At 63.4% G+C, this 115,343-nt stretch carries 86 protein-coding genes and 4 tRNA genes (1 of these 90 only partly in view); 15 read left to right on the top strand and 75 right to left on the bottom strand.

Annotated elements, in window-relative coordinates; genetic code table 11:
* From HMPREF2630_RS07370 to clpS, 11 genes are all read right to left on the bottom strand, one after another.
* A protein-coding gene (locus HMPREF2630_RS07370) for a multidrug transporter (RefSeq protein ID WP_070484203.1) crosses the window boundary here: on the bottom strand, positions 1-782 show its 5' portion. It extends 148 nt beyond the left edge of the window; the window shows 782 of its 930 coding nt (coding positions 1-782); its start codon is at positions 780-782; the stop codon falls past the left edge of the window.
* A 206-nt stretch (positions 783-988) separates the two neighbouring features.
* Complete coding sequence (cydB, locus tag HMPREF2630_RS07365; protein WP_049343115.1) at positions 989-2,059, bottom strand: cytochrome d ubiquinol oxidase subunit II; 1,071 nt, start codon at positions 2,057-2,059, stop codon at positions 989-991.
* A gap of 21 nt (positions 2,060-2,080) precedes the next feature.
* Positions 2,081-3,652, bottom strand: coding sequence for a cytochrome ubiquinol oxidase subunit I (locus tag HMPREF2630_RS07360; protein WP_049343116.1), 1,572 nt, complete (start codon positions 3,650-3,652; stop codon positions 2,081-2,083).
* Positions 3,653-4,173: 521 nt separating this feature from the next.
* Complete coding sequence (locus HMPREF2630_RS07355) at positions 4,174-6,276, bottom strand: DNA gyrase/topoisomerase IV subunit B (RefSeq protein ID WP_049343117.1); 2,103 nt, start codon at positions 6,274-6,276, stop codon at positions 4,174-4,176.
* A 226-nt stretch (positions 6,277-6,502) separates the two neighbouring features.
* Positions 6,503-7,732: an RDD family protein gene (locus HMPREF2630_RS07350; RefSeq protein ID WP_070484200.1), complete on the bottom strand. Its 1,230-nt coding sequence runs from the start codon at positions 7,730-7,732 to the stop codon at positions 6,503-6,505.
* A 303-nt stretch (positions 7,733-8,035) separates the two neighbouring features.
* Complete coding sequence (locus HMPREF2630_RS07345; protein WP_049343118.1) at positions 8,036-8,689, bottom strand: non-canonical purine NTP pyrophosphatase; 654 nt, start codon at positions 8,687-8,689, stop codon at positions 8,036-8,038.
* A 52-nt stretch (positions 8,690-8,741) separates the two neighbouring features.
* The gene (gene rph / locus HMPREF2630_RS07340) at positions 8,742-9,476 is read right to left on the bottom strand and encodes a ribonuclease PH (protein WP_070484197.1); all 735 of its coding nucleotides are present in this window, start codon (positions 9,474-9,476) and stop codon (positions 8,742-8,744) included.
* Positions 9,477-9,549: 73 nt separating this feature from the next.
* On the bottom strand, positions 9,550-10,434 hold the full coding sequence (locus HMPREF2630_RS07335; RefSeq protein ID WP_049333630.1) for an MBL fold metallo-hydrolase: 885 nt from the start codon (positions 10,432-10,434) through the stop codon (positions 9,550-9,552).
* Positions 10,425-11,447, bottom strand: a complete 1,023-nt coding sequence (murI, locus tag HMPREF2630_RS07330; protein WP_049343120.1) for a glutamate racemase — start codon at positions 11,445-11,447, stop codon at positions 10,425-10,427. The genes HMPREF2630_RS07335 and murI overlap by 10 nt, the downstream gene beginning before the upstream one ends.
* A 231-nt stretch (positions 11,448-11,678) precedes the next feature.
* The gene (locus tag HMPREF2630_RS07325; protein WP_049333633.1) at positions 11,679-12,254 is read right to left on the bottom strand and encodes a DUF2017 domain-containing protein; all 576 of its coding nucleotides are present in this window, start codon (positions 12,252-12,254) and stop codon (positions 11,679-11,681) included.
* On the bottom strand, positions 12,254-12,580 hold the full coding sequence (clpS, locus tag HMPREF2630_RS07320; RefSeq protein WP_070484194.1) for an ATP-dependent Clp protease adapter ClpS: 327 nt from the start codon (positions 12,578-12,580) through the stop codon (positions 12,254-12,256). Before clpS ends, HMPREF2630_RS07325 begins: the two co-directional genes overlap by 1 nt.
* Positions 12,581-12,857: 277 nt before the next feature.
* On the opposite strand from clpS, the gene HMPREF2630_RS07315 reads away from it, so the two are divergent.
* Both HMPREF2630_RS07315 and HMPREF2630_RS07310 read left to right on the top strand, forming a co-directional pair.
* Entirely contained in the window at positions 12,858-14,156 is a 1,299-nt protein-coding gene (locus tag HMPREF2630_RS07315) for a nicotinate phosphoribosyltransferase (RefSeq protein WP_049343123.1), read from the top strand.
* 133 nt (positions 14,157-14,289) lie between these two features.
* Complete coding sequence (locus tag HMPREF2630_RS07310) at positions 14,290-14,916, top strand: isochorismatase family protein (protein WP_049333640.1); 627 nt, start codon at positions 14,290-14,292, stop codon at positions 14,914-14,916.
* 203 nt (positions 14,917-15,119) lie between these two features.
* Here the strand turns inward: HMPREF2630_RS07310 and HMPREF2630_RS07305 are convergent, their stop codons facing one another.
* From HMPREF2630_RS07305 to HMPREF2630_RS07275, 6 genes are all read right to left on the bottom strand, one after another.
* The gene (locus HMPREF2630_RS07305) at positions 15,120-16,547 is read right to left on the bottom strand and encodes a glycine-rich protein (protein WP_143131611.1); all 1,428 of its coding nucleotides are present in this window, start codon (positions 16,545-16,547) and stop codon (positions 15,120-15,122) included.
* 318 nt (positions 16,548-16,865) lie between these two features.
* On the bottom strand, positions 16,866-18,653 hold the full coding sequence (locus tag HMPREF2630_RS07295; protein WP_070484184.1) for a DEAD/DEAH box helicase: 1,788 nt from the start codon (positions 18,651-18,653) through the stop codon (positions 16,866-16,868).
* 253 nt (positions 18,654-18,906) lie between these two features.
* Complete coding sequence (locus HMPREF2630_RS07290; RefSeq protein ID WP_005506434.1) at positions 18,907-19,206, bottom strand: DUF3039 domain-containing protein; 300 nt, start codon at positions 19,204-19,206, stop codon at positions 18,907-18,909.
* A 193-nt stretch (positions 19,207-19,399) separates the two neighbouring features.
* On the bottom strand, positions 19,400-21,076 hold the full coding sequence (locus HMPREF2630_RS07285; protein WP_070484179.1) for a transporter: 1,677 nt from the start codon (positions 21,074-21,076) through the stop codon (positions 19,400-19,402).
* The gene (locus HMPREF2630_RS07280; protein WP_246822767.1) at positions 21,052-22,065 is read right to left on the bottom strand and encodes an ABC transporter ATP-binding protein; all 1,014 of its coding nucleotides are present in this window, start codon (positions 22,063-22,065) and stop codon (positions 21,052-21,054) included. The genes HMPREF2630_RS07285 and HMPREF2630_RS07280 overlap by 25 nt, the downstream gene beginning before the upstream one ends.
* A 334-nt stretch (positions 22,066-22,399) precedes the next feature.
* Entirely contained in the window at positions 22,400-23,389 is a 990-nt protein-coding gene (locus tag HMPREF2630_RS07275; RefSeq protein WP_049343615.1) for a co-chaperone YbbN, read from the bottom strand.
* 365 nt (positions 23,390-23,754) lie between these two features.
* Here HMPREF2630_RS07275 and HMPREF2630_RS07270 point away from each other — a divergent pair, with 365 nt between their 5' ends.
* Positions 23,755-25,041, top strand: a complete 1,287-nt coding sequence (locus tag HMPREF2630_RS07270) for an AI-2E family transporter (RefSeq protein WP_049343618.1) — start codon at positions 23,755-23,757, stop codon at positions 25,039-25,041.
* A 115-nt stretch (positions 25,042-25,156) separates the two neighbouring features.
* On the opposite strand, the gene HMPREF2630_RS07265 is transcribed toward HMPREF2630_RS07270, so the two are convergent.
* Positions 25,157-25,987, bottom strand: coding sequence for an alpha/beta hydrolase (locus HMPREF2630_RS07265; RefSeq protein WP_070484177.1), 831 nt, complete (start codon positions 25,985-25,987; stop codon positions 25,157-25,159).
* Positions 25,988-26,058: 71 nt separating this feature from the next.
* Positions 26,059-26,385, bottom strand: coding sequence for an ATP/GTP-binding protein (locus tag HMPREF2630_RS08960; RefSeq protein ID WP_080975040.1), 327 nt, complete (start codon positions 26,383-26,385; stop codon positions 26,059-26,061).
* A gap of 247 nt (positions 26,386-26,632) precedes the next feature.
* On the opposite strand from HMPREF2630_RS08960, the gene nucS reads away from it, so the two are divergent.
* Complete coding sequence (gene nucS, locus HMPREF2630_RS07260) at positions 26,633-27,346, top strand: endonuclease NucS (RefSeq protein ID WP_005506450.1); 714 nt, start codon at positions 26,633-26,635, stop codon at positions 27,344-27,346.
* 261 nt (positions 27,347-27,607) lie between these two features.
* Here nucS and HMPREF2630_RS07255 read toward each other — a convergent pair whose 3' ends face one another.
* From HMPREF2630_RS07255 to HMPREF2630_RS07195, 13 genes are all read right to left on the bottom strand, one after another.
* Positions 27,608-27,865, bottom strand: coding sequence for a F0F1 ATP synthase subunit delta/epsilon (locus tag HMPREF2630_RS07255; protein ID WP_049340652.1), 258 nt, complete (start codon positions 27,863-27,865; stop codon positions 27,608-27,610).
* A 2-nt stretch (positions 27,866-27,867) separates the two neighbouring features.
* A complete protein-coding gene (gene atpD, locus HMPREF2630_RS07250; RefSeq protein ID WP_005507810.1) occupies positions 27,868-29,331 on the bottom strand; it encodes a F0F1 ATP synthase subunit beta in 1,464 nt (487 codons plus the stop codon).
* A 56-nt stretch (positions 29,332-29,387) separates the two neighbouring features.
* The gene (locus HMPREF2630_RS07245) at positions 29,388-30,329 is read right to left on the bottom strand and encodes a F0F1 ATP synthase subunit gamma (RefSeq protein WP_049340654.1); all 942 of its coding nucleotides are present in this window, start codon (positions 30,327-30,329) and stop codon (positions 29,388-29,390) included.
* 75 nt (positions 30,330-30,404) lie between these two features.
* Complete coding sequence (gene atpA / locus HMPREF2630_RS07240; protein ID WP_070484174.1) at positions 30,405-32,030, bottom strand: F0F1 ATP synthase subunit alpha; 1,626 nt, start codon at positions 32,028-32,030, stop codon at positions 30,405-30,407.
* A 188-nt stretch (positions 32,031-32,218) separates the two neighbouring features.
* The gene (locus tag HMPREF2630_RS07235; RefSeq protein WP_049333666.1) at positions 32,219-33,031 is read right to left on the bottom strand and encodes a F0F1 ATP synthase subunit delta; all 813 of its coding nucleotides are present in this window, start codon (positions 33,029-33,031) and stop codon (positions 32,219-32,221) included.
* Positions 33,031-33,588 (bottom strand): F0F1 ATP synthase subunit B, encoded by a 558-nt coding sequence (locus tag HMPREF2630_RS07230; protein WP_049333667.1) that lies wholly within the window; start codon positions 33,586-33,588, stop codon positions 33,031-33,033. Before HMPREF2630_RS07230 ends, HMPREF2630_RS07235 begins: the two co-directional genes overlap by 1 nt.
* 51 nt (positions 33,589-33,639) lie before the next feature.
* The gene (gene atpE, locus HMPREF2630_RS07225; protein WP_049333669.1) at positions 33,640-33,843 is read right to left on the bottom strand and encodes an ATP synthase F0 subunit C; all 204 of its coding nucleotides are present in this window, start codon (positions 33,841-33,843) and stop codon (positions 33,640-33,642) included.
* 171 nt (positions 33,844-34,014) lie between these two features.
* Positions 34,015-34,812: a F0F1 ATP synthase subunit A gene (atpB, locus tag HMPREF2630_RS07220; RefSeq protein WP_049343642.1), complete on the bottom strand. Its 798-nt coding sequence runs from the start codon at positions 34,810-34,812 to the stop codon at positions 34,015-34,017.
* A gap of 112 nt (positions 34,813-34,924) precedes the next feature.
* Positions 34,925-35,185, bottom strand: coding sequence for a hypothetical protein (locus HMPREF2630_RS07215; protein ID WP_070484171.1), 261 nt, complete (start codon positions 35,183-35,185; stop codon positions 34,925-34,927).
* Positions 35,186-35,214: 29 nt separating this feature from the next.
* Complete coding sequence (locus tag HMPREF2630_RS09125) at positions 35,215-35,457, bottom strand: hypothetical protein (protein WP_141744694.1); 243 nt, start codon at positions 35,455-35,457, stop codon at positions 35,215-35,217.
* A gap of 329 nt (positions 35,458-35,786) precedes the next feature.
* On the bottom strand, positions 35,787-37,100 hold the full coding sequence (locus HMPREF2630_RS07205; RefSeq protein WP_070484164.1) for an MraY family glycosyltransferase: 1,314 nt from the start codon (positions 37,098-37,100) through the stop codon (positions 35,787-35,789).
* Positions 37,101-37,208: 108 nt separating this feature from the next.
* Positions 37,209-39,167 (bottom strand): polysaccharide biosynthesis protein, encoded by a 1,959-nt coding sequence (locus HMPREF2630_RS07200; RefSeq protein WP_070484161.1) that lies wholly within the window; start codon positions 39,165-39,167, stop codon positions 37,209-37,211.
* Positions 39,167-41,143 (bottom strand): glycosyltransferase, encoded by a 1,977-nt coding sequence (locus HMPREF2630_RS07195; RefSeq protein ID WP_070484158.1) that lies wholly within the window; start codon positions 41,141-41,143, stop codon positions 39,167-39,169. Before HMPREF2630_RS07195 ends, HMPREF2630_RS07200 begins: the two co-directional genes overlap by 1 nt.
* A gap of 530 nt (positions 41,144-41,673) precedes the next feature.
* Here HMPREF2630_RS07195 and HMPREF2630_RS07190 point away from each other — a divergent pair.
* Positions 41,674-42,675, top strand: a complete 1,002-nt coding sequence (locus HMPREF2630_RS07190; protein ID WP_049333680.1) for an NAD-dependent epimerase/dehydratase family protein — start codon at positions 41,674-41,676, stop codon at positions 42,673-42,675.
* Positions 42,676-42,782: 107 nt separating this feature from the next.
* On the opposite strand, the gene HMPREF2630_RS07185 is transcribed toward HMPREF2630_RS07190, so the two are convergent.
* The 9 genes from HMPREF2630_RS07185 to argS form a co-directional block, all read right to left on the bottom strand.
* Complete coding sequence (locus HMPREF2630_RS07185) at positions 42,783-43,973, bottom strand: L-threonylcarbamoyladenylate synthase (RefSeq protein WP_070484155.1); 1,191 nt, start codon at positions 43,971-43,973, stop codon at positions 42,783-42,785.
* Positions 43,974-44,140: 167 nt separating this feature from the next.
* Complete coding sequence (gene prmC / locus HMPREF2630_RS07180) at positions 44,141-45,043, bottom strand: peptide chain release factor N(5)-glutamine methyltransferase (protein WP_070484153.1); 903 nt, start codon at positions 45,041-45,043, stop codon at positions 44,141-44,143.
* Positions 45,044-45,192: 149 nt separating this feature from the next.
* On the bottom strand, positions 45,193-46,275 hold the full coding sequence (prfA, locus tag HMPREF2630_RS07175) for a peptide chain release factor 1 (RefSeq protein ID WP_049333690.1): 1,083 nt from the start codon (positions 46,273-46,275) through the stop codon (positions 45,193-45,195).
* A gap of 146 nt (positions 46,276-46,421) precedes the next feature.
* Positions 46,422-48,581, bottom strand: coding sequence for a transcription termination factor Rho (rho, locus tag HMPREF2630_RS07170; RefSeq protein WP_070484150.1), 2,160 nt, complete (start codon positions 48,579-48,581; stop codon positions 46,422-46,424).
* 487 nt (positions 48,582-49,068) lie between these two features.
* Positions 49,069-50,037 (bottom strand): homoserine kinase, encoded by a 969-nt coding sequence (gene thrB / locus HMPREF2630_RS07165; RefSeq protein WP_049333719.1) that lies wholly within the window; start codon positions 50,035-50,037, stop codon positions 49,069-49,071.
* A 163-nt stretch (positions 50,038-50,200) separates the two neighbouring features.
* Positions 50,201-51,301 (bottom strand): threonine synthase, encoded by a 1,101-nt coding sequence (thrC, locus tag HMPREF2630_RS07160; protein ID WP_049343660.1) that lies wholly within the window; start codon positions 51,299-51,301, stop codon positions 50,201-50,203.
* 160 nt (positions 51,302-51,461) lie between these two features.
* Entirely contained in the window at positions 51,462-52,751 is a 1,290-nt protein-coding gene (locus tag HMPREF2630_RS07155; RefSeq protein WP_070484147.1) for a homoserine dehydrogenase, read from the bottom strand.
* A gap of 301 nt (positions 52,752-53,052) precedes the next feature.
* Positions 53,053-54,573, bottom strand: coding sequence for a diaminopimelate decarboxylase family protein (locus tag HMPREF2630_RS07150; RefSeq protein ID WP_070484144.1), 1,521 nt, complete (start codon positions 54,571-54,573; stop codon positions 53,053-53,055).
* Between the two features lie 227 nt (positions 54,574-54,800).
* The gene (gene argS / locus HMPREF2630_RS07145; protein WP_070484141.1) at positions 54,801-56,465 is read right to left on the bottom strand and encodes an arginine--tRNA ligase; all 1,665 of its coding nucleotides are present in this window, start codon (positions 56,463-56,465) and stop codon (positions 54,801-54,803) included.
* Positions 56,466-56,539: 74 nt separating this feature from the next.
* Between argS and HMPREF2630_RS07140 the strand changes: the two genes are divergently transcribed.
* The 3 genes from HMPREF2630_RS07140 to HMPREF2630_RS07130 all read left to right on the top strand — a co-directional run bounded on the left by HMPREF2630_RS07140 (position 56,540) and on the right by HMPREF2630_RS07130 (position 58,964).
* Positions 56,540-56,613 (top strand) — tRNA-Arg (locus tag HMPREF2630_RS07140).
* 219 nt (positions 56,614-56,832) lie between these two features.
* Entirely contained in the window at positions 56,833-57,771 is a 939-nt protein-coding gene (locus HMPREF2630_RS09440; RefSeq protein ID WP_275042807.1) for an NADP-dependent oxidoreductase, read from the top strand.
* Positions 57,772-57,785: 14 nt separating this feature from the next.
* Entirely contained in the window at positions 57,786-58,964 is a 1,179-nt protein-coding gene (locus tag HMPREF2630_RS07130; protein WP_049343670.1) for an alpha/beta hydrolase family protein, read from the top strand.
* Positions 58,965-59,044: 80 nt separating this feature from the next.
* On the opposite strand, the gene HMPREF2630_RS07125 is transcribed toward HMPREF2630_RS07130, so the two are convergent.
* On the bottom strand, positions 59,045-59,506 hold the full coding sequence (locus tag HMPREF2630_RS07125; protein WP_049333707.1) for a helix-turn-helix domain-containing protein: 462 nt from the start codon (positions 59,504-59,506) through the stop codon (positions 59,045-59,047).
* A 295-nt stretch (positions 59,507-59,801) separates the two neighbouring features.
* Between HMPREF2630_RS07125 and hrpA the strand changes: the two genes are divergently transcribed.
* A complete protein-coding gene (hrpA, locus tag HMPREF2630_RS07120) occupies positions 59,802-64,319 on the top strand; it encodes an ATP-dependent RNA helicase HrpA (RefSeq protein WP_070484138.1) in 4,518 nt (1,505 codons plus the stop codon).
* Between the two features lie 383 nt (positions 64,320-64,702).
* Here hrpA and HMPREF2630_RS07115 read toward each other — a convergent pair whose 3' ends face one another.
* From HMPREF2630_RS07115 to glnA, 7 genes are all read right to left on the bottom strand, one after another.
* Positions 64,703-66,064 (bottom strand): hypothetical protein, encoded by a 1,362-nt coding sequence (locus tag HMPREF2630_RS07115; protein ID WP_049343674.1) that lies wholly within the window; start codon positions 66,062-66,064, stop codon positions 64,703-64,705.
* A gap of 302 nt (positions 66,065-66,366) precedes the next feature.
* The gene (locus HMPREF2630_RS07110; RefSeq protein ID WP_049343677.1) at positions 66,367-67,362 is read right to left on the bottom strand and encodes an HNH endonuclease; all 996 of its coding nucleotides are present in this window, start codon (positions 67,360-67,362) and stop codon (positions 66,367-66,369) included.
* 786 nt (positions 67,363-68,148) lie between these two features.
* A tRNA-Val gene (locus HMPREF2630_RS07105) sits at positions 68,149-68,220 on the bottom strand.
* Between the two features lie 24 nt (positions 68,221-68,244).
* Positions 68,245-68,315, bottom strand: a tRNA-Cys gene (locus tag HMPREF2630_RS07100).
* 49 nt (positions 68,316-68,364) lie between these two features.
* Positions 68,365-68,437 (bottom strand) — tRNA-Gly (locus HMPREF2630_RS07095).
* A gap of 401 nt (positions 68,438-68,838) precedes the next feature.
* Entirely contained in the window at positions 68,839-72,186 is a 3,348-nt protein-coding gene (locus HMPREF2630_RS07090) for a bifunctional [glutamine synthetase] adenylyltransferase/[glutamine synthetase]-adenylyl-L-tyrosine phosphorylase (protein WP_210389023.1), read from the bottom strand.
* Between the two features lie 165 nt (positions 72,187-72,351).
* A complete protein-coding gene (gene glnA / locus HMPREF2630_RS07085; protein WP_049343679.1) occupies positions 72,352-73,692 on the bottom strand; it encodes a type I glutamate--ammonia ligase in 1,341 nt (446 codons plus the stop codon).
* Positions 73,693-73,989: 297 nt separating this feature from the next.
* Here glnA and HMPREF2630_RS07080 point away from each other — a divergent pair, with 297 nt between their 5' ends.
* Positions 73,990-75,807 carry a geranylgeranyl pyrophosphate synthase gene (locus HMPREF2630_RS07080; RefSeq protein WP_070484136.1) on the top strand — a complete coding sequence of 606 codons (1,818 nt, stop codon included), beginning with the start codon at positions 73,990-73,992 and terminating at the stop codon, positions 75,805-75,807.
* Positions 75,808-75,870: 63 nt separating this feature from the next.
* Complete coding sequence (gene panB, locus HMPREF2630_RS07075) at positions 75,871-76,785, top strand: 3-methyl-2-oxobutanoate hydroxymethyltransferase (RefSeq protein ID WP_070484133.1); 915 nt, start codon at positions 75,871-75,873, stop codon at positions 76,783-76,785.
* A gap of 130 nt (positions 76,786-76,915) precedes the next feature.
* Here panB and HMPREF2630_RS07070 read toward each other — a convergent pair whose 3' ends face one another.
* A complete protein-coding gene (locus tag HMPREF2630_RS07070; protein WP_080974937.1) occupies positions 76,916-77,167 on the bottom strand; it encodes a hypothetical protein in 252 nt (83 codons plus the stop codon).
* A 241-nt stretch (positions 77,168-77,408) separates the two neighbouring features.
* On the opposite strand from HMPREF2630_RS07070, the gene map reads away from it, so the two are divergent.
* Positions 77,409-78,320, top strand: coding sequence for a type I methionyl aminopeptidase (gene map, locus HMPREF2630_RS07065; RefSeq protein ID WP_049332674.1), 912 nt, complete (start codon positions 77,409-77,411; stop codon positions 78,318-78,320).
* A gap of 99 nt (positions 78,321-78,419) precedes the next feature.
* On the top strand, positions 78,420-79,271 hold the full coding sequence (ppgK, locus tag HMPREF2630_RS07060) for a polyphosphate--glucose phosphotransferase (RefSeq protein WP_049332673.1): 852 nt from the start codon (positions 78,420-78,422) through the stop codon (positions 79,269-79,271).
* A 173-nt stretch (positions 79,272-79,444) separates the two neighbouring features.
* On the opposite strand, the gene nrdR is transcribed toward ppgK, so the two are convergent.
* The 24 genes from nrdR to dinB all read right to left on the bottom strand — a co-directional run bounded on the left by nrdR (position 79,445) and on the right by dinB (position 111,403).
* Complete coding sequence (gene nrdR / locus HMPREF2630_RS07055) at positions 79,445-79,900, bottom strand: transcriptional regulator NrdR (RefSeq protein ID WP_049332672.1); 456 nt, start codon at positions 79,898-79,900, stop codon at positions 79,445-79,447.
* 207 nt (positions 79,901-80,107) lie between these two features.
* Positions 80,108-83,650, bottom strand: a complete 3,543-nt coding sequence (gene dnaE, locus HMPREF2630_RS07050) for a DNA polymerase III subunit alpha (protein ID WP_049332671.1) — start codon at positions 83,648-83,650, stop codon at positions 80,108-80,110.
* Positions 83,651-83,821: 171 nt separating this feature from the next.
* On the bottom strand, positions 83,822-84,796 hold the full coding sequence (locus tag HMPREF2630_RS07045; protein ID WP_049343687.1) for an RluA family pseudouridine synthase: 975 nt from the start codon (positions 84,794-84,796) through the stop codon (positions 83,822-83,824).
* Between the two features lie 79 nt (positions 84,797-84,875).
* Positions 84,876-85,523 (bottom strand): signal peptidase II, encoded by a 648-nt coding sequence (gene lspA, locus HMPREF2630_RS07040; protein ID WP_049343689.1) that lies wholly within the window; start codon positions 85,521-85,523, stop codon positions 84,876-84,878.
* A 265-nt stretch (positions 85,524-85,788) separates the two neighbouring features.
* Positions 85,789-86,322 carry a DivIVA domain-containing protein gene (locus tag HMPREF2630_RS07035; protein ID WP_049346121.1) on the bottom strand — a complete coding sequence of 178 codons (534 nt, stop codon included), beginning with the start codon at positions 86,320-86,322 and terminating at the stop codon, positions 85,789-85,791.
* Positions 86,323-86,647: 325 nt separating this feature from the next.
* Positions 86,648-86,947: a YggT family protein gene (locus HMPREF2630_RS07030; RefSeq protein WP_049332665.1), complete on the bottom strand. Its 300-nt coding sequence runs from the start codon at positions 86,945-86,947 to the stop codon at positions 86,648-86,650.
* A gap of 10 nt (positions 86,948-86,957) precedes the next feature.
* Positions 86,958-87,764 (bottom strand): cell division protein SepF, encoded by an 807-nt coding sequence (locus tag HMPREF2630_RS09480; protein ID WP_049343693.1) that lies wholly within the window; start codon positions 87,762-87,764, stop codon positions 86,958-86,960.
* A gap of 225 nt (positions 87,765-87,989) precedes the next feature.
* The gene (locus tag HMPREF2630_RS07020; protein WP_049343695.1) at positions 87,990-88,841 is read right to left on the bottom strand and encodes a YggS family pyridoxal phosphate-dependent enzyme; all 852 of its coding nucleotides are present in this window, start codon (positions 88,839-88,841) and stop codon (positions 87,990-87,992) included.
* A 20-nt stretch (positions 88,842-88,861) separates the two neighbouring features.
* Complete coding sequence (locus tag HMPREF2630_RS07015; RefSeq protein WP_049343705.1) at positions 88,862-89,713, bottom strand: purine nucleoside phosphorylase YfiH/LACC1 family protein; 852 nt, start codon at positions 89,711-89,713, stop codon at positions 88,862-88,864.
* Between the two features lie 139 nt (positions 89,714-89,852).
* A complete protein-coding gene (gene ftsZ / locus HMPREF2630_RS07010; RefSeq protein WP_049332658.1) occupies positions 89,853-91,034 on the bottom strand; it encodes a cell division protein FtsZ in 1,182 nt (393 codons plus the stop codon).
* Between the two features lie 198 nt (positions 91,035-91,232).
* Positions 91,233-92,678, bottom strand: a complete 1,446-nt coding sequence (locus HMPREF2630_RS07005) for a cell division protein FtsQ/DivIB (RefSeq protein ID WP_246822766.1) — start codon at positions 92,676-92,678, stop codon at positions 91,233-91,235.
* A gap of 93 nt (positions 92,679-92,771) precedes the next feature.
* On the bottom strand, positions 92,772-94,274 hold the full coding sequence (gene murC, locus HMPREF2630_RS07000) for a UDP-N-acetylmuramate--L-alanine ligase (protein ID WP_049343457.1): 1,503 nt from the start codon (positions 94,272-94,274) through the stop codon (positions 92,772-92,774).
* A complete protein-coding gene (murG, locus tag HMPREF2630_RS06995) occupies positions 94,274-95,374 on the bottom strand; it encodes an undecaprenyldiphospho-muramoylpentapeptide beta-N-acetylglucosaminyltransferase (protein ID WP_049343458.1) in 1,101 nt (366 codons plus the stop codon). The genes murC and murG overlap by 1 nt, the downstream gene beginning before the upstream one ends.
* 174 nt (positions 95,375-95,548) lie before the next feature.
* Positions 95,549-97,573 (bottom strand): putative lipid II flippase FtsW, encoded by a 2,025-nt coding sequence (gene ftsW / locus HMPREF2630_RS06990; RefSeq protein WP_049343497.1) that lies wholly within the window; start codon positions 97,571-97,573, stop codon positions 95,549-95,551.
* A gap of 175 nt (positions 97,574-97,748) precedes the next feature.
* Positions 97,749-99,335, bottom strand: a complete 1,587-nt coding sequence (gene murD, locus HMPREF2630_RS06985) for a UDP-N-acetylmuramoyl-L-alanine--D-glutamate ligase (RefSeq protein WP_070484127.1) — start codon at positions 99,333-99,335, stop codon at positions 97,749-97,751.
* Positions 99,335-100,540, bottom strand: a complete 1,206-nt coding sequence (mraY, locus tag HMPREF2630_RS06980) for a phospho-N-acetylmuramoyl-pentapeptide-transferase (RefSeq protein ID WP_049353001.1) — start codon at positions 100,538-100,540, stop codon at positions 99,335-99,337. The genes murD and mraY overlap by 1 nt, the downstream gene beginning before the upstream one ends.
* A 6-nt stretch (positions 100,541-100,546) precedes the next feature.
* Complete coding sequence (gene murF / locus HMPREF2630_RS06975) at positions 100,547-102,166, bottom strand: UDP-N-acetylmuramoyl-tripeptide--D-alanyl-D-alanine ligase (RefSeq protein ID WP_049353002.1); 1,620 nt, start codon at positions 102,164-102,166, stop codon at positions 100,547-100,549.
* Entirely contained in the window at positions 102,159-103,904 is a 1,746-nt protein-coding gene (locus HMPREF2630_RS06970) for a Mur ligase family protein (protein ID WP_070484124.1), read from the bottom strand. Before HMPREF2630_RS06970 ends, murF begins: the two co-directional genes overlap by 8 nt.
* 168 nt (positions 103,905-104,072) lie before the next feature.
* Positions 104,073-105,938, bottom strand: a complete 1,866-nt coding sequence (locus tag HMPREF2630_RS06965; RefSeq protein WP_049345236.1) for a peptidoglycan D,D-transpeptidase FtsI family protein — start codon at positions 105,936-105,938, stop codon at positions 104,073-104,075.
* Positions 105,939-106,000: 62 nt separating this feature from the next.
* Entirely contained in the window at positions 106,001-106,987 is a 987-nt protein-coding gene (locus HMPREF2630_RS06960; RefSeq protein WP_070484121.1) for a cell division protein FtsL, read from the bottom strand.
* 62 nt (positions 106,988-107,049) lie between these two features.
* Entirely contained in the window at positions 107,050-108,108 is a 1,059-nt protein-coding gene (gene rsmH, locus HMPREF2630_RS06955) for a 16S rRNA (cytosine(1402)-N(4))-methyltransferase RsmH (protein WP_049343464.1), read from the bottom strand.
* Positions 108,109-108,273: 165 nt separating this feature from the next.
* On the bottom strand, positions 108,274-108,705 hold the full coding sequence (gene mraZ, locus HMPREF2630_RS06950) for a division/cell wall cluster transcriptional repressor MraZ (RefSeq protein ID WP_049332640.1): 432 nt from the start codon (positions 108,703-108,705) through the stop codon (positions 108,274-108,276).
* A gap of 641 nt (positions 108,706-109,346) precedes the next feature.
* Complete coding sequence (locus tag HMPREF2630_RS06945; RefSeq protein ID WP_049343465.1) at positions 109,347-109,748, bottom strand: DUF3040 domain-containing protein; 402 nt, start codon at positions 109,746-109,748, stop codon at positions 109,347-109,349.
* 266 nt (positions 109,749-110,014) lie between these two features.
* Positions 110,015-111,403, bottom strand: coding sequence for a DNA polymerase IV (gene dinB / locus HMPREF2630_RS06940; RefSeq protein WP_239663143.1), 1,389 nt, complete (start codon positions 111,401-111,403; stop codon positions 110,015-110,017).
* A gap of 283 nt (positions 111,404-111,686) precedes the next feature.
* Between dinB and HMPREF2630_RS06935 the strand changes: the two genes are divergently transcribed.
* Positions 111,687-112,769, top strand: coding sequence for a polyprenyl synthetase family protein (locus HMPREF2630_RS06935; protein ID WP_371440192.1), 1,083 nt, complete (start codon positions 111,687-111,689; stop codon positions 112,767-112,769).
* Between the two features lie 225 nt (positions 112,770-112,994).
* Here the strand turns inward: HMPREF2630_RS06935 and HMPREF2630_RS06930 are convergent, their stop codons facing one another.
* Positions 112,995-113,363: an Rv2175c family DNA-binding protein gene (locus tag HMPREF2630_RS06930; RefSeq protein WP_049332634.1), complete on the bottom strand. Its 369-nt coding sequence runs from the start codon at positions 113,361-113,363 to the stop codon at positions 112,995-112,997.
* Between the two features lie 166 nt (positions 113,364-113,529).
* Here HMPREF2630_RS06930 and HMPREF2630_RS06925 point away from each other — a divergent pair, with 166 nt between their 5' ends.
* Complete coding sequence (locus HMPREF2630_RS06925) at positions 113,530-115,278, top strand: serine/threonine protein kinase (RefSeq protein ID WP_070484118.1); 1,749 nt, start codon at positions 113,530-113,532, stop codon at positions 115,276-115,278.
* The last annotated feature ends 65 nt before the right edge of the window (positions 115,279-115,343 follow it).

Genomic DNA, 115,343 nt, shown 5'->3' with positions numbered 1-115,343 from the left:
TGCTGGTTACATTCGGCCTGGATGGTGGCGATGCGAATCTCTTCTTCGGAGGCGGGCTTGTTGAATCCGTCGTTCTTGCTCAGCTGCTCAGCCAGCGGGGTTTCCTCGGCGACGGAGCCTGCCGAGCGAGGGGTGAGGCCGCGGTCTGAGACGCACTGCTTCCACTTCTCTTCGAGCTCGCGGTGCAGTTTGCTACCGTACACAGCGTTACCCGCCTCGGTAGAGATACGACTGTTTGTGGACTGCCCTTCATTCTCGGGCCTCTTACCTTCGGGCACCGCGGCCTCCAGGGTCTCGCGGGCCTTGGGGTAGCATTCGGTGCGAAGCTTGTCCTCGGGGCTCATGCTCTCCCCCGAGTTATAGGAGATGGGGGCGGCTGCGTTGTTGGGGTCTCGCTTCTGAAAACCGTACTTCTGGGCGTACTCGACATTCCAGGGACCGTACTTTCGCCCCATCTCGCCGCGGGGCGCACCCTCAGAGTAGGGAGCCTGGATGGTGTAGTTCTGCCCGTGTTCGGCAAAGCACTGCTTCATAGCAATCTGAAAGGCCGTGTATTCGTAGTGAGTGCGCTCGTAGTAGGTGTAATCGTCCAGGGGCATCTTCACGATGTCCTGCTCCGCGTCAAAGATGGCGTGGACGCTTTCGTCGCGTTCCAGCGGCGGGTTGAAGAGCGAGCAAGCACTCAGGGGCATGATGCCGACACAGAGCAGGGCACCCGTGGCGAGCAGGCGGCGGCTCGTGCCGGTACGAGGAGCGGCGGTGCGGCGGTTGAGAGATTTCATCGTTGAACACCTTTCATAGGAGTGAGTTGCTCACCACATTACACGTTCCGCTCCCTGTCGCGCTCGAATTTCGGGGGGGGGTGTGCACCAAAAATTTTTATGAATTCTCTTCTCACCTACCTTGGATCCGTGTTCTCCCCGCAAATACAAAAAATCCCCCGAACTTCTCGCAAGAGAAATCCGGGGGATTTTCAATCAGCTACATGCTACTTGGTCGGCAGTTCAGCCAGTTCGGTAGCGTCGTGAGCCTCGGGGATGTGATCCACGTGCAGACGCTTACGGAAGACCCAGTAGGTCCAAGCCTGGTAGACGAACACGACCGGCAGACCAAGGCAGGTCACGAAGGTCATAACGCCCAGGGTGTACTCGGAGCTGGATGCGTTCGCAATGGTGAGCGAGTATGCCGGGTCCAGGGTGGAGGGCAGCACGTTCGGGTACATTGCGGTGAAGATTGCCAGTGCGCCCAGTGCGACGAACACGGACAGGCCGGCGAAAGCGCGACCCTCGCGGCCGCCCTTAGCGGAGACCCAAGCAATCAGAACGGCAACAACAGCCAGGATGGTGCACAGCCAGGAGATGCCGTTACCGCTGGTGAAGTCCAGGGTCAGAACCCATGCGACGATCGGCAGCAGCAGGACGGGAGCCCAGCGCACCAGGGTGTTGCGGGCACGGTCGCGGATATCGCCGTCGGTCTTCAGAGCGACGAAGGCAAGACCCTGAACCAGAGCGAAGCCCACGAAGCCCAGGCCGCCCAGCAGGACGGGCAGAGAAATCCAGGCGAAGGCACCGCCAACGCGGTCACCGTTCTCGTTGATGGGCAGACCCATGGAGGTCAGGCCCAGCAGCGCGCCCACGAGCAGAGCGATGAAGAAGGAGGAGACGGACAGAGCGATGTTCCAGTTACGGATCCACTTCTCGTCGTTCTTCTTACCGCGGTATTCAATTGCGACCACGCGCAGAATCAGGAAGACCAGCGCGAGGGTCAGGGGGATGTACAGAGCCGAGAAGAGGGCTGCGTACCAGATGGGGAATGCCGCGAAGATAGCAGCACCACCGGACACAATCCACACCTCGTTACCGTCCCAGACGGGGCCGATGATGTTCAGCAGCAGACGGCGTTCCTTCTCGTTCTTTGCGAACTTGGAACCCATCAGCATACCGACACCCAGGTCAAAACCGTCCAGGATCATGTACATGATGAGGAAGACGCCAATGGCAACAAACCAGAGGGTGGGCAGGCCAGGCTGACCGGCAAAGATATTGAAATCAAAGTTCATGGTGAATCAATCCTTACCCGCCTAGTAGGCGAACTCCAGCACGTCGCGCTTGGACTTGTCGTTGGACTCGTCCTCGTGGTGCGACTGAACCAGCTCGGGCATTGCAGCAACCACACCGGCCTTGACGTACTTGATGAGCAGGTAAACCTCAACCACCATCAGCACGCCGTAGAGCAGGCCCAGGGTGAGCAGGGAGAAGAGGATTTCTTCACCGGAAACACCCGGGGAGATAGCTGCTGCGGTGTACAGGCGGATTGCGGGATCGCCCTCAAGGTTGGGGACAACCACGAAGGGCTGACGGCCCATTTCGGTGAAGATCCAGCCCAGTGCAATTGCGAAGAAGGGAGCCAGGATGGACCAGACGGCAACGTTCTTGAGCAGCTTGGACTCGGGGACGGTGCCCACGCCCTTCTTACGGGTAACCCACAGTGCGTAGAGGTAGAAGGGAACGACGACTGCGCCCAGACCGATCATGCCGCGGAAGCCCCAGTAGGAGACCTCGAGGGAGGGCAGGTAATCAATCTTCTGACCTGCACGCTCACCGTAGAGCGGGTTATCGGGCAGGTTGGTGCCGTACTTAGCTTCGTACTCGGGAACCAGGGTCTGGATACCCTTCACCGGGGTGTTGAAGTTGTCGTGTGCCAGGAAGGACAGCACGCCGGGAACCTCGATGATGGTGTGAATCTTGTCGCAGCTCTGAGCGCCAAGCTCACCAACGGTCAGCACGGAGAAGGAGGTACCGTCGTGGCAGGCGGCCTCGGCGGCAGCCATCTTCATGGGCTGCTCGTGAATCATCATCTGTGCCTGCATGTGGCCGGATGCGCCAACACCAGCGAAGCCGATGAGGCCCACCACTGCGCCCAGGCGCAGGGACTTGAGCCAAACCTGGAAGTCCTTCTTGTCGCGTGCGCCCTTGTCGGACTCACCAACGACAACCTTGCCGTCAACGACCTTGTCAATGCCGTCCTTGCGGCGGCGCCACAGCTTGTACCAGGCGATACCGACCAGGAAGCCACCGGCAACCTGAATGGATGCGGTGATGACGTGCGGGAAGGTGACCCATGCGGTGGGGTTCATCAGCACGGCGCCGATGTCGGTCATACGGGGACGACCGTCAATCATTTCTGCGCCGACGGGGTGCTGCATCCAGGAGTTTGCCACCAGGATGAAGAAGGCGGAAATCCAGGAGCCAAGAACAGCCATGAACAGCGAGAAGGCGTGGACTGCGGGCTTGAGGCGATCCCAGCCGAAGATCCACAGGCCCAGGAAGGTCGACTCGACGAAGAACGCGAAGAGGCCTTCCATAGCCAGCGGGGCGCCGAAGACGTCGCCCACGAAGCGGGAGTATTCACTCCATGCCATACCGAACTGGAACTCCTGAACCAGACCGGTGGCCACACCCATGGCGAAGTTAATGAGGTACAGCTTGCCCCAGAACTTCGTCATTCGCTTGTATTCGTCCTTCTTGGTACGAACGTAGCAAATGTACAGGTAGGTCACTACAAGGCCCAGACCCAGGGTCAGCGGAACCATGAAGAAGTGGTAGACGGTGGTGATACCGAACTGCCACCTACCAAAATCAAGGGGATCCATTGATAGGTCCTTACTATGTGTGTACTGATATGCGCGTGCGCCAGAATCGGGCACTCCCCCGTCAGTGAAGGGAGTGCGAGAGTTACTGACACAGTGTCTCTCACCCATCTACGGTACAGGTTTTTCTTTGAAGGCTGTGAGGCACCTGTGTGCCGACTGGGCGTTAAATGTTTGACGTTTCGATAAAGGTTCATCGCACGTTATCAGCAAATACCGAGGTGAGACGGTTTAGAAACAGCCTGTCACCATCCGGAGTACGGAAGCCTTTTCCAACCCCTCCCTCAAACCTTGCAGTAAATTGCGATGTCTGCAAGATTTTGGTGACGGATTTATCGAAACTGACACAATAGTTATTCAGTGCCAATTCATTAAATTTGCATCAAAAATACTGATTTTTTGCGCCGTGGTGAAATCTATTGTGACAATAATCATAGAAAATTCCCACTTTATGACAAATCGTCAGCATGTTTTCCACGAGTCTCGCAAGAAAATACACACGCAAACACACACGGGAAGAACCGCTACATATCGATGTTCTCGGTATCCAGCTGATGCGCGCCGGCGATAATGAACTCCTTACGCGGAGCCACCTCGGAACCCATCAGCAGCGAGAAGGCGCGCTCGGCAGCCTCAGCATCCTCGATGCGGATGCGGCGCAGCATGCGGTGGCGCGGATCCATCGTGGTCTCGGCCAGCTGGTCGGCGTCCATCTCACCCAGACCCTTGTAACGCTGAATCGGTTCCTTGTAGGTCACGCCCTGCTCCCGCAGAGAATCCAGCAGCTCGTGCAGCTGCTTCTCGGAGTAGGTGTACACCATCTCGTTCGGCTTACCGCGGCGCACCACCTCCACGCGGTGCAGGGGCGGAACCGCGGCGTACACGCGACCGGCCTCAATCAGCGGGCGCATGTAACGGTAGAACAGGGTCAACAGCAGGGTGCGGATGTGCGCGCCGTCAACGTCCGCATCGGTCATCATGATGACCTTGCCGTAACGGGCAGACTCTAGGTCAAAGGTGCGGCCCGAACCGGCACCAATCACCTGAATCAGCGCCGCGCACTCGGCGTTCGCGAGCACATCGGTCACCGAGGCGCGCTGAGTGTTCAGGATCTTACCGCGAATCGGCAGCAGAGCCTGGTACGAGGAGGAACGAGCCAGACGCGCAGTACCCAGCGCCGAGTCACCCTCCACAATGAACAGCTCGGAATGTTCGACGTTCGTCGAACGGCAATCCACCAGCTTGGTGGGCATGGATGAAGACTCCAGCGCGGTCTTGCGGCGCTGCGTCTCCTTGTGAATACGCGCCGAGACGCGGGTCTTCATCTCAGAGACGACCTTCTCGCACAGAGCCGTAGCCTGCGCCTTCTCCGCGCGGGCGGTCGACTCCAGGCGGGCCTTCAGGGCATCGCCCACCACCTTGGAGACAATCTGGCGAACCGCCGGGGTGCCCAGAATCTCCTTGGTCTGACCCTCAAACTGCGGCTCGGCCAGACGAACGGTCAGCACGGCGGTCAGGCCCGCGAGCACGTCGTCCTTCTCAATCTTGTCGTTACCCACCTTGTACTTGCGGGCGTTGTCGGCCAGATGCTTGCGCATCACGCGCAGCAGGCCCTGCTCAAAGCCCGCGGTGTGGGTACCGCCCTTGGGGGTGGCAATAATGTTCACGAAGCTGCGAATCGTGGTCTCGTAGCCGATGCCCCAGCGCAGGGCAACGTCCACCTCGCAATCACGTTCCACATCAGTCAGCTGCGAGCGGCCGTCCTCCCCCAGCACGGGCACGGTCTCGGTGAAGGTTCCGCTACCGCTGAAACGCCAGATGTCGGTGACGCGCTCGTCGTGCGCCAGGAACTCCACGAACTCGCTGATGCCGCCGTCGTACTGGAAGACCTCCTCGTGTGCCTCCAGTTCGCCGGGGGTGCCGGGCAGCCGGCGCTCATCGCGAATACAGATGCGCAGGCCCGGAATGAGGAACGCGGTCTGGCGCGCACGAGCCACCAGGTCCTCGTAGCTGAACTTGGCGTCGGGGGTAAAAATCTGCGGGTCAGCCCAGTAGCGCACGCGGGTGCCGGTCACACCGCGCTTCGCCTTACCCACAATCTGCAGGGCGTCGGTGCCCTCTGATGCGGGGGTGAACGGGTCATCGGGCTTGGGGGTACGGCCCGAATCGAAGTGGCCGGGAATACCGTGACGGAACGACATCTGGTAGGTCTTCGAACCGCGGTCCACCTGCACATCCAGGCGCGAAGACAGCGCGTTCACCACGGATGCGCCCACACCGTGCAGACCGCCGGAGGCGGTGTAGGAACCGCCGCCGAACTTACCGCCGGCGTGAAGCTTGGTGAAGACGACCTCCACACCGGATAGGCCGGTACGCGGCTCAATATCCGTGGGGATGCCTCGGCCGTCGTCGCGAACCTCCACCGAACCATCGCGGTAGAGAATCACCTGAATGGACTGGCCGAAGCCGGCGAGCGCCTCGTCCACCGAGTTGTCGATAATCTCCCAGAGGCAGTGCATGAGGCCGCGGGAATCGGTGGAGCCGATGTACATGCCCGGGCGTTTGCGGACTGCTTCAAGACCTTCCAGAACGGAGAGGTTGCGAGCGGTGTAGTTCGAGGACGCCACGGGATTCCTTTCGGGTGAATATGTCTGCGGTGGTGAACGCGCGCCGCACGCAGGGCGGAGTGAGGGCCCGGCTCACGTGCTACTAGGCAGAACGGATGCGGGGCACGACGCGTGTCGTGCCCCGCAGAGCGTTCAACGTTCGGAACTCTATTCTAGCGTGGCTTGGGGAAAAGGGTGGTCAGGACGGTCACCGATGGTGCCGTGCGTGGTTCCCACGTTCACCCCGCTAGTGTGCCTCACCCGTGGCCTTCGAGGAGCTCTCGTGACGGTTCGTGACCATGATATTGGACTTGAAGTAGAACTCTTCGGGAAGCTCATTGGTGACCGGGCCGTGGGGGAACTCGCTGAGCTTCGGCACGAAGTACCAGTCCATCAGCTCGCCGCTGCTCTGCTTGAGCACGCGACGTTCGCGCATGGCGCGGCGAATCTTGCGGCGCAGGCGGGGGCTGTCCTCCAGGGTGCTCGTGAAGACCCAGGGGGTTTCGTACCCCTCGGTGGCGGTGCCGAAGGTGATGCGCAGCTTGCCCTGTTCATTGGCGTCGATAACGAAGTCCCCGGGCGTGATATCGGTGAAGGCGAGCATCCAGCTGTGTCGGCGTTCGTAGCTTTCGCGGGTGGTCTGCAGTGCCGCAATGATGCGGTGGTCGACCAGCAGCTCAACCTTACGTTCGGTGATTTCGCCCAGACGAGCGTAGGAGCCGAAGGCGCGGTTCGCACCGCTGCGGCGAGGCCACTTCGTCACCGCACCGTGCGGCACCTCCCCCGCAAAGGTGAAGGGGCCGGTCATGGTGCCGGGCAGACGCAGACGCTCAAACGGCGCAGTCGGCAGAAAAGTCGTCAGTAGCTGATCGGAGCTCACCGACTTACCCCAGCGCGCCATCTCAAAAATAGTCGGCTCGGGGCCCACCGGGTAGAGGCGCGGCATCTTGCGACCGAACTCGTCAAAGCCCTCAATAAACTCACCGTTGGAGCTGTACCCGGGCATGGTCGCACCGAGCGGGCGAGTCCACGAGCCCGAGTACGGCTTGGTCAGGTGCGGGTTCTCCACCGGCAGGATGCTGGTGCGAGCGCCCAGGTAGGCGGGCATACGGGACAGGTTACGCCAGGCGAACTTCGCGGCAACCGCCTCACGCCACCACATGGGGCGCTTGCCGGGGGTTTGGCCGCCCAGGCAGTGCATGAGGAGCCAAAAACCAGCCCAGCCGAGAGTACCGGCAACAATCACCCACAACACCACGCTCAGCACCAGCTGGAGGGTACCGGTCGCCCACATATTCGTGGCGATGATGCCCATCAACCCCGCCCAGGCCACCATGGCGTACGGGCCGAGCGTAATCATGGGGTCGACCACCTTGACGGCGGCGATAACACGGCGGTTGAGGCCGCGCCACACGTAGGAGTAGGACCAGAGGGCGACGGCAAGCATCAGCGCCATCAGCAAGAGAAGGATGAACATCGGTGCGTTCTCTTTCGCGGCAGGTTTTTCTACCGGGGTCGGTGGCAGCAGGCATCAGGCAGATGCTCCGTTGAAGTGCTTTTCAACAACAAAACTCGTCTGCCGAAGGTACCTTCAGCAGACGAGTCTCTTTGGTGTCACTAACCCTGAGGTAAAGCTTCTTTACCTATTGTGCCTTTAAGTGGTATTCGTATGGGGGATTTTGGCCGCGGTGTACGAATAAATCGCACTCGTCCCTCCGCCAGGCAGATACCCGACAGATATCAGGCACAGCAAACAAGCTGTAACGCCCCGGTGACGGTTTTAGGCCAGAGCCGCAGCAATCTGCGGAATCAGCGCCTCAAAAGCACGCGCGCGGTGGCTAATCGAGTTCTTGATCTCGGCGGGAATCTGCGCGCAGGACTGGCCGGCGTACTTACCCTCGTAGAGGGCGTTCTCACCGTTGAGCTCCACGGGGCGCAGAATCGGGTCGTAGCCGAAGCCGCCCTCCCCCGCCGGTGCGGTCAGCAACTCGCCGGGTAGCTCGCCGTATTCAACCGCCTCGAAGCCGTCCGGGGAGGCCACCGATGCGGCGCAGCAGAACTTCGCACCGCGGTGCTCCGGAGCGATATCGCTCAGCTGAGCCAGCAGCAGGTTCAGGTTCGCGGTGCCATCGCCGTGGCGGCCGGCCCAGCGGGCCGAGAAGATGCCGGGAGCGCCGCCGAGCACGTCCACGGACAGGCCCGAGTCGTCGGCAATAGCAATCAGGCCGGTTGCCCGGGCGACCGCGCGAGCCTTGAGCAGGGAGTTCTCAGCGAAGGTCACACCGGTCTCAGGAACATCGGGTGCGTTCACGCTGGCTGCATCCACGACCTGGGTGTCAACGTCCAGGCCGTCGATGTGGCCGCGCAGAATCTCGCGCAGCTCCTTGAGCTTGCCCTTGTTGTGGCTTGCCAGAACAATCTTTGCTTCTGCCATGGTTTCTCCTTTGCAACAGGTGCACACGGTGCGGGGTGGGGCGCCGTGCGGGTTAGTCGTTTTTCAGGGCCTCGCGCTGAATCTGGGCCAGCTCTGCGGTGCCCTCCAGGGCCAGGTCGAGCAGGCTGTTGAGCTCTTCGCGGTCGAAGGGCGCGCCCTCGGCGGTGCCCTGAACCTCAACGAACTTGCCGCTACCGGTGACGACCACGTTCATGTCGGTCTCTGCGCGCACGTCCTCGGTGTAGGGCAGGTCAAGCATGGGGGTGCCGTCGATGATGCCCACCGAAATCGCGGACACCGAATCAATCAGCGGGTTCGCCTTGGCGGAGATAATCTTCTGCTCCTTCGCCCAGGCGATAGCGTCGGCCAGGGCCACGTACGCGCCGGTAATCGAGGCGGTGCGGGTACCGCCGTCAGCCTGCAGCACATCACAGTCGAGCACGATGGTGTTCTCGCCCAGCTCATCCATGTTGATGACCGCACGCAGGGAGCGGCCAATCAGACGGGAAATCTCGTGGGTGCGGCCGCCCACGCGGCCCTTCAGCGACTCGCGCGAAGAACGGGTGTTGGTGGCGCGCGGCAGCATGGCGTACTCGGCGGTCACCCAGCCCTTGCCCTCGCCCTTGAGCCAGCGCGGCACGCCCTCGGTGAAGGATGCGGTGCACAGCACGCGGGTGTTTCCGAACTCGATGAGGGCGGAGCCCTCGGCGTTGCGGGACCAGCCGCGGGTAATGGTGATGGGGCGCAGTTCGTTGAGGGCGCGGCCGTCGTCGCGGGTCACAGTCATGGGTTCTCCTTGGGTCGGTCGGTCTGTTGTGCTTATAACCTGGTCGGGTTGAATGTGGTTTGTACTAGTCCAGCTAGGGTTTAGGGAGGGCAATGGCGGTCTTGAGCGGCGGGTCCAGCACCTCCACCACGTTCAGCGTGGAGGTCACCGGATGCGCCGGCGTGGGGCGCGGGTAGATACGGTAGCTTGCGGCCATTTCGGCAACGCCCACGGGGCCGGAGAAGGCGCTGCGGGCCTCGGCGCGGGCGATGTCAGGGTCGTTCCATACGGGCAGGTGGGTTAGCAGCAGGTTGCGTACGCCCGCCTCCTGGGCGGCCTGTCCAGCGCGCTTGCCGGTCAGGTGGATACCGCGCAGGGCGTCGTCGCGACCCTCCTGGTAGGCGGCCTCGCACAGGAACAGGTCGGCGCCGCGCGCGGCCTTAACCAGGCCCTCGCACAGGTCGGTATCACCCGAGTAGGCGAAAATCGTGTGGCCCTCGCGGTCGTTGCAGGTGATGCGCAGGGCGTAGGGATCCTTCGAGGGGTGCACCACGCGGAATGGTTCCACGCGGAACGGGCCAATCTGCACGGGCTCGCCCTCGGTCCAGGTGTGGTACTCAAACTCGGTGCTCATGCCCGGGTCGGGGTCCAGGCCGTGGGTCGCCGAAAGGTACTCGTTAATGGCGGCCGGGCCGTAGAGCGGAATACGTCCCTTGGGCCAGCCGCGCGGATCCCATTTGACGGCCACGTGCAGACCGGACAGATCGATGCAATGGTCCGGGTGCAGGTGCGAGATGAGAATCGCGTCGATATCACTCAGGTCGATATGGCGCTGCAACATGCCGAGGGAGCCGTTGCCCATGTCCACGATGACGCGCCAGGTGCGGCCGGCGAAGTCGGTCGCGGTGAGCATGTAGCAGCTGGCCGGCGAGACGGGGCCGGGGAAGGAACCGGTACAACCGATAATCGTTAGGCGCATGCGGGACCTTCCTGCGTCGCCGCGGCCTCTTCGGCCTCGGCGACGTCTTCGTCCAGGGTGATGTTGCGGTGTGCGGCCAGCATCTCGGGGGTGATGGTGGCAAAGGAGCCGGTCGGGAAACGCTCGGCCACGGATTTGGTGTGGCGAACGTTCGTGACCTCGGGGCCGAGGAAGCGGCGCGCCAGCTGCGAGAACGTCTCAGATTCGCCGGTAGCGAGGAACTCGTGGTGCGGGTGCTCCTCGGGAACCGGGCTCTCGATGGCGTGGTTAAGCAGTTCGCGGTACACATCCTTGGCGGTCTCATCCGCGGAGGAGACAAGGGTGACGTCCTCGCCCATGATGTAGGAAATCACGCCGGCCAGCAACGGGTAGTGGGTGCATCCGAGCACGAGCGTATCGACCCCGGCATCCTTGAGGGGCTGCAGGTACTCGCGAGCGGTCTCCAGCAGTTCGGGGCCGGAGGTAATGCCCTTCTCCACAAACTCCACGAAGCGCGGGCAGGCCACCGAGTACACCTGAAGGTTGGGGGTAATCGCGAAGGTGTCCTCGTAGGCGCGGGAGGTGACGGTCGCCTCCGTCGCAATCACGCCGATCTTGCGGTTGCGGGTCGCGGCAAGCGCGCGGCGGGCGGCGGGCTGAATCACCTCGATGACGGGGATGCCGTACTGGCGGGTGTAACGTTCGCGGGCGTCGCGCAGCACGGCGGCGGATGCGGTGTTGCAGGCGATGACGAGCATCTTCACGCCGGAGTCGACGAGCTCGTCCATGATGCGCAGTGCGTTGGCGCGCACCTCTGCAATTTTGAGGGGGCCGTAGGGGCCGTGCGCGGTGTCGCCGACGTAGATGATGCGTTCGTGGGGCAGCTGATCCATGATGGCGCGGGCCACGGTAAGGCCGCCTACGCCGGAGTCGAAGACGCCGATGGGTGCCGCGGCGGTGGGGGCTACGGGTTCGGGGCTTCCCCAGGGGGTGCGGGCACGGTAGGGATTGGTTGCGTCGATGCTGTCACTCATGGGTCACCTACACTTCGGTATCGGTCGTTTCCTCGTTCTATGCTAACCCGCGTTCGGGGTGGTTTCTTCCCGGGAGGGGGTTAGATGAGTCCAGAACCACCATTATGAGACGGTCTGTGACGGCGGTGCGAGGGGGCAAACGAAAAATCCGTTCAGTGGGCGGTGTTCTATCGCACGTCGACGGGCAATATTACTGCGCACGCGTGCACCTTATGAACCGAGAAGAGGCCTCTACTCCTCTTCGTCCAGGCCCTCAATCATCGCAAGCATGAGCGAATCCTGCACCCACGAGATGAAGTTGTACACCATCGCCATGTACTCCTCATTGTTAGTGACCTGCGAGGCGTCGGTGATGGTGCCGATCTCGTCGGCGCGTTCTTCATCGGTAATCTGCAAGCGGTCGGCGAGCACCAGGCGAATATCGCCGAGGGCAGCGGCCCAGGCACGGGCGTGCTCCTCGTTCAGGCGCAGGTCGCTCGACTCAATGTCGAAGGCGAGCATCGCCAGGTTGGCGCGCTTGGTTTCGCGCAAATCGCGTTCGGTGTAGCGACGATACTCGGCCGCACTTTCCTCGTCGCTGCTGGCGACGGGGAGCAGGCGAGCCACGGCGCTGTCCTCGGGAATCGTGGGGTTCTCGGTGATGCCGACCAGCGCCTCGAGCGGGTCGACGGTACTGCCGTCGGCGGCGGTGTCGGAGGGTCGTAGCAGGGCGCGCACGTCCTCGGCGAGTTCTCGGATGAGCTCGCGCTCGGGTTGTTCAAAGCGTGCGGTGTAGCCGCCGGGGGTGCGTCGGAAGGGGCGTGCCATTAGTTCTCCACTTTCTCGAAGGTGGCCAGCAGACCCCAGGCGTGCATGGCCTGGGTGTGCTTTTCGGCGTCCTCGCGGGGCCCGGTGAAGACGATAGCCTTGCCGTTGTGGTGCACCTGCAGCATGAGTTCTTCTGAGCGGGCGCGGGAGTAGCCGAAGTGGCTGCGGAAGACGTATGCCACGTAGGTCATGAGGTTGACGGGGTCGTTCCAGACGATGACGTTCCAGGGGGTATCAGCGGCGAGGATGTTCTCGAGCTCGGTCGTCAGGTCGGTGTCGCCTTCGGTGAGGGTTCCGCTGGAGAGGGTCACGACTGCGTTATTCATGGGGGTCCTTCGGGGTCCGGTCTGATGGATTCCGGAGTTCGTGGGGCCGGGCTGTTGGGAACCGAGCCTCGCCACTTCGTGCAGCGTGGCGGCGGCTCGCGGCCGGTGTGTGCGGGGGCCGAATCTCTTTCGATTATACGGCCGGACGCGCCGGGCGGCGGGCAGAGTGCCTGTACTTTTTCATACTACACTACTTATAGTCAATAGTACTTTATGTAGTGATTGACACGCCGTCACAATAAGAAAAACGCCCGCTCCCCCCTCTACAATTGGACACATGACTACTACTTCGCTTCTCACCGATCACTACGAGCTGACCATGCTTCAGGCAGCTCTCGCCTCCGGAGCCGCCCAGCGCAAGTGCACCTTCGAGGTCTTCACCCGCCGCCTTCCCGCGGGCCGCCGCTACGGCGTGCTCGCCGGCACCGGCCGCTTCCTCGAGGGACTCTCCGAGTTCCGCTTCACCGACGAAGAGCTCTCGTTCCTCTCCTCCCGCAACGTCGTCAACAAGGAGACCCTCTCCTTCCTGGAGTCCTTCCGCTTCAGCGGCAACATCCGCGGCTACGCCGAGGGTGAGGCGTTCTTCCCCCACTCCCCCGTCATGCAGGTCGAGTCCACCTTCGCCGAGGCGTGCATCCTCGAAACCTACCTGCTGTCCATCCTGAACTTTGACTCCGCCGTGGCCAGCGCCGCCTCGCGCATGACCGCCGCCGCCGGCAACCGCCCCTGCCTCGAAATGGGTTCGCGCCGCGCCCACGAGCGCGCCGCCGTCTCCGCAGCCCGCGCCGCCGTAATCGCTGGCTTCGCCGGCACCTCCAACCTGGAGGCGGGCCGCTCCTACGGCCTGCACACCATCGGCACCAGCGCCCACGCCTTCACCCTGCTACACGACAACGAGCGCGAAGCCTTCGAGGCGCAGCTGCGTTCCCTCGGCGCCCGCACGACCCTGCTGGTCGACACCTACGACGTGGACAACGCCGTGCGCCTGGGCGTGGAACTGGCCGGCGAGGAGCTCGGCGGCGTTCGCCTGGACTCGGGTGACCTGGTCACCACCGCCGCCCACGTGCGCGAACTGCTCGATTCGCTGGGTAACACCAACACGAAGATCACCGTGACCAGCGACCTGGACGAATACGCCATCGCCTCGCTGGCCGCCGCCCCCGTGGACTCCTACGGCGTGGGTACCCGCCTGGTGACCGGTTCGGGCGCGCCGACCTCCTCCATGGTGTACAAGGTCGTGGCCCGCGAGAACTCCGCGGGCGAGATGCAGCCAGTCGCGAAGGCCTCGGCCGGCAAGGCCTCGGTGGGTGGCGCCAAGCTCGCTGCCCGCCGCCTGAACAGCATGGGCATCGCAACGGCCGAGGTTCTGGGAACCCACGAAGACCCGGCCCTGCACGAGGACACCCGCCCCCTGCTCGTGGACTTCGTTCGCGAGGGCGAGCTGCTGCCCGGCTTCACCGGCGAGGAGGGCGTGCGCCGCGCAACCGCCCGCCACGCCGCGTCCCTGGCCGAGTTGCCCGAGGCCGCTCGTCGCCTCTCCGAGGGCGAGCCGGTTATCCCGACCGAATTCATCTAAAACTCCCCCACGGTGCCCGCCCCGCGAGCTGCCGCGATACCCCTCAAGGACGGGGTGCATCCGGCGCAATCACGCGGGGCGGCGCGCCATACTTCTACCCGTGACCGTATAGGAACGGCTTGTAAGGACGGCTATGTCTAAGGCATTGATTATTGTGGACGTGCAGAACGACTTCTGCGAGGGCGGTTCCCTGGCGACCGCGCGCGGCGCCGAGGTTGCTTCGCTCATCAGCGAGTTCGTGGAGAACAACCACCACCGCTACGACGCAATCGTGGCCACCCAGGATTGGCATATCGATCCGGGTTCGCACTTCTCCGATACCCCGGATTTTGTGGACTCCTGGCCCGTGCACTGCGTGGCCAAGAGCAAGGGTGCGCAGATTCACGAGAACCTGGACACTGACTACATTGAGGCGTACTTCCGTAAGGGCCGCTACGAGGCCGCATACTCGGGTTTCGAGGGTTTGCTGGCTCCCGAGGACGAGGTGGCCACCGGTGAGCACGAGCCGGGCGCGGATGCTTCCGAGGACGGCCCGCAGACTCCCCTGTCGGAGTGGCTGGATGAGCGCGGTATCGAGTACGTTGATGTTGTCGGTATCGCCACCGATTACTGCGTGTCGGCCACCGCGCGCGATGCGGTCGACGCCGGCTACGAGACCCGCGTTCTGATTGACCTGACCGCGCCGGTGCACGAGGATAAGCTCGACGAAACCGCCGAGGCACTGGAAGCCGACGGCGTGGAGGTCGTGGAGGTCCTCTAGCCTCAACGCAACTCGCACAACGATAGGGCGGGCACCCCGAGAGTACTCGGGATGCCCGCCCTATCGCGTCTACGCGAAGCATCTACGTAAACAAATATTACGGGCACACAGAAGCCCCGCGAGCGTATACACGTTCGCGGGGCTTCAAGCCAAGAGCTGATACCGGTAGTAGCTAGTTCAACATGCGATTAAGCAATATCAAATTACTTTCCGGTCTGGCAAAGGAATACCTTCACGATACCATTATGAGAGTACGTTGCTCCGCTGAATGCCTCGCTGGAAGTGACGTTATTGGAGTTAGAAATCTCCCCCTCCATCACCTGCGGTGCCAGGTAGGAACCACCCGCACCACCAGAGCCTGCCAGCTGCACATAGCTGATGCTCTGGCGCACACCCTTCGGGTTGTTATTCCACTTCTGGGCAATCGTGATAGATGACTGCGAGAGCGCCGCGCCGGAGCCGCCGCCGCCGTAACCGCCACCACCGCCACCGGACACGATAATCTGCCCACCGTTAAAGTAGGGTGCTACACCGTAGTAGTGGATTTCTTCTCGAGTTCCATCGGGAAATTCAAGAACTTCTACGTCTTCCTGACGGTACCTTGCTTCGTTATCGTCCAGCAGGTAGCTCACCGACATCACGCCGTCGCCACCTTTGCCGTCCAGGCCGTTGGTGCCGGGGTTGCCTGCCGTCGAGGAGCTATAAAGAATCTGATTATTCTGGCTATCGAAGCTAAAGACATCGTTAGGGGTACCGGTCAGCACGGTTGGCTTAGCACCGCCAGCGCCACCGATACCGTTACCGCCGCCTTTACCGCCTTCAACAGTCAGTTCAAGACTCAAATCCTGAGCATAGTATTCGTGACCTTCGGTGGCGTCACTGCCACGAGCCCCGCCAGCAACGCCAGCTGCACTGTGTACGGGCGCGTGGGTCGGATGCTCAGGACCGGTCATGCGCACATCCACAATGCCGGGGAAATGACGATGATTAGGTTCTGCGGTGTATGGTTTTCCGCCAATTGATACGCCACCGCCACCACCGGCAACGGCAATGACTTCACCATCAATCAGTAGTGCCGATGAGCCACCGCCCGAGCATCCGTAGACTTCTTCCATAGGCAAAGGATTGGGTCCGTAAGACCATTGGTGAGCCCAGACCCAGCGCTCATATACTTTATCCATAACATCGTTAGGGATTCTCACCTCAGGAGTCGAGCCTCCGTCGCCGAATCCGTACCCACCCTTCACCGGACCGGTGCGGTACCCGCCACCGTTGGGGTAGAACTGAGGGCCAAAGCTACCGCCACCGCCAGCAATAATTTTGACGGTCTGGTGGGGTTTCACTTCAACGATTCCGCTGACCTTGGCGCCGGATCCTCCATCCAGGCCCTTCTCGTATCTTCCGCCTGCGCCGCCGGTCAGCTCAAAACGTAGCTTATGGGTGCCCGCTGGAACGGTAAATTCTTCTTCAACGCGTTCATAATTGCCCACACCCCGAGCGGAGACATAGGCGTTCTCGGCAAACGTACAGTCCACAGAAGAGGCGAAGGTCGGCACTACTGAAGAAGCCGCAATCACGGGGGTCGCCCAGGCGACACCCTTCACGACCTTACGGCGCGAAATATGAGACATCACTGTCCTTCAAAGGTTGGTACAACCGTCCCAGTGCGCACTATCCGGGTGCGCGCCTTCCTGGGGTTGGTTACATGGTGTTTCTTAAAGTTTTGATGACCCAGCATAGACCTACATGCTGCGCATCAATGGAAAGTTCCCTGAGCCCGGCGACCATGCCATGTTTCTAAAGAACTTACCCCCACCAGGCTACACGTTCTATCTCCGCGCTGCCATGATTATTGTGTTGCAGACCCAATATTTTTGCATTTTATGCACGCAAAAGCCCCGCGAGCGCATACACGCCCGCGGGGCTTTTCTCTACGTTCTATCCATGCTTTAGCGTCGGCCAACGAACCAGTCCGACAGCTTATCGAGACGTGCCTGAATCTGCTCTGCAGATGCCTGCGCCACCGCCGGGCCGCCACAAATCTTACGCAGCTCGTTGTGAATCACGCCGTGCGGCTTACCCGAGCGAATCGACCAGGCCGCCACGTTCTTCGCCAACTTATTGCGCAGCGCCTTCAGCTGGCGATGATCCACCACCGAAGGCACCGCGGTTGCCGGGCGACGAGCCGCGTGCTCACGCTGATGCGCGCGCAACAGCGTGCCCACCTGCTCGGCGTCCAGCAGGCCCGGAATACCCAGGAAGTCCTGCTCCTCCTCGCTGCCCACGGCGAGGTTGCCGGAGGCGAACTCGGCACCGTCGAAGAGCACGCCGTGGAAGGATGCCTCGGAGCCGAGCGCCTCGAACTTGCCGCGTGCCAGCTGCTCGGAGGCGCGCTCCTCGCGGTTCGCTTCCTCAATCAGGTGGTCGTCCAGGCCCTCAACCATAGGGTCAATTTCCTGGGGTGCGCCGCGGTCGAGGGCATGGTCACGTTCTACTTCCATGTCGTTGGCGAGCATCATCAGCTGCGGCACCGACGGCAGGAACACAGAGGCGGTTTCGCCGCGCTTGCGGGCACGCACGAAACGACCGATAGCCTGCGCAAAGAACAGCGGGGTGCTGGTGCTGGTGGCGTACACGCCCACGGCGAGGCGGGGCACATCCACGCCTTCGGACACCATGCGCACGGCGACCATCCAGCGCTGCGTGCCCTCGCGGAACTCGTCGATCTTGGCGGAGGCCTCGCGGTCGTCCGAGAGGATCACGGTGGGATATTCGCCGGTAATCTTCTGCAGCTGTTCGGCGTAGGCTTTGGCGTCCGCGTGGTCGGTGGCGATGACGAGCGCGCCGGCGTCGGGCACGGTGCGGCGCACCTCGGTCAGGCGCTTGTCGGCGGCGGCGAGCACGGTCGGAATCCATTCGCCGTTGGGGTCCAGGGCGGTGCGCCATGCCTGGGAGGTGATGTCCTTGGTGAAGCCCTCGCCCAGGTTTGCCGCCATTTCTTCGCCCGCGGAGGTGCGCCAACGCATCTGACCCGAGTACGCCATGAAGATGACCGGGCGCACCACGTGATCCTTGAGTGCCGGGCCGTAGCCGTAGGAGTAGTCCGCTTTGGAGCGGCGGATACCGTCGTTGTCGACCTCGTAGGTGACGAACGGAATCGGTGAGGTATCCGAGCGGAACGGGGTACCGGTCAGCGCCACGCGGCGGGTCGCATCGTCGAAGGCCTCACGCAGGCCGTCACCCCAGGAAAGGGAGTCTCCGGCGTGGTGAATCTCGTCAAAAATAACGAGGGTCTTCGACGCCTCGGTGTTGCGGGCGTGCAGCTGCGGCTTATTCGCCACCTGCGCGTAGGTCAGCGCCACGCCCTTGTAGTGGCGGCTGATGGTCACGTCCGCGTTCTTAAAGTTCGGGTCAATCGGAATACCGACCTTCGCGGCGGCGTCCGCCCACTGCTTCTTCAGGTGGTCGGTCGGCGCCACAACGATGAGCTGGCGCACCGTGCCGCGGTTGAAGAGTTCCTTGGCGAGGGTGAGCGCGAAGGTGGTTTTACCCGCGCCGGGGGTTGCCACGGCCATGAAGTCGCGGGGGTTCTTTTCGAAGTACTTCTGCATGGCCTCGGCCTGCCAGGCTCGCAGGTGCACCGAGGTGCCCCAGGGGGCGCGGTCGGGGTATGCCGGGGAGAGCTTCGGCTTCACCATGCTGTCAAATAGCGTGGGTTCCTCTGGTGCTGCGCTCATTCTCTCCTTCTTCCTCGTCTGCCTCTGCCGGCCCGTTCTGAGCCTGTTATAAAACCGGTTTCCGGGCACAGCGAGGTTAAATTCTAGCACCACCGCCGCGGGTTGGGCCGGGCTGTGGTGCAAGAATTTGGTGCTCGTCAGCAAAGTCTCATGGGGTGTTTTGCCGCTGAGCTTTACTGCTGAGGCGTGTTATTCAGATGTATTCACTCGGGTTTACCCAGGCGTATTGTCTGAGTCGTATTATCTGGTTGTATTATTCGCCCGAGCCGTTATCGCCGTCATTGCCGGGTGCCAGGCCCTCGTAAATCTCCTTGCACTGCGGGCAGACGGGGAACTTCTGCGGGTCGCGACCCGGAACCCACATCTTGCCGCAGAGCGCACGCACCGGCTCACCGGTCAGCGCCGACTCTAGAATCTTCTCCTTGCGCACGTAGTGGGAGAAACGCTCGTGGTCGCCCGGCTCGGATAGCTGGGTTTCCTCGCGCTCCAGCAGTGCCGTGCCGCCGGCCGTTCCGGGGCCGAACGGATCTTCAATACCTTCAATAGAGCTCATTCTTCTCTCCTTGGTGTTTTAAGTTCTTGCGAGCGCGGTCACCCCGCGGCTCCTAGCTCGTGCATGCCTCTCTCCATTCTAGTGGCTCATAGCAAACCCGCGGCCCGCAACCGTGACGATTGCGGGCCGCGGGCTCTGCGCCGGGCGCCGTAAGGGATGCGCGACGAACCAGCACGGCGTCAGCTGCCGGGCGCTAGTTCACGCTGAATCGCGCCACGCGTTCCAGCATGCGGGGGCTCATCCGGTCGAAACGGCGGCCGCCCCAGACGACACCTCCGACCAGCAGACCCGCGCCGATCATCAGCTGCAGTACGCCTCCGATGACCAGCGTCAGCAGGTTCTGCGTGAGGAAAACGTACACGATCACGGAGATACCACCGGGCAGGGCGCTGAGCATCACCACGGCCATTGAAAGCATGAGGAGCAGCTGCTTGCCCATGCCCTCGTTATTCTTCGGGTTCTTGAACGGGTTAGCACCGGGAGGCGCCACGGGCGGGGTGATGAAGGTATCCAGCACACAGCCCATACCTGCCGCCGCCGCGAACACGCCCAGCTGGTGCATCAGCACGATGGGGAAGAGTTCCAGGTGCCCGTTCACCGCAGAGGCCACCAGCACCATCAGCACCACAATCGGAGCAACGAGAATACTGTAGCCCCACAGGCGACCGATTCGGTCGTCGATACCTCGCAGCGGGGAGAGCACGTGCAGGCTAAAGGCCGTGTTGTCGTAGGAAACGAGGTAGCACATGTAGTAGCCGGTGAAGACGGTGCAGAAGTAGATCCAGAATCCGAAGAGCTGCATCACGCCGCTATTGACGACTTGTGTAGCCTGCTCGGGGTTGGGGCCGAAGCCAATCTCCCCATGGATGCTCCCGCCCGTGGCCGACATGAAGAGGGGAAAGCCAACCGCCAGGAGCAGGTACATCATGACCGTGGTAACCGTCAGCATCTGCAGGCGGTTGTCCTTGAGCAGCGAGTGTAGGGTGCGGGCCGCCACCGCGCCGCGCGGGGTTGCGGGGAACCGAGCGAACAGACCCAGGTCGCCCGCGGCAACTTCGGCTGCGCTCGCACGGTGGGCGCTACCGCCAACGTTCGCCATGGAGCGCGCGAGGTTCTTGCCCCACAGCCACCAGCCGCCGGCCAGGTAGCCGAGGGTCAGCACCAGGCATCCGAGGGCCGCGGGAACGTTACCCGCCGCGAGCCAGTAGGGTACGGCGTAGGCCGAACCGAAGGGAGTCACGCCCAGCCACGGCAGGAACGGGAATAACGCATCCCAGTGCCTCATCAGGTAGGTTGCGGTACCGCCGGAGATAAAGCCCATGCTCATCATGAGCACCGCAGCCACAATCATCAGCACGTTGGCGACGCGCGGGTTTGCGCTCAGCATGATGCCCAGGCGGTTGGCCAGGCGTGCCCACACCATGAGGTTGGCCAGACCCAGTACCGCGCAGACCAGGTACACGATCAGCAGGAGCGGCTGGGAACCGTACGCGATGAGGCCCAGGAGCACGGCTAGCACGGAGGCAACGCCGGGGATGCCCACGAACCCGCCGAGGAACTGTCCCTTCTGCAGGGTGGCGGGCTCGATGGGGAAGAGCACGAATCGGCTTTCGTCCAGGGTGCCGTCCAGGCCGCTGAAGAAGATGGGGACGATGGCCCAGCCGATGGCGAGCACCGAGCCGGCCAGCAGCGCGATGAGCGGACCGGTTTCGGGAGCTTCAAAGGCCGCCGCAAGGTACCCGACGGCGAGACCGAGGAGCGCGAGGACCACGTAGACGGCGGCGATGACCAGACCGATAACCGCCCAGATGCTACGGCGGAAGGAGGCCTGCACGTACTTCCACTTTAGTGAGACGAGGTGCCCAACCATGACAATCCTTCCGAGGAGGTGCGGCCACCGACCAGCTGCACGAATCGTTCTTCAAGGCTTACGCCGGCACGTACTTCGTCGACGGTTCCGGCGGCGAGGATTCGGCCCGAGTCCATAATCGCCACATGATCGCAGAGGCGTTGCACGAGGTCCATGACGTGTGAGGAGATGACGACGGTGCCGCCGGAGGCGACGAAGCCGCGCAGGATGTCCTGAATATTGGCGGCGGAAACCGGGTCTACCGCCTCGAAGGGCTCATCCAGAATCAGCACGGAGGGCGCGTGGATGAGCGCCGCGGCGAGCGCAATCTTCTTGGTCATACCGGCGGAATAGTCGGCGACGGCGCGACCGGCCGCGTCGGTCAGGTCCATGGCGGCCAGCAGGTCCTTGACGCGGGAGGCAACGGTTTCCTTATCGATTCCGTGCAGGTAGCCGGAGTAGGTGATGAGCTGCTCGCCGGTAAGTTTGTCGAAGAGGTGCACGCCGTCGGGCAGCACACCCAGGTGCGCCTTAGCCTTGAGCGGTTCGGACCACATGTCAATACCGCGAATCAGCGCGGTACCCTCGGTAGGCTGAAGCATGCCGGTAACCATGGAAATGGTCGTGGTTTTACCCGCGCCATTGCGGCCGACCAGCCCGTAGAACGAGCCGGAGGGAATCGTCAGGTTAATGCGGTCCACCGCGACCTTGTCGTCGAAGAGCTTAGCGAGTCCCCGAATCTCGACGGCGGCTCCGGTCTGCGACGGTGCTTGGGGAGGCGCCACGGGAAGTTGCGCGGGGGCCGGCTGGAACTGCGGGGGTTGCTGACCCGGCTGAGCATAGGCCGGCTGAGCGTAGGCGGCTTGTTCGGGATGCTGGGCTACCGGCTGTTCGGGTTGAGCTGAGCTAGGTTGAACCGGGGTAGGCTGAGCTGGGCTCTGCGCTGCACCGTTCTGCGGCGTTCCGTGCTGCGGGTCGTGGGGCGGGGTGTTCACCGGATCCTGGGGCATCGTTGGTTCCTTACGCGTGAGAGTAACGGGTCATGCTCTCACCCTATCACCCCCCCATTAGCCAAAATACCTTTTTCTGAAAGATGCTCAAAAAAACGTCTTTTGTCCGCAGTCCGAGCGTTTGGGGCCATTCGCAGAGAGGCTATCCGCAGAGCATCCCAAAGACGAAGATGCCGTACCCTACCCTGCCGGTGCGTTACGCACGCAAACGGGCCGCCACCCCGCCGACACTACAGGTCGACGAGGCGGCGGCCCGCCTATTGCACACCATTCCGTACAATTCTCCGATGGGTCCCCCCTCCGGAGGTTGCCCCGGCCGCGCCGGGGAGCCTCTTTAGAACAGCGCCATGGTCAGCGCGGCACGCGCCTTCACCGTGCGCGGGTCCGAGGCGCCGACCACGTCGAAGAGCTGCACGAGGCGCTCGCGCACGCGCTTCTTATCGTCGGGGCCAACCGCGCTGAACAGGCGCAGCAGGCGGTTGTAGGCATCCTCCACGTGGCCGCCCACCAGGTCCAGGTCGGCCACGTTAAAGGCCGCCTCAATATTCAGCGGGTCGGATGCGGCGGCGGCGCGTTCGGTGGCCAGATCCAGGTCCTTCACGCGGGCCAGCAGCTCCACCTGTTCGAGGCCGAGTTTCGCCTCCTTATCGCCGGGATTCTCGGCGATGGCCTTGCGGTAGGCCTCACGGGCGGCGGGCAGGTCGCCGCGATCCAGGGCGGCCACGGCCTCAGCGTGCAGGGGCGGCAGGGGCTTTTCATCCTCGGGGACGGCGGGATCAAAACCGCCGGGAAGCTGGTACTGGGCGGCGAGCTGCAGAACCTGCGAGAGCACATCGGCCAGGTCCTCGGCACTGACCGGGCCGGTGTAGATCGGGGCGGGTCGCCCACCCAGCACGGCCACGCCGGCGGGTACGCCGCTCATGCCGAAGGCCTGCGCGGCCTCGGGCAGTTTGGTGATGTCCACGGCGGCGCAAATCATGGATCCGGCGGCGGAGTCCACAAGCTTCTGCACGCCCTCAAGCATCTGCAGTGAAGACGGTGAATGGGGCGCGTAGAGCGCGAAGATTACGGCGCCCTGGCTGGAGAGCTGAACGAACTTCTGGAACTCCTCGGGGGTGTTCACGTCGTAGCGCCAGGTGGGGGCGGCGGGGGCATCGGGCTGATTGCCCGAGGATGCCGCGGACCCCTGCGTGCCGGAGGTGGGGTTCAGCTCCACGGCGTTGCGCACCGAGGCGGGGATGTTCGCCTCGGCCGGCGCAGCCTGCGCCCCACCCCGTACGGCGTTGTTCTGCCCGCGGTCTGCCGGGTCAAAGATAATGCTCATCCTGCGTTCCTTCCGTTCACGTTGTTCGGCGTTTCCCGCCATTCAACTTCTCGTGCCGCGCGCACGTCGTTCACGACGGCTTTGAGCCCGGACGTTCTCGCGCGATAGCCCAATCTGCTGCGGCCCTCCCCTCCATTATCTCCGGTTCGGCGCGCCCGGGGTCAATAACTCCCGCCCCTTAGCTCTCAGCACATCCGAACCGGCGGGGGGCCGCGGCGGGGCAACCGAACTCTCACGGGTCGGCCCCATCGCGGTGGACACAACCATCGCGACCGTGAGCCGGTAGAATGGCACAGTAGAGAAACGCCGCAGACATACGCGACGTCGCAACGCACAAACCTCCGATTCCCTTGAAAAGGACCCGTATGAGCAATCAGAAGCACCCCTCCGGCGATGGCGGGGACCAGCACTCCGAGGAACACCACAAGAAGGAATCCCTCGCCGATCAGCTGACGGGTACCCTCACCGATCTGACCGAGAGCATCAGCCAGGTGCGCTCCAACCGCCGACGCGCATCCATGCCCCCGACCGACACCCTACCCGTGGTGTCGGCGGCCGGTAGCGATACTCCCCCACCGCCGAAGGTCCTCGGTAACGGCAAGACCTCCATGATGCACAACCCCGTCGCGTTCGGCTTCCTCATGACCGTCGGTGTGGGTCTGGCCCTGCTGGCCTACTACATCTTCAACAACGTGGGTGCCCTGGTGGGCTGGGTGACCGGCGCTATTTTCATTGCGCTGGGTCTGGACCCGATTGTGCGTCGCCTGGAGGCCTGGGGCATTAAGCGCAACATCGGTGTGATCGTGGTTCTCGCCGGTTTTGCCGGTGCCGTTGCCGCCCTGGTGATGAGCATCGGCCCGATTATTAGCGAGCAGGCCTCCAAGTTTGTGCAGTATGCCCCGAATATTTACCAAAACACTATCGATTCTGATTGGTACCACGAGCTCGATCAGCGCTTTAACATCAGCAGCTGGGTGAATGAGAACGTCCCCAAGTTCCTGGAGTCAACGTTCTCTTCCTCGCAGGTCAATAGCTTTATGTCGAGCCTGTTGTCTGCCGGTTCTACCCTGGCGCAGAGCGTGACCGGCGTAATTATTGTTCTGTTCCTGTCCCTGTACTTCCTCACCTCGATGAACACCATCAAGGCCTGGGGTGTGCGTCTGGCGCCGGGTTCCAAGCGCGCCCGCGTCAAGTACATCACCGATAAGATCACCGACTCGGTGGGTAACTACGTGATGGGCCAGGCTATGGTGGCCATCTGCAACGCCCTTTTCGCATTCTTCACCATGCTCTTCCTGGGGTTCAGCTTCCCCCAGTTGATGGCCATCGTCATCCTAATTCTGGCGTTCATCCCGCTGGTTGGCGGCGTGGTGGCGCTGATTCTGACCTCGCTGATTCTGCTGACCCAGGGCTGGAGCATGGCGCTGTGGTTTGCGGTGGCGTACTTCCTGTACTTGCAGGTGGAGGCGTACCTGATTTCTCCGCGTATTATGGCTCGCGCTGTGTCGGTCCCTGCCGGTGTTGCGATTATTTCGGTGGCTGCCGGTGGCGCGCTCTGGGGCGTGCTGGGCGCACTGATTGCTATTCCGGCGGCGGCTTCCATGCTGATTCTGGTGCGTGAGGTGTTCATTCCTCGCCAGGACCAGCTCTAAGGTTTCACGTTCGCTTCCCCGCGGGAAAGCACCGGAGGCAAGAAGGCGGCGGCTTTGGATTCTCCATCCAAAGCCGCCGCCTTTATGTTTTATGCCGTGTTTTTATACCGAACCTTTAGAGCTCGGTAATTTCTTCCGCCACGGGGCCGCTGTATTCGGTGGGCAGCTCGGTTTCGGTGCCGGTCACGATGCTGACCACGGTGTTGAGGACCTGCTGCACGGACTTCTCGCCCACCCACAAGTGCTTGCACCCCTCAAAGGGAATCACCCGAGTACGCGGTACAGCCGCAAAACGCTCACGCGCTGCCGGAGGCTGCAGGTAGTCGTCGTGCTCGGGCACCAGCGCGTACAGCGGGTTCGAGATCTTGTTCCATTCGTCCAGCTCAGCCGGGTGCACGCGGTGCAGCGGCGGGGAGAGCAGAATAGCGCCGGTGAACTCGTTCGCGTATTCGGGCGCGTACTTGAGCACCAGCTCGGTGCCGAAGGACCAGCCGACCAGCCAGGGGTTCGGCAGGGCGCGCTCGCGTACGAACTTCAGGATTGCGTCGAAGTCCTTCTTCTCGGCAAAGCCGCCGTCAAAGACGCCTTCGCTGGTGCCGCGAATCGAGGAGGTGCCGCGAGTGTTGAAACGCAGCACCGCAATGTTCGACAGCGCCGGCAGGCGGAAGGACGCCTTCTTGTACACGTGCGAGTCCATGTAGCCGCCGTGGGTGGGTAGCGGGTGGAAGGTCACCAGGGTTGCCTTGACTTCGCCTTCGGGCAGGGCGAGTTCACCGACGAGGCGCTTGCCGTCCGCAGTGGTGACGGTAAAGTTCTCACGGCGTGCCGGAAGCACAGTACGTGCCTTAATGGGGGTGGGCTCAGCGGCGGTGCTGAAGACGTAGCGGGCGGGATCAAATTCCTGCGCGCGGGTGATATCGGCGGGTTGCTCATTGCGTTCCTTCAAGAAATGGATTCGAGAATGTGGTTTTGGTCAAGAATGTAGTCTTAGGCTGCACCTTAAGTGCAGTGTTCAGCCTATTTGCGGCGGGTGCGCCAGCAATGCTGATGCCAGTGCCTGCGCTCATCAATGGCGCGGCTACGGCCCATCGTGTGGCTTTCCTGCCACACCACCAGGTGCGCTGTTCTGGGCGGAATCGAGCGGTAGCATTCGGGGCAGGTGTAGGTTTTTTGGGCGTTGACGGCGGGAATGTATTGCACCAGCCAGTCACCGTATCGGTCACGTTCCAGTCGAGGTGCAGGGTCGAGGATCCTGCTGATATCACGCCCTGCGGGTGCTTGACGGTGCCACTTATCGCTGGTGGTGCCGGATACTCGCCTGCCGGGATGATTCTTACGTGCCATGAGCCCTATTCTACCGCGCTGCTCAGCTATCTCTATCTACCTACCCTGCCGCTGTTCGCTCTGCGCTCTTCCTCATACTGGCGTGGTACTCATGCTGAGGCGGTACTCCCCCGCTCTGTGCCGCACCTCCCTACTGTGCCGTACTTCCCTACTGTGCCCCCGTACCGCGACCTGTACCAAGCTCAGGTTCCCTAGCTCATACCCTCACCTGCTAGAGCCAAACACTCGTACCTGCTAGAGTGGACGGATGCGTATTGTCATTGCTGAATGCTCCGTAGATTATGAGGGCCGCCTCCGCGCCCACCTGCCCCGCGCTACCCGCCTGCTGATGGTCAAGAATGACGGCTCCGTCCTCATTCACTCCGACGGCGGTTCCTACAAGCCCCTGAACTGGATGAGCCCTCCCTGCTCCCTGCTGGTAGCTGAGCGTGAGGACGTTCCGCAGAGCATCCGTGAGGACCTAGAGTCCGATGTTCAGCAGCTGTGGACCGTTCAGGCAGCTAAGAGCGATGACCGCCTCATGATTCGCATCTACAAGATTGAGCACGAGCACGCCACCGACCTGGGTGTTGATCCCGGCCTCATCAAGGACGGTGTGGAGGCTGATCTGCAGCGTCTGCTCGCAGAGCAGATCCACACTCTCGGTGAGGGCTATTCGCTGGTGCGCCGCGAGTACCCGACCGCTATCGGTCCGGTAGACATCATGGCGAAGGATGCGCACGGCGTCTCCGTGGCGGTTGAGCTCAAGCGTGTGGGCGATATTGACGGTGTGGAGCAGCTGACCCGTTACCTGGAGTTGCTCAACCGTGACCCGCTGCTGGCACCGGTGCGCGGCGTATTTGCGGCACAGACGATTAAGCCGCAGGCACGTACCCTGGCTGAGGACCGCGGTATCCGCTGCGTGAGCCTGGACTACGATGCGATGCGCGGCGTGGACGACTCCGCTGACCGTCTGTTCTAGCTGACCGTCTGTTCTAAACGGCTCTAGGCTAAGCAGCTGCACATAGCTTGAGGGGCGCCTCCCGACCATGGGAGGCGCCCCTTTTCAGCCCATCATCTTTCTGCCCGCGCTCTTTCGGCGCACGCGTTCTTTCTGTGCACACTCTCGTTCTGCGTAAACAATCTACCCCCGGATACACCAATCGCCGGTGCCCCTCCCCTTTCAGGGTGGAACACCGGCGAGGTGTACACAGTGGCTAATTCCCGCTGAGGGGAACCAGCTTTAGATCTGTGCGTGCTTTGCAACGATGGTCACGTGATCGTTCGAGACGGTCAAGAAACCTGCGTTGAGGATGGTCTTAATGGGCTCACCATCAACGGGTTCAATGAGCAGCTCGCCGTCCTGTGCCAGCAGCGTGCAGGTGGGGATCATGCCCGGCAGGATGCCGAGGTCACCGCTGACGGAGCGTGCACGAACGTACTTCGCTTCGCCAGTCCACACGACGCGTTCGCGGGAAACAACTTCAACTTTCAGAGCCATGATTACTTAGCTCCAGTCTGTGCCTTGATTTCCTCGTAGCGGCGCATAACGTCGTCCATACCACCAATGTTGTAGAACGCCTGCTCGGGGATGTGGTCGACATCGCCGTTGCAGATCATCTGGAAGGACTCGATGGTGTCCTTCAGCGGAACGGTCGAACCCTCGACACCGGTGAACTGCTTTGCAGTGTAGGTGTTCTGGGAGAGGAACTGCTCGATACGACGTGCACGTGCCACGACGATCTTCTGCTCCTCGGAGAGCTCGTCCACACCCAGAATCGCGATGATGTCCTGCAGTTCCTTGTTTTCCTGCAGAATAGCCTTCACACGAATTGCGGTGTCGTAGTGCTCCTGACCGATGTACTGTGCGTCCAGAATTCGGGAGGTGGAGGACAGCGGGTCAATTGCCGGGTACAGACCGCGCGATGCGATTTCACGAGAGAGCTCGGTGGTCGCATCCAGGTGCGCGAAGGTGGTTGCCGGCGCCGGGTCGGTGTAGTCATCCGCAGGCACGTAAATTGCCTGCATGGAGGTGATGGAGTGACCGCGGGTGGAGGTAATACGCTCCTGCAGCAGACCCATTTCGTCCGCCAGGTTCGGCTGGTAACCCACTGCGGAGGGCATGCGGCCCAGCAGGGTGGAAACCTCAGAACCTGCCTGAGTGAAACGGAAGATGTTGTCGATGAACAGCAGCACGTCCTGGTTCTGAACATCGCGGAAGTACTCCGCCATGGTCAGACCGGTCAGTGCCACGCGCAGACGGGTTCCCGGGGGCTCATCCATCTGGCCGAACACAAGAGCGGTGTCCTTCAGAACGCCTGCTTCTTCCATTTCGACCCACAGGTCGTTACCCTCACGGGTACGCTCGCCAACACCGGTGAACACGGAGGTACCACCGAAGTTACGAGCCACACGGGTAATCATTTCCTGGATCAGCACGGTCTTACCCACGCCTGCACCACCGAACAGACCAATCTTACCGCCCTTGATGTAGGGGGTCAGAAGGTCGATGGACTTAATACCAGTCTCCAGCATTTCGGTGGAGCCTTCCAGCTCTGCGAAGCCGGGAGCGGCACGGTGGATCGGCCAGTAGGTGTCAGCCTTGATCTCGGAGTTCGGCACGTCGAGTGCGTCACCGAGAACGTTGAAGATGTGGCCCTTCACGCCGTCACCAACGGGGACGGAGATCGGTGCGCCGGTGTCGACTACAGCCTGACCGCGGACCAGGCCGTCAGTCTGCTGCAGGGAGATAGCGCGAACGATCGAGTCGCCCAGGTGCTGTGCGGTCTCGAAGGTGATGGTGCGGGTGCGACCGTCGAGGGTCAGCTCGGTGGTCAGAGCGTTGTAAATCTCGGGGACCTGACCGGCGGGGAACTCGACGTCGACCACGGGGCCGATGACGCGGGCAATACGACCCGTTGCGCCCTGAGTCGGTGCGGAGACCGATTCGTTGTAGGTGGCAGTCATATTTCTCACTTACTTAGAAAGTTTGGACAGTTGATGGCTTCGTTGGCGTACAAGTACTAGGAGCCGAGGGCGTCTGCGCCGCCCACGATTTCGGAGAGCTCCTGAGTAATTTCCGCCTGACGTGCGTTGTTCATCAAACGGGTGTACTTGGTAATCAGCGTCTCAGCGTTGTCACCTGCGGTCTTCATCGCGCGCTGGCGGGATGCCAGCTCACTTGCTGCTGCCTGCAGGAGGCAGGAGAAGATACGCGATGCAATGTAGCGCGGCAACAGCGCGTTGAGCACTTCCTCGGCGGAGGGCTCGAACTCGAAGGATGCCGCCTGCTCGTACTCAGCCTTGGTCAGTTCCTGGTCGGGAACGATTTCCTCGCCCATAGCCTTTGCGTCACCCACGTGGATGGGCAGCAGGCGCAGGATCTTGGGTTCCTGAACAACCATCGACTTGAACTCGGTGTATACGATGTGCAGTTCGTCCACGCCGCCCTCTTCGAAGGGCAGGTCGTAGGCTTCGAGCAGCGCGTCACGAATTTCGACGGCAGTTTCAACACGAGGTGCATCGGTGTGCCCCTCCCACGCACGGGCGTAGGGGCGCTCACGGAACTCGAAGTAAGCCTTTGCCTTACGGCCAACCAGGTACAGCTGTACCTCCTGGCCGTTAGAGCGCAGCCTCTCAATCAGAGATTCGGTACGACGCAGGATAGCGGAGGAGTACGAACCTGCCAGACCGCGGTCACTGGTAACAACCAGGATTGCGGAGCGACGGTGTTCGTAGGTTCCGAACTCGTGCGGCTTGTGAATCAGCGGGTGCTTAATACCGTGCTGAGTCGCAACCGCAGTCACCACGCGGGTCAGAGCGTTCGCGTAAGGGCCGGCTGCCTGAGCAGCGTTACGAGCCTTGTTAATGCGGGAGGTCGCGATCATCTCCATCGCCTTGAAGATCTTCTTCATAGACGACGTCGAAGCAATCTTCTGTCGGTAAACCCTAATCTGGGCTCCCATAGAGCTTCCTTTCTCCTTGCTTTCTGCCCCGCCCCAGCCTCATAGCTGAGGCGGGGAGAAGGCGAGGACTAATCGCTAACCGATGGTTTCCTGAGTGATGTCGCTATCGCGAGCTGCCTTGTGCTCCTCGTGACCTGCGTCGACGAGGTGGCTGCTGCCCTCAGACTTGAAACCCTGCTTGAAGTCAGCAACTGCGGACTTCAGAGCTGCAACGGTGTCATCCTCAAGCTTGCCGGAGGAAGCGATATCGGTCAGTACCGAGGTCTTGTGACGCAGGTACTCGATGAAGCCTTCCTCGAAGCGCAGCACGTCGGAAATCTCGATGTCGTCGAGGTGACCGGAGGTACCAGCCCAAATGGAGACAACCTGCTCTTCAACTGCGTACGGGGTGTACTGCGGCTGACGCAGCAGCTCGGTCAGGCGAGAACCGCGGGTCAGCTGTGCCTTGGTTGCATCGTCCAGGTCGGATGCGAACATTGCGAACGCTTCCATCGAACGGTACTGTGCCAGCTCCAGCTTCAGGGTACCGGAGACCTTCTTCATAGCCTTGGTCTGTGCGGCACCACCAACACGGGAGACGGAGATACCGACGTCGACTGCCGGACGCTGGTTAGCGTTGAACAGGTCGGACTGCAGGAAGATCTGGCCGTCAGTAATGGAGATGACGTTGGTCGGAATGAAGGCGGAAACGTCGTTTGCCTTGGTCTCAATGATCGGGAAGCCGGTCATCGAACCTGCGCCGAGGTCGTCGGAGAGCTTAGCGCAACGCTCCAGCAGGCGGGAGTGCAGGTAGAAGACGTCACCGGGGTATGCTTCACGTCCCGGCGGGCGGCGCAGCAGCAGGGACACAGCGCGGTATGCTTCTGCCTGCTTCGACAGGTCGTCGAAGATGATGAGGACGTGCTTGCCACCGTACATCCAGTGCTGGCCGATAGCCGAACCGGTGTAGGGTGCCAGGTACTTGAAGCCGGCTGCGTCGGATGCGGGAGATGCCACGATGGTGGTGTACTCCAGCGCGCCGCGGGTCTCCAGGGTGTGGCGGACAGCCGCAATGGTGGATGCCTTCTGGCCGACGGCCACGTAGATGCATCGAACCTGCTTGTTGGGGTCGCCCGAAGCCCAGTTGTCCTTCTGGTTCAGGATGGTGTCGATCGCGATAGCGGTCTTACCGGTCTGGCGGTCACCAATAATCAGCTGACGCTGACCGCGGCCGATCGGAATCATCGAGTCGATTGCCTTCAGACCGGTCTGCAGCGGCTCGTGAACCGACTTACGCTGGGTCACGCCGGGAGCCTGCAGCTCCAGTGCGCGGCGGCCTTCAGCCTCGATGGGGCCCAGGTCGTCAATCGGGTTACCGAGGGGGTCAACAACGCGACCGAGGTACGCGTCGCCAACGGGCACCGAGAGAACCTCACCGGTGCGGTGTACAACCTGACCCTCTTCAATACCGGTGAAGTCACCCAGGACAATCACACCAATATTGCGGGTATCCAGGTTCTGTGCGAGGCCGAGGGTGCCGTCTTCGAAACGAAGCAGCTCATTCGCCATCACCGAGGGAAGGCCCTCGACGCGAGCGATACCGTCGGAGGCCGATACAACTCGACCCACCTCAACACGTTCTGCATTGCCGGGTTCGTAAGACGCTGCAAACTCGTTCAGCGCATTACGGACATCGTCGGCATTGATGGTCAGTTCGGCCATCTTGTGTCCCTGCTCTCTCATTGTGGTTACGTTCCATCAACGGAACTAACCGAAACTTGCAATCCGGGTTCAACGGGCGGGCCATGCCGCCTCCGCGTTGGAGGAGGCATACGCCGCGCACCCGCCTACCCGAGGTATCTTCTAAATCACCGTTGCGACGAACGGTTCAGCGTCGCTAGCTTGAGCCGCTAGCCGATGGAACGAGACAGGTCGGACATACGGGTCTCGACGGTACCGTCGATCACCTCGTCGCCCACCTGAACACGCAAACCGCCCAGAACGGCGGGATCCACCGAAACGTCGAGCTTCAGCTCGCGGCCGTACACGGCGTTGAGTGCGCGACCGAGACGTTCAAGCTGTGCCTGCGACAGGTTGATTGCGCTGGTAACGCGCGCAATGTAACGGTTCTGTCGCTTGACGATGATTTCTGCGAACTCGTCGGCAGCCCGCGCGGCGTGAAGGCCACGAGGATTAGAGCCAACTCGTTCGAGCAGAAGCACACCCTCGGCGGTGGTGGCGGGGCCACCGAGCGCCACGGCGAGCTTCTTCTTTGCTTCTTTGCTTGCCTGATGGTCGGACAGCGCTTCCTGCGCCTGAGCGTTGGAATCAACGGTACGCACAAAGGTGAGTAGTTCGTTGAGTACCTCGTCCAGGGCATCCACGCCACCGCGAGACTGAGCCGATGCGATCACGGCGAGCACCGCTGCACGTTCCAGGGCATCCGCCAGGTCGGAATCCTCGGACCAGCGCTGAGCCACCGCGTTGGTGAGTACAGCCATGGCCTGCGAAGAGATCTTGCCGTCAAAAACGGAATTGACGATTCCCTGGCGGGCCGCTGCGTCACGCGAAGAATCGGTGACGGCGCGGCGAAGGGTGCCGTTGTGGTCGAGCACGTCGACCAGTGCGAAAAGCTCGCCCGCAAGCTTCAGAGGCTGCAGGGAAGCGTGGGCTTCCAGAACCTCTTCCACCTTGCTCAGTGATTCAGTAGATACTCCTGCCATTACCGAGCCGCACCTGCGTTCTGCTTCTCGGTTTCAAGGTCAGCAAGAAAACGATCTACCACACGGGCCGATCGCTCATCATCGTTGAGGGCTTCGCCCACAATCTTGCCGGCAAGGGTCGTAGCCAGAGTGCCAACCTCGGAACGGAGGGACACTGCTGCTGCCGCACGCTCTGCCTCGATAGCCTTCAACGCGTTATCGCTAATGCGCTGTGCTTCAGCGGTTGCACGCTCGCGAGCGTCGGCAATGATTGCCTCGCCCTCTGCGCGTGCCTCTTCACGAATCTTCTGAGCCTCCAGTCGAGCGCTTTCGAGCTGCTGGGTGTACTCATCGCGAGCCGCTGCAGCCTCTGCCTGTGCCTTCTCGGCCTTGGCAAGGCCACCTTCGATTGCTTCCTTACGGTCCTGGTAGATCTTCTCGAACGCCGGGACGACGTACTTAGCAACGATGTAGTAGAGGATCAGGAATCCGATGAGGGTAATGACAATTTCCCCGACGTCGGGAATGAGGGGGTTCGAAGCTGCCTCCGCTCCCCCTTCGCTTGCCAGATAAATCATGGAGGGAATCCTGTTCTATGGGATGGGTCGTTTAGGATGTGGCGGAGCCGGTTACTTGATGAAGACGAGAACCAGGCCCAGAATTGCCAGTGCCTCGACCAGCGCGAAGCCCAGGAACAGCATGGGCTGCAGAGTCTTCTGAGACTCGGGCTGACGAGCAACGCTGGTCATGTAAGCCGCGAAGACCAGACCCACGCCGATGCCGCCGCCGATAGCTGCCAGACCGTAGCCAACCGCAGTGATGGAACCAACCATTATTTTTCCTTTCAACAGTGCTCAACCGGGAACATACCCGGACCGAACAGAGTTTGATTTGAGTTATAGCCCGCACAATGAACGTGTGGGTTGCTTTATTCTTGTCCGGAGCCGGTACCCCAGCCCCGAACGCGAAAACCTAATAAAAAATTTAGAGTGTCAGCAAACTGACTAGTGACCCTCAGAAACCGAGCCCTGCAGGTACACAGCCAGCAGCAGAGCGAACACGTACGCCTGGATGCACTGAATCATGAATTCCAGGAAGTACAGGAACAGGCCCAGGGCGCCGGGAGCGATGGCGGCCAGGTAGCCGATACCGCCAAGAGCCTCAACCATGTAGGTCACCATGCTGGAGGCAACCATCAGCGCCAGGTGACCACCGAACATGGTGGCGAACAGACGCAGTGCGTGGGTTGCGGGACGAATCAGCATGTTCGAGAAGAACTCGATCGGGATCAGAATGGGGTAAATCCAAAACGGCAGGCCCGCAGGCATGGTGATGTCCTTGAAGAAGCCGCCCAGGCCCTTGCGCTTGATGCCCACGCCGACCCAGGTCAGGTATGCCACGCCAGCCAGCGCGTAGGCGCTACCGGGGTGGGAGAAGGAGGGCAGCTGGATGAACGGAATCGCGCCGTAAAGGTTGTTCACCAGAACAAAGAAGAAGGAGGCGAACAGAATCGGAACGAAAGGCTTGTAGTGCTGAACGCCCAGAGTTTCCTTGCCCAGAGAGTTGCGAGCAAATAGGTAGCCGGATTCAGCGATGAACTGAGTCTTTCCGGGAACCATGGCACGCTTGCGTGCTGCGGTGAGGAAGAAGACCGCAATAATCACCACGGAGAGTAGCACCAGCACGTTCTGCTTACCAAAGGCGAAATCACCAATGGTGAAGAAGGGGGGAAGATGCATGTCTTCGGGGTTCGGCGGAACATAGGCCCCGGCTTCCGCGAGGATCAACCCGTTCTCGATCAAAGCAAGTCCTTTCTTGCTGCTTGTGGCTATCAAGAGCCCATGCCAGCTCTTGCGTGACTGACATGCTAACTACATGGATGAATGTGTGACCTAGCGGTCCGCGTTCAATGACCTAGCGGTCCGTATTCTGCCTGGCCATATGGGTGAAGACGAGGGTTAAACCCCCGATGGCGCCGATTAAGACGCCAACCCATACCATCCAGGTGGTGGAGAAGACCAGGTCACCGAGGTAACCAATACCTCCCCACACCGCAACGCCGATGATCAGGTAGAGAATTGACATCACGGCGCCGGAGAGACCTCCGCCGGATACCAATTCTCCGGTGGTGCGGAGCTTTCGATCTCCGTCCCACCACTTCTTCTCCTCGGCCAAACGTATATTCCTTTCAAACACCTATCGTGTTACCGACTATGGTCTTCCGAGTCGGTGTCGAAGTACAAAATTCTCAATCGTGCAATGCTGACTGTCTCGATAACAATCCACAGAATCACGCCGGTGCATGCGCCTGCAAGAGTCCAACCGTGCCTCAGGTTCTCTGGGAACGGAACAAACATCAACACCAGACCGAGCAGGGCAATCTTCACAAGGTAGCTCACCACCAGCGATTTGGGTACGCCCCAGTCGAAAATGGGAGCAATCAGCATAACTAATACGCCCAGAGTGAAGCATATATAGATTATCAGAAAGCCCAATGTTATTCCTAGCGCGCCCACGGGGCCCGCAAACAGGTACGCACTCATCATACCGCCGAACCAAGCCGGCAAAGAGCATACCGATACCCTGTAGAACAAAAATTTCCAGGAAAGCTCTTGACTCTCGTAAGAAGATGCCCTCAGTCCTACCCGGGCACGCTCTCGGCGACGTTCCCGTTGCCTCCTACGCTCCGCGGGTGGATACCACAGAACATCGGCCACGCGCCTCCAGACGGGCTCTGCTACAGCTTCCTTTTGAGGTTGTGGCGACCTAGACACCATTAGTGTTTCTCCCCACGGTTCTGTTTCGACTGAGGCGCAGAAGAGCGCTCATTAGAAGGCTGCTCCGCGCAATCTTTCACCGAGTCCGGAATGATGGGCGCGGGATGCAGGGAGGTCGGCTCCACCCGCTCCGGGGTTGCGGGAACACCGGTCGCAGAAGAAGACGAGGTGCCCCGACCCGCCTTCTTCGGGGCTGCCGGCTGCTCCGCGGGAGAAGCCGACGAGGGGGTACCGGCCTCGGCAGAGGAGCCGCCCTTCGCCGCCTTCGTCAGGTCAATCGTTGAGCTGGGGGCTTCACCACCAAAAAGCTGCGGCATGCGCAGGTACACGGCCAGCACGGCGAGCGCCACAAGCACCACGCCGAGCGCGGCAAAACCAGCACCCGAGGTGTACAGGTCGGAGGCGAAGGCCAGCAGGACCCACACCAAAATCGTCATGCCCGTGACCACTGCGGTCGATCCCAGATGGCTGAAGCCCACGTCCGTCAGGCGCTGATACACGTGAGTGCGGTGCGGCTTGTACCACTGCTCCCCCGCCATGAAGCGGCGGAAGAGAGTCGAACCGGCATCGGCCAGATAGGTAACGAGAGGAGCGAAGGCCAGCAGCACCGGAACGTCAGCAAACCAGGCGCCCACCGCCAGAGTACCCAGGGCCGTACCCAGCACGTAGGAACCGGCATCCCCCAGAAAGACGTTCTTGCCCGGGCGCACGTTCCACGGCAGAAACGCCAGGTACGCGCCGGCCACCGCTACACCCCCCATAGCCAGCCAGGGCAGGTTGACCATCCAACCGGTCAGCGCGTACGCCAAACCGGCCACCAGGCCGTGAGCACCCGAGATGCCGTTGATGCCGTCCATAAAGTTGGCCACGTTAATGTAGCCCGCGATGAACACGGCACCGACCACCACCAGCAGCGGGTTGGTACCCTGAACCGTCGCGAAACTGACGCTCACCAGCACACCGATGACCAGCTGCAGGGCAGCGCGACGAACGATACTCACGCCGCGAATATCTTCGAGCCAGCCCAGGGCCAGGGAGAAAAGCATGGCGGCGGCAATCGTGATGGCCAGCTGCAGGGACTCGGCGGAGCGGTAGGTCCAGCCCAGCAGGGTCGCCACGAGGAAAGCCAGCAGGGTCGCCGCGGCCGTCGCCAGGCCCATGCCGCGGTAGGTCGGCGTGGTGTGCGAGGACCGTTCGTTGGGGATGTCCACCATGTTGTAGCGATGCAGAATCGGACGCACCGCAAAGGGCAGGAGGGCACCGGCAATCACCGCAAGAACGAAAATGCTCGTTAGCTCGGGAAAGGAGGTCATGATGGCTCCGGGTCGTACTGTCTCGTGAATGTGTTTATCGTATGGCTCCGCCGCCCCCGGGGCGCCGGGAAGACGCTCCGATAGGGGCGGCGTCGAAGAGCCGGTCGGTTAGAAGGTCTGCGCGTTCTCCAGGGTGCGCGGATCGGGTGCGCGCTCCAGGCCGTGGCGTTCGTAGCCGCTGTGCTCGCGGTAGTTCTGAATCCACAGCTTATAATCGAGCTCATCAGGGTCAAGTGCCGGGGCACTCGACCGGGAAATATACCGGTTTTCCTCGCTCGGCACCAGCTTCTCGGTACCGCCGAAGAGAGTCTCATCCAGCTTCTCACCCTTGCGAAGACCAATCTCCTTGATTTCAACGTCGTAGCGTTCGTAGGCCTGGCGCATCGCCTTGGCCACGTCCAGGATCTTGACCGGCTGGCCCATATCCAGCACCATGACCTCGCCCGGACGGCCAATCGCACCGGCCAGCATCACGAGCAGGCAGGCATCCGCGATGAGCATGAAGTAGCGGGTCGCGCGCTTATCGGTCAGGGTAATCGGGCCGCCAGAGAGAATCTGCTTGGTGAAGAGCGGCTTAATCGAGCCGCGCGAACCAAACACATTGCCGAATCGCACCGAAACGTAGGTGTTGCCGGTTTTCTCGCCAAAGTACGCGGTCAGGCGCTCCGCCACGCGCTTGGACTGGCCCAGGGCCGTCTTCGGGTCCGCCGCCTTATCGGTCGAGACGTTCACGAAGGTCTTTACACCCACGGCCTCGGCGGCACGCAGCACGTTCAGGGTGCCCAGGGAGTTCGTCTTCCAGGCCTCCTGCGGGTAGGCCTCCAGCGCCGACACGTGCTTCAGCGCGGCGGCGTGGAACACCACCTCGGGGCGGCGCTCCCGGAAAATCTCCAGCAGGGTATCGCCCTCGCGAATATCCGCGAGGATGATGCGGTCGTCGTCCAGGCTTGACTCGTGCGTAATCGACACCTTGGTGTCCATCAGCAGAGTCTCGTCGTGGTCGAGCATCATCAGGGTCTCGGGCTCAAATTCGCTAATCTGGCGGCAGAGCTCAGAACCAATCGAACCGCCAGCACCCGTCACCAGAACGCGCTTGCCGTGCAGGTACGAACGGAGGATATCGCGATCGATATCGTAGTTAATCTCACCGCGGATTACGCGCATCAGGTCGTTATCGCTCGCGTTCACCAGGCGCTCACCCATCAGGCGGGCGTTCGCACTGCTGATACGCTGCACCTCAACCTTCAGGCGACGCATGCGCTCGCAGAAGGCCTCAAAATAGTCCTCCGGCATATCGGAAATCGTGACGATCACCTTGTGAGTGCCCGATTCGCGAATCGCTCGCTCAAGCTCGCGGTAGGTCGTAATCACCTGGATACCGTGGAACTTAGTGCCGGCCTTCAGCGGGTCATCGTCGAAGACCGCCACGGGGCGCAGCTTCGCCTCCTCATCGTGCAGCATGGAATCCATCACCATGCCGCCGATGAAACCGGCGCCGTACACGATCACCGGTTCGCCCGTCAGCTCACGCACCGCGCCGCGCTCGGTATAGACGCGCTTGGCCATGCGGGCACCGGCCATCATAATCAGGCTGAACGCCGCGGCAATCGCGGGCACACTGTGCGGAATGTGCGGCAGGCCAACAAGCTCATCCACAAAGGAGAAACCGGTCAGCACCACGCCCGTGCTCAGCGCCGCCGCCGCGGCGCGCCACGACTCGTCAAAGGATCCGTAGGAGTACACGCCGTTATAAATCTTGGCTGCCGCCAAACCGAAAATCAGCTGTAGCAGCACCGCCCCGGCGGCCGTAATCGTCAGCGAAATGGGGTGGATGATGTCAAACACCGAGCCATTGCTAAGTAGCACGCTATAGCGCAGCATGTACGCGAACAGCACCGCAAGAACCCAGGCGCTCGAGTCAATCAGCGCCTGCGCAATCAGCCACCACGGCTTGCGCTCGTACAGACGATTCACCAGAACGGCTCCGGAATCGCCCTCCGTCATCAGCGTGCCGCGCTGAGCAGCACGTCGTACCGCCTCGTGGGCGTCAGATTTCAGCTGGGCCATTAAAAGCCTCCTTCAGATGCGGCACCGGTGAAACGGTCCGAAGATGAGCGAGTAGAGGATGCGCGTGCGGCCACGGTAGACAGCGCACGGAAAGCGTTGCGGCGCAGGGATTCGGGCACGAAGCGGTACACGCTGCGCACCGCCATGTTCTGCGCCCAGCGGGCCTTCGAAATGGCGTGGCCCGTGTACAGTCGGCGTTGAATCGCCCAGTCCTGCTTCCAGGCGTCCACTCCCCCGCGCTTCGTGTAGGCGCCGGCGCCCACGCGGTAGCGCACGAGAGGTGCGGGCAGGTTGCCCAGGCGGTAGCCGGCGTCGCGCAGGCGCATCCACAGCCACCAGTCCTCGGCACCGGGCACGTACTCGTAACCGCCGAGGGTCTGCACGGCGCTCTTACGGAATGCCACCGAGGGGTGGTAGATCGGGTTACGCGAATCCATGGCGCGGAGCAGTCGTTTGGGCTCGACGATGGCCTCGCGAACCGATTCGACCGCCGAGTTGTTCTCGTTGACCTCGAGCATGGCCGAACCGAGTAGCGCGTAGCCACCCGCGGCCAGGGCCGGAATCAGCTCGGCGAAGCGGGTGGGCTCGGAAATATCGTCAGAATCGGCGCGCGCCACCAGCTCGTAGCTGCAGGCCCGCAGACCCGCGTTCAGGGCCTCGGCCAAACCCACGTTCTGCGGTAGCTCCACGAGCTGAATCGGCGGGCAATCCAGGTTCTCAGCGCGGGCACCCCAGCGGTCCACCACGGCGCGCAGCTCGGGGGTGAGCGGACCGTCCAGAACCAGCACGAGCTCGGAGGGGCGCAGGGTCTGGTTCAACAGATTCGATTCCAGCGCCTGTTCCAGGTACGCGGGGTTCTCCTTCGCGTACACGCTCATGAGCACCGAGAAGTCGGGGGCGGAGCTCACGCATCCAGCGGCCCCGGCGTTCCCGGTCACGACCGGCTCGGGGTTCGAGGCCGGAACGCCGTAGCGCCCCGGGAAGGTCAGCGGGTAGATGCCCTCCAGCACCCGGCGGTTCGGGGTGGGCGGGCGCAGGCCGTCACGCAGACCGTTCAGGAAGTACCCCAGGTAGGTACGGCGGTCGTCGGTACGAAGCAGGGTGGAGACCCACAGGCGGGCCGAAGAACCACCGTAGAGCAGCTTTTCCAGCGGGTTCAGGGTACGCGAGCGCGTAAACACCCACAGCTTATTGCGCACGTCGTTATAGAAGCGCGGGCCGGGGTTGGCGTTCGTCGTGCCGAAGGTCTTGGTGTGGTGCTTCGCCACCGAGGAAGGCACCGCAATGCCGTCGCGGTGGTGAATCAGGCGGGTCGAGAATTCGAAATCGTCGTTCCAGATGAAGAATTCGGCGATGGGCAGGCCGCCGTTACGGCGGATGGCCTGCGCGTCCATGAGAATCGAGACGAAGGAGGCGCTGCGAATCGGGCGGGCCCCCACCGCGCGGGCGCGGGCGTGGCGCTGCTCCCCCGCCGCGAACATCGTGCGAGGGGTGTTCATGGGGTGGTCCTCACCGTTCGTCCACACCACGCGAGAGGCCACCACCGCGGGGCGTTCGGCGGGAACCTCGGAGTAGCCGAGCCACGCCTCAACGGCTTCGGCCAGGGTGTTCTCGGTCGGCTCGGTGTCATCATCCATGACCCACACGAGGTCGGGGTTGTGGCGTTCCAGGGCGCGGTCGATGCCCACCGCGAAACCGCCGGCGCCGCCCATGTTCTGCCGCAGGGTAATGCGGTCCACCGGCAGGTCGTACTCCAGGGAGTCCAGGTATGCGGCGGTGTCATCGGTGGAAGCGTTATCGACGATGACCACGGCGACCGGGCGCATCCGGCCCGAGGCGATGCCCGCCAGGGTCTTGGGAAGCAAATCGCGGCGGTTGTAGGTTACGACCACCGCGACGGCGCGGGGTTCGTGCTGACCGTCATGTTCGGCGGGGTGCTGGGTAGGCGCGGGTCGGTCGCTGTGCTGTTCTGCCATAGTGTTCTCCCTCCGCGGCGCCGAGGCACCTTATCCGTTCAACGTTGAGGCATATCCTTCTCCGTGCGGGGACCGGGTGTTTCGGCGGTGTCCGCGACGCTGCTGGATGAGGATATAACTCTCCAAAGTGACCATTTTACCGGGGTCTTCACCTCGAGGTGAATCTTCCCCCACTAACGCACCCATTATGACGCATATTCAACCTCAATCGGTTGTTTTCCGTATGTCGGACTGCGCCGGCCCCGCGGCAGTTCACCCTTCGCCAGAGGGTGAATAACCTCTAAGGATTAGGTGGAGGCGCAGGTTACGAGCTGGTATTACGGCCCGCGGCGAAGCAAGGTGCCGTTCAGCCAATGTTTTCAAGGCTGTTTTCGATGGCTCCCCTGTGCCCGAGCTGTGCCCGTCGTGCGAAAAAGCGACCAAAAACCGGTCACCGCCCCAACAATTCACCATAACCGGTGCAAATATGCGAAAGTTGAAATGACCCTGTTTTTCCCCGCACCGACCGCGGGCTTTTGAGAGGTAAAGACATGTCCGAATCCAGGTGGAAAGTCATTGGCGCCAGCGGCTTTGTTGGCTCCGCCATCGTTGCGCGTCTGAACGCAGAGGGGATCAGCGTCGATCCCATTGAAGCGCCCCGCCTCGCCACCCGCTCCCTTGACGTAGACAGCATTATCGACGAGGCAGAACAGCTGGAGGGCATCATCGATTCCCTCGCCGAAGCCTTCGCCAGCGCGCAGGTCGTGGTGAACGCCGCCGGCCTCGCCGCCCCGAACATGCAGGACCTGCCCCCGCTCATGGGTGCGAACGCCCTGCTGCCGGCCGTCATCGCGATTGCCGCCCAGCGCACCGGCGTGCGCCGCGTCATTCATCTCTCCTCTGCCGCGGTGCAGGGCCCCCGCCCCGTGCTCGACGCATCCGAGGAGACCGCCCCCTTTAGCGCCTACTCGTTCTCCAAGACCCTTGGCGAGGAAGCGCTGCTCGACCTGCAGGACTACTTCCTGGAGGAGCATCCCGAGAGCGCACCCGAGCTGTGCATCCTGCGCGCAACCAGCGTTCAGGGTCGCGGCCGCCGCACGACCGAGCTCTTTGCCAAGATGGCCTCCTCCCCCTTCGCATCGGTGGCCGGTGCGGGCCAGGGTAAGTCCCCCGTCTCCAGCGTGTACGCGCTGGCCGAGTTCGTGGTGATGCTCGGAACCTTCCCCGGCGAGCTGCCCACCATCGTGCTGCAGCCCTGGGAAGGCGCAACCGTCGCCTCCGCATCGCTGGATGCGGGCCGCCGCAAGCCCCATCACCTGCCCGAGTGGCTCTGCCGCGCGGCCATCAAGGCCGGCTACAAGGTATCTGAGCTCATGAACGATAGGTTCTCCGGCTCCGTGCGTAAGGTCGAGGTCATGTGGTTCGGTCAGGGTATTGACGATTCCTGGGCCCGCAAGAACAACCTGCTACCCACCCCGCGCGTGCGCGAGGTGTTGCGCACCGCCCACACGGCACTGGGTAAGAAGAAGGACCGCCGCTTCGCCAATAGCTAGGTGGCGCCGCCTCTGGCGAGAGATAGCATAAGGGAACGCCCGATACATCTGTTGATGTATCGGGCGTTCCCTTAAGTTTTACTCCTGAGTTTTAACCGTGGCCGGGCCTACAGGCGATCCTCGGCGGCTTCCGGGGCCTCGGTCTTAGATTCAGCCTCGGCCTTGGCTTCAGGTTCGGTCTTCTTCTGCTCAGCCTTCGCTTCAGTCTTCGGGGCGGCGGGTGCCTCGCCAAAGACCAGGGCGCGGGCAGTATCGGCAGGGACGGGCTGAACCCGCGGCTCATCAGCGCGAATCGGCTTGGGAGTGTTGTCGCGGTAGCCGCGCGAGCGCTCCTGGTCCACCGAGCTGATGCCGAAGCCCGAACCCAGCGCGCTCGTAGCGCCCAGCAGGGAGGCGGCAATCGAACCAGCCGCGGGTGCCTCGGCGCGGCGGGCGGGTTCGCCGCTCACCGTGTGGGTACTGTCCCACTGCTCGTAGGCTTCGTCCAGGCCCTCCTGCTCGTCCAGCGCCTGCTGGGAGGCGTCCGAGGTGTTCGACGCGCTCTGCGATGAGGCCTGCGCCTCCTCAACCTTGCGGGCCGCCTGTTCGTCGGCCTCGGCGCGGGTCAGAATCGAGGGGATCACCTCGCGGAGCTCCTCAACGGGAATCGCGCCCTCGCGCACCACCACGTAGGGAAACGAGGTGCAGTCCAGGATGGTCGAGGGAGCCGGCTCGCGTTCGGTCACCACCGTGACGCCGTCCTCGTTGGGCTCTGATTCGTGCGGCTTCGGGCGGGGGCCACCGTCAATAATCACCGCGACGTCCTCGCCCAGGGAGTCCATGGCGGCCTGGGCGGTCGCGGCAGCCTCCTGGCCGGTCTTGTTAGCGCTCGAGACGGCCAGCGGGCCGTGCTCGGTCAGCAGTTTCAGGGCAAACTCGTCGTCGGGAACACGCACCGCGACGGTGCCTCGGGTCTCGCCCAGGTCCCAGCTCAGCGAGGGGTAGGCGTGAAGAATGATGGTCAGCGCGCCGGGCCAGAAACGGTAGCCCAGGTCGTAGATGTCGTCCGGAACGTCATCCACCACGCCGGCGAGCGCCGCGATATCAAAGATGAGTACGGGCGGCGGCATGGTGCGGTCGCGGCCTTTATCTGCCAGCAGTTTGGCAACGCCCTGATGCGAGAAGGCATCGGCGGCAATACCGTAGACGGTATCGGTGGGCATCACAATCGTGTCGTGCGCCTTGAGGGCCTCGCGGGCGGCGTCCAGCGCCTCGCGGGTCTCGGTTTCAGTCGTTACGGGGTACAGCTTTGCAGTCACGGGTTATATTGTCTCACGTTTTATGGATTGCGGCGATACGCCGGGGAGGGTGCGCGTCACGGGGTTGACGCGTCGCGCCTCGTCGGCGGCTGATACGACGGTTAGGATGCGCGGCGGCTCCGTTCGGTGGCCCCGCCCGGCTCGGAGGCTAGGAGTCGGCCCCGATGCTAGGAGCCTGCGGCGGCAGGTTTGTAGCCCGCGCTGTGCCGGGGCCTGCCATTCAGGTCCCGTACCGGGTAGCACCGTTCGAAGCCAACGCGCGCCAGGAGCTCAGCGACGGCTTCTTCCTGGGTGTCGTCGTGCTCCATCATGAAGAAGCCTCCGGGGGCCAGCAGCTCGTAGGCGCGCGCGGCGATGGCGGAGGGCATCTGCATGCCGTCCGCTCCCCCGCCGTACAGCGCCATCTCCGGGTCGTGCAGGGCGGCCTCCGGGTCGGCGGGCACGTTCGCCGACGGAATGTACGGCGGGTTGGAGAGCACCGCGTCGAAGCGGCCGGCCAGCTCGGTGAGGGCGGTGAGGGCGTCCCCCTGCACCAGGTGCACGCCGAGCGACTCCAGGTTCTTGCGGGCGTAGGGGATGGCCTCTTCGGAGAGCTCCACCGCGAAGACTTGGGCGTTCGGCAATTCGCTCTTGACCGCCGCCGCAATGGCGCCGGATCCTGTGCACAGGTCGACGATGCGCAACTGACCGGTCGCCGACTCGGCGCGTGCGCTCAGCACCTTGAGGGCTTCTTCGACGAGCAGTTCCGTTTCGGGCCGGGGTACGAATACGCCCGGCCCAACGGACAGCTCCAGGTGATGGAAGGGGGCACACCCGGTGATGTGCTGCAGCGGCTCGCGCGCGGCGCGACGGGCAACCAGCGCCTCGTACTCAGCGACCTGCGCAGGGGTGAGTCGCTCCCCCATCAGCGCCGCGTGCTGTAGGCGCGAACGCGAGCCGCCGTAGAGCAGGTGCGCGGCGAGTAGCTCGGCGTCCACGCGGGGGCTGGGCACCTGCGCCAGTGCCGCGGTGGCGCGCACAAGTACCTGCGCGAGTTCTTCCCCGCGCGGGTCGTGCACGTTCACCTTCATGAGCTCTCCTCCTCGTATCTTGACGGCACACTGCCTGTCACAACATATAGCTGAGGGGCTCCACCGCCGCAGCGGCGAGCCCCTCACCAACGTTTCATGCCGAATCAAAAAATCGGCATAAGCCTATACAGAACTGCTTCTGCACAGGGTTACTTCTGCTCCTGGCCCACCTGAGCGAGGCGGTGCGCCTCGTCCATCTCAATAGCGGACTGAACCACCGGCTCCAGGTCACCGTTCAGCACGGCGTCCAGGTTGTATGCCTTGTAGCCGGTACGGTGATCGGCGATGCGGTTCTCCGGGAAGTTGTAGGTACGGATGCGCTCCGAACGGTCCATGGTGCGCACCTGCGAAGCACGGTGTGCCGCGTTCTCGGCGTCAATCTGCTCCTGCTGGTGAGCCAGCAGTCGCGCACGCAGCACGCGCATCGCGGCTTCACGGTTCTGCAGCTGAGACTTCTCGTTCTGCATCGCCACGACAATACCGGTCGGCAGGTGGGTAATACGCACCGCCGAGTCGGTGGTGTTCACCGACTGACCGCCGGGGCCCGAAGAACGGTACACGTCAATCTTCAGGTCGTTCTGGTTAATCTCGATTTCCTCGGGCTCATCCACCTCGGGGAACACCAGCACACCGGCGGCGGAAGTGTGAATACGGCCCTGAGACTCGGTCGCCGGAACACGCTGCACGCGGTGCACGCCACCCTCGTATTTCAGGTGCGCCCACACGCCCTCAGCCGGCTCATTCGAGGAGCCCTTAATAGCAATCTGAGCGTCCTTGTAACCGCCAACATCGGTGCTGGTCGACGAGATAATCTCGGTCTTCCAGCCCTTGTGCTCGGCGTAACGCATGTACATGCGAAGCAGGTCACCCGCGAACAGAGCGGCCTCGTCACCACCGGCACCGGCTTTCACCTCAAGAATGACGTTACGGCCATCGTCCGGGTCACGCGGAATCAGCAGGCGGCGCAGCTTCTCCTGAGCTACCTCCAGCTCCTCCTCCAGGCCGGGAATCTCCGCGGCGAACTCCGGGTCCTCCTCGGCCATCTCGCGAGCGGCCTCGAGGTCGTCCTTGAGCGAGGTGTACTTGTTGTAGGCGGTCACGATACCGGTCAGCTCCGCGTAGCGGCGGCCCACTCGGCGTGCCTTACCCTGGTTCGACTGCACGGCGGGATCGGCCAGCTGATTCTGCAGGTCAGCGTGCTCGTCCAGCAGAACCTGAATAGATTCAAACATTCTCTCTTCCATCTCCCGCACTTTACGCCGCACGGGCGGGCACTAGAATTCGTCACTCCCCTGACGGGGCGCCTCGCTGGGAGGCACGGGTGAACGCCTCACGCGCCCCACCGTCGTACCGGGGTGGGGCGCGTGAAACACGGGTCTTAGTCGACCAGGCGCAGGCCGTTCTTCTGCACCGTGAGCAGGAACTCCACGTTGCTTTCGGTCTTGCGTAGCTGGTTGGTCAGAACGCCCAGGGCCTGCTCGGGCTCCATGCCGGCCAGGGCACGGCGCAGACCCCACATGATCTTGATTTCGTCCGGGGAGAGCAGGTTCTCTTCGCGGCGAGTACCGGAGGCGTTGATGTCCACGGCCGGGAAAATACGCTTGTCGGCCAGCTGGCGGGACAGACGTAGCTCCATGTTACCGGTGCCCTTGAACTCCTCGAAGATCACTTCGTCCATCTTCGAGCCGGTCTCGACCAGGGCGGTAGCCAGAATGGTCAGCGAACCGCCCTCTTCGATGTTGCGGGCGGCACCGAAGAACTTCTTCGGCGGGTACAGCGCGGCGGAATCCACACCACCGGAGAGGATGCGGCCCGAGGCGGGAGCCGCCAGGTTGTATGCGCGGCCCAGGCGGGTCATGGAGTCCAGCAGCACGACCACGTCGTAGCCCAGCTCCACCATGCGCTTAGCGCGCTCAATAGCCAGCTCGGCAACCGTGGTGTGGTCCTCGGCGGGGCGGTCGAAGGTCGAGGCGATAACCTCGCCCTTGACGGTGCGCTGCATGTCGGTCACTTCTTCAGGACGCTCGTCCACCAGGACCATCATCAGGTACACGTCCGGGTTGTTCACAGTAATCGCGTTCGCGATGGACTGCAGCATGAGGGTCTTACCCGCCTTCGGCGGGGACACAATCAGACCACGCTGACCCTTACCAATCGGGGACACCAGGTCCACCACGCGAGTGCCCAGCTTCTTCGGGGTGGTCTCCAGGCGCAGACGCTCCTTGGGGTAGAGCGGGGTCAGCTTGGAGAACACGCGGCGGTTAGCGGCCTCTTCAACGCTCTGACCGTTAATCGCCTCAACCTGAACCAGGGCGTTGAAGCGCTGGCGGCTGTTCGACTCGCCCTCGCGCGGCACGCGAATCGCGCCGAGCACGTGGTCGCCCTTACGCAGGTTGTACTTCTTCACCTGGGCCAGGGAGACGTACACGTCGTTGGTGCCCGGCAGGTAGCCGGTGGTGCGCACGAACGCGTAGTTGTCGAGGATGTCCAGCACACCCGAAATCGGTGCCAGCACATCGTCTTCGTTCAGGCGGGGCTCGTTCTCTTCGCGGCGGCGAGCCTGCTTCTCGGTGCGCTCGGCCTGACGGTCACGCTTGGAACGGCGCTCGGTACGCTCGGAGTTCTTACGCTCGGCACGCTCTGCGCGCTCGGCCTGACGGTCACGCTTGGAACGGCGCTCGGTACGCTCTGCGCGTTCGGTGCGTTCGCCGTCCTGATCGCGGCGACGCTCGCGGGTGCGGGTGCGCTTGGAGCTCTTCTCGCCGTCAACGGCGCCGAAGGTCATGTCCAGGGCGGCGTTCAGGCTGTCCAGGCTTGCGGTGCCATCGGCGGTGGATGCCTTCAGCTCGGAGGAGTTCGGAGCCGAATCGCCCGGCTCGGAACGCTCAGAGATACGCTCCGCGGCCAGCTCGGCGCGCACATCCAGCGGGGGAAGCTCTGCGGGCTTCTCATCCTTGCGGCTACGGCGGGTGCGCTTCTCGGACTTCTCCGACTTCTCGGACTTCTCACCCTTCTCGGAGGCCTCGGGGGCCTCCTGACCCTCGGCGGCGCGGCGAGCGCGAGCACGCTTCTGAGCGGGGGTCTCATAACGCGAAGAGCGGGTGCGCTTCTCGGACTTCTCAGACTTTTCGGAGCCCTCGGACTCGCTCTTTTCTGCCTTCTCGGCCTGTGCCTCAGCATCCTTCTGGACGCGGGTACGGCGGGTACGGCGAGTCTTCTGAACAGGCTCGGAGTCCTTCTCACCCTCGGCGGGAGCCTCAGCGGAGGCCTCGGCGGCCTTCTCCTCGGCATTCGCGGTGGGCTTTTCGGAAGTCTTCTCGGCGGGGGTCTCGGCCTTCGGAGCGGCCGGGGCAGCTACGGCGCCACCACGCTGGTGCTCCTCCAGAGCCTGAACCAGCTCCGCCTTCTTCAGCTTCAGGTAGCCACGAATACCCAGCTGCTGAGCCAGGACGCGCAACTGCGCGACCTTCAAATTTGCCAGTTCCGGCGCGGTCGATGCCGTGCCGAACTCATCGGTGACAACAATATTTTTTGCCAACTACAATTCCTTTGGTTGTAAGCCCTGAAAATCTTCAGAATAAAGATCGGGCGGGCGCTATAGCGCGGTCAAAGGTTCCTGCGCCGCCGCAGAACGCGGCGACCTGCACCTTCGACTCCCTCGAACCGCACTGGAGGCGGTTCGCGTCTCTTACCGTACCCGCCGATTCAGACACGGCGAGCACACACGGAAGATAAGGCGCTCTATCATTATGCGTGCACCCCTCATTCATCGGACCCGCACCTGGGGCCGGCGGGTCAAGAATGAACGGTCGGGAGGGTTCAATCGCCGTGACCGAGACCGTCCCTTCACGTCGGCACCCTGCGGGTGAGGCATTGTAGAAGGTAAGCTCCCCTCCGAGGCCCAACCGGGTACAAGGTCCGGAAAGGGGCGAAACGGGGTGAGGTACAGAACGTACCCGCGAGGAAGCGTCAATTACGGTCGTCGTCGAACGGCGGGTAGAACCCGCGATAGGACGTTACACGTCCTACTGAGTAACTATAACACCTTCAGTATCAATTTCAAGAGGGAGCACGCGCCACTTCAGACGACGGTCCTCCACCTCGCTCGCGGGGCTCTGCGCCTCGAACTCGGCAATAGCCTCGGCGGCCTGCTGCACCTGCTCATCACCGCGGGCGAAGGTCAGGACAGTCGGGCCAGCGCCCGAAATCACGGCGGCCAGGCCGCGCTCGCGCAGGAAGGCAACCAGGGCGGCCGACGGCTCCATGGCGGGAACGCGGTAGCCCTGATGCAGGTAGTCCACCGTCGCATCCATCAGGTACTCGGGAGCATCCGAGAGCGAACGCACCAGCAGCGCGGAACGCGCCGAATTGGCGGCGGCCCGAGCGTGAGGAATCTCCGCGGGAATCAGGGAACGGGCCAGCTTCGTGGACACCTCGTAGTCGGGCACGGCCACGACCGGACGCACCTGCGGGTGTACCGGAATAATCAGGGAGTGCCACTCCCCCAGCTGTCCCCAGGACACAGAGAGGTTACCGTAAATCGCCGGAGCCACGTTATCGGGGTGACCCTCCATATCGGAGGCGACCTGCAGCATACGCTCGCGGTCCAGGCGGTGCTCCTCGGGCAGCAGCGCGCTGGCGGCCGCCACGCCGGCAACAATCGCGGAGGCCGAAGAGCCCATGCCGCGCGAGTGCGGAATCTTGTTATCCGCAATCAGCTTCAGCGGGGGCAGCTCCTCCAGGCCGGCCGCCTCAAAAGCCGCCTTCATGGCGCGAACCACCAGGTGATTTTCGTTGCGCGGAACCTCGGCGCTACCCTCACCCGTCAGCTCAAATTCCAGGCCGGACTCGATGCGCTCAACCCTCAGCTCATCGTAGAATCCCAGGCCCAGGCCCAGGCTGTCGTAGCCGGGACCCAAATTGGCGCTCGTGGCGGGCACGCGCACGGTGACGGATGCGCCCACGGGAATATCAGAAAGGTTCAGGGAAGACATGTGAAGAGGTACCTCGCGATCGGTGACGGAGTGAGCGAGCGGGATGCTGATAATCCGCACATCCGCCATAACAATGGGTGGTGGCGGGGTACGGGCCCCGCCATCATGCAGGTGCACCCCGCCCCGAAAACCGGGACGGAGTGCACCTCGTAGTACGAATAGGCTAGTGCAAATCGAGAATATTTGCCACAGCAACCACGTCGAAGGGGGCCTTGGTCGGCTCGACCTTCACGCCGTTCACTGCCTCCAGGGCCCACTGCGGGTCCTTCAGGCCGTGGCCGGTCACGGTGATGACGATGGTCTTACCCTCGGGGGCCTCACCCGCGCGGTGCTTCTTCAGCAGACCCGCCACACCGGCGGCCGAAGCAGGCTCCACGAACACGCCCTCGCGCGAGGACAGCCAGCGGTGCGCCTCGAGAATCTCCTCGTCGGTCACGGCCTCAATCACGCCGCCGGACTCGTCGCGGGCGGCCTCGGCCTTCTCCCACGAAGCGGGGTTACCGATGCGGATCGCGGTTGCAATGGTCTCGGGGTTCTCGATGGGGTGACCCGCCACGATCGGGGCGGCACCGGCGGCCTGGAAGCCCCACATGATCGGGCGCTTGGTGGCCACGGGCTCCAGAACCTCGCCGTCACGGTTGGTGTAGGGCTCGGAGTACTCCTTGTAGCCCTTCCAGTACGCGGTGATGTTACCGGCGTTGCCAACCGGCAGCAGGTGGTAATCGGGGGCGTCACCCAGGGTGTCAACAACCTCAAAGGAACCGGTCTTCTGACCCTCGATACGGTAGGGGTTCACCGAGTTCACCAGGAACACGGGGTAGTTCTCGCTGAGCTTGCGAGCAATCTCGAGGCAGTTGTCGAAGTTGCCGTCAATCTGGATGATGTCGGCACCGTGAGCAATCGCCTGGGAGAGCTTACCCATGGAAATCTTGCCGTCCGGAACCAGCACGGCGCAGCGCAGGCCGGCCTGCAGCGCGTAGGCTGCGGCGGAAGCGGAAGTGTTACCGGTCGAAGCACACACAACAGCCTTCGCACCGTCACGCTTAGCGGCGGTCATGGCGCTGGTCATGCCGCGGTCCTTGAAGGAACCGGTCGGGTTCATACCCTCGAACTTCAGGTAAACGGTGTTGCCGGTCTCGGCGGACAGCGCCGGGGCGTGAATCAGCGGGGTACCACCCTCACCCAGAGTCACGACCTGAACGTCCTCACCGAAGGGCAGACGGTCACGGTATTCCTTGATAACGCCCTGCCACACGTGTGCCATTGGCTTCTCCTTTAATCTTGAGGCGCACCGCCCGTCGGGGTCCTGTGACCCCGGTAGCGGGTACGCGGGTTCGTCAGTGAGCGAGGGGCCTCGCGGGTTGCCCTCGCAGGTTTAGTGCGGCGCATCAGGCCGCGGGATTGGATAGTCTCTCGACGTGCACCTAGTGCTTCTCGGACTCCACGCGAATCACGGAGTTCACCTCACGCACCGTATCGAGCGCGTCAATCACGGCGATGGCGCGGCGCAGGTCGGAGTCCTTCGCGGAGTGGGTCACCATGCGAATCTGAGCCACACCCTCCTTCGGGGCGGACTGACGCAGCGAATCCACCGAAATGCCGTGCTCGGCCAGGATGCGGGTAATGTTCGCCAGAACACCCAGACGGTCCTCCACCAGAACGCCCACCGAGTAGCGAGAAATCACGTTGTCCAGGCTGGTTGCGTGCAGTTGAGCGTGGGAGGTCTCGGGAACACCGGGGCCGCCCAGCACGAGGCGACGAGCCAGGGACACGAAGTCACCCAGAACAGCCGAAGCAGTAGGAGCGCCACCCGCACCGGGACCGTAGAACATCAGCTCACCGGCGTTCTCAGCCTCGACGAACACGGCGTTGAACGCACCGTGCACGCCGGCCAGCGGGTGCTGGCGCGGAATCAGGGTCGGGTTCACGCGAATGTTCACACCGTCTTCACCCTCGCGCTCGCAGATAGCCAGCAGCTTGATGACGTAGCCGTCGGCGTCCGCGGCCGCAACGTCATCGGCGGTGATGGCGGTAATGCCCTCGGTGTGCACGTCATCAATCGTGAAGTCCGAGTGGAACGCCAGCGAAGCAACAATAGCGGCCTTCGAAGCGGCGTCGAGGCCCTCAACGTCGGCGGTGGGGTCGGCCTCGGCGTAGCCCAGCTTCTGGGCGTCGGCCAGCGCATCCGAGAAGGAGGCGCCGGTGGTGTCCATCTGATCAAGAATGTAGTTGGTGGTGCCGTTCATGATGCCCAGAACGCGGGTCACGCGGTCACCGGCCAGGGAGTCGCGCAGCGGGCGCAGAATCGGAATCGCACCGGCCACGGCGGCCTCGTAGGACAGCTGCGCGCCGGATGCATCGGCGGCGGCCTGCAGCTCCACGCCGTGCTTGGCCAGCAGGGCCTTGTTGCCCGAAACGACGGACTTGCCGGCGTTCAGCGCGCGCAGGATGCGGGTGCGGGCCGGCTCGATGCCGCCGGTCAGCTCGATCACCACGTCGGCGGCGTCAATCAAAGCTTCGGCGTCGGTGGTGTACAGCGAGGGGTCGGCATTCCAGTGGCGAGTTGCCCGAGTATCACGCACGGCAATGCCGATCAGCTCGACGGGCGCACCAATGCGCTTCTCAAGGACGGCGTTATCCTCTATCAGGATGCGTGCCGCCTGGGAACCGACGTTACCGGCACCCAGCAGGGCAACTTTGATTTTGTCAGCCACGATAGTCTCTTTCTACGGTCGTTCCGGGGCGTTCCCCGGGGTCTCTTCGGGCTACGGTGCGGCGCGCTACGCGGAGCACGCACTCAACACCACTTTATCAAGAGGCGGGATGAAGCCATCGGCCTCAAGCTGCGACTTTTATTCTCTGAGATGAGGCATCCCTCACAATCATGAGGTGAGCCTTATCGTCGGCGGAGTCTTGAACGCGCAATACCGTGAAGCCCCGCCTGCAACCGCCGCCTCACGGCGTGCAGTTCAGAGACGGGGACTTCACGGTTTCTTAGATTCTGGGATGGGGTTCTTAGATATCCGAACCCATGTCCAGGGCGAGCATGTCGTCCTCGCTCTGGCGGCGAATCATCACGCGGGAGGGACGACCCTCGGCGGTCGCAATCACCGGCGGGCGGGTCAGGAAGTTGTAGTTCGACCCCAGCACGTAGCAGTACGCGCCCGTCGCCGGAACCGCCAGAATATCGCCCGCCTGCAGGTCGGCCGGCAGGTAGCAGTAACGCACCACAATATCGCCGGATTCGCAGTGCTTACCCACCACGCGGCAGAGCACCTGCTCCCCCTCCGGGGCACGGTTCGCCAGGGTTGCCGAGTAGTCCGATTCGTACAGCACCGGGCGGGCGTTATCGCTCATGCCGCCGTCCACCGAGACGTAACGGCGCACGCGAATCTCGCCGTTTTCGTCCTCAATGCTCACGTTCTTGATGGTGCCCACCGTGTACAGGGTTGCGCCCGAGGGGCCCGAAATCGAGCGACCAGGCTCGAAGGACATGTGCGGAATCGCCATGCCCAGGCGCTCGCAGGTGGCCGCAACCGAAGCGGCGATGGATTCGGTCACCTCGGCGATGGAGCGGGGGCGATCCGCCTCGGTGTAGGCGATGCCGTAGCCGCCGCCCAGGTCCAGCTCCGGCAGGGTCACGTCCAGGTCACGGTTGAGGCGGTTCATGAATTCCAGAGCGGTGGTTGCCGCCTGCTCGAAGCCCTCCGCCTCAAAAATCTGCGAACCGATGTGGCAGTGAATACCGCGGAAATCCAGGGAGTCGGTCACATTCAGGATTGCCGCCGCCAGCGCAGCGTAGGAATCGGAGGCCTCCACGCCCCAGTGCTCCAGCTCTGCCTCGTCCAGGCCGGCAAGCGCAGCGGTACCGGGCTGCAGGGACATGCCGAACTTCTGGTCCTCGTGAGCGGTCGCGATCGACTCGTGGGTAGAGGCGTGCACGCCCGGGGTGATGCGAATCAGCACCGGAACGGGCGGGTAGGGCTCCTCGCCCTCCGCCACGCGCTCGGCGGCCAGCTCGGCGTACACCCGCTCAATCAGCTTGATTTCGTCCACCGAATCGGCCACCACGCGGCCCAGGCCGCTACGAATCGCGCGGGCGATTTCGGCTTCCGACTTGTTGTTGCCGTGCAGGGCGATGCGCTCGCCGGGCATGCCGCCGCGCAGTGCCAGCGCCAGCTCGCCACCGGAGGCGGTGTCCAGGCACAGGCCCTCCTCACGAACCCAGCGAACGACCGCGGTGGAGAGGAAGGACTTGCCGGCGTAGTAGACGCTCACCTGCGCGCCATGCTTGGCGAAAGCCTGCTCAAAAGCGGTGCGGTAGGCGCGGGCACGGGCGCGGAAGGTGGTCTCGGAGAAAACGTACTGCGGGGTGCCGTGCTCGGCGGCCAGCTCGCTGACGGTCACACCGTCGATGCAAAGCTCACCCTCCGCATTGCGGGTGAAGGAATCGGTCCAGATGCTTCGGGACAGGTCGGCGGGGTTCTCAGGCTGGGTCAGCCATTCGGGGCGGTAGAGGGAACGGGCTTCGCTCATCGTGTCTCTTTCTGGATGTTCTTGCCCGCCACGCTCCGGGGTCAACGCCCTCGGCGCGGCGGCGGTTCTCTGTCTGTTCAGCTTGCCTGTGTAGTCTGTCTGGGCACTGTGCCTTGTGCATTGTGCCCTCTGTGCGCTGTGCCGGGTTGGGCAATGAAGCCACCGGCGGCGGCATACGTTCAACCCCCGCCCCGGTAGCACCGGGTCGGGGGTTGAATCGAGGGGTATTACATGCGCTCGGGTGCGCTCACACCCAGCAGGTTCAGGCCGTTAGCCAGCACCTGCTGTGCCGCGTTGTTCAGCAGCAGGCGGGTACGGTGCAGGTCGGTGACCTCTTCATCCGCCTTGGGGGTGACGCGGGAGACGCCGTACCAGCTGTGGTAGGCCGAAGCGAGCTGCTCCAGGTAGCGGTTCACGCGGTGCGGCTCGTAGAACTTCGCGGCGTCGCGCACGGCAGCGGGGAACTGGCCGAGCACAGCCAGCAGCTCGCCGTCAGCGGCGGAGTCGAGCAGGGAGGTGTCCACGCCGTCCTCAATCTTCACGCCGGCCTCCGCGGCGTTACGTGCCACGGCGGCGGTGCGTGCGTGAGCGTACTGTACGTAGTAGACCGGGTTCTCGTTGCTCTTGGAGGTCAGTAGGCCCAGGTCAATGTCGATGGGGGTGTCCACCGAGTAGCGGGTCAGCTCGTAGCGTGCCGCGTCAACGCCAACGGCCTCGACCAGGTCCTCGAGGGTGACCACGGTGCCGGCGCGCTTGGACATGCGGACGGGCTTGCCGTCCTTGACCAGGTTCACCAGCTGACCGATCATGACCTCAATCTGGTCGGAGCGGTAGCCGAGAATCTGGGCGATGGCCTTCAGGCGGCCCACGTAGCCGTTGTGGTCAGCGCCGAGCATGTAGATCGCCACGTCGGCGGGGTTTACTGCGCGGGTCATCTTGTCCTGGTAGTAGGCGATATCGCCCGCCACGTAGGCGTGGTTGCCGTCGGACTTAATGACTACGCGGTCCTTGTCGTCGCCGTAGTCGGTGGTGCGCATCCACCAGGCGCCGTCGGCCTCGAAGAGCTGGCCGTTCTCGCGCATGGTCTCGAGCAGGGCATCCACCTTGCCGCCCTCGAACACGGAGTTCTCATGGAAGAACACGTCGAAGTGGGTACCGAAGGCCGCCAGAGACTCCTTAATCTGATCGAACATCAGGTGAGTACCGATTTCGCGGAAAATCTCTTCGGGGTTCTCAGCCTCAAGCGCGTCGGGGCGCTGAGCCAGAATTTGATCCTTAATGTCCACAATGTACGCGCCAGCGTAGCCGTCCTCGGGGGTCTCCTCACCGCGGGCGGCGGCAATCAGGGAACGCACGAAGCGGTCAATCTGGGTGCCGTGGTCGTTGAAGTAGTACTCGCGCACCACGTTAGCGCCCTCAGCCTCCAGCACGCGGGCGAGCGCATCGCCCACGGCGGCCCAGCGGGTACCACCCAGGTGGATGGGGCCGGTCGGGTTCGCGGAGACGAACTCAAGGTTAATGGTCTTGCCGGCGAACTTGTCGCTGCGGCCGTAGGCTTCGCCAGCCTCAACGATGGTGGCGGCGAGCTCGCCTGCTGCGGCGGCGTCCAGGGTGATGTTCAGGAAGCCGGGGCCCGCGATGTCAACGGATGCCACGCCGGGGATGGCACCGATCTTCTCTGCCAGAAGAGCTGCTACCTCGCGCGGGTTCTTGCCCACCTTCTTGGCGAGCTGCAGAGCGACGTTGGTGGCCCAGTCGCCGTGCTCACGGGACTTGGGGCGCTCCACTCGGACGGCGGGCAGTTCAGCGCCCTCCACGAGGGTCAGCTGGCCGGAGGAAATGGTTTCTTCTAGGGCAAGCGCAATGGCTTCGGAGAGTTCTTCAGGAGTCATAAGAACCTATTCTAGCAAGCATTGGGCCGGGGCTGACCGTTTATCCGACGCATATCTGATACCATGGTGGGGTTGCCTCTGTAGCTCAGCGGATTAGAGCACCAGTTTCCGGTACTGGGGGTCGAAGGTTCGAATCCTTTCAGGGGCACGATGTTCTTATTCGAGAGGGAACACGGGAGCCGATACTCGCCCAGCGGGGTCGGCTCCTTTTTATTTCTGCTTTATATCTCGGGTGGAAGCATCAGAGGCTGGACGCCTCCGCTCCCCTGTTGTTCCGGAGGCCCCGCAGTTGAGAGAATAGGGAAACGCGCACACCGTTCAAACAAGCACGACAACACCACACCAGCGGAGGTAAACCGTGACCACCATGCGCCAGATTCAGCTCACCGAATGGGGCGACGAAAGCGTTCTGCACGAGGCGAACGTGCCCATCCCCACCCCGGTGCGCGGTCACGTGCTCATCAAGACGGTCGCCGCGGGCGTGAACCCCATCGACGTGACCACCCGCAAGGGCCTGGGCCCCGCCGCGCAGCTGGCCGACCCCTCCTATAGACCCTTCGTGCCCGGATGGGATGTTGCCGGCACCGTGGTCGCCACCGCCGGCGACTATACGGGGTTCAAAGTCGGCGACGGCGTTTTCGGCATGGTGACCTTCCCGTACCCCGGCGGCGCGTACGCCGAGTATGTCCTCGCACCCGCCTACCAGCTGGCCAAGGTTCCCTCCGACGTTCCGTGCGCCCAGCTCGGCGGCGCACCGCTTGCCGGGCTCACCGCCTACCAGTCGCTCTTCGAGGTGGCGCGTCTGAAGGAAGGTGAGCGCGTACTCATCCACGCCGGTGCCGGAGGCGTCGGCCACCTCGCCGTGCAGCTGGCCATTCAGGCGGGCGCGCAGGTTTTTGCGACCGCCTCCGCCGCGAATCACGAGTTCGTGCGCTCGCTGGGGGCCCAGCCCATCGACTACCGCACCGAGGATTTCCGCGCGGTGCTGGGTCGGACCATGGACGTGGTACTCAACTCGACCGGCAGGCAGACCTTCCTCGATTCGTTGGAGGTACTGGTCCCCGGCGGGCGCATCGTGACGCTGACGAATCCCGACCCGCTGGATGTGGCCCGCGAGCGCGGGTTTGAGGCGCAGTGGCTGACGGCTCACCCGGACCGTACGCAGATGCAGGAGATCGCCCGGCTCATGTCTCTGGGCCTGCTGAAGGTGCACGTGGATCAGGTGCTTGATTTTTCGCAGGCTGCGCAGGCTCACGCCCTAGTGGCGACGGGTCGCACCCGCGGCAAGATCGTGCTGGTTCCCTAACGCGGCGCTGATTCATGCAGATTTCTGAGAGCGCGCCGAAGGTTGAGGGCGCATTGAACGCTGAGGACGCGCCGAATGTAGAGGGCGCGCCGACCGTTGAGAGCACCGAGTACCGCTCCGGTTTTTACCGCGAGGCGGGCTTTTACGATGCCCACTCGCTACCCGACTACGGCGCGCAGTCGCCGGTAACTCGCGAGGCTTTCGCCTACGATTTCTTCCCCGCGACCGGGAATATCTCGTCCTCCGCGCCGCTGCTGGTGTGGGTTCACGGTGGCGCCTGGCGCTTCGGCACCAACCGGGGCCTGCGCGAGGTGGAGATCATGACCCCCGAGGGGCCGCGCACGAACCGGCAGACCCTCATGCGCCGCGCCCTGCAGGAACAGGGCTGGACGGTCGCGGCCATCAACTACCGCTACTCGCACCAGGCGATTTTCCCGGGCGCCCTGCACGACGTTAAGGAGGCCGTGCGTTTCTTCCGCGCTCGCGCCGCCGAGTTCGGTATCGACCCCGGGCGCATCGCGATTGCCGGAGGAAGCGCCGGCGGGCACCTGAGCATGATGGTTGCGCATACGGGAGATTCCGCCGCCGGTAACGGTAGAGGTGGGGATTCTGCGAGCGCACCCGAGCACGACGAATACTTTGAAGGCAGGGCGGCGAGCGCCTACCCGTCCCACAGTTCACAGGTGGCGGCGGCGGCTTCGTTTTACGGGGTCAGCGATTTGAGGACCATCTTCACCGACCGGCCCCTGGCTGGCTACGCTCTCGACCACCCCGAGGATGACGGCGCCGAATGGCGACTGCTGGGAAGCACCCACCCGGTCCCCGCTGACGTGTCGACTATCGACGCTTCCAAGGGTGAGCGGGCGGTTCCGGGTGTCTGCATCGAGCGCGCCCAAAAGAACTGGGAGCGTGCGCATCCTATTGATGCGGTACGCCCCCAGAAACGAGTGAATAAGGTCGAAAGTGCCTCTGCACCGGGTGCGAGCGGCGGCGCCACTGCCCTGATGCTTGTGCACGGCATCGCCGATTCGTGCGTGCCGTACCAGCAATCGGTGCGGGTGTATCAGGCCCTGCGCACGCGGCAGGTACCCACCGATATGGTGCTGGTTCCGGGCGCCGAACACGGGGATTCTCGCTGCTTTAGCCCCGAGATTGTTCAGCGGATGCTGTCTTTCCTGAACGCCACGGTGTAGGCGGCTCGCTACCTATCGTTAGGGCCGCGAATCGTGAACGCCGCTCGGCTCAGTTCGGCTCGGCCTATCGAGCGTTCAGCCTATCGGTTTCGTCGGCTGACGTGCTCGTGGTCGAGGCGGTAGCGTTCCAGGTCGTCGAACGCCACGCGACGGTGCGTGTTGATGCGTTCGAAGGGAATCTCGCCGCGCTCGAGGAGTCGCACGATGGTCGGTCGCGATACCCCCAGGTAGTCGGCGGCCTCCTGGGTGGTCATGAGGCGGTCCTGGCGGACCACGCACACGTCCTTGCGGTCGGCGAAGGCCCGTGCCACCGAGGTGATGGGGCCGTACATTTCGGGGGAAATCTGTACCCTTTCCCCGTCGCCGGTCACCAGGTACAGGGTTTCGGCGGAGCTCAGGCGTTCAAAGTGCGTGCGAAGACTCGCGTGGACGAGGGCCTGGAACAGTTCTTCGCTGCGGTGGTGGATTTCTTCGTGGCGTGCGTCCTCGCAGCAGTCCAACACTGGAGTGCGTGAGGAGGTGTACGTCTTGGGCGTTGGCATAGTCACTCCTTCGTTACTGTGTTATACACCACTGTAACACCTGAACGAAAGTATCGAAAGAAAGCCGAACAAGATACTTATTTCGCATCCGTCATACTTGAAATATTAATAACCAATTTATTGGCTTCTTTAATAATTTTGATGCTTTTTGAAACGTCTTGAGCTCGATCTCGCTCGCACACAGATGACGAGCCCTCCCTTTCGAGGAACGCAACCAGCCCAAATATGACGCAATATTCGCCCGGTGCATACTCCCGTTCCCCGCCGCGAAGGGGGCGAGTACACTGGATAGGATATGTCTGAGCAGAAAACCCATCACGCAGATAAGACCTCCCGCGCGCCTAAAACCGGGGCGCCCCGAACCGCCCCCACCATGGCGAGCATGGCCGCCGCCATCCACGCGGCCAAGGTGCGCGCCTCCGAAAAGAACGCTGAAAAAAGCACCGAAAAACCCGCCGGCAAAAACACCGAGAAAAACACCGAGAAGAACGCGGTAAAGAACGGCGCCCCAAAGAAGGGTGCACAGAAGAACAACGTAGACCGCAAGAACTCCTCCAACGCCTCCCGCTCCAATCGACGCGGAGGCGGCACCGGCCGCGCCCGCAAGCAGGGTAACAGCAAGGGCAACCAGCAGGGCGGTAACAAGGGTAACCAGCAGCAGAACCGCCCCACCCCGCGCCGCTACGAGCCCTTCATTCCCGAGGTCATCACCTACCCCGAAGAGCTGCCCGTCAGCGAACGCCGCGACGACATCATGAACGCGATCCGCGACAACCAGGTCGTCATCATCGCGGGTGAAACCGGCTCCGGTAAGACCACCCAGATTCCCAAGATGTGCCTCGAGCTCGGCCTGGGCGAGAAGGGCCTCATCGGTCACACCCAGCCGCGCCGCCTCGCCGCGCGCTCCGTGGCCGAGCGCATCGCCGAAGAGCTCGGCCAGAAGATCGGCGAAACCGTCGGCTACCAGGTGCGATTCACCTCCGAGGTCGGAGAACACAGCGCCATCAAGCTCATGACCGACGGTATTCTGCTCGCCGAAATTCAGAACGACAAGCTGCTGCGCCGCTACTCGACCCTCATCATTGACGAGGCGCACGAACGCAGCCTGAACATCGATTTCATCCTCGGCTACCTCAAGCGCATCCTGCCGCAGCGCCCGGACCTGAAGGTCATCATCACCTCCGCGACCATCGACCCCGAACGCTTCGCCCGCCACTTCTCCCCCAGCTACGTGCCGGGTAAGGGAATCGTCGACGAGAACCTCAGCGATGAAGAACGCGAAATCGCCGAAGCAATCCTGCCCGACGACGCGCCGCCCATCATCGAGGTCTCCGGCCGCACCTACCCCGTCGAAATCCGCTACCGCCCCCTCGAGGGCGAGGAAGACGCCTACCTGGACGACGAGGAAGTGGCCGAAGACCGCGACCCCACCGACGCGATTCTCGACGCCATCAAGGAACTCTCCAAGGAAGCCCCCGGCGACATCCTCATCTTCTTCTCCGGCGAGCGCGAAATCCGCGACGCCAAGGACGCCATCGAGGCGATGGTCGCCAAGTCCCCGCGCCTGAACTACGAAGTGCTGCCCCTGTACGCGCGCCTCTCGCTCGCCGAGCAGCACCGCGTGTTCTCCCCCGGATCGCGCCCACGCATCGTGCTCGCCACGAACGTTGCCGAAACCTCGCTGACCGTGCCCGGCATCAAGTACGTCATCGACACCGGCACCGCCCGCATCTCGCGCTACTCCGCACGCACCAAGGTGCAGCGTCTGCCCATCGAACGCATCTCGCAGGCCAGCGCCAACCAGCGTTCGGGCCGATGCGGCCGCGTCAGCGATGGCATCGCCATCCGCCTCTACTCCGAGGAAGACTTCAACTCGCGTCCCGAGTTCACCGACCCCGAAATTCTGCGCACCAACCTCGCAGCCGTCATCCTGCAGATGATCGCCATCGGCGTGGTGCGCGAACCCGGCGACATCTCGCGCTTCCCGTTCGTGCAGCCGCCCGCATCCCGCGCCATTAACGACGGCGTGAACCTGCTGCGCGAACTCGGCGCGCTCACCGAACGCACCCGCCGCAAGGGACGAGGCGGTAACAACAGCGCAACCCTCACCGCCATCGGCCGAGCCATGGCGGCCTTCCCCGTGGACCCGCGCCTGGCCCGCATGATTATCGAGGGTGGCCGCCGCGGCTGCGCCAAGGAAATGATGGTGCTCGCCGCCGCCCTGACCATCCAGGACCCGCGCGAACGCCCCGCCGACGTGCGCGCAGAAGCCGACGCCATGCACGCCCGCTTCGTCGACGACACCTCCGATTTCTCCTCCTTCCTGCTGCTCTGGGACTACATCAACGAGCAGCAGGCGGCGCTGTCCTCCTCGCAGCTGCGCAAGATGTGCCACCGCGAGTTCATCAACTACCTGCGCATCCGCGAATGGCAGGACCTCTTCGCCCAGCTGCGCGAAATGGGCCGAACCGCCAACATTCACGCCAGCGGCGGTCGCGATATTAACGCCTCCGCGCACGAGGTAGACATCCACAAGAGCCTGCTCACCGGTCTGCTCTCGCACGTGGGCGTCAAGGAAGAACGCGAGAAGGACTCCAAGGGACGCAACCGCGGCCCCCGCGAATACCTCGGCGCACGCGGCACCAAGTTCGCAATCTTCCCCGGCTCCGGCCTGTTCAAGAAGGGGCCCGACTGGGTGCTCTCCGCCGAACTCGTCGAAACCTCCCGCCTGTGGGCGCGCACCAACGCCGCCATCGAACCGCAGTGGATCGAAGAGGTCGGCAAGCACCTCATCAGCGTGCAATACTCCGAACCGCACTGGTCCCTCAGCTCTGGCGCGGCCGTCGCCTACGCCAAGGGCACCCTCTTCGGCCTGACCATCTACGCCGACCGCCCCGTGCAGTACGCCCGCGTAGACGCCGCCGCGGCCCGCGAAATCTTCATCCAGTCCGCCCTCGTCGAAGGCCAATGGCACACCCAGCACAAGTTCTACCTGCGCAACCAGCGCGCCCTCGCCGAGGTCGAAGAGCTTGAGGCACGCCTGCGCCGCCGCGACCTGCGCGTGGACGACTCCGTGCTCTTCGCCTTCTACGATGCCCGCATCCCCGCCCACGTGACGGATGTGCGCGCCTTCGACAAGTGGTGGAAGCAGGCACGTCTCGAAGACGACAACTACCTGGACTTCAACCCCGAAAAGCTCATCAACGAGGAAGCCGCCGACTACGACGACTCCCAGTTCCCCCGCCAGTGGGTGCAGCGCACCGACAGCGGCGAACTCACCCTCGACCTGCGCTACGAATACGCCCCCACCGCCGGCATCGGAGGCGCACGCACCGACGCCGCCAAGCGCGACGGTGTGGCCGTGCAGGTACCGATTCTCTTCCTCAACCAGCTGAGCCCCGAACCGTTCCGCTGGCAGATCCCCGGCCTGCGCCACGAGCTCGTGACCGCGCTCATCAAGTCGCTGCCCAAGGCGATTCGACGCAACTTCGTGCCCGCACCCGACGTGGCGCGCGCCGCCTGCGCCGCCTTGGAAGAGGACTACTCCCCCGCAACCGACGAGCTGCTCCCCTCTCTCGCGCTCGTACTGCGCCGCCTGCGCGGCGTGGTCGTCGAACCCGAAGCCTTCAACTGGGACGCCGTGCCCGAGCACCTGAAGATGGGCTTCCAGGTGCGCAACGCCCGCAACAAAATCCTGGGTGAGGGCAAGGACCTGCGAGCCCTGCAGCAGCAGCTACACAAGGAGATTCGCAGCGCCCTCGCCGACTCGCTCGGCGCATCCGACGAGGCCATGGCGAAGATGGTTGCGCTCGCCCAGGGCGGCTCGAGCAACGCGAGTGGCCCCGCTCGTCCGGGCAGCGCAAAGGGCGCGAAGAACCCGGCGAAGGGCACCCAGTCCGAGGCGGGTGCATCCGGCGGAGTACGCGAGGTCACCGGCCTCACCGAATTCCCCGCCGACATGTTCCCGGACGGAGCCATCCCCCGCAAGGTACAGCGCATCATCGCCACCCAGGCAGTCAACGGCTACCCCGCTCTCGTGGACGAAGGCTCTAGCGTAGGCCTGCGCATCTTCCCCACCGAAGCAGAGCAGCTGCACGCGCAGCGCCGCGGCATCATCCGCCTGCTCCAGCTGCAGGTGCCCTCGCCCGTACGCTACGTGAGCGAACACCTCTCCCACAAGGAGAAAATCGTCTTCACGCAGAACCCGCACGGCTCCATCGACGAACTCATTCGCGACTGCACCGTCGCGGCGCTCGACCACCTCGTGCCGCACACGCCCATCTTCACGCACGCCGAATACAGCGAACTCTACGAGCACGTGCGTGCCGAACTCATCGAGACGGTCTTCGACGTCACCAAGCTCGTCGCCGAAATCCTCTCCGAAGCCACCGCGCTGAAGAAGGCAATCAAAAAGGCAACCTCGCTGACGACCATGCACGCCGTCTCCGATGTGAAGGCTCAGATGGAGAACCTGGTCTACCCCGGGTTCGTGGCGCAGACCGGCTACGACCAGCTGGTTCACCTGCCGCGTTACCTGAAGGCTGCCCAGGTGCGCCTGACGAAGCTCGGACCGAACCTGCACCGCGACAACCAGCTCATGCTCACCGTGCAGGACCTGGAAGACTCCTACGATAACGCGGTCAAGTCGCTACCGGCAGGCACCATCGTGCCGGATGCGCTCCGCCGCGTGAACTGGATGATTGAGGAGCTGCGCGTCAGCTTCTTCGCCCAGGAACTTGGTACCGCCTACACGGTGTCTGAGAAGCGCATTGCGAAGGCTCAGCGTGAGGCGCTGGACGCTATCAAGCGTTAGCTTGCGAGAGTACGGGTTGTGCGGATGGCGGTGTTCGTCCTCGCTCCTACAGGGGCACCCGCCCTCGCAGAGCTCGGGCACCCTGATGTCGCTACGGACGACACCGCCTGTCCGCGGTAGGTTCCCACCTCAGCTTGTGCTGTGAACGGCAAAGAGCCCCCACACGATCACCTCGTGTGGGGGCTCTTTGCTTGCGTTACAGGTGCAGCCGTGTTTTCCGGAAGCGCCCTCAGGGTGTCACACGGACGCTCTCCGCAGCGAAGCAAGGAGAGGGCGGAGCGTCCGGGTGACGGGTGCCCCTGCGTAGGCGCGGAGGAAACATGCGGCGCACCTATACGCGTGTAGGAGCGAGGACGAACACCGCCTCTCAGCGTGAGAAACGGTTAGGCTGCCGCCTCGCAGAAGGTCACCGTCACCGAACCGTTACCGCGGTCGTGCATCCACTGCGGCGCGTTCTCGGCCGAGGCGATGGCGCCGTCGCTCACCGACGGGGCGAGGTACGAGCCGCCCGCGCCACCGGCGCCGCCCTGCATCGTGTAGCCCAGGCCCTGGCGCACACCGGTCGGGCTGTTCAGCCACTTCTGGGTCAGCACAATCGAGGAGACAGACTGCGCCGCGCCGGAACCGCCGCCGCCGTAGCCCGCGCCGCCGCCGCCGGACACCACGGACTGGTAGCCGTTAAAGTTCTGCGCGTACGCGCCCTCGTCGTTGTAGACGTCCAGGTCCCAGCTGCGGTCCTCGTAGGTGCCCTTCTCATGCACGCTGGCGGGGTTCTCATCCAGCTGGTAGGAGTATGCGCCCGCGCCGTCGCCACCGTTGCCCGCGAAGCCGCTCGTGCCCGCGTTACCTGCGACGAACTGGCTAAACAGCACCTGGTCGTTGGTGGTCTCGAAACCGATGACGGGGCCGCTGACCGGCAGGGTACCCGCCGCACCGCCGGAACCGCCCGCACCCGCCGCGCCGCCGGAACCGGAGTTGTAGATCAGGACCTTAGAGCGTTCAGCGTTGTAGACTTCGTAGCCGGGGGTACCGTTGGAGCCTGCCGCTGCGGAGGCGCTACCCGCCGCACCGAACTGCGGGGATGCATCCGAGCCGAGGGCCGCCACACCGGCATCGATCTGGCCGTCGAGGTTGGAGTACCAGGGGTCCGCGTAGGACACGCCGGAGCTGGTCATGCCCGCGCCGCCACCGCCGCCGGCGACAGCAACCACGGTGCCGTCGATGAGTAGCGCGGAGGAGCCGCCGCCGGATGCCGCGTACGCCTGGCTCTTGGAGTTTGCCGGGTCAGCGTACTTTGCGTCCACCTGCGCGGTGACGCTGGCGGGGATGGTGTAGGCGGGCACGGAGCCGCCGTTGCCGTAGCCTTCGCCGCCGGCCGTGGGGGTGAGCGAACCGTCGCCGATGCCGCCCGCGGCTGCCACGATCTGCACGGTGGATCCGGGGGTAACCGCAACAACGCCGGTGACCTTCGCGCCGGAACCCGCCGGGGTCATGCGGTTGTTGGTGCCACCCGCGCCGCCAACCAGCTCGAAGCGGAGCTTGTAGACGTTGTTGGGGACGGTGAATGTCTTGACGGTCTTGGCGCCCTCGTCGGTGCCAGAGATGCTGTAGGCAGGGCTGGCCGCCAGGGTACAGTCTGCGGCGACGGATGCCGCGTAGGACGGAACGGTTGCCGATGCCGCGACGACCGGTGCCGCCCAGGCTACGCCCGCGACAAGCTTGCGGCGGGTCAGGGATGAAGACATGGTATGCCCTTTAGGATGAGGAAAATATTAGGTGGTGTGCGGCGCGACGGTATCTGAATCCAAGCAAGCATCGAATTGCTTGCTTTGGAAAGAAACTCGGCGCCGTTCAAAAGAATACCCTTAACCTCAGCTTTAACATAAATCCCTAGCTCGAGCACAGTATGGGGATCTTTGGACGCCTCGCGCCGCTCCCTTCCTGCGCTCCTACAGGGCCCCTCGCACCCGGACGCTCCGCTCATCCTTGCTTCGCTGCGGAGAGCGCCCGGGCGGGCACCCTGATGTCGCTTTCGGAAGGCGCGGCTTTATGCGAGCCGCAGGTTCCGTCCGCGCACGCAACGCCAGCAGAGGGTCTGCAGGTTCTCGGGCTCATTATTGCCGCCGTTAGACAGCGGAACCTTGTGGACAACCTCCAGGACGAGGATTCGTTCACGCATGATGGAGTTGCCGCATCCGGGGTTTTGGCAGGTGTAGTTATCGCGTTCCTTGATGCGTTGGCGTAGCTGCGCGGTCATGAGGGTGCGTTCGCCGCCTTCGGGCCATGCCCAGCGTATTTTGCGTTCGAGGGTTTCGGAGAGCGCGTCGAGGGTTGGGGTGTCGAGGGTGACGGTGACGGCACGGTTTTCTTTACCATCTGCTGAGGTGTATTCGAATCGGTAGACGGGGTACGGCACGCTCAGCCCCACGTGGTAGACGTTGAGTTTTTTCCAGAATTCGTCGGCGTATTGTTTGGTGATGAATTGGGGCGGGTTGATGTGTGCAAGCATGTCCTCTTCGCGGCGTCGCACGTTGTCGACGGCGGTTTCGAGGCGCGCGATATCGTCGGAGAGGCGCTGCACGTCTTTGAGGGTTTGCAGGTCGGCTTCGATATTGAAGTACTTGGTGAGGCTGCCGATGGGGTCCCGCTCGGCTTCGAGAACGACCTGTTCGGATGCCTTGTAGACGTGCGGGGGACGTTCGTCAGTTTTCTTCCGCAGCAGCGTCTGCCAGGTTTTGGGTTGCTGAACTTCGACGGTGGCGAGGTGACCGTACATGCCGTTGGTGGAGGTGCCGAGTTCGTAGATTCCGCGAGTGTAGATGTCGTGCACGTAGCTGGCGATTTCGTTGTATTCACTGGCGAGCGTGGCGGTGCGTTGGCGGTGCATCTGGAATTCGGGGGATGCGAAGTACCGGTTTTTGCGGATGGTTAGGATGATGCCCACGATGACTACGATAATGACGACGCCGAGGACGACGTACCAGAGGGAGAAGGCGAGGCATACGGCGAAGAAGATGCCGAACCCTTTAAGGGAGGATTTCACGGGTGTTCCTTTGCGATACGGCGGTGTATCTGTGAGTGTAGATTTCCTCCATTAGGGTATCGGAGGTAGGGGCGGTGTGCAAAGCAATTGGTCGTATCGGTGAGCTATTGAAGAGATTCGGCGGCAGACTTACACCTTCCGGAAGCGCCCTCAGGGTGCCCGAAGCGAAGCGAGGGCGGGTTCCCTGCGACGGCGCGGAGGAAGTGTGTAAGATGCACGCCCTACAAATGTAGACCCGGCGAAGCCAGCAAAAGGCTGAGAAGGCGACAGCCCCTCCCCCTTAAGTTCGTTATACCGGTATCGCGCACACAAGCCCTGCCCTTACTGAACCGGGCTCGAGTGTTTTACCTACGGGGCGGAGGGATGGTGCCCTCCGTCGTGACATCGGGGACACGGAGCGGGGCGAGCCTCACCAAACAGGCTGGGCGGAGCCAGCAGAAGACTGAGAAGGCGACAACCCCTCCCCCTTAAGTTCGTTATACCGGTATCGCGCACACAAGCCCTGCCCTTACTGAACCGGGCTCGAGTGTTTTACCTACGGGGCGGAGGGATGGTGCCCTCCGTCGTGACATCGGGGACACGGAGCGGGGCGAGCGTATTTTCCGGAAGCGCCCTCAGGGTGCCCGAAGCGAAGCGAGGGCGGGTTCCCTGCGACGGCGCGGAGGAAATATACGGAGCACCGCCTCCAGAACAAACACAAGTCAGCTGAGGAGTACCGCCCCTCTAACCAAAACCAAAAAAGTTAAACACAAAAGCCCTTAGCTCGAAAGCTAAGGGCTTCATCTGTGCGCGATACTGGGATCGAACCAGTGACCTCTTCCGTGTCAGGGAAGCGCGCTACCGCTGCGCCAATCGCGCTCACAAAACAGTTGTTTTGTTGCGAGGTGAGGACGGGATTCGAACCCGCGTACACGGCTTTGCAGGCCGCTGCCTAACCACTCGACCACCTCACCGCATACGCTCCCCCGAGGGGAACGCGTTCGAACTCTTGGAGTCCTTACGAGCGGTTGACGAGACTTGAACTCGCGACATCCACCTTGGCAAGGTGGTGCTCTACCAACTGAGCTACAACCGCATATCAGCGTATTCAATTTGAATCATTCCGTTGGAGTTTTTCGCTCCGTCGTGCTGACAGGTAAATACTATACGGGGTTTTTGAGTGTTTGCCAAATCCTTCGCACAACACCCCGCGTTCCGCGAAATTCCGGGCTAAAACAGGGCATTTTGACTCATTTTCGACGGGGGTCAACAAAATTTATTTTCATGGTGCCGGTCACATTTATACATTTCGAGGCCGGAGCCGTTCTGCCCTCACCAACACTCGATGCGGAACACTCGCGGAAAATTCTGTCACCTCGAAAAACTTCTGCGGGGCGCGTAAAAGGGGCGAGGAACCAATTTTGATTCCCCGCCCCTCCCCTATGAAAACCGCAGCAACGAAAATATCAGGCTGGTTTTTCTAGGACTCGTTCCTTTCTAGGCTTCGTCAAAGAAGAGCCGCTCGTAGACCTTGCGGGCGTTGCGGGTCTGGCGCAGGTAGTCCTCTTCGAGGGCGCGGGCGCTGCCGGCGGGGTATCCGCACCAGCGCGCGATGGCCTCAAGGTCGGCGCGACCGGAGGGCAGGGTGTCGGATTGGCGCACGCCGCGTAGCACGTTGCCGCCGCGAATCTTCGTGGCGAGCAACCATGCGCCGCTGAGCACCTCGGCGTCCTCGGCGGCGACCAGGCCCGCCTCGACCGCCGCATCCAGCGCCTTCAGCGTGGAGGTGGTGCGCAGACCCGGCACCGTGTGCGCGTGCCGCAGCTGCAGCAGCTGCACGAGCCACTCAACGTCCGACAGGCCGCCGCGGCCCAGCTTGAGCTGGCGGGTGCGGTCGGCACCGTGAGGCATGCGTTCGTTCTCCACGCGCGCCTTCATGCGGCGAATCTGCTGCACCTGCTCGGGCGTGAAGGTTGCCGCCGGGTAGCGGTACGGGTCGATGAGCTCCACGAAGGCCTCGCCGAGCTGTGGGTCGCCGCCGATGGGGCGGGCGCGGGTGAGCGCCTGGAACTCCCAGGTTTCGGCCCAACGCTCGTAGTAGGAGCGGTAGGAGTCCAACGATCGCACGATGGCACCCTGCTTGCCTTCGGGGCGCAGGTCGGCGTCCACTTCGAGGGGGCGTTCGGCGCGAATCGGGGGCTTGACGGGCTGCTTGAGCAGGGCGAGGGTGCGGTTCACGATGCGCGCGGCCTGTTCCTGCGCGGCGTCCTCGTCGACCCCTTCGAGAGGTTCGTGTACGAACATGACGTCCGCGTCGGACCCGAAGCCGTTCTCGGCCCCGCCCAGGCGACCCATGCCGATGATGGCGATGCGAGTGAGTAGTTGCTCCCCCGCCGTCTCCCCGGCTTCGGATTCTTCCGCGGTGCTCTGGAGTTCACGCAGGGCAATCTGCAGCGCCGCACCGATTGTGCACTCGTCGATGGCGGCAAGACCGGCGCAGGTGTCCTCAACGTCGACGATGCCCAGGGTCCAGCCCATGGCGGTGCGCAGGGTTTCGCGGCGGCGCAGGTAGCGCACGGCGCGCATCGCCTCGGCGGCGTCCGCGTGGCGTGCCAGCAGGGAGGAAATCTCGGAGGCGAGCGCTTCCTCCCCCAGCGGTTTGAGGTCGGCAACCTTGTCCAGCCAGGCGATGGAGGCGGAGGCATCCTCGAGCAGGTCGGTCATGGGGCGCGAGCTGGAGAGTAGCTGGCTGAGGCGCTCAGCGGCGGCCGGCGAGTCGCGGAGCATACGCAGGTACCAGCTGGTGCTACCGAGCGACTCGGAGACGATACGGAATCCGAGCAGGCCGGCGTCCGCGTCCACACCGCGGGCGAACCAGCCCAGTAGCACGGGCATGAGGTGCCGCTGAATGTCTGCACTGCGGGAAAGTCCCGTGGTGAGCGCCTTGATGTGGCGCATGGCGCCGCGCGGGTCGCGGTAGCCGAGGGCTGCGAGGCGGTCCTGTGCCGCCTGTTCGCTGAGCACCACTTCGTCGCGGCTAAGTGTGGAGACGGCGGCGAGCAGCGGGCGGAAGAAGATCCGCTCGTGCAGTGAACGGACGTTCCGTTTAATTTTCTGCCATGCCTTGAGCATCTGCTCGGCGGAGAGCGTGCCGTTGCGTTCCGGAGAGAGAATCGAGCGGGCCAGGGCGCGCTGTTCAGCTTCCTTCTCGGGCATCAGGTGGGTGCGGCGCAGCTGCTGCAGCTGGATGCGGTGCTCCAGCACGCGCAGCTTCTTGTAATCGCGGCTGAACGCCTCGGCGTCGGTGCGGCTGATGTAGCTGACCGCCGTCAGCGCTGCGAGAGAGTCCACCGTGGACTTGGTGCGCACCGCGGGGTCGGTGCGGCCGTGCACGAGCTGCAGCAGCTGCACGGTGAACTCGATATCGCGCAGGCCGCCCGGGCCCAGCTTAATCTGGCGGTCCACCTGGTGCGAGGGGATATTGTCGGTCACGCGGGCTCGCATGGCCTGCACGGATTCCACGAAGGATTCACGGGCGGCAGACTCCCAGACGAAGGGGTCAATCGCACGGGCGTAGCGGGCACCCAGCTGCGCCGAACCGGCGATGGGACGCGCCTTGAGAAGCGCCTGGAACTCCCAGTTTTCGGCCCAGCGCTTGTAGTACTGCACGTAGGATTCGACGGTGCGAACGAGCGGGCCGTCCTTGCCCTCGGGTCGCAGGTTCGCGTCGACCTCCCAGAGGGCGGGCTCGGGCGCGGGGCCCATGATGGCGCGGGTGAGGGCGTGCACGAGTTCCGTGCCGATGGTGGAACATTCGTTCTCGGTGAGCTTGAGCGGGGCCGGTTCCCCGTCTGCCCCGGCGCTGGGTGCGGTGCCAGCGGCGGCGGGTTCCACGGGCGCAACCACGTACACCACGTCAACGTCGGAGATGTAGTTCAGCTCGCGGGCACCGCACTTGCCCATGCCGATAATAGCCAGGTCCAGGGCGTCCACGGCCTCACCGCGGCGAGGAGCCGCCAGGCCCGGGCCCAGCCCCTCCGCCACCTCGGTGCGCGCGATGGCGAGCGCACCCTCCAGCGCGGCGGCGGCCAAATCGGCGAGGTGGCGGCCGATGGTCGGCATCATCTCTACCGGGTCTTCGCAGCACACGTCAATCATGGCGATGCGCGCTAGGGCGGCCCGGTAGGCCACGCGCAGGGTCACGTAGCCGTCCTTGCCGGTCTGTTCGGCGGCCGCGCGCGGACGCTCCGCGTGCGGGTCGGCTCCGAGGGCGGTGAGGATATCGCGGCGGTAGGGGGTGTCCAGCGGCGCGATGGGGGTTAGGAATTCCCCGTCGGTCTCCGGCAGAATCGAGGCCGGATGCTGGGAGCGAATCAGAGCGCTCTCGGCCGGGTACACCTGCGTGTCGAAGAGCGGGTCGATGAGCTCGGGGCGGCGGTAGAGGAAATCACCAATCGCCTGGGAGGCGCCGAGTATGCGGTACATGCCGAATTCTTCTTCGCCGCGGTTGGCGCGCTCGGCCACTGCCGGGTGCTTCTCGATGAGGCGTACGAGGGCCGGTAGCGCGGTGTCCGGGGAGGGCGAGAGGCGCAGGCCGCTCAGGAGCGCATCCTGCGAGACCGAGGCCAGCTCGGGGGCGTTGAGCCAGCGTTCGGCTTTGGACGGGTCGTGGAAGCCCGCGGCAATCATGCGGGTGCGCAGGCGCAACTGGGCCTTGCGTTCGGCTTCGGCGCGCTGGGCTTCGTCGAGTACCTCGGGGGCGATATCGCTGATGGGTTTGGGTTCCTTGGCCGGGTCGACGATGCGAATCAGCCCGGTGGGCGGGTAGTGTGAGCTGTCAGTCATAGCGTGAGAACTGTGGGTAGAAATCCGTGGGGTGGGGAGTAAAGATTCGGCGGTAAAAAATCGGCGGTGAAGGTGAAGCTGCTAGGTGCGGCGGATAGGCCTGCGGGCGGTACCCGCCGGTATGTCACCGGTAGCGGGTACCGCCCTGATCCGTCAGCGATCGCTTTAGAGGATTCCGAGGTTGTACTTGAGCTCGTAGGGGGTCACCTGCGCCTGGTACAGATCCCAGTCGGCACGCTTGTTGCGCAGGAAGTGGTCGAAGACCTGCTCGCCCAGGACCTCCGCCATGAATTCGGATTCCTCGGTGATGTTAATGGCCTCGCGCAGGGATGCGGGCAGCGGGTTGTAGCCCATCGCGCGACGCTCGGCGTTAGTCATCGCGGCGAGGTCCTCGGTCACAGCGGGCATGAGCGGGTACTCGTTTTCGATACCCTTCAGACCGGCAGCCAGGATCACGGCGTAGGCCAGGTAGGGGTTGGAGGCCGAATCGAGACCGCGGTACTCGATGCGGGCGGACTGCATCTTGTTCGGCTTGTACAGGGGCACGCGCACGAGGGCGGAGCGGTTGTTGTGGCCCCAGGAGACGTAGGAGGGTGCCTCGCCGCCGCCCCAGAGGCGCTTGTAGGAGTTGATGAACTGGTTGGTCACCGAGGTGAACTCGGGGGCGTGCTTGAGGATTCCCGCGATAAAGTGGCGCGCGGTCTTGGAGAGCTGGTACTCGGCGCCGGCCTCGAAGAAGGCGTTGGTGTCGCCCTCGAAGAGGGAGAAGTGGGTGTGCATGCCGCTGCCGGCGTACTTGGTGAAGGGCTTGGGCATGAAGGTGGCGTACATGCCCTGCGAGTAGGCGACCTCCTTGATGACGGTGCGGAAGGTCATGACGTTGTCCGCGGTCTGCAGGGCGTCGGCGTGGCGCAGGTCGATTTCGTTCTGGCCGGGGCCGGTTTCATGGTGGCTGAATTCCACGGAGATGCCAACCTCTTCGAGCATAGTCACGGCCTTGCGGCGGAATTCCTGCACGATGCCGCCGGGGGTGTGGTCGAAGTAGGATTCATGGTCCACGGGCACGGGGAAGCCGTCTGCGCCGAGCTTGGAGGACTCCAGCAGGTAGAACTCGATTTCGGGCGAGGTGTAGCAGGTGAAGCCCATCTCGGCGGCCTTGTTGAGCACGCGCTTGAGCACGCCGCGAGTGTCAGAGGCGCTGACTTCGCCGTCGGGGGTGAGCACATCGCAGAACATGCGGGAGGTGATGTCTTCCTCACCACGCCAGGGCAGAATCTGGAAGGTGGAGGGATCGGGCTGCAGTAGCATGTCGGATTCGTAGACGCGGGAGAAACCCTCGATGGAGGAGCCGTCAAAGCCCAGGCCCTCGTCGAAGGCGCTTTCAACCTCGGCGGGTGCGAGCGCGACGGATTTAAGGGTTCCCACCACGTCGGTGAACCAGAGGCGGATAAAGCGGATGTCGCGTTCTTCGATGGTGCGCAGTACGAATTCCTGTTGGCGGTCCATGGGTGGCCTCTCGCTTGGGGTGCCGGTGCGTCGGGGCGCATCCTTGCGGGGTGCGAGCACCGGGTGTCTGTTCCTTGTCTCTCTAGCCTATCGGGTTCGGCGGTGTAAGGGGCGGGCGCGAGGTTTCGTTTGTGTAAATTCTCGTAGCGGGGCTCTCCAGTCAAGGCCCGGTGCCTCGTGCGCTCCCCTCCCCCGTTCGGCCCGTCTCTTCCGGTTTTCCCCTTCGGGGCTCGTCCGAAATACCGGCAAATGACCGTCCGCTCGGTGCCCCCACGTTCCCCTTGCCATAATGGACGTATGCTACATTCCCTTCCTCTCTCTTCAGTCGCGCAGATTCCGCTGGCGGCCGGCATCGTGGGTGCCGATCCCACCGGTTTAGAGTGGCTGTTGCTGGTCGCGGCACCGATTGTTTTCTTCGTCATCTACCTGGCCTGCCTCATGGTGATTGCCGCGTTTGGCCCGCTGGTCATGAGGAACAACAAGTCTGGCGGCACGACCTACCTGCTGGATCGGCCCTCCCGCATCGCGTTTAAAACTCGTACCGTGGCGCTGTTCGCGCTGATTGGTGCGGCCGTGGAGCTCTATTGGCTCGGTTACACGGGTCGCGTCGGGTCGAGCGCCGTGATCCCCATTGTTCTCTTCACCTGGTCGTGGAAGTTTGCGTTCTTCTTCCTGCCCCTTCAGCTGATTCGCTCCTGCTACGTGCAGGCGACGCGCGGCAAGTACGACGCGCTCTCGGCCGAGGGTGCTCAGCGCCGTGAGAAGCTGAACGGGAAAAGCGCCTACGCGGTGTCGAAAATGATTCAGCGCAACCCGCAGCAATTCGCGATGAACAAGGAGCTGCATACTCAGGCGCGCGCCCAAAAGATTGCGGCGGTGCGTCCTTTCCAGAATCTTGATGAGGCGGGCAAGAAGCGCCGCACGAACTACACGGTGGAGCTGGCGCTGGCTCAGATGCAGCTGCGCCAGATGAACCCCGGCAAGATTCCCTCGGAGGCCTTTGGTGAGAGCATCCTTGGCATCGGCACACCTGCCTATTCGCCGAAGTCGGTGGAGCAGACCTGGCTGACGCTGTGCACGGAGCGAGTGAACGCGGTGGATGCGCCGAGCTACCCAGATTCTCTGTACCCGGTATCGGCCCGTTTCTCGCTGTTTACCACGATGTCGCTGCTGCAGCCGCTGATGGGCCGCCCCTATTCGCCCTTTGCCGCCGAGGACGCCCGCCGTTTTACCCCGCGCGATTTCTCCGCCGACACTGTGCGCCTGAAGGCCGGGGAGCTGGGCCAGAAGGCCCTGGCGCAGAGCGCGATTTTCCGGCAGATTCACGAGTGCCTTCTGCCGCTGCATCAGCAGCAGCCCCAGCTGGTGGATCGCCGTGCTTCGGCCTATTGTGGTGCCCTACTGCTGAGCGTGGCGAGGGCTGAAGCGGAGAGTCAGCGCTTGACGGCCCAGGTGCTGGCGGCGGTGGCCTCGGAGCGAGGCGTGCTGCCCTACGGTCTGTTCTCGCAGGTAGCCGAAGACTACCAGCGTGTTCAGCGCCTACTGAATCTGATGGTGAAGGCTACGGCCGACGTTCAGCGCTTCGTGAATTCCGTGGACGCCCTCGTGCAGCTTTACGCGCAGTCGGCGCGGCCCTCCGGCATGGCCCACGAGAAGGCACAGAAGGAGTACATCGCCGCCCTTCTGGACGTTATTGTCTTCTCATCGCACGCCCCGCTGGCCGGTTCGATTCAGGCATCTTACGCCCTGCTGAAGGCAGACTATGAGGCATTTACGTTCAACAGTTCGGATGAGCTGAGCCGCAGCTACTGGTTGCAGTACTCGAAGAACGCGGTGAGCGCCTGCGATAAGGGCCTCTCTCAGGGCTACGAGGGGTTCTTCGGTCCGGAGGATGAAGCATTGAAGGCGTGGGAATCGTACGCCGCGGACGTGGTGCAGGAGGTCTGCACCTACTCGGTCATGCAGGTCTACTGGGATGCCATGGTGCAGCAGGCGCTCCTTCAGCGCGATTTGCCGCGCGAGTTCGAGGAGGCCGCCCTCACCATTCCGGAGCTTCTGCGCAAGAACACGAATGCGTCGTTCCCGACCTACTACATCAACCTCATCTGGAACTAGGCGTGGTTCCTGCACGGTGAGCGGTACGCTAGGTTGAGGCCGCGCAGGGTTAGAATAGTCAGCATGACTACTGAGCGTTCTTCCGAGATCTCTTCGCCCTATGCGGCACAGCCTGCCGTTACCTCCGCATCCGCCCCTGCTGCTTCCGGCGCGCAGAAGCCTTTTGACCTCGATACCGTCAAGAAGGTGCGCACCGTGCACCTGGCGCAGGCGAAGGCGACCGGGCAGAAATTCTCCATGCTGACTTGTTACGACGCTCTGACCGCGCAGGTCTTTGACCGCGCCGGCATCGAGATGCTTCTGGTGGGTGATTCCGCGGCGAACGTGGTGCTCGGTTACGAATCGACCCTGACCATTACCCTGGACGAAATGATTCCGCTGGCTGCGGCGGTTTCTCGCGGTGCCTCCCGCGCCATGGTGGTTGCCGACCTGCCGTTTGGCTCCTACGAGCAGTCGCCGCAGCAGGCGGTGGCGAGCGCGGTTCGCCTCATGAAGGAGGGCGGCGCGCACGCGGTCAAGATTGAGGCGGATGCCTCGATGACCGAGTGGGTTCGCGCCCTGGTGCGTACCGGTATTCCGGTGGTGGCGCATGTTGGTTTCACCCCGCAGTCGGAGCACGCCCTGGGCGGCTTCCGCGTGCAGGGTCGTGGTGAGGCCGCCGAGCGCGTCCTTGCGGATGCCGTTGCTCTGGCTGAGGCCGGCGCGTTCTGCGTGCTCATGGAGATGGTGACCGCGGAGGTTGCGCGCCGCGTGGATGAGGCCGTGGGCGCGGTGCCGACTATCGGCATCGGTGCGTCGAACGTGACGACCGGTCAGGTGCTGGTCTGGCAGGACATGATGGGCCTGCGCGAGGGCCGCGTGCCGCGCTTCGTGAAGCAGTTCGCGCAGATCGGCAAGGTCATGGAGGACGCCGCCCGCGCCTACCGCGATCAGGTGCGTTCGGGCGAGTTCCCGGCGGCCGAGCACACCTTTGAGTAGGCTTGAGGTTTAAAAAAGCTTTGGAAGAACGACCCCCGTACCCGGTGTTTCCGGGTTCGGGGGTCTTCTGCTAGGTGCAAGTACTCGGGACGTTCAAGAACCCGAGCGCTTGAGGGGGTGGAGCTGCGTTTTAGAGCAGGCCGCCGTCCTTGTCCCACGCCTCGTTGCGTTCGCGGGCGCGGTCCATGGCGTGTGCCGCCTCCTCGTAGGTCTTGAAGGGGCCCCAGAGGGAGGTCACGGCGCTCTGCTGGCCGCGCTCAACCTCACCGGTGGCGAGGTTGTACCAGTACTCTTCGCCCCGGGGGCTGGTAGCTTCGGTGGCGGCGTTCAGGGTCTTTTCGACTGCCGATTCGATGGCTTCGCCCAGGTGGTTCTTGCTCATGGTGCTCCTTCGACGGTATTGAGTCAGTATGTCTAGCATCTCACACGCGTACGCGTGTAGCAACGAGGCAGGGGCGGCCTCACGCACCGCGCTTCCATGGCCTCTCCCGAGTTCCCTGTCCCGGCGCCTACAGCCGTGAAATTTTATTCACAATCTGGGAAAAAGGTACGGGTTTCGGTTCGCCCGATTTTCCGCGTCCCCGCACCGGACAGATACCCCCTAAGCCCGGTAAGATGAAGCTATGTCTTCAACCAAAAAGAATACTTCGCACAACCTGCCCGCCGAACCCGGTCACGCACCCGTCGGTTGCCTGACCCCCGGACGCGTCAGCCCGATGCGCCCGGTCCCCTCGCACATTGTTCGCCCCGAGTACGTGGGTAAGCCCACCGCCAACGAGGGTAACGACTCGAACATGTACACCCCCGAGGAAGTTGAGCGGGTCCGCGCCGCCGGCAAGATTGCCGCCGGCGCCATCGTTGAAGCATCCAAGATTTGCGTGCCCGGCACCACCACCGACGAGATTGACGTGCTGGTCCACGAGTACATCTGCGATCACGGCGCCTACCCCTCGACCGTGGATTACCGCGGCTACCCCAAGTCCGTGTGCACCTCCCTGAACGAGGTCATCTGCCACGGTATTCCGGACACCACGGTGTTGGAGGACGGCGATATCCTCAACCTGGACGTGACCGCGTACCTGGACGGCATGCACGGCGATACCAACAAGACCCTGCTCATCGGCAACGTGGACGAGGAGTCCCGACTGCTGGTCGAACGCACCGAGGAGGCTCTCAACCGCGCGATTAAGGCTGTGAAGCCCGGCCGCCAGGTGAACGTCATCGGCCGCGTCATCGAGAAGTACGCCGCCCGCTTCGGTTACGGTGTTGTCCGCGACTACACCGGTCACGGCGTGGGTCGTGAGTTCCACTCGGGCCTCATCATCCCCCACTACGATGCGGCCCCCGCCTACGACACCGAGATTCGCGAGGGCATGATTTTCACCATCGAGCCCATGCTCACCCTCGGCACCATCCAGTGGGATCTGTGGGATGACGACTGGACCGTCGTCACCCGCGACCGCAAGCGCACCGCCCAGTTTGAGCACACCCTCGTGGTGACCGCCGACGGCGCGGATATCCTGACCCTCCCCTAGGTCAGCCCAGTTCTTTCGGCGAACGCGCCGAATCGATTCATTATCACTCGTTATCACAGACACGTGCCTCCGCGAGCGCGGAGGACAGAAAGGGAAATCATGGCTAACTACGCCGAGCCCGGCGTCATCACCGAGCTGCCCGCCCCCACCCCCAAGGACCTGCAGATTGGTGTGGACATTGGAGGCACCGGCATTAAGGGCGGCATCGTTGACCTGCGCACCGGCGACCTCGTGTCCGACCGCTTCCGCATCGACACCCCCAAGCCCGCAACCCCCGAGGCTGTGGCTGAGGTCGTACGCCGCGTAGTCGATGAGCTGCAGAGCCGCGACCTGGCACCGGATCCCGAGTCGGCCGTCGGCATCGACTTCCCCGCAGTGGTGAAGAACGGCATGGTTTTCTCCGCAGCGAACGTGGACGACTCCTGGATTAACACCGACCTGGAGCAGGTCATGAGCGAGGCGCTGGGCGGCCGCACCGTCTACGGCCTCAACGACGCTGACGCAGCCGGTCTGGCTGAGGCAACCTACGGTCAGGGCCGTAACCGTGACGGCCTGATCGCTGTCATCACCCTGGGTACCGGCATCGGCTCCGCCCTCATCAACGACGGCGTGCTGATCCCGAACACCGAGCTGGGTCACCTGGAGATTGACGGCCACAACGCCGAGTCTCAGGCTTCTGCCCGCGCCCGCGAGGTGCACGAGCTGTCCTGGAAGAAGTACGGCAAGCGCCTGTACCGCTACTTCGAGCACGTTCAGATGCTCTTCTCCCCCGACCTGTTCATCATTGGCGGCGGCATCTCCAAGAACCCGGAGAAGTTCATGCCCTACTTTGAGGATCAGATTCGTACCCCCATGGTCATGGCTGCCCTGCGTAACAACGCGGGTATTGTGGGTGCCGCGCTGTGGGCCGGCGGTATGCTGCCCGAGCGTAAGCGCCGCGGCGAGGCGTAAGGTCTCCTCAACCCACCCGCGGCCGCGTCAGAGCCGCGGCGAAGCATAAGAGTTTGCTTCCTGCTATCCGCCTCGGATAGCGCTTCACATACGTACAGAAGGGGCCGCCTTCCGAATCATTCGGAAGGCGGCCCCTTCTGTTGCGTCTCTTGAAGTCTCGGCGCTACTCTGCGCTACGGGTTAATGCGGTCCTCACGCAGACGGGCAATTGCCTCTTCAAAGTCCTCAAGGTTCTCGAAGGCCTGGTACACGCTCGCGAAACGCAGGTAGGCGACCGCGTCCAGCTTCGACAGCGGCTCCAGAATGGTCAGGCCCACCTCGTGAGCGTTAATTTCCGCCAGGCCGCGGGCACGAATCAGCTCCTCGACCTCCTGGGCCAGCTTGGCGAGGTCGTCCTCCCCCACGGGGCGGCCCTGGCAGGCCTTGCGCACGCCGGCGGCAATCTTGGAGCGGTCGAAGGGCTCGGTCACGCCCGAACGCTTAATCACCGAAATGGTGGTGGTTTCGACCGTGGTAAAGCGGCGAGCGCAGGAGGTGCACTGACGGCGGCGGCGGATGGCGGCGCCGTCATCGGTGGTGCGGGAGTCGACAACGCGCGAATCGGTGTGCTTGCAATAGGGGCAGTACATGCGTTTCTCCTTGGCTGGGCGCTCGGTGTGGCGCCCGTATATACAGCGCTCAAGAATATTTATACCCATTCTAACGCGATAGACGGCGGATGAGCCGAATAGTGACGTTGAATATACGCAAATATACGCTCAGGGTGGACTCCAACGTTTAAGAACGTTCGGAATCCGCCCTGAGCGTTGCCCGCCCCTCGCGGAGGTCTTCTTCTTTTAGCGACGAATACAGCTCGGACCGAAAATCGTCTTGATCTCGCCGAAGAGGCTCGGGTTCGGTTCCACGCGCACGCTCGAGTCCAGCAGCACCAGCTGTTCTTTATCGCGGGTACGGATGAGCATGCGCACGTCCGCGGTACCCTTGTGGTCGCGCAGGGTCTCCTTCAGCTCGCGCAGCTTCGCCTCGGTCACCAGGTACTCGGGCACCGCAATCGTGATGGGTGCGGCTCGGCCGTCATCGCTGATTTCCAGGATCTGCAGTTCCTGGGCGCTCATGTTCACGCTACCGTCGTCGCGGCGCTGCACGCGGCCACGAATCGAGCAGATGAGATCGTCCGCCAGGGCGGCCCCCATCGTCTCGTAGGCGCGGGAGAAGAACATGACCGTGATGGTCGCGCCCGAGGGGTCCTCCAGCTCCACGGAGGCGTACTGGTTACCGCTGGACTTGGCGATGCGGCGCGAAACGCCGGTGAGCATGCCGGCAATCGTGACGGTTTCGCCGTCGCGCACGTGCGAGTCCTCGCTGATGATGTCGTGCACCGAGTGCGAGGCGGCATCCGAGAGGGCACGCTCCAGGCCGCGCAGCGGGTGATCCGAAACGTACAGGCCCAGCATGTCGCGCTCGAAGTTCAGCTTCTCGCGGCGATCCCATTCGGGCACGTCCGGGATGGTCACGGTCAGCTCGTCGCCCAGGGCGTCGTCCATGCCGAGAGAGCCGAAGAGGTCGAACTGGCCCGCCGCCTCCTTGCGCTTGACGGCCACGGCCGCATCCACCGCCGCCTCGTGAATGAGGGACAGCGAGCGGCGGGTGTGACCCAGGTCGTCGAAGGCGCCCGCCTTGATGAGCGACTCGATGGTGCGCTTATTGCACACCTGCAGCGGCACCTTCTTCAGGAAGTCGTTGAAGGACTCGTAGCGGCCCTTCTCCTCGCGGGCGGCGACCATGCCCTCGACCACGTTCGCGCCCACGTTGCGGATTGCGCCCATGCCGAAGCGGATATCCTCACCCACGGGGGTGAAGGTCAGGGCGGATTCGTTGACGTCCGGGGCGAGCACGGTGATGCCCATGGCGCGGCACTCGTTCAGGTACAGCGCGAGCTTGTCCTTGTTATCGCCCACGCTGGTCAGCAGCGCGGCCATGTACTCCTGCGGGTAGTGCGCCTTCAGGTAGGCCGTCCAGTAAGACACCAGGCCGTATGCGGCGGTGTGCGCCTTGTTGAACGCGTAGTCCGAGAAGGGCAGCAGAATATCCCAGAGGGCCTTCACGGCGCCCTCGGAGTAGCCGTTAGAAATCATGCCGTCGTGGAAGGTGGCGTACTGCTTATCCAGCTCCGCCTTCTTCTTCTTACCCATCGCACGGCGCAGCAGGTCTGCCTCACCGAGCGTGTAGTTCGCGACCTTCTGGGCAATCGCCATCACCTGCTCCTGATACACGATCAGGCCGTAGGTGGTGTCGAGGATGTCCTTGAGCGGCTCGGCCAGCTCGGGGTGAATCGGCTCGATCTCTTGCTTGCCGTTCTTACGCAGCGCGTAGTTGGTGTGCGAGTTCGCACCCATCGGGCCGGGTCGGTAGAGCGCGAGCACTGCCGAAATGTGCTCGAATTCCTCGGGCTCCATGAGCTTGAGCAGCGCGCGCATGGGGCCGCCGTCGAGCTGGAACACGCCGAGGGTGTCGCCTCGGGCCAGCAGACGGTAGGATTCCGGATCGTCCAGCGAGAGGGACTCCAGCTCCAGGTCGATGCCTCGGTTGTTCTTAATGTTCTCGATGGCATCGGAAATAATCGTCAGGTTACGCAGACCCAGGAAGTCCATCTTGATCAGGCCCAGGCCCTCGCAGGTGGGGTAATCGAACTGGGTGATGACCTGGCCGTCAGCCTCGCGGCGCATCACGGGAATCACGTCCACCAGGTTCTTGCTGGACATAATCACGCCCGCGGCGTGCACGCCCCACTGACGCTTCAGGCCCTCCAAGCCCTTCGCGGTTTCGAACACCTGGCCGTAAACCTTATCGACCGGATCCTCGATGAGGGCGCGTAGGTCGGCGGCCTCGGCGTAGCGCTTATCCTCTTCGTTGTACACGTTCGCCAGGGCGATGTTCTTGCCCATGACGTCCGGCGGCATCGCCTTGGTCAGGCGCTCGCCTACCGAGTACGGCTGGTCCATCACGCGGGAGGCGTCCTTAAGCGCCTGCTTCGCCTTAATGGTGCCGAAGGTGACGATCTGCGCGACCTTGTCCTCGCCGTACTTATCGGTCACATAGTCGATGACCTCGCCGCGGCGACGATCGTCGAAGTCCACATCGAAGTCGGGCATGGAGACGCGGTCGGGGTTAAGGAATCGCTCGAAAATCAGGTCGTGGTCGAGCGGGTTCAGCTCGGTGATGCGCATCGCGTACGCCACCATCGAGCCCGCACCCGAACCACGGCCAGGGCCCACGCGAATACCGTTGCGCTTGGCCCAGTTGATGAAGTCCGCCACGACCAGGAAGTAGCCGGGGAAGCCCATGGAGGTAATGACCCCCACCTCGTACTCGGCCTGCTTGCGCACCCTATCGGGAATACCCTGCGGGAATCGGTAGTGCAGGCCCTTCTCGACCTCCTTCACGAACCAGGATTCCTCGTTCTCGCCCTCGGGCACGGGGAAGTTCGGCATGTAGTTTGCCTTGGTGTTGAACTCCACGTTGCAGCGCTCGGCAATTTCGAGGGTGTTCTCGCAGGCGCCGGGAATGTCACCAAAAATGGAGTACATTTCCTCGGGCGAGCGCAGGTAGAAGTTATCCGCGTCGAACTTGAAGCGCTTGGGGTCGGTCAGGGTCGATCCGGACTGCACGCACAGCAGCGCCGCGTGGGCGGTGTGGTCTTCCTGCCGGGTGTAGTGCAGGTCGTTGGTGGCCACGTAAGGCAGGTTCAGCTGCTTGGCCAGGCGGTGCAAATCCTCCTGCACGTTGCGTTCAATGTCGAGGCCGTGGTCCATGACCTCGCAGTAGAAGTTGTCCTTGCCGAAGATATCGCGGAAGTCGCTGGCGGCCTGCAGCGCCTCATCGAACTGGCCCAGGCGCAGGCGGGTCTGAATCTCGCCGGAGGGGCAGCCGGTGGTTGCAATCAGTCCCTTCGAGTAGGTCTGCAGCACCTCGCGGTCCATGCGCGGCTTGTACAGCTGCCCCTCGAGCGAGGCGAGGGAGGAGGCACGGAACAGATTGTGCATGCCCTCGGTGGTTTCGGCCCACATGGTCATGTGGGTGTAGGCGCCACCGCCGGACACGTCATCGCGCGAGCCATCGCCCCAGCGCACGCGGGAGCGGTCGGTGCGGTGCGTGCCGGGGGTCAGGTACGCCTCCACGCCGATGATGGGCTTAATGTCGTGGGCCTTGGCCTGGCGCCAGAAGTCGAAGGCGCCGAAGAGGAAGCCGTGGTCGCTGGTAGCCATGGAACTCATGCCCAGCTCCTTGGCGTAGCTGAAGAGGTCGCCCAGGCGCGCGGCACCGTCCAGCATGGAGTACTCGGTGTGCACGTGCAGGTGCGCAAAGTCTTTGGTTGCCACGGATATCTCCTGAAGGTGTGGGGGGTGTTCCGACCGATTCGTTTGACGGTCGGCGGGGCGGGGCGGTCCCGGGGTAAGCCGTGCGGCCCCGGGGTAAGCCGTGCGGCCCCGGGGTGAGCCGTGCGGCCCCGGGGCCCGGACGGCTCTCTGACTGAGCTAGGTATGCGGTACCTACCCGAGCTGCACGCGGCCCTCGCGCAGGGCGTCAAGCGCGTAGGCCAAATCCAGCGGGTACTCGCTGGTGAAGCTCACACGCTCACCGGTGGCAGGGTGGTCGAAGCTGAGGCGGTGGGCGTGCAACCACTGGCGGGTCAGGCCCAGCTCGGCGCTGAAGCGCGGGTCGGCACCGTAGGTCAGGTCGCCGCAGCAGGGGTGACGCATCGCCGAGAAGTGCACGCGAATCTGGTGGGTTCGTCCGGTCTCCAGGTGCACCTCCACGAGGGAGGCCGGGCCGAAGGCCTCGATGACGTCGTAGTGGGTGATGGAGTTACGGCCGCCCTCAACCACCGCGAACTTCCATTCGTTGCCGGGGTGACGGCCAATCGGCGCGTCAATCGTGCCGCGCAGCGGATCGGGCAGGCCCTGCACCAGCGTGTGGTAAATCTTGTCGACCGTGCGTTCCTTGAAGGCGCGCTTGAGCTCGGTGTAGGCGCGCTCGCTGCGGGCCACGACCATCAGGCCGCTCGTGCCCACGTCCAGGCGGTGCACGATGCCCTGGCGTTCGGCCGCGCCAGAGGTGGCCACGGAGATGCCCTCCCCCATCAGCGCGGAAATCACGGTGGGGCCGTGCCAGCCGGGTGAGGGGTGCGCCGCCACGCCGGCGGGCTTATCCACCACGACGATATCGTCGTCCAGGTACACGATGCCGAAGCCGTCCACCTTCTCGGGTCGAATATCGGCCAGGTCGCGCGGCGCGGGGGCGTCCACGACGACCAAATCTCCGGCGGAGAGCTTGTAGGATTTGCCGACCTTCACGGCACGCCCACCGTTGGTGATGCTCACGTGCCCGTCGCGAATCCACCCGGAGGTGCGGGTGCGGGGCGCGTCGAGGGCTCCGGCGAGGGCAGCGTCCAGGCGTATGCCGGCCAGGGCGTCCTCAACGGTGAATTCGGCGCTGATGCGCTCCGCGGTGGTTTCCTCGCTCATGATTCTCTCCTCGCGCTGCGGTCTGTGCTGTGGTCTATGCTGTGGGTTGGCGGTCTGTGCTGTACGTCGTGACGTACCGTTAGGCGCCGGTGTCCTCGCCGTCGGCTTCCGCGCTCTTTAGGGTCTTAGCCTTCTTCGAGGCGCTCTCCTGCGGAGCCTTCGTGCCGTTGAGGTTCAGGCCCATGAAGTTTAGGAGCACGACGAGCGCCATGCACACGCAAATCGCCGAGTCCGCAACGTTGAAGATGGCGAAGTTCGGTACCGAGATGAAGTCAACCACGTGCCCGGAACCGAAGCCGGGCTCGCGGAAGAGGCGGTCAAAGAGGTTGCCGCAGATGCCGCCGAGCAGGCCGCCCAACGCGAGGGTCCAGGACAGTGAGCGCGTGCGGCGCAGCAGGTAGAGCACCACAATCGCGGCGGCCACCATGACGAGGGTAAAAATCCAGGTCACGTTCTCGCCCATGCTGAACGCGGCCCCCGAGTTGCGAATCGAGTACCACCACAGCAGCCCGTCGATCACGGTGATGCGCTCCCCCAGCTGCATCTGGGTGACGACCAGGTACTTGGTGCCCTGGTCGATGGCGAACACGACGGCGGCGAGCACCAGGGCGCTCAGCCAGGCGGTGCGTCCGCTCAGGATGCGCGATGCGCGGCCGGTGCTCTCGGTAGCGGTTTCCGCGGTGCGTACGGGGGCCGAGGATTCAGCGTGATTCGGGGTGGTGGGCAAGGCTCTCCTCGGGTCGTGTGAATAGTGGCGCCGACAGCGGGGCGGTCCCCGCGACGACGCACTACGGTGCCCCTCTAGCTTAGCAAATGAGGGGAAATTCTCGTGCCCCGCTCGTCGCCTCGCGAACGGGGTCCACGGGGTTTCCGAGCCCTCCCGAGAGCGCAAAATACCGCCCGGTTCCTTATCCGCGGCTTAGGCTGAACCCGGCAAAACGGGCCGATAAGAATCCGGACGGTAGCGCCCCTCGGCGGGGTCGCGCGGTGCTTTAGGCGGAAGCCTCGATGGACTTGAGGTTCTTCAGCTCCTCCACCTGGTTGTTCAGGTGGTCCAGCAGCTTGGTGCGGTAACGGCTCTCGAAGCCGCGCAGTGCCTCCACGGCAATCTCCAGCTCTTCCTTCTCGTCGGTCAGGCGGGCCAGAACCTCTTCGCGCTGCTGGCGAGCCTCGCTCACGAGGGCGTCGGCCTTCTTCTCTGCCTCGTCCAACAGCTCGGCCTTGGCCTTTTCGCCCTGGGCCACGTAGTCGTCGTGCACCTTCTGGGCCATGGCCAGCAGGGCTGCGGCGTCCTGGGCGCCGGCGGCGGAGGGAGCCTCCTGGGAGACGGCGGCGGCCGGGGATGCGGGAGCCGAGACGGAGAGCTGCTCCACCTGGCGCTCCAGGGCGTCGCGCTCGGAGTACAGGGCACGCAGCTCAACGACGAGCTCGTCCAGGAAGTCGTCGACCTCGTTGCGGTCGTAACCGGACTCCTCGGTCACGATCTTAAAGCTCTTCGTAATCAGGTCTTCGGGGGTGATGGCCATGTGGCTTCTCCTCTAGTACGGGTTGGGTTCGAAGTTGAGTGCGCCGATGGGGCAACCCGGCGGGAGCGTTCGGCCCCCGCATCGGGCGCGGTGTGCCGCATCGCGCAGACAGTCGTTGGCACCCATTTTACTATCATTGGACCTCGGCTCCGGGGTTTCTGTCGTACAGACAACAAAATATACGCATGGCGCAACGGCCCCGACCCCCGCTCCCCCGGAGCGTTTGCGCACGTCCGTGGCCTATTAAGCGCGTGTATCCCGTTAAACGTGTGCGCCCCGCAGAATGTTGAGTAACATTCCGCGGGGCGCATCCAGGCTCCGATCGTTAGGAGAATCGGGCGGTCAGGCTCATCATGGGGCCCAACAGCATCGAGACGACCACAATCAGGATCAGAAAACCGGTATCCAGCGCGACGTTGCCCACGCGCACCGGGGGAATCACTCGGCGCAACTTCTCCATGGGCCAGTCCGTCACAGCGTAAACGGCGCTTGCACACAGCAGGGCAATCCCCTTGGGACGCCAGCCGGGTGCGAACATGCGTACCCAGTCGAAGAGCATGCGCAGCAGCATGAAGACGTAGAACAGGTACAGCGCAATCGTCACGAGAGCGAAAAGATAACCCATTAATCAGTCCTTAGCCCTGGTCGAAGGGGAATTCACCCTCGGAGTTGAAGTCTGCGGCGTTCTCGGAGTTGGCGACGCCCAGCACCTCGAGGTTGGAGGGGGTCAGCAGGAAGACCTTCGAGGTCACGCGCTCGATGCGACCCTCCAGCGCGAAGGCCAGACCGGAGGCGAAGTCCACCAGGCGCTTGGCGTCGGCGTCCGGCATTTCCTCGACGTTCATAATCACGGGGATGTTCTCGCGGAACGCCTCACCGATAATCTTTGCGTCATTGTAGGAGCGGGGGTGGATAGTGGTGATACGACGCAATTCGTCCTCTTCTTCCTCGTAACCGTAGGTGTATCCGTTGGTCTCTTCGGGCTCGTAGCCCTGGTCGTAGTAGCCGTCGTTCGAGTAGGTGTCGGCGTACTGCTCGGTGTATTCGGTGTTCGGCACCGGGGCGTCCTCCCAATGGTCTGCGGGTTCGCTCGCGGGCTCGTACCGGGGCTCATCGCCTCGGCGATCCTCGCGGGGTTCCTCCGCCTCGTCTGTGGTTTCGGGTGTGTACGGGTGTGCGACTGCGGGCGCACCGTGCTTGGATGCGGTGTGCTCCCCCAGCGAGCGGTCTCGCGCGGCGCGGTCGTCGGCTCGAGGCTCTTCGGCGCGGGCCTCTACACGGTGGGCCTCCGCGCGGTGGTGCTCCCCGCCGCGACCCGACTGCTCGTGGGAGCGGGGCTCCTCGGGCGCGGTATCCGCGGTATTGGAGTCCTGGGCGTCAGAGTCCTTGGCGTTGTAGGGCTCCAGGCCGAGGAAACCCGCCAGGCGGCTTTGCTTCGGCATGTTTCTCTCGCTTCGCTAGGGTACAGGGACAGGCTACTGAACGCGGGCGGCCGCCTGTTGCGGCGGTGCCTCTCGAGGAGCACCGCGGGCGGGCCCCTCGTTCAGAAGGTTCGGTCGCACGTCAAAACGTCGTGCACCGGCATGTATATATTACCAGCGTACGGGCTCTTCCAGCCGGTATAACAGCGTCCGGCTTCTCACAGCGCGGCATATCCGCCCGCCGCTTTAGCGTGCGGGGCGTCGGCCCATGATGTCGCTGCCCACGCGCACGCAGGTGGAGCCCCAGCGAACAGCCGCCTCCAGGTCGCCGCTCATGCCCGCCGAGATTTCGGTCGCGTGCGGCAGGTGCTCGCGCAGCCGGGCCGCCAATCCGTAAAGCTTCTCGAAAGCGGCGTCCGGGTCCGCATCCAGGGGTGCCACCGCCATTACGCCGGCGCACCGCAGGTTCGCGTGGTTCTCGATGCGTTCGGCCAGCTCCAGAAGCTCCGAGGCGCTCGTACCGCCTCGCGCTCCCTCGGCGGCGTGGCCGGCCGTCGCCTCCTCGGCCAGGGAGACCTGCACCAGGCAGTCCAGACCGCCGTTTTCCAGAGCCGCGGGGGCCTGCGCCTCCCCCGCCTCGTAGCGGGTCAGCTGGTTCGCGTAGGCCTTCGCCAGTGCATCGGCCAGGGAGGGGCGGTCCACCGAGTGAACGCTGGAGGCGTACTTCACCACGGACTTCGCCTTGTTGGTCTGCAGCTGACCGATAAACGCCCAGTGCGGGGGTTGTACCGCACGCTGCTCGCAGTAGGCGGCCAGCTCGCGGGCCTTCGCGCTGGCCTCCTGGTCGCGGTTCTCGCCGAAGAGGGTCACGCCGCCGTCCAGCAGGGCCGCCGCGTCGGAGGCCGGGAAGAATTTGGTCACCGTCACCAGGCGCACGGGCGCGCTCTGCTCGGTGCGCACCCCGCTGCGGTCCTGCTCCGCCGCTCGAATTCGCTCGAGTACCCGGCGGTAGTTCTGCAGCAGCTGCTCGGCGCGCTCGGGAGTGTACTTCAAATCCTGCGCTTCGACGTTCACGTCAGGTCCCTTCAGTTCAGACATTTTGTTCTCCTTCAGCGACTCTATTCGGCGGGTTCCGCCAGCTTCTCAACCCACACCAGACCCGCGATGCGCCCGGGCTTCTCGCCGCGATTCGTAAACCCGCGGTGCGAGTACACGCTCGGTTCCTCGTACGTGCAGCGGGCGCACTCCGTGGATACCTCCACTCCGGCGGCCTCCAGCACCGCGCGAGCGCCGGCCGGCAGGTCCAGACCCGGGGTGTTCGCGCCCGTCACCGAGTGAACCTGCGGGATCAGCTCGGTCGATTCGGCTCGCATCGCCTCGGGCACCTCGTAGCAGGCACCGCAGATGCTGGGGCCCAGCCACGCGGTGATGTGCGCAGCGCCCAGCTCCCGCATGCGCGCCACGGTGGTCTGCAGTACCCCGTCCAGCAGGCCGCGGCGGCCCGCGTGAGCCACCGCCAAAACGGGCACGGTCTTCTCATCCTCGACGGAACCGACCAGCACCACGGGGATGCAATCGGCCACCATAATCGCCAGCGGGCGACCCTCGACGCTCACCGCGGCATCGGCCACGGGGGCCAGCTTCGCGATGGCGCGGGCGCGCTCGACGGTGCGTTCTGCGGGGGTGCCCGGCGCGTAGGAGGCCGGGGCGTAGTCCTCGGGGCGGGCCACCTCAACGCCGTGCACCTGGTTCAGGTAGAAGAACGGTCCCGCACCCAGCGCCTCCTCGAGCGCCGCACGGTGGTTGAGGGTGCGCACCATGGAGGCATCCACGCCACCACCCAGCTCGTCGTCCACGTGCAGGCCCAGGTTCCCCGCCTCGCGGGAGGTAAACCCCACCCGCACGCGCCAGGGACCCAGGATGCGGGTGTCGGCGGTGGCCAGCAGCGGAGTTTTGGGGGCGTTGCTCATCATTATGTCTTTCTCGGGGCTGTACTGGGTGCTCGGAGCGAAAGCGGGTAGAGCGAAGGGGAGCTGAGAACAGTTGGACTATTCTCAGCTCCCCTCCATCAAAACCCTACGGGGCGGCGTGCTGACGCACGCGGCGCGACTACTTCAGGAAGTCGGGGACGTCCAGGGTGTCGCGGCGAGCCGGTGCTTCCTCAACGACCGGGGGCAGATCAACGTCGAAGCCAGCGGCGCCGGTGGAAGCCGGAGCGGCGGCGGGAGCGTTGAAGCCGTAGCCGTTAGAAGCCGGAGCGGCAGCGTTCGAGCCGCCGAAGGAGCCCTGTGCACGCTGGGGCTGAGCGGAAGCCGAAGCGTTCGAGTTGGTCTCGGGGTTCACGGCGTCAAAGCCAGCGGCAATCACGGTCACGCGAGCCTCGTCACCCAGGGCATCATCAATGACGGCACCGAAGATGATGTTGGCGTCGGGGTGAGCCACTTCCTGAACCAGGCGTGCAGCCTCGTTGATCTCGAACAGACCCAGGTCGGAACCACCCTGAATCGACAGCAGCACGCCGTGCGCACCGTCGATGGATGCTTCCAGCAGCGGGGAGGCGATAGCCAGCTCGGCTGCCTTCACGGCGCGGTCCTCACCCGAGGCCGAGCCGATACCCATCAGAGCCGAACCGGCACCCTGCATCACGGACTTAACGTCTGCGAAGTCAAGGTTAATCAGGCCCGGGGTAGTGATCAGGTCGGTAATGCCCTGAACACCGGAGAGCAGCACCTGGTCGGCGGACTTGAAGGCGTCCAGCATCGACACGTTGCGGTCCGAAATCGACAGCAGTCGGTCGTTCGGGATCACAATCAGGGTGTCGACCTCGTCGCGCAGAGCGGCAATACCGGTCTCGGCCTGGTTGGAGCGACGACGACCCTCGAAGGTGAAGGGGCGGGTCACGACACCGATGGTCAGAGCGCCCAGGGAGCGGGCGATGCGTGCCACGACGGGTGCGCCACCGGTACCGGTGCCACCACCCTCACCAGCGGTCACGAAGACCATATCTGCGCCCTTGAGGACTTCCTCAATTTCCTGCGAGTGATCCTCGGCTGCCTGACGGCCAACCTCGGGGTTTGCGCCCGCGCCAAGACCGCGGGTCAGCTCACGACCGACGTCCAGCTTGACGTCTGCATCGGACATGAGCAGAGCCTGGGCGTCAGTGTTAATAGCAATGAACTCAACGCCGCGCAGGCCAACCTCAATCATTCGGTTGACTGCGTTGACGCCACCGCCGCCGATACCAACGACCTTGATGACTGCCAAGTAGTTCTGGGGAGTTCCAGCGTCCATGTAATCCTCGATTGTTCCGTGTTCCAGCTTCGGAAGACCCCCAGCTCAATCTAAGCCTAAAGGTTTCCTCTAAAGAATGACTTTATCTGTTAGGATACCAAACTGTTTTTGGTGGTTCCTAGCTACACAGCGCAATTACCCCCTCTTTTTGCGGAATTCACACAAAAAGGGGAGGGAAAGCGCCCATTGGTAGTTCCCCTAACGGGTCACCGGTACGCGCGGGGCCGACACGTCATAGACGGTCACCTTCTGCGCTTGGGCACCTGAAGAGGCTTCTTCCTGAGCCCGTTGAGCTACCGCCTGGCGGAGCGACAGAAGCACCTTAGCCTTCAGCTCGCTCTCCTGGGCGGTACCCCACTGCACCGTCGTATTATCCCGCAGCGTGAGGGTAATACTCGAGGTTGAGGTCGCGCTCGCTTCCTTTACCTGAGCCAGAAGCTCAGCCGGCATCGCTGACAAGGCCGTCGAAATCGTGCGGAACTCATCCGAATGCTGCGGGTCATCACCATTCAATCGTACCAGGGGAACCGAGGTGCTCGGCTCGGAGGAAGACTCCATCAGGCTCACCCCGTCGGTGTCCACTGTATGGTAGGTCTCCCCCACCTTGACGATTGCAATGGCGGCGCGTTCCTTCAGGGTCACAACCAGCTCGTGCGGCGGGCGGCTCTCCACCTGAACGCTGCGAAGCACATTGTCCTGACCGATCAGCTCGCGCACGCGCTTCTCGTCGATGCGGGTCAGCGGAACCCCGCGCAGGGGCTCCAGCTTCTGCTCCACCTGGGTGGTTTCCAGCAGGGAGGCACCGCGCACCGTGATGGTCTGAGTGGCCAGCAGGGGCGAGAAGAAGACCAGCACCACGTACAGCACCGCCACGAGGGCCAGCGCAATCGCCGTGTACAGCAGCTTGCGGGCCCGGGTGAGCGGGGTGCGTTCCTTGCGCGGACGCTCCTCGGCACGCAGGCCGTCCAAGCCGGGATCCTTCAGGATGCGCTCGTGCTGCGCCTCCCGGCGCTCGCGCTCGCGTTCCTTCTCGATCTCGGCGGCGCGCTGTCGTTCTCGCTCCACGCGCCAGCGGCCGAAGCGGCTTGCGGGGCGGGCCTGCTCGGCGGGCTCGGTCTCAGCGGAATCGTCCCCCGCCGACGGGGAGTCGGCGGAAGTCTTCCGCTCGGAAGAAGCATCACCGTCGCCGGTCTTTTCGGCCCGGTCGGCGCCCTTTTCGGTCTTCTCGCCGTGCTTATCGCTGGGCTTCTCCCCCGCCGCGTCCTTCGCATTTTCAGTCCGCGCGCTTTCAGCCTGCGCCGACCGACCGGATACCTTCTCGGTCTCCTTGGGAGAATCTTCGAAGGCCTCCACGTCGAAGAGCTCCTGCGAACCGGAGGTAGCCGCGGGCACGCGACGAATCGCGCCGTCCACAAGGGCCACGCTCTCGGCACGAGCCGGGCTGGTGGGACGAATCGTAGCCCCCGAGGGGCGACGACCCACGGTGGAGGCGGTGCCCGAGTGAGAACCAGAGGTCTGAGACTCAGACCCGTGAGATTTCTTCTGCTCGGGGACACCGGCCGCGGGGGCACCGGCCGCGGGGGTCTGCGCGTCAGCGGTGGGCTGCGCCTCCGCCGTGTGCTGAGCCGCAGGCTGTTCCTGCACAAGCTCCTGAGCGCGCCGACGAGCACGCGAGCGCGGGGCCTTCGGCGCGCGCGAATGCCCCTCCGACGGGGGCATGGGACTCATCGGCACAGCCTAAGCCTCCGACTTCTTGGTCAGGTCGCCGTCGTGACGAATCTGCAGGGCCTCCAGCAGGCGCGGGCCCAGAGCCGTCACGTCGCCGGCGCCAACGGTCATCACAATGTCACCACTCTGAGCGTACGAGGCGATGTCCTCGATAGCACTCTCCGCGGTCGCGTAGCGCACCTCGGAGAAACCGGCACCCGTAATCAGCTCGCTGGTCACGCCCTCAATGGGCTGCTCGCGAGCCGGGTAGATATCCAGCACGTAGGCGCGATCGGCCATCGACAGGGACTCCGCGAACTCCTTCGCGAACTCGCGGGTGCGCGAGAACAAGTGCGGCTGGAAAATCACGTACAGGTTGTGGCCGTCGGCAACGGTGCGGCCGGTCTGCAGGGCACGGAACACCTCGGTCGGGTGGTGTGCGTAATCGTCGAAGACCTTCACGCCCGCGACCTCGCCTCGCAGCGTAAAGCGACGGTCAGCACCCACAAACTCGCCCAGGGCGGCGGCGATTTCGGGGCCCTGAGCACCGGTCAGCAGTGCGGTGATGAAGGCGGCCGCGGCGTTCAGCTGATTGTGGATGCCGGGAACCTTCAGCGCCAGCTCCTGCTTGCCCTCGAAGCGCTCACCGCGACATTCGAAGGACCACTCCACCGTCGACGAGGAGGAGGAACCCGCGCTCGTAATCTCACGGATGCGCAGGTCGGCATCCTCAGACTCGCCGTAGGTCACAACCGGCACGCCGGCTGCGCGGGAACGGGCGGCCAGGGAGGCGGCACCGGCGTCATCGGCGCAGGTTACCAGCACACCGCCGGGGGCCAGCGAACCCACGAAGCGGTTGAACGCCTCAAAGACGCGCTCGTCGGTCTCGTAGAAGTCCAGGTGGTCGGGCTCAACGTTCGTCACCACGGCAATAGCCGGGCGGTAACGCACAAAGGAGCCGTCCGATTCGTCGGCCTCGGCCACAAAGATCGAGTCGGGGCCCTGCGCGCCCAGGTGCGCGTTCGTGCCGCGACCGGCGATCACGGTGCCCACGGCGAAGGAGGGGTTGCGGCCCAGCTGATCGAACATCACGGAAATCATGGAGCTGGTCGTGCTCTTGCCGTGGGTACCGGCTACCGCCACCACCTGCGAAAGCCCCATCACGGCGGCCAGCGCCTCGGAGCGGTGCAGAACCGGAAGGCCCTGCGCGCGGGCAGCGGCCAGCTCGGGGTTATCCTCGCGAATCGCGGTGGAAATCACCACGGTGTCGACGTCAACGATGTTCTCGGCGGACTGGGGCACGCTCACGTGGGCGCCGGCGGCACGCAGCGATTCAACGGCCGAAGATTCCGCGCGGTCCGAACCGCTCACGGTCACGCCGGCCTGCAGCATCAGCGCGGCGATAGCGCTCATACCCGCGCCGCCGATGCCGATGAAGTGCACGCGACCCAGCGCGTCCATCGCGTGGCGCTCGGGGAACGGCGGGTTCAGGGGTGCCGGCAGCACCATCTCAAGATTCATCAGTTCAGTCATTAGTTCTCAGCTGCCTTCAATACTGCTTCGGCCATAACGCGAGCCGCGTCACGGATACCAAGTTTATAGGCTGCAGCGCCCATGCGCTCCAGTTCTTCGGGGTTTGCCATCAGCTCCGGAATCTCACGGGCAAACCACTCACCGGTGACTTCTGCGTCCTTCACCAGCAGGGCCGCGGAGGCCTCCACCAGGGAACGAGCATTCAGGGCCTGCTCACCATTACCAATGGGGAGCGGCACAAAAATAGCGGGCACGCCCACCGCGGCAACCTCGCTCACCGTGGCCGCACCGGCGCGCACCAGCAGCAAATCGGCGGCGGCGTACACGTCCTGCATGCCGTTGCTGAACTCAATCTGACGGTAGTTCGGGGCGCTCAGGGGCTCGCCGTTCTCGTCCAGAACGGTCTTGCCCTTACCGGTGATGTGCAGAATCTGGAAGTCCCACTCTGCGAAGCGATCACGGCAGGCCGACACGGCGTTGTTCAGGCTCAGCGCGCCCAGCGAACCACCGGTCACGATAACGGTGGGCTTCTTCGGGTCCAGGCCCAAGTTGCGGCGGGCTTTCGAACGGTGCGCGTCGCGGTTCAGGTAGGCAATCTCATCCTTCATCGGCATGCCCACCAGGGTCGCGTGCGGGAAGGGTGTATTGGGGAAGGCCACACCCGTAAACTTCGCGAAGCGGCCGCCCAGACGGTTAGCCAGGCCGGGCTTCGCGTTCGCCTCGTGAATGACCACGGGAATCTTAGCGCTCAACGCCGACAAATACGCAGGCGGGCACACGTAGCCGCCCACGCCAACAACCACGTCTGCATCTACATCCTTGAGGATGCGGCGGGTCTTCGACAGGCCGCCCAGGAACTTCGCGGGGAAGGCAAGCGCCGCGCGGTTAATGCTACGGGGGAAGGCCGCGCGAGGAATGAACTCGATATCGAAGCCGGCCGCCGGAACCAGGTCGGCTTCCATCTTATCCGCAGTGCCCAGCATCAGAATCTTGGCGTTCGGTTCAAGGTCGCGAACGGCGCGGGCAATCGCAAGCATCGGATTAATGTGACCGGCGGTGCCACCACCGGCGAAGACTATAGAGGGTGCCTTCTTCGTCATAGGTCTCTCTCCCAATACATCGGTACAGCATCATTTTACGCTATCGCCCCGCACCACAGAGCGCGGCGGAACGCCCCCGACCGCGAGCTCTAGCTCAGGTCGGGGGCGCTTTGAAGGAACGCGGGGCCGAGAGGTAAGGCCGTTCTCGACCGCTGTCCACCTCGGAAAATCTCTCTACCGCTCTCCCCCACCGGGCTGACGGCGCGGCGACTGACCGTGCTGACGCTGCTGACGCTGAGCTCGGCGGGCGCGGTCCTCGGGATGCAGAGGCTGCAGGCCGGCGGGCAGACCACCGCGCTGATTCTGCGGACGACGACGCTCCCCCTGCCCGGGACGCCGGCCTCGGGTCTGCTGTTCCTTCGAGCCCTGCTCGGCCGGACGCTGAACCGGGCGGGCGGGTCGGGGCTGCTCGGTCTTGCCGGGTGCAGCCTTGCCGGGGGCTCGGCGCTCTCGGGCCTTCTGCTCTCGGGTTTCCCTCGTGCGGGCCGCCTTCTCGCGGTCCGTCTTCTGCCGTTCGGCCTCCTCCAGGGCCTTCTGCCGCTCAGCCTTCTCGCGGGCCGCTTCCTCACGAGCCGCACGGGCCTCCTCACGGGCACGGCGAGCCAGCTTCTGCCGCTCAGCCTTCTCACGGGCCGCTTCCTCACGAGCCAGGCGCGCCTCCTCACGAGCCGCGCGGGCCTCTTCGCGGGCGCGCTCTGCCTCACGCTGCTGTTCGATGCGCTTCAACTCGCGACGCTGCTCCGGATCGAAGCCCAACCAGCGCCGGACAAAACCGCTCAGGCTGCCCAGCTTCGACAGCGGATGCTGCTCCTGCATCAGGTGGCCACCGGCCTCGGCACGCTCCGCGGCCTCCTGCTCCACCACGGCCTGCAGGGGCAGGCGGCGCTTCCAATCGGCGTTTGCGCGGCGAATCTCGCGAGCGCTCTGGTTCTCAACGCTCGACGGGGCTGTCGCGCCTCGCAGGGGCGTCTGCCGGGCAAAGGCCAATAGTAGGCCCGCCGCGCACAGCGAAGATAGCAACGAGGAACCACCGTAGGAGACAAAGGGCAGCGGCACGCCAATCACCGGCAGAATACGGGACACCATGCCCATGTTGATGATGGCCTGAGAGGTCAGCCATACCATAATGCCGCCCGTCGCCAGGCGCACCAGCGGATCGGCGGTGCGCAGCATGATACGCACCGCACAGTACACCAGACCCACGTACAGCAGTAGAACCGCCATCGTGCCCAGAAGGCCCAGTTCCTCGCCAATAATCGCGAAAATGTAGTCGTTGTGGGCCTCTGCCAGGTAGTTGTACTTCTGGCGCGACTGGCCCAGGCCAACGCCCAGGAAGCCACCGGTCGCCAACGCCACCTCACCCGAGTTCGCCTGATCACAGTTAGCGTTCGTGCACGAACCCCAGATGCCGAAGATACGGGCCACTCGGTTCGGGCTACTCAAAACGCCCAACAGGGCCAGCGCGGCAACCGCGCCGCCAATCTGCAGCATTGACCGGCGTGAGGCACCGGCCATCCACATCATGCCCAGGAAAATAAAGCCGTACACCAGGGCCGTACCCATATCGCCGCCGACCATAATCAGCAGAATCAGGGCGCCCACACCGTAGATGGAGGGGAACAGGGTACGCCAGAGGCTCCGCGAAATATCGCCCTGGCGGTTATACACCCACGCCAGCCACATCACGATTGCAAGCTTCGAGAACTCCGAAGGCTGCATCTGCACGGGGCCCAGCTTAATCCAGTTACGGTTACCGTTCACCTCGACGCCGATAACCACCACCGCCAACTGCAGCACCAGGGCCACCGCAAGCATCGTGTTCACCACGACCTGCTTGTGATACCACCCCACCGGAATATTCGTAATGACGGCCATCGCCACCACACCGAGCACCAGGAAGAGAATCTGCGAGGACACCTGAGAGAACGGCGACTGGCCCTGCGAAATCATGGTGACGCTCGAAGCCGAGAGCACCATGATGCAGCCGAAAATCGCCAAACCCAGGGTCGTGACCAGTAGCATGACCGGCACATCCCACAGGTCAGCCTTCAGACCGCGACGGTACAGGCGCTTGCCAAACGAACGGGCCGGTGCCGTCATCTCCTTCAGGGCAGTCCACGGGGACGAGGCGTGCCCGGTCTGTTCGGAACGGCCAGCCCGCGAAGATGCAGAACGCTTCGAGGATGCGCTGGTACTCACATGCCCTCCTAAGGCTTGGAACGCCACAACCCACAGCGATGAATCGCGGCGGCGATAACAATTGGGAAAAGAGGCGGGGGTGGAACCCAAAACGTCCCACCCCCGAGAGCGCGGCTTAGGCGGCACGGGCCGCGAACGCCGCTACGCGCTAGGGTACCGGCCGGGGCCGAATAGGCTACGACTGGGCCAGCTGATCGGCCACGGCGTTCGCAAACGCCTCGCCGCGCACCGCGTAGTTCTTGAACTGGTCCATCGATGCCGCGGCCGGTGCCATCAGCACCGTATCACCCGGCTGAGCGATCTCGGCGGCCTTCGCCACCGCGGCGTTCATGACGGCGATGCCGTCCGAGGGGTCGGCCACCGAGGCGGTCAGGTTATAGGTCGGAACCTGCGGGGCGTGATTGGCCAGAGCAGCCTTGAGGCCTGCGGTATCCGTGCCGATGATGAGCACGGCCTTCAGGCGCTTAGCGTGATCGGTAATCAGCTCGTCGTACTCCACGCCCTTCGACAAGCCGCCGGCAATCCACACCAGCGAGGGGTAACCGCTCATCGAGGCATTGGCCGCGTGCGGGTTCGTGGCCTTCGAGTCGTTCACCCACATGATGTCATCAGCGTACCCCACCAGCTGGTTGCGGTGCGCACCGGTCTTGAAGGAACGCAGACCCGCACCCACGGCCTTCGGATCGACGTCGGCGGCACGGCACAGGGCGGCCGCGGCCAGGGCGTTCTCGACCGTGTACTGGGCCGGCATCTTACCCGGCGCGGGGGCCAAATCCTGCACGACGCCCAGCTCGAGCGCCTCGTTGTAGCGGTTCTTCAGGAAGGCGCGGTCCACGATGATATTCTCAGCCAGGCCGAGCATCGACACGGCAGGCATCTGGGTGGCGCTGAAGCCAATCGCGCGAGCGCCCTCCACCACGTCGGCATCCTCCACCATGCGCAGGGTGTCGGCGTGGTCGGTGTTGAAGATGCAGGCCACCTGGGTGTTCTCGTACACGCGTGCCTTATCGGCCTTGTAGGCGTCGAACGAGCCGTGCCAGTCCACGTGATCCTCAGCGATGTTCAGAACCACCGAAGCGTACGGGGACATCGAGTAGGTCCAGTGCAGCTGGAAGCTGGACAGCTCCACCGCGAAGAACTCGTAGGGCTCATCGTCGGCAATCGCGTACACGATGGGCATGCCCACGTTACCCACCTGAATAGACTTCTTACCAGCAGCCTTCAGGATGGAATCAACCATGCCCACGGTGGTGGTCTTACCGTTCGTACCGGTCAGGCACAGCCACTTGGGGGTCAGGCGGTCGCTACGCTCATTCAGGCGCCACGCCAGCTCCACATCGCCCCAAATCTGGATGCGACGCTCATAAGCGTCCAGCATAACCGGATGGTCGGGACGCACACCCGGGGAGGTCACCACAAGCTCGGGTTCCTGACCGTCCACCAGGGGCAGTGCACGCATGTGCTCGGGACCGAACAGGCCCTCAACATTACCGTAGGCGTTCTTGTAAATCTCGATGCGCTCACGCTTCTCCGGGGTATCAGCCCCGTCGATGACAACGATATGTGCACCCAGCTGGGCGAGCACATCGGTCACAGCGTCGCCGCTGGTACCCATGCCCACCACGACCACGCGCAGGTTAGCCCAGGGCGCACCCCAGTGAGTCAGTTCCGCGAGGCGCTCGTTCTCATACACCGGGTTCACCGCAATAGCGGCGGCGTTCGCTTCAATGCGAGCTGTATCCGGCTGTTCATTAGTTGACATTAGTGAATCACTCCAGAAGTCTGCGAGAACCAGTCACCGAAGAACAGCGCCAGGGCAACGAGCACGCAGAGGGCGTTAACAACCCAGAGGCGGAACACGGAGTTCACTTCGCCGCTGCTGACGGTACCGGGGGCAATGCCTCGCTTATCAATTGAGTACTTGCCGTTGACGCCGACCTTCTCCATGTGGTGGTGGAAGGGGGTCATACGGAAGTAACGGTGCGCATGCAGGGGCTTCTCCCCCGCTGCGACCGAACGCTTACGGCTGGTCTTGAACACGAACTTCTGCACGATCACAGAGAACACTTCCAGCACGGGAATCAGAGCGATGACCAGCAGAAGCAGTTCGGTGCGGGTAAACAACGCGAAAGCAACCATTGCGCCACCGAGCGCCAGGGAACCGGAGTCGCCCATGAAGATCTGTGCCTTCGACACGTTCCACCAGAGGAAGCCAGCCAGCGAACCCACCAGGGAAGCAGCAATCAGCGCCAGTGAACCGGGGTCGCGCACATCGTAGCAGGCGGTGCCAGCGCCAGCGGAGCAGGCGTGTACGTACTGCCAGATGCTGATGGTCAGGTAGCCGGAGAAGATGGTCATCATGATGCCGCCAGCCAGGCCATCCAGACCATCGGTGAAGTTCACCGCGTTCGTACCGGACAGGGAGATGAGGGTAATCCAACCAACCAGCAGGATGGAGCCGAAGACCGCGCCCGCCGCGAACAGGTCAATGGGCAGGTCACGTACGAAAGAGATGGCGGTCGACGCCGGACGAGCACCCGACTCATTCGGGAACTGGAACGCCAGGTACGCAAAGGGCAGGGTCACGCCCAGAAGACCAATGGTCTTCTGCTTCTCGGTCAGGCCCTCGTTGCCCTTATTGCGGAACTTCATGATGTCGTCCGCCGCGCCCACACCGAGCATGCCCAGGGTGAAGGCGATGGTCAGCCACGCGGTAGCGGTCGGTACCGGCGCGGTTCCGAAGAGCAGTGCGCTCACCGCCAGGGTCAAGAAGTAGGCGAGAATCGCCGCGGGGATGAAGATCAGACCCGCCATGGTGGGGGTGCCCGCCTTGTGCTGGTGGGCTGCCGGGCCTTCCTCACGGATGAGCTGGCCAAGGTTGAGGGCCGACATCTTCTTGATGAACACCGGCAGCGCGGTGAGGGAGATGAGGAATCCGAAGATTCCAGCAATCAGCACGGTAATCATAAAGCGCTACCCTTCGTTCGTGGTCTGTTCGGTCGAAGTACGGTCGCCGTTAGCGGTGCCGTCCAGGTGAGCGGCAAGGTGGTCGCTCAAATCGGTGGTTTCAACAAAGTCACCGGCAGAAAGCCAGGTCGGTGCCTGCTCTTCCTCAGCACCGAAGGTGTACTCGGCGAAAGCAACCTGGTCACCCAGAATGCCCAGCTTCGCGCCGTTCGAGGACTTGAAAAGCACAATGTCACCGGGGCGAACCTCGGCGCGCAGAATCTGCTCTGCCTCTTCCGGGGTCTTCACCCAGGTCGCCTCATTACCCCAGGAGCCTTCCAGGTGAGCCGCATTGTAGGTGGGCTTCGTCTCGTCGCCCACAGCAATCAGCTTGGAAATGTTCATGCGCACCACGAGGCGGCCGATGCGGTCGTGCTCCTCCAGGGAGGCGTCACCGAGCTCCAGCATGGCGCCCAGAACAGCCCAGGTGCGGTGCGGCTGACCGGTCGCTGGGTCAACGGTGCGGCCCAGCTGCGCCAGGGTGCGCAGTGCCGCCGCCATCGACTCAGGGTTCGCGTTGTACGCGTCGTTAATGACGGTCACGCCGTCGGCACGGTCGGTGCGAGCCATACGCCACTTCGAAGCTGCCGCCGCCTTGTTGAGCGCGCGAGCAATCTTCTCACCCGAAATACCGCTGTTGTAGGCGATCGTCGCCGCAGCCAGCAGGTTGTGCACGTGGTGCTCACCGATCAGCTGCGAGGAAATCTCGTACTCGCTACCGTCGGGCAGGCGCAGAGTAAACTCGGGGCAGCCAGCGTCGGTGGTGCGCAGGTTCAGCGCCGCCACGTAGCGTTCGTAGGGCTGACCGTTCGCGTCGGTCTTCTCGCCCACGCCAAAGTACGTAATGGGTGCAACCGAACGCGACGCCATACGCAGTACGCGCTCATCGTCAGCGTTCAGAGCCAGGGAGCCGGTCGGCTGAACGCCCTCAGCCAGCTCACCCTTGGTACGCTCAATATTGTCCACGCCGCCGAACTCGCCAGCATGCGCGGTACCAACCTTCAGAATTGCGCCGTGATCAGGGTGCGCAATATTCGCCAGGTACTCGATGTTGCCCACGTGGTCGGCCCCCATCTCAATGACCAGGTAGCGGGTGGACTCATCCGCACGGAAAACGGTCAGGGGCACGCCCACCTCACTGTTGTAGGAGCCGACCGGGGCAACGGTCGGGCCCTCCGGGGTGAAAATGGCGGCAAGAAGGTCCTTGGTGGTGGTCTTACCGGCAGAACCGGTAATACCGATAACGGTCAGCTCACCCTGAGCACGCATCTGCTCAATGGAGTAGCGCGCCAAATCACCCATCGCCAGCACCACATCGGGCACCTGGATGCTCGGGTAGGGCACGCCCTGCTCGTCGAGTACTTCGCGCTCGACCAGCGCCAGGGTCGCGCCCCGCTCAAACGCCATGGGGATGAACCTGTGACCGTCAGTGACCGCACCGGGCTTCGCCACGAACAGGGTACCGGTCTGCACCTCACGGGAGTCGGTGGTGGCGAAGTCTGCGTACACCTGCTCCTCACGGCCCTCTAGGCCGATAGCGGTGCCGCCGGTTGCCTCAATAATCTGGGCGGCGCTGAGCTTAATCATTCTTCACCATACCTTCAGCGGTTTCAGAGTCACTTTCATCGAGCATGCGCTGGTAGTCAGGCAGAATCTCGAAACCGTGCGCACGCAGGGCACGGGCGGTTTCAACACGGTCGTCCAGGGCGATATCCACGCCGTCAACATCTTGTTCGGTTTCGTGGCCGCGGCCAGCAATCAGGATGGCGTCGTGTTCGCCAGCAAGGGCAATCGCCGCATCAATAGCAGCCGCACGCGGAGAAATGTTCAGAATCTGGGTGGCACGGCGGTTCTCAGCCTTCTGCGCGCCCTCCTCAACGGCGGCACGAATCGGCGCGGGTGCCTCACCGTGCGGATCATCATCAGTCACGATGACGATATCTGCATTCTGCGCAGCAATCGCACCCATAATCGGGCGCTTGAGCTGGTCACGCTCACCGGTCGCACCGAAAACAATCATGACCTTGCCATCACCGGGGCGATCCATCGCCTCCAGGGCACGAGTCAGGCCGTCAGGGTTGTGGGCAAAGTCCACAATCGCGTGCGGAGCCAAAGAAATCAGCTGCATACGACCCGGCACCACCGGAGTCAGAGCCGAACCGGACGCCAGCTCGGGCAGCAGGCGCTCACGCTCAGCGGAGTCAGTGTCCAGGTACGCCATGAGCGCCGCCAGCGCAGCATTCGAAACGTTAAAATCAGCGGGCAGACCGGTGTAGCATTCAACGCTCTCACCGGTGCCATTAGCCACGTGGAAGCGGTGGCCCAGACCCTCACGCTGAACCTTCACCACAGCCCAGTCGCGGGCACCAAACTCTGCGGGCACCTCAGCCAGACCGGCACCGCGCGCAGTCACCAGACGGTGCACCTGCTGCGCACCCATCTGCTCGCAAGCGGCGGAGAACATCTTCTCGCCCCACTCGTCATCAGCAGTAATCACAGCCAGCTCGGCACGCTCGGGGGTGAACAGCTGAGCCTTCGAGTCGAAGTAGTGCTCCATAGTGCCGTGCAGATCCAGGTGATCCTGAGTCAGGTTCGTGAAGCCAGCAACCGCGTACTTCACGCCGTCCACACGGTGGTAATCAATCGCGTGTGAGGAAACCTCCATTGCGGCGCAACGCACCTGATGCTGACCCATAATCGTCAGCAAAGAATGCACGTGAGGAGACTCCGGGGTGGTCATCTTCGAAGGAACCGACACACCATCAATCAGAATCTGAATAGTGCCAATCAGACCGGTCTTCACCCCCAGACCGGTGCGGAACACCGACTCCAGCATGTAGGTGGAGGTGGTCTTACCGTTCGTACCGGTCACAGCATAACGGTGAGTGGCGGGGAACGACGCCGAACCATAAATCAGCGCAGCCAACGGACCCACGTACTCGCGGAGGTTCTCCGTCACCAGGACAGGCACCGGCGCCTCGCCCAGCAGCTGCGCACCGGCAGCATCCGTCAAAATAGCGGAAGCACCCAGCTTCAACGCAGCCTCAGCAAACTGTGCGCCGTGCACCTTCGCACCGGGCAGAGCCACGTACAGGTCCTGCGGACGCACGCCTCGGGAGTCCATGCTAATACCGGTAACCTCAACAGAATCACCGGATTCAGAACCCTGAACGCCACTAGCCAGCTGGGAACTCACCTGAGCACCCAATCCCTGCAGATGTTCGCGAAGGTGCGCCAAACTCACCGGGCGCACAGAATTCGGGCGCAGAGTCTGAGCGTCGCCGCCCAGCAGGTTCTGGCCGGGTGCGTGAGATGCGGTATCCATCGTCCTTCTTTCCTCTCCGCTGTCCGAAGCGGTGAGCTCTGTATGGTCAATGCGCTCAAGGCACACAGGGTCATTCAATATTCTACGGGCTTTAGGCTTCGACAGGTGTTCAGTCCCGGGGCTTCTTCATCACGAATCAGCTACCGGGAACCTCTCCCCCGCTCGCCTTTAGCTCGTCTTATTGGGGCTATCCTCAGCAAAAAGCGGAATCAACTCCGGTTCACCGGTAGAACGCGGCACATTATAGGTGTGCAGGGTCTTCTCCATAATCTTGGAGAACTCAGCCGTCGTACCGTTCGCACCCACGCTACCCTCAGGACGCTGCATGGTCACCGCCACCAAGAACTGCGGGTTCTCAATCGGCGCCACACCAATAAAGGACGTCGTGTTGCCGTCGTAGCCGCCCTTCTCACTCGGAGTTTCCGCAGTACCGGTCTTACCGCCCACGCGGTAGCCGGTCACCTTCGCCGGACGGGCGTGGCCTTGCTCCACCACATTCTCCATGAGAGTCAGGCAGGAAGCGGCAGTCTCCTCGCTGACCATGCGTTCGCCAGGCTCTACGGCACGCTTATGTTCGGTACCGTCGGCGTCAATGATCGCGTCCACAATGCGCGGCTTCAGACGAACGCCCTTATTGCCCAGCGCCTGGAAAATCATGGCGGTCTGCAACGGAGTCTGCGCAACACCCTGACCGAACAGCACAGTGTACTGCTGACGGCCATCCCAATCACGCCAATCAGCGATTATACCCTGCTCCTCACCGGTCAGCTCAATGCCGGTAAACTCGCCGACGCCGTACTTCTTCAACCAGTTGTAGCGCTCTTCCTTGCTGAGCTTCTGACCGACCAGCACCGTACCGGTGTTCATCGAGTCATGAATAATGCCCGAGAAAGTACGCCGCTGCGCCCCGTGCTCAAACGCATCCTTGAAAGTCTGGCCGTCAATCGTGAGGGTCGCGGGCACATCATACACACTAGTCGGAGTCGTCAGGCCCTGCTCAATCAGCGCCGAAGCAGTTAGCATCTTCTCGGTCGAACCGGGCTCCACGCTCTGCGAAATAGCGCGCGGGGTCATGTCCGCCGCGTCCTCAATGGTTGCCGCGCCCGGGTCCATCGTGGAGGAATCAGCAAGAGCCAAAATGGAGCCGTCACGCACATCCATAACAATGGCGGTACACCATTCAGCTTTCAGCTCCTCGGCGCGGGCACGCACCACCTGCTGCGCAAAATACTGCACATCACGGTTAATGGTTAGGCGAATATTCTTACCGTCCACCGCCAGGCGCTGCTCTTCCTTCGCTACGGGGATACGCACGCCATCAGCGCTAATCTCGTAGGTGCGCTCACCGGGGGTACCGGCAAGCTCCTTCTCAAAGACACGCTCAATGCCCACGGAGTAGTTACGGGACACCGTACCGCCCGTACCGTTGCCGTCTGCCTCTTCAACAATGTTGTACTTACCGACCACGGAACCGCCCACACTACCGTTGGGGTACAGGCGCTGAGAGAACGCCTCACCGTAGATGAAGGGCGCACCCAGGGCATCAATCTTATTGAAAATTTCCGGGGTGATATTTGCTTTGATCACCGAGTACTTTGAGGTGCCGTCCAGCTTGGACTTGATGAACTCGTCGGTAATGCCCGGGTCAACGGTCTTGAGAATATCGACCATCTCGTACACCAGCTGGTTGGGGGTGACCTCAACCTTCTGGGTGCGATCCTCGTTGTAGCGTTTGAAGGTCGCCACGGCGCTCTGGTCAGCAGTCAGGTTATAACGCTGCACAGTACGCGCCATGACGTTGCCGTTGATATCGAGAATCTGACCGCGCACAGCAGGCAGCACCTGGGAGCGCAAACGCTTCTGACGGGACGCATTCGCCACTGCACCGGGGTCAAAGCCCTGGCGGATAAACAGGTTCGCACCGATAACGCCCAGAGCGCAGGTGGCTGCGGCGCCTGCGACGAAGCCACGGCGGGTCAGATCCGGCTGACCGGATGCCGATTCGTTCGCGTTCTTACGCGCGTCGGAGCTCATGCGGTGGTCCTTTCGCTGGTCTAGTCTATCGGTGATGCTACGCATCCTGTGGTCAATATTGTTTATCGTGCAACCTGGCTTGCCGCGGGGCTAGCTGCGGGCTGCTGAGCGGCGCTCGGTGCGGCGGAAGCAGCCGGGCTAGCAGGGGCGCTATTCGCCGGTGCGGGGTTGGCCTGCTGAGCTGAGTTAGTTTGCTGAGCAGGGCTCGCCGAGGCGCTTGCAGATGCCTTAGCCGCCGCGCTCGCCTGGCCGTGGCGCTGCTGAACAGACTTGTCAGCATCCACAATGCCCTTGGCGTAGCTTTCTTCCGAACCCGCTGCCGGCGGCGAAATCAGGTTCTCCTGCTTGGATCCTTCAATACCGGTGGGGCTTGCAGCCGGGGCGGGGGTGCCCTCAATCGTGGAAGTCTGCAGGTTCAGGGTCGCCTGCGAAGAGCTCACAAACATGCCCAGGGTACTGGCGCGTATCGCCAAATCCTGCGGGGCTTCCTTGAAACCAATCTCCTGCTGCAGCGCCTGGTTCTCCTGCACGAGGCGCTGTTCCTGCGCGCGCAAATCCACCATGTCGTACTGTCGGGTCACAATCAGCACGTTAAGCAGCAGAATAAAAATCAGGGTCAGCGGGATAGCGGCAAAAACGGCCAGCATGGTCGGCGGGCTCAATCGGCGGGCGCGGCGGGTCACCGCGGACAGCGGCGTGCGTCGGGTGACGACCTCTTCCTCGCGCGGTTCCTCGGTTCGGGCCGCGGCACGCACCGGTCCGGGAACGTGGCCCGCGGTGCGCTTACCCCCGTGGGAGGCTGCGGTGCTTGCCGGGCGAACCACGGGCTGAGAAGCGGTAACCGGATCCACCCGCGCGCTACGGGTACGGCCGGAATGTACGCCCTTGGAGGTGCGGGTCACGCCCGCGCTGTGCGAGGCGTTCGAGGAGCCCAGGCTCGAGCTCAGAGCGCCGGATGCACCCGCCGAGGGGCGCGAAGAACCGGCGCGTCGAGTCCGCGGGGTACCCTGGGCGCGGGTGGGGCGCTGGGATGCGTGCTGGGTGCTCATTCGCTCTCTAATCTTCGTCTTAGGTGGTTACTAGCGTCTGTCGCCTGCGGGCGAGCAAATCGCTACTGGGCGGGGATTCGAATCTTCTCGGCTGCGCGCAGCTTGGCGCTGGCCGCGCGAGAGTTTTGCGCAATCTCTTCCTCGGTGGGCGGCTCCGCGCCGCGGGTAATAATCTTGATCGTGGGCTTGTGCTCCTCGAGTTCCACAGGGAATCCCTTCGGCGCCTTGGAGGTCGCCTCGGCTGTGAGAGCGCGCTTCACGATTTTGTCTTCCAGGCTGTGGTAGCTCATCGCAACGAATCGGCCGCCCAGGTTCAGCGCATCCAGGGCCGCGGGAACGGCCCGTTCGAGCGCCTCCAGCTCGTGGTTGACCTCGATGCGCAGCGCCTGGAAGGTGCGCTTGGCGGGGTGGCCGCCGGTACGCTGGGCCGCGACGGGAACCGCCTTCTGAATAATGCGCACGAGCTCGCCGGTAGTCTCCAGGGGCGCGTTGGCGCGGGCAGTGCAGATGGCGCGGGCGATGCGCGAGGCGAACTTCTCCTCGCCCCAATTGCGGATAATGCGGCGCAGCTGGTCCTCACTGTACTCGTTGACCACGATGCGCGCGGTGAGCTCGTCCTCGGAGTTCATGCGCATGTCCAGGGGCGCGTCGTAGGAGTACGCGAAGCCACGGGCGCGTTCGTCTAGCTGCATGGAGGAGACGCCAAGGTCCAGCAGGACGCCGTCAATTCCCTGCACCTCGGCGGTTTCCATGGCGCGGTCGATTTCGTCGTAGACCGCGTGTACAGGCACAAAACGCTCGCCGAAGCGTGCCAGACGCTCCCCCGCGATGGAGTGGGCCTGCAGGTCCCGGTCGATACCGATGAGCACCAGGTTCTCGAACCGCTCCAGCAGCGCCTCGGAGTGGCCGCCCATGCCCAGGGTTCCGTCAATCACGTAGGCGGTTCCGCGTTCCTCCACGGCACGCTCAATGCCGGGTGCCAGCAGGTTGATGCAGCGGTCCAGCATGACGGGCACGTGGCGCTCGCTGGCGTCACGCTCGGAAAGATTGTCGATGGAGGCGCCGGTGACCTTCACCGAGGAGCCGGAGGTGCCGGCTTCGGGGGCGCGTTCTACGCTCATGGGTGCTCCTGTGTGAGGTAATCCTGCGTGGTGGTGAGTGGTGTGTCGATAAAGCGTGTGGAGGGGGCGCAGACCGCGCATCGGGTCCGCACCGATTTACCGCCCTGCCGGCTCGGCGTTCCTGTCGTCTCCGTGTCTCTGCCGATTCGACGAGCCGTCGAGTCGTTAGAGCAGGGGGCTGAAGGGGTCTTCATCCAGGGCCGCGAACTCGGCTTCCGTGCGGGCCAGGTACTCCTCCCAGGCGGAGGCGTCCCAGATTTCCGCCCGGGTTCCGGACCCGATGACCACAAGCTGGTCGCCAAGCCCGGCGTACTGCCGAAGAATCGGAGGGATGGTGATGCGCCCCTGTTTATCGGGTAGCTCATCCGAGGCTCCCGAGAGGAATACTCGCAGGAAGTCGCGGGCGGCTCGCCCCGGCAGGGGTGCGCTGCGCATCCGCTCGTGGATGCGCTCGAATTCCGCGGAGGGGAAAACGTACAGGCATCGTTCCTGACCGCGGGTCAGAACGAGGCCTGCTGAGAGTTCCTCACGGAATTTGGCGGGGAGGATGATGCGCCCTTTGGCGTCCATCCGTGGCGAATAGGTTCCCAGGAACATTCGCGTCACCTCCCCCGTGTGTGCCTGATGCTGAGCCTGTCGTGCGCCCTCGCCTCACGTCCCTTCCGATGGCGCTTGCGGAGCGAGCGGAAGAATACGACGTGCGCCCTGCACCACAGCGGAAACGGGTGCGGAGCACGGCTGAGGGAGGGGGCTTCAGCCTTCTCCTCCACTTTACCCCACTTTCCACCACCTCCCCCACCTCGAGGAAGGTCTTTTAGGGTTTTTATTCCTTCTTTTGCATTTTTTATCTCAACGCACAGCTTCTACACAGGTTAGAGCCGTTTAGCGGCAGAACTTAGATACACAGTAGCGGAGTGGCGCGAGGCACACACAAAAGGAGTTAGCTCCTATTCCGGGCGGGCTATATATGCCTTCACCCGGGGCAACCAGCTTGCCGTACGCAGAAGGATTGAAAGCGAAGCCCACAAGCCCCCCCGAGCAAGAAAGGGCCGCTCTGGAAAGGCACCGGGCACGAAAAAGCGGAGGCGAGACATACGTCTCGCCTCCGCTTGGGAAAGTCATTATGAGTTCCGGCTTGCACCCTTCAACTCGGCATCCTTAGCCAGGTATTTTCACCTCGGTATTTTCACCCCGGTATCTTCGGTCCGAAACCTGCTGTCCCGGGCCATCAGCGGGTTTTAGTTCTGACCGTTGTTGCGCTCGTCCCAGCGCTCCTCCAGGCGGTTCATGAAGGCCGAGCGCTCCTTCTGCTCGCGGGAGCGGGCGCGGGCGGCACCGCCGGCTTTGCCTCCCAGGAAGGAATCCACGGGGGTCTTCTTGCTGGTGCTGGTGAAGTACACGCCGAAGGCTGCAAAGAGGAAGCCGAGCACGCCCAGCCAGATGAGGTGAGAGGCGACGGCACCAATGATAATGCCCAGACCGATTAGCACGCAGAGAATTCCGAGCGCCAACTGTCGAGCACTAAATACGGGAGCAGTATTGCCGGTGGAGGACATGGACGAGGCAAAGTTCGGATCCTCATTGCTCATGAGTTCTTCGAGCTGCTCAAGAACTTTCTGTTCACGCTCGGACAGTGCCATCGTGTTCTCCTTTGTCTTTCTGACAACGCGTTCGCGCCGGTATCCACAGCGGGTTGAAACGCATCCCGTGGCGCGCACGCACTCTTTGGTTCCATCCTACCGCGCAAGGCGCGAGCAACGCACTATTTTTAGCCTCTCAGCTACTTATTTTACGAACCATTTTGGGGCTATTTCGACACGTGGATGCGACGGGGCCGGGGAACCCACCAGCCGCCCGTTTCTTTCAGCCTTCGCCGCTGCGATGGTCCACCGATTCTCCTGTCCCTCTATCCGTTACGAGCCTCTTCCGCGGAGCCCGCCTCGGCCCCTCCCGAACGGTCGTCGGTCTTCCGGACGGGTAGCGCAACCCCCGAGGCCGGCTTGATGCTCTCGGCCGAGTACTTCCGCTGAATCGCGTCCATGACGTGCTCAACCTCGGACCAGCGACCGGCCTTCACGAGCACCGCCTCGGTAGCCTCCGGCGCGAGCTTCGACGATCGAGAGTTCAGATCCCCGAGGTTCACCGCGCCTCCGCTCCCCCGATTCCTCGACCCCCGCCCGGCGGGCTTGTACTCGATGGATTCGAAGAGAGCCTGCTGCACCCCGTCCTCGGCGCGAGCCAGTTTCTCAGCCCGCACGCCAATCAGGCGGATGGGTCGCGGTGCCTCGTCCCCGGTCAGGATTCCGTCGGCCCGCAGCGCCTCCAGCGCCAGCTCGGCGATGCGCATCCCCGAATCCAGGGGCGAGCTGAGGGGCACGGATCGAGTGTGGGTCTCGAAACCCGCATAGCGAATTTTCAGGCTCAGCCGCCCCGCGAGGCGACCGGATTCGCGCAGACGCCGCCCGAGCTTGAGACTCAGCTCGCGCACAACCCCGCTGATGGCGGCGGCATCGACGGTATCTTCGGAGAAGGTATGCTCGCCACCCATGCTCTTCTCATCGCGTTCGGTCAGGACGGGCCGGTCATCAATACCCCTCGCAACAGTCCAGAGGTATTCCCCGTGGGAGGTACCGAAACGGTCCCGAAGCCACTCGATGCTCATGGACCGCAATTGCGCAATGGTCTGGATTCCGTAGCCGGCCAAAAGCTTTGTGCTTTTCGAGCCCACGCCCCACAGCGCCGAGACCGGGCGCGGGTCGAGGAATTCCTGCACGCGGCCGGGCGGCACGACCCATAGGCCGTTGGGCTTACTGCCGGTCGAGGCCATCTTGGCCAGCAGTTTATTGGGAGCCACCCCCGCCGAGGAAGGCAGGGAGAGTTCCCCTGCGATGCGCTCACGCGCCCGCTGCGCCAATTGCACGGGGTCCTGCCCGTGCCGGTAGGCGCCCGTAAGATCCACGAAGGCCTCGTCCACGCTCACCTGCTCTACCAGCGGGCTAAGGTCACGCAGAATACCCATGACGGCTCGGGAATAGTACCGGTAATCCGCGCGCAGGGGAAGGACCGTAGCGTGCGGAACCTCGGAGAGGGCACAGCTGAGAGGCATGCCCGAATGAACCCCGTGGGCGCGCGCCTCATAGGAGGCCGAGCATACCACTGAGCGAGGGCCCGTCGGCGCAACGATAATGGGCTTACCCCGAAGCGAGGGGTTCTCGAGGAGTTCGACGTTGACAAAGAAGGCATCCATATCGAGATGCATAATGACGCGCGCATTATCGCGGCCCGGCTTACTCACCCCTCAACCTCCCTTCGACAGCTTTCACCACACCCTAAATATAGCACACGTCTACGAATTAAGCTCCCAAATATTAGTAAACATATTCGCAAATACCCCGTGTGACGCGTTTCTCCACTAAGCTAGAGGGGTGCACACCGCACCCATGCCCATCGTCCCCACGTACACCGAGGATAGTATGACGACCCCTTCCCCCGCCGGAGGCTCCGCAGAGCTGCCCGCAGGCATCGCCGAGGCTCTCGAACATGAGCAGAGCGCCTACCTGAACGCCTTCAATACCCTGATGGCCGAGTTCTTTGCCGCGCAGCGCGAACTATTGGAGGGCATCTCCCCCGAGACCCTCCCCCTGCTGGAGGCCATCGAATCCCTTTCTACCGGCGGCAAGCGTCTGCGTGCCCTGCTGAGCTATTGGGGTTGGCGCGGGGCGGGAGGCGCACCCGTGACCGAGAACCGCGGCACCTGGTCCATCGTGAAGGCCGGCATGGCGGTGGAGCTATTCCAGACCTCCGCGCTCATTCACGACGACATCATCGACCGCTCCGACACCCGCCGCGGCGCCCCCTCCGTGCACAAGCGTTTCGAGGCCGCGCACGAGCAGAATAACTGGCGCGGCGACGCCTTCAACTACGGTCTGACCGGCGGCATCCTGGCCGGCGACCTGACCCTCGCCTGGTCGGCGGAGGTCTTTGCGTCCCTGGGCGAGGGCGCATTATACGGTTCCCCGGCGCGCACCATTTTTGACCGTATGCGTTCAGAGGTTCTGGCCGGGCAGTACCTGGACGTCTACTCCGAGGTGCTCGACACCGAAGATGCCAGTTCGGCCCTGCAACGAGCGCTCAACGTGATCCGCTTCAAGTCCGCCAAGTACTCGTGCGAGCACCCCTTCACGATCGGTGGGGCCCTGGCGCTGCAGGCGCGGGCTTTGGAGAGCGGGGCCGGTGCAATCAGCGAGGAGCACCCGGTGCTTGCCGGCTACCGGGCCTTCGGTCTGCCGCTCGGTGAGGGCTTCCAGCTGCGCGACGACGAGCTGGGCGTTTTCGGTCGTCCCGAGGTGACCGGCAAGCCCGCCGGTGACGACCTGCGCGAGGGTAAGCGCACCGTCCTGGTGGCGCTGACCTCCGCGGCCCTCAGCGAGCAGGAGGTAGCGCTCCTGCACGACAGCCTGGGCAACCCCAACCTGAGCGATGAGCAGGTGGAGCGCATCCGTGAGCTCATGGTGTCTTCGGGTGCTTTCGCCGAGCACGAGCGGCTGATTGAGCAGAAGTCCCATGCGGTCTTTGAGGCTCTGGATGCGCTGGAGCTCGACGAGCTCGTGCGCGCGGCGCTGAGCGATATCGTGGACCGCGCGCTACGTCGCAAGTCCTAAACGGGCGTGTTTTCAGCCCGCGGGGCCTTCACCGCGGGGCGTGAAAAAGACGTAGGAATAGCGGCGAGGCGCAGCGAAGAGACCGTTAAACGACAGCGGATGGGGTAGCGTTCACGCTACCCCATCCGCTGTTTTATCAGTTGAGTTCCCGCCGTGCGAAGAGCACCCGGGCCGGAGTGTTTACCGGCCCCCTGCGCCTCCGCGTTGCGGCGCTACCCTCCGGTGCTACCAGGCCAGGGCCTGGGCGCGGCGACGAATCTCGGTCTTGCGGCCGTCAATCAGTGCGTCGATCGGGCGGCCGGGCAGGGATTCGTCCTCGGTGTACAGCCAGACGATGGCTTCCTCATCGCTGAAGCCGGAGTCCTTCAGCACCACGAGGGTGCCCTTGAGGGATTCCAGCACGCGCGAACCGTTCAGGAACAGCGCGGGAACCTTGCGCACATTGGTTTCGGGGTCGCGCAGGGCGATGAGCGTACCGTCAGAAATCAGGTTGTGCACGCGGGTCACCTTCAGATCGAGGGCCTGCGCAATATCGGGAATAGTGACCCAATCGCCGACGAGGGCGAAGGTCTGAGCAATGTTTTCGTTAGTCACCTTTTAAGAGTGCCAGAGCCGACTCATATTTACCACTTTCGACCCGCTCAGCCGCGCGGAGCGTCACATTCAGCTCAGGCGGTTGCCTTAGAATCAGCTGAGTATTGCCCTCCCGATGACCTTTTCCCCGCCGCGCGATTGGGCCGAGCGATAAGATAGAGGCCGTATGAATATTCCCCTCCCGCGCCCCCGTTCTTCCGCGCACACTCACTCATCGCCCTCGCATCCTCCCGTCTCTTCTACTGTTCCTCCGGCCACCACCGCGCCCGCACAGGGTGCCACGGTCGGCTCTTCGGAGTGGCTGAGCGGTGCCATTATCGAGGGGCACTACCAGGTGGGCTCGCTGATTGGGCGGGGCGGCATGAGCGAGGTCTACTACGCGCTGGATCTGTGGTCGAACAATCCTGTGGCGCTCAAAATCCTCTCCCCTTCCCTGGCGCAGGACGCCGCCAACCGGCAGAAATTCCACCGCGAGGAACGCTCGATGCGCCAGGTGGGCGGCGGACACACGGTGGGTGTCATCTCTTCGGGCACCGAGTACGTGGCCGGGCAGATGGTCATGTATATCGTGCTCGAATACGTGCACGGATGCACGCTCAGCCAGCTATTGCGCACGCGGCGCGCCCTGAGCCTGGGCGAGGCGCTGGATGTTCTGCTGCCGGTGGTGGATGCCCTCTCGGAGGTGCACGCCAACCGCTACCTGCACGGTGATATTAAGCCGGGCAATATTCTTCTGGACGCCAACGGCCAGGTGAAGCTGACGGACTTCGGTCTGTCACGCCGCGACGATCAGGTGGATTCCGGCGCCCCCATGGGTACTCCCGCCTACGTGGCGCCGGAGGTCCTGGACCCGCAGGTGAAGGTGGGCGCGCAGGCCGATATCTTCGCGCTCGGCGTCATGATGTACCGCATGCTGGCAGGGCGACTGCCCTTCGTGGGTTTGGAGAACGACCAGCAGGTGCTGTACCACAATGCCAATATTGAGATGCCCCCGCTCGGCGATATCGCCCCGGGCATCGACCGCGACGTGGCCGGAATTATTGCCTGGTGCACCCGCAAGCAGCCGCAGGCCCGCCCCGAGGACGCCACCGAGCTTTTCGCCTCTCTCAAGGAGGTTGCCGAGTCTCTCGGCGAGTCCGAGCTGTCCTGGCGAGCTCCGAGCGTCCCGGAGCCTACCTCAAGCCTGTGGGAGGCGGTGGCCGAGATCGCCGAGCGCAGCGGCGCGGGGCAGATGGTGCGCAACACCCCCATCAGCGCGTTTAGCGATGCCGGAGACCTGCTCGCCTACGACGTTTATTCTCCGGATAGCCTGCTCACCGGTTTCCGAGAGGAGATGCATCTGGCCGACGTGGACGCGGAGGACTCGGTGCTCAACCCCGAGGGTATTCCCCCGCTCAAGAGTTCGGCACCCGAGGCTTCGGTTGCCGCCGATGGCGGCGAGCCCAACGAGGCCGATGACTCGCGGGGGTCGGATGGGGCTCAAAGCTCCGGCGCCTCATCCGATGCACCGTCCGTCGGCATCGGGCCGCAGACCGAGCAGGAGTTTATCTCGACCTTCGGTGAGTACGCCCCCATCTACGCCGAGCGCGCGCTCAACGCCTACCCTGACTACTCCGATGCCGCGCAAAGCCCGGACGGGGCGCACACCCCTGATACTTCTCGGCGGGATTCCGGCGGGAGCACCGGTTCCACCGATTCCTCCGGCTTCACGTCGCGGGATGCTCTCCACCGCGACCGCCGACTGCCGGTACGTGAGCTCACCCCTCCCCCCTCAGGCGCGGCGATGGGCGTGTGGGCGCTGATGGTGATTCTGTTGGGCATGAGCGCCAGCTTCAGCGGGTGGTGGCTCGCGACCTCCATCCTGCAGTCGGAGTGGTGGAAGAACTTCGCGAGCTTCTTCGGCCTGAGCTACTAGATGCTCAGCCGCCTGGATTCATCGGGTTTCATCAGGAATCGGGTTTCATCGGGATTCCGCCGGGG

It is taken from the genome of Rothia sp. HMSC072B03 (assembly GCF_001809565.1).
Lineage (GTDB): Bacteria > Actinomycetota > Actinomycetes > Actinomycetales > Micrococcaceae > Rothia > Rothia mucilaginosa_A.
The sequence above is the reverse complement of the archived record's forward strand: the minus strand, read 5'-3'. Positions and strand labels throughout refer to the sequence as shown.

Coding starts and splice junctions, on each gene's coding strand:
- HMPREF2630_RS07290 (WP_005506434.1), bottom strand. CDS start 19,206: ATGAGCTCTATTGAAGGTATTGAAGATCCGTTCGGCCCCGGAACGGCC.
- prmC (WP_070484153.1), bottom strand. CDS start 45,043: ATGAAGGTGAACGTGCACGACCCGCGCGGGGAAGAACTCGCGCAGGTA.
- HMPREF2630_RS07150 (WP_070484144.1), bottom strand. CDS start 54,573: ATGAGCGAAGCCCGTTCCCTCTACCGCCCCGAATGGCTGACCCAGCCT.
- prfA (WP_049333690.1), bottom strand. CDS start 46,275: ATGTTTGAATCTATTCAGGTTCTGCTGGACGAGCACGCTGACCTGCAG.
- HMPREF2630_RS06970 (WP_070484124.1), bottom strand. CDS start 103,904: ATGGATACCGCATCTCACGCACCCGGCCAGAACCTGCTGGGCGGCGAC.
- panB (WP_070484133.1), top strand. CDS start 75,871: ATGACTACTGAGCGTTCTTCCGAGATCTCTTCGCCCTATGCGGCACAG.
- HMPREF2630_RS09440 (WP_275042807.1), top strand. CDS start 56,833: ATGCGCCAGATTCAGCTCACCGAATGGGGCGACGAAAGCGTTCTGCAC.
- HMPREF2630_RS07070 (WP_080974937.1), bottom strand. CDS start 77,167: ATGAGCAAGAACCACCTGGGCGAAGCCATCGAATCGGCAGTCGAAAAG.
- HMPREF2630_RS06925 (WP_070484118.1), top strand. CDS start 113,530: ATGAATATTCCCCTCCCGCGCCCCCGTTCTTCCGCGCACACTCACTCA.
- HMPREF2630_RS07200 (WP_070484161.1), bottom strand. CDS start 39,167: ATGGCCCAGCTGAAATCTGACGCCCACGAGGCGGTACGACGTGCTGCT.
- HMPREF2630_RS07035 (WP_049346121.1), bottom strand. CDS start 86,322: ATGGCCATCACCCCCGAAGACCTGATTACGAAGAGCTTTAAGATCGTG.
- HMPREF2630_RS07270 (WP_049343618.1), top strand. CDS start 23,755: ATGAGCAATCAGAAGCACCCCTCCGGCGATGGCGGGGACCAGCACTCC.
- hrpA (WP_070484138.1), top strand. CDS start 59,802: ATGTCTGAGCAGAAAACCCATCACGCAGATAAGACCTCCCGCGCGCCT.
- HMPREF2630_RS07345 (WP_049343118.1), bottom strand. CDS start 8,689: ATGGCAGAAGCAAAGATTGTTCTGGCAAGCCACAACAAGGGCAAGCTC.
- HMPREF2630_RS07310 (WP_049333640.1), top strand. CDS start 14,290: ATGTCTAAGGCATTGATTATTGTGGACGTGCAGAACGACTTCTGCGAG.
- HMPREF2630_RS07360 (WP_049343116.1), bottom strand. CDS start 3,652: ATGGATCCCCTTGATTTTGGTAGGTGGCAGTTCGGTATCACCACCGTC.
- thrB (WP_049333719.1), bottom strand. CDS start 50,037: ATGTCTTCCCTGAACCTTTCTGATATTCCCGTGGGCGCATCCGTCACC.
- ppgK (WP_049332673.1), top strand. CDS start 78,420: ATGGCTAACTACGCCGAGCCCGGCGTCATCACCGAGCTGCCCGCCCCC.
- argS (WP_070484141.1), bottom strand. CDS start 56,465: ATGACTCCTGAAGAACTCTCCGAAGCCATTGCGCTTGCCCTAGAAGAA.
- nrdR (WP_049332672.1), bottom strand. CDS start 79,900: ATGTACTGCCCCTATTGCAAGCACACCGATTCGCGCGTTGTCGACTCC.
- HMPREF2630_RS07015 (WP_049343705.1), bottom strand. CDS start 89,713: ATGAGCAACGCCCCCAAAACTCCGCTGCTGGCCACCGCCGACACCCGC.
- HMPREF2630_RS07285 (WP_070484179.1), bottom strand. CDS start 21,076: ATGGTTGGGCACCTCGTCTCACTAAAGTGGAAGTACGTGCAGGCCTCC.
- HMPREF2630_RS07195 (WP_070484158.1), bottom strand. CDS start 41,143: ATGGCAGAACAGCACAGCGACCGACCCGCGCCTACCCAGCACCCCGCC.
- HMPREF2630_RS09480 (WP_049343693.1), bottom strand. CDS start 87,764: ATGCCGAAGCAAAGCCGCCTGGCGGGTTTCCTCGGCCTGGAGCCCTAC.
- rph (WP_070484197.1), bottom strand. CDS start 9,476: ATGACTGTGACCCGCGACGACGGCCGCGCCCTCAACGAACTGCGCCCC.
- glnA (WP_049343679.1), bottom strand. CDS start 73,692: ATGGACCGCCAACAGGAATTCGTACTGCGCACCATCGAAGAACGCGAC.
- HMPREF2630_RS06935 (WP_371440192.1), top strand. CDS start 111,687: ATGGCCGAGTTCTTTGCCGCGCAGCGCGAACTATTGGAGGGCATCTCC.
- HMPREF2630_RS07315 (WP_049343123.1), top strand. CDS start 12,858: ATGACTACTACTTCGCTTCTCACCGATCACTACGAGCTGACCATGCTT.
- HMPREF2630_RS07235 (WP_049333666.1), bottom strand. CDS start 33,031: ATGGCAGGAGTATCTACTGAATCACTGAGCAAGGTGGAAGAGGTTCTG.
- rsmH (WP_049343464.1), bottom strand. CDS start 108,108: ATGAGCGTAGAACGCGCCCCCGAAGCCGGCACCTCCGGCTCCTCGGTG.
- atpD (WP_005507810.1), bottom strand. CDS start 29,331: ATGACTGCCACCTACAACGAATCGGTCTCCGCACCGACTCAGGGCGCA.
- HMPREF2630_RS07325 (WP_049333633.1), bottom strand. CDS start 12,254: ATGGCACGCCCCTTCCGACGCACCCCCGGCGGCTACACCGCACGCTTT.
- thrC (WP_049343660.1), bottom strand. CDS start 51,301: ATGGCACACGTGTGGCAGGGCGTTATCAAGGAATACCGTGACCGTCTG.
- mraY (WP_049353001.1), bottom strand. CDS start 100,540: ATGATTACCGTGCTGATTGCTGGAATCTTCGGATTCCTCATCTCCCTC.
- HMPREF2630_RS07280 (WP_246822767.1), bottom strand. CDS start 22,065: ATGCCCCAGGATCCGGTGAACACCCCGCCCCACGACCCGCAGCACGGA.
- HMPREF2630_RS07090 (WP_210389023.1), bottom strand. CDS start 72,186: ATGACTGACAGCTCACACTACCCGCCCACCGGGCTGATTCGCATCGTC.
- HMPREF2630_RS07275 (WP_049343615.1), bottom strand. CDS start 23,389: ATGAGCATTATCTTTGACCCGGCAGACCGCGGGCAGAACAACGCCGTA.
- atpA (WP_070484174.1), bottom strand. CDS start 32,030: ATGGCCGAACTGACCATCAATGCCGACGATGTCCGTAATGCGCTGAAC.
- mraZ (WP_049332640.1), bottom strand. CDS start 108,705: ATGTTCCTGGGAACCTATTCGCCACGGATGGACGCCAAAGGGCGCATC.
- map (WP_049332674.1), top strand. CDS start 77,409: ATGTCTTCAACCAAAAAGAATACTTCGCACAACCTGCCCGCCGAACCC.
- murD (WP_070484127.1), bottom strand. CDS start 99,335: ATGTCAACTAATGAACAGCCGGATACAGCTCGCATTGAAGCGAACGCC.
- murG (WP_049343458.1), bottom strand. CDS start 95,374: ATGACGAAGAAGGCACCCTCTATAGTCTTCGCCGGTGGTGGCACCGCC.
- HMPREF2630_RS07130 (WP_049343670.1), top strand. CDS start 57,786: ATGCAGATTTCTGAGAGCGCGCCGAAGGTTGAGGGCGCATTGAACGCT.
- HMPREF2630_RS06965 (WP_049345236.1), bottom strand. CDS start 105,938: ATGAGCTCCGACGCGCGTAAGAACGCGAACGAATCGGCATCCGGTCAG.
- HMPREF2630_RS06945 (WP_049343465.1), bottom strand. CDS start 109,748: ATGGCACTGTCCGAGCGTGAACAGAAAGTTCTTGAGCAGCTCGAAGAA.
- ftsZ (WP_049332658.1), bottom strand. CDS start 91,034: ATGGACGCTGGAACTCCCCAGAACTACTTGGCAGTCATCAAGGTCGTT.
- HMPREF2630_RS07190 (WP_049333680.1), top strand. CDS start 41,674: ATGTCCGAATCCAGGTGGAAAGTCATTGGCGCCAGCGGCTTTGTTGGC.
- atpE (WP_049333669.1), bottom strand. CDS start 33,843: ATGGTTGGTTCCATCACTGCGGTTGGCTACGGTCTGGCAGCTATCGGC.
- murC (WP_049343457.1), bottom strand. CDS start 94,274: ATGACTGAACTGATGAATCTTGAGATGGTGCTGCCGGCACCCCTGAAC.
- HMPREF2630_RS07115 (WP_049343674.1), bottom strand. CDS start 66,064: ATGTCTTCATCCCTGACCCGCCGCAAGCTTGTCGCGGGCGTAGCCTGG.
- HMPREF2630_RS06960 (WP_070484121.1), bottom strand. CDS start 106,987: ATGAGCACCCAGCACGCATCCCAGCGCCCCACCCGCGCCCAGGGTACC.
- murI (WP_049343120.1), bottom strand. CDS start 11,447: ATGAGTGACAGCATCGACGCAACCAATCCCTACCGTGCCCGCACCCCC.
- HMPREF2630_RS09125 (WP_141744694.1), bottom strand. CDS start 35,457: ATGCTGATTGCTCCCATTTTCGACTGGGGCGTACCCAAATCGCTGGTG.
- HMPREF2630_RS07020 (WP_049343695.1), bottom strand. CDS start 88,841: ATGTCTGAACTGAAGGGACCTGACGTGAACGTCGAAGCGCAGGATTTG.
- murF (WP_049353002.1), bottom strand. CDS start 102,166: ATGATTAAGCTCAGCGCCGCCCAGATTATTGAGGCAACCGGCGGCACC.
- HMPREF2630_RS07045 (WP_049343687.1), bottom strand. CDS start 84,796: ATGAGCGAGGAAACCACCGCGGAGCGCATCAGCGCCGAATTCACCGTT.
- HMPREF2630_RS07245 (WP_049340654.1), bottom strand. CDS start 30,329: ATGGGAGCCCAGATTAGGGTTTACCGACAGAAGATTGCTTCGACGTCG.
- HMPREF2630_RS07125 (WP_049333707.1), bottom strand. CDS start 59,506: ATGCCAACGCCCAAGACGTACACCTCCTCACGCACTCCAGTGTTGGAC.
- HMPREF2630_RS07350 (WP_070484200.1), bottom strand. CDS start 7,732: ATGTTCATCCTTCTCTTGCTGATGGCGCTGATGCTTGCCGTCGCCCTC.
- nucS (WP_005506450.1), top strand. CDS start 26,633: ATGCGTATTGTCATTGCTGAATGCTCCGTAGATTATGAGGGCCGCCTC.
- clpS (WP_070484194.1), bottom strand. CDS start 12,580: ATGAATAACGCAGTCGTGACCCTCTCCAGCGGAACCCTCACCGAAGGC.
- HMPREF2630_RS07335 (WP_049333630.1), bottom strand. CDS start 10,434: ATGCGCCTAACGATTATCGGTTGTACCGGTTCCTTCCCCGGCCCCGTC.
- HMPREF2630_RS07295 (WP_070484184.1), bottom strand. CDS start 18,653: ATGAGCGCAGCACCAGAGGAACCCACGCTATTTGACAGCATGGTGAAG.
- HMPREF2630_RS07255 (WP_049340652.1), bottom strand. CDS start 27,865: ATGGCTCTGAAAGTTGAAGTTGTTTCCCGCGAACGCGTCGTGTGGACT.
- HMPREF2630_RS07030 (WP_049332665.1), bottom strand. CDS start 86,947: ATGGGTTATCTTTTCGCTCTCGTGACGATTGCGCTGTACCTGTTCTAC.
- HMPREF2630_RS07305 (WP_143131611.1), bottom strand. CDS start 16,547: ATGTCTCATATTTCGCGCCGTAAGGTCGTGAAGGGTGTCGCCTGGGCG.
- HMPREF2630_RS07205 (WP_070484164.1), bottom strand. CDS start 37,100: ATGACCTCCTTTCCCGAGCTAACGAGCATTTTCGTTCTTGCGGTGATT.
- HMPREF2630_RS07230 (WP_049333667.1), bottom strand. CDS start 33,588: ATGATTTATCTGGCAAGCGAAGGGGGAGCGGAGGCAGCTTCGAACCCC.
- cydB (WP_049343115.1), bottom strand. CDS start 2,059: ATGAACTTTGATTTCAATATCTTTGCCGGTCAGCCTGGCCTGCCCACC.
- HMPREF2630_RS07080 (WP_070484136.1), top strand. CDS start 73,990: ATGCTACATTCCCTTCCTCTCTCTTCAGTCGCGCAGATTCCGCTGGCG.
- HMPREF2630_RS08960 (WP_080975040.1), bottom strand. CDS start 26,385: ATGGCACGTAAGAATCATCCCGGCAGGCGAGTATCCGGCACCACCAGC.